Source organism: Streptomyces sp. NPDC020875 (assembly GCF_040641415.1).
In the GTDB taxonomy this organism is placed as follows: Bacteria; Actinomycetota; Actinomycetes; order Streptomycetales; family Streptomycetaceae; genus Streptomyces.
On the sequence record NZ_JBFADP010000008.1, the window covers coordinates 1 to 115,343 of the forward strand.

The 115,343-nt window shown below is 72.6% G+C and carries 100 protein-coding genes, 1 pseudogene and 1 riboswitch (1 of these 102 running past the window's edge); of the genes and pseudogenes, 77 read left to right on the forward strand and 24 right to left on the reverse strand.

The annotated features are described in order from the left end of the window. Nucleotides 1–281 precede the first annotated feature (281 nt). Nucleotides 282–998 (reverse strand): IclR family transcriptional regulator NdgR, encoded by a 717-nt coding sequence (ndgR, locus tag AB0G74_RS06455; protein WP_058942291.1) that lies wholly within the window; start codon nt 996–998, stop codon nt 282–284. 142 nt (nt 999–1,140) lie between these two features. Here ndgR and leuC point away from each other — a divergent pair, with 142 nt between their 5' ends. The 4 genes from leuC (at nt 1,141) to AB0G74_RS06475 (ending at nt 4,325) form a co-directional block, all read left to right on the forward strand. Continuing rightward, the gene (leuC, locus tag AB0G74_RS06460; RefSeq protein ID WP_361141361.1) at nt 1,141–2,568 is read left to right on the forward strand and encodes a 3-isopropylmalate dehydratase large subunit; all 1,428 of its coding nucleotides are present in this window, start codon (nt 1,141–1,143) and stop codon (nt 2,566–2,568) included. Nucleotides 2,569–2,574: 6 nt separating this feature from the next. Next, entirely contained in the window at nt 2,575–3,168 is a 594-nt protein-coding gene (leuD, locus tag AB0G74_RS06465; protein WP_361141363.1) for a 3-isopropylmalate dehydratase small subunit, read from the forward strand. Nucleotides 3,169–3,282: 114 nt separating this feature from the next. Then, nucleotides 3,283–3,510 carry a hypothetical protein gene (locus tag AB0G74_RS06470; protein ID WP_358825103.1) on the forward strand — a complete coding sequence of 76 codons (228 nt, stop codon included), beginning with the start codon at nt 3,283–3,285 and terminating at the stop codon, nt 3,508–3,510. Between the two features lie 164 nt (nt 3,511–3,674). Next, nucleotides 3,675–4,325: an HU family DNA-binding protein gene (locus AB0G74_RS06475; protein WP_361141366.1), complete on the forward strand. Its 651-nt coding sequence runs from the start codon at nt 3,675–3,677 to the stop codon at nt 4,323–4,325. 127 nt (nt 4,326–4,452) lie between these two features. Here AB0G74_RS06475 and AB0G74_RS06480 read toward each other — a convergent pair whose 3' ends face one another. Together AB0G74_RS06480 and cofC are read right to left on the reverse strand one after the other, a co-directional pair. Further along, nucleotides 4,453–4,656: a hypothetical protein gene (locus AB0G74_RS06480; RefSeq protein WP_361141368.1), complete on the reverse strand. Its 204-nt coding sequence runs from the start codon at nt 4,654–4,656 to the stop codon at nt 4,453–4,455. A gap of 244 nt (nt 4,657–4,900) precedes the next feature. Continuing rightward, complete coding sequence (cofC, locus tag AB0G74_RS06485) at nt 4,901–5,545, reverse strand: 2-phospho-L-lactate guanylyltransferase (protein WP_361141370.1); 645 nt, start codon at nt 5,543–5,545, stop codon at nt 4,901–4,903. Nucleotides 5,546–5,784: 239 nt separating this feature from the next. Between cofC and AB0G74_RS06490 the strand changes: the two genes are divergently transcribed. The 3 genes from AB0G74_RS06490 to AB0G74_RS06500 all read left to right on the forward strand — a co-directional run bounded on the left by AB0G74_RS06490 (nt 5,785) and on the right by AB0G74_RS06500 (nt 9,057). Beyond that, a complete protein-coding gene (locus tag AB0G74_RS06490; RefSeq protein ID WP_361141372.1) occupies nt 5,785–6,537 on the forward strand; it encodes a lysophospholipid acyltransferase family protein in 753 nt (250 codons plus the stop codon). After that, nucleotides 6,534–7,565 carry an NAD(P)H-dependent glycerol-3-phosphate dehydrogenase gene (locus tag AB0G74_RS06495; RefSeq protein ID WP_361141373.1) on the forward strand — a complete coding sequence of 344 codons (1,032 nt, stop codon included), beginning with the start codon at nt 6,534–6,536 and terminating at the stop codon, nt 7,563–7,565. The genes AB0G74_RS06490 and AB0G74_RS06495 overlap by 4 nt, the downstream gene beginning before the upstream one ends. Before the next feature lie 334 nt (nt 7,566–7,899). After that, complete coding sequence (locus AB0G74_RS06500; RefSeq protein WP_361141375.1) at nt 7,900–9,057, forward strand: D-alanine--D-alanine ligase family protein; 1,158 nt, start codon at nt 7,900–7,902, stop codon at nt 9,055–9,057. A gap of 144 nt (nt 9,058–9,201) precedes the next feature. Here AB0G74_RS06500 and AB0G74_RS06505 read toward each other — a convergent pair whose 3' ends face one another. Further along, a complete protein-coding gene (locus AB0G74_RS06505) occupies nt 9,202–9,642 on the reverse strand; it encodes a DUF3515 domain-containing protein (RefSeq protein ID WP_361141557.1) in 441 nt (146 codons plus the stop codon). 101 nt (nt 9,643–9,743) lie between these two features. Continuing rightward, the gene (locus tag AB0G74_RS06510) at nt 9,744–9,977 is read right to left on the reverse strand and encodes an Lrp/AsnC ligand binding domain-containing protein (RefSeq protein WP_358825111.1); all 234 of its coding nucleotides are present in this window, start codon (nt 9,975–9,977) and stop codon (nt 9,744–9,746) included. Between the two features lie 329 nt (nt 9,978–10,306). On the opposite strand from AB0G74_RS06510, the gene AB0G74_RS06515 reads away from it, so the two are divergent. Then, entirely contained in the window at nt 10,307–11,269 is a 963-nt protein-coding gene (locus AB0G74_RS06515) for a thiamine-phosphate kinase (protein WP_361141377.1), read from the forward strand. Between the two features lie 17 nt (nt 11,270–11,286). Beyond that, nucleotides 11,287–12,189: a bifunctional hydroxymethylpyrimidine kinase/phosphomethylpyrimidine kinase gene (gene thiD, locus AB0G74_RS06520; RefSeq protein WP_361141379.1), complete on the forward strand. Its 903-nt coding sequence runs from the start codon at nt 11,287–11,289 to the stop codon at nt 12,187–12,189. Between the two features lie 707 nt (nt 12,190–12,896). Here the strand turns inward: thiD and rpmB are convergent. Further along, nucleotides 12,897–13,082: a 50S ribosomal protein L28 gene (rpmB, locus tag AB0G74_RS06525; protein WP_003957616.1), complete on the reverse strand. Its 186-nt coding sequence runs from the start codon at nt 13,080–13,082 to the stop codon at nt 12,897–12,899. Nucleotides 13,083–13,375: 293 nt separating this feature from the next. Between rpmB and AB0G74_RS06530 the strand changes: the two genes are divergently transcribed. The 9 genes from AB0G74_RS06530 (at nt 13,376) to mutM (ending at nt 22,642) form a co-directional block, all read left to right on the forward strand. Continuing rightward, nucleotides 13,376–15,025 carry a DAK2 domain-containing protein gene (locus AB0G74_RS06530; protein ID WP_361141381.1) on the forward strand — a complete coding sequence of 550 codons (1,650 nt, stop codon included), beginning with the start codon at nt 13,376–13,378 and terminating at the stop codon, nt 15,023–15,025. A gap of 49 nt (nt 15,026–15,074) precedes the next feature. After that, nucleotides 15,075–17,336 (forward strand): ATP-dependent DNA helicase RecG, encoded by a 2,262-nt coding sequence (recG, locus tag AB0G74_RS06535; protein WP_361141383.1) that lies wholly within the window; start codon nt 15,075–15,077, stop codon nt 17,334–17,336. A 271-nt stretch (nt 17,337–17,607) separates the two neighbouring features. After that, nucleotides 17,608–18,210 carry a 16S rRNA (guanine(966)-N(2))-methyltransferase RsmD gene (rsmD, locus tag AB0G74_RS06540; protein WP_361141385.1) on the forward strand — a complete coding sequence of 201 codons (603 nt, stop codon included), beginning with the start codon at nt 17,608–17,610 and terminating at the stop codon, nt 18,208–18,210. Between the two features lie 26 nt (nt 18,211–18,236). Then, a complete protein-coding gene (coaD, locus tag AB0G74_RS06545; protein ID WP_361141387.1) occupies nt 18,237–18,716 on the forward strand; it encodes a pantetheine-phosphate adenylyltransferase in 480 nt (159 codons plus the stop codon). Nucleotides 18,717–18,789: 73 nt separating this feature from the next. Beyond that, entirely contained in the window at nt 18,790–19,578 is a 789-nt protein-coding gene (locus AB0G74_RS06550; protein WP_361141389.1) for a hypothetical protein, read from the forward strand. A gap of 400 nt (nt 19,579–19,978) precedes the next feature. Beyond that, entirely contained in the window at nt 19,979–20,617 is a 639-nt protein-coding gene (locus tag AB0G74_RS06555) for a YceD family protein (protein WP_361141559.1), read from the forward strand. Between the two features lie 2 nt (nt 20,618–20,619). Next, entirely contained in the window at nt 20,620–20,793 is a 174-nt protein-coding gene (gene rpmF, locus AB0G74_RS06560; RefSeq protein ID WP_003965982.1) for a 50S ribosomal protein L32, read from the forward strand. 19 nt (nt 20,794–20,812) lie between these two features. Next, nucleotides 20,813–21,649: a ribonuclease III gene (gene rnc / locus AB0G74_RS06565; RefSeq protein WP_361141391.1), complete on the forward strand. Its 837-nt coding sequence runs from the start codon at nt 20,813–20,815 to the stop codon at nt 21,647–21,649. A gap of 138 nt (nt 21,650–21,787) precedes the next feature. Continuing rightward, nucleotides 21,788–22,642 (forward strand): bifunctional DNA-formamidopyrimidine glycosylase/DNA-(apurinic or apyrimidinic site) lyase, encoded by an 855-nt coding sequence (mutM, locus tag AB0G74_RS06570; protein WP_361141393.1) that lies wholly within the window; start codon nt 21,788–21,790, stop codon nt 22,640–22,642. 119 nt (nt 22,643–22,761) lie between these two features. Here mutM and AB0G74_RS06575 read toward each other — a convergent pair whose 3' ends face one another. After that, a complete protein-coding gene (locus tag AB0G74_RS06575; protein ID WP_361141395.1) occupies nt 22,762–23,643 on the reverse strand; it encodes a CAP domain-containing protein in 882 nt (293 codons plus the stop codon). 196 nt (nt 23,644–23,839) lie between these two features. Between AB0G74_RS06575 and AB0G74_RS06580 the strand changes: the two genes are divergently transcribed. From AB0G74_RS06580 to AB0G74_RS06600, 5 genes are all read left to right on the forward strand, one after another. Then, nucleotides 23,840–24,121 (forward strand): acylphosphatase, encoded by a 282-nt coding sequence (locus AB0G74_RS06580; RefSeq protein WP_045852843.1) that lies wholly within the window; start codon nt 23,840–23,842, stop codon nt 24,119–24,121. 391 nt (nt 24,122–24,512) lie between these two features. After that, nucleotides 24,513–24,731 carry a hypothetical protein gene (locus AB0G74_RS06585; RefSeq protein ID WP_361141397.1) on the forward strand — a complete coding sequence of 73 codons (219 nt, stop codon included), beginning with the start codon at nt 24,513–24,515 and terminating at the stop codon, nt 24,729–24,731. Between the two features lie 362 nt (nt 24,732–25,093). After that, nucleotides 25,094–28,663, forward strand: coding sequence for a chromosome segregation protein SMC (gene smc, locus AB0G74_RS06590; protein ID WP_361141399.1), 3,570 nt, complete (start codon nt 25,094–25,096; stop codon nt 28,661–28,663). A 442-nt stretch (nt 28,664–29,105) separates the two neighbouring features. Then, a complete protein-coding gene (locus AB0G74_RS06595) occupies nt 29,106–30,527 on the forward strand; it encodes a sugar porter family MFS transporter (RefSeq protein ID WP_361141400.1) in 1,422 nt (473 codons plus the stop codon). Between the two features lie 102 nt (nt 30,528–30,629). Beyond that, nucleotides 30,630–31,247, forward strand: coding sequence for a DUF4231 domain-containing protein (locus tag AB0G74_RS06600; RefSeq protein ID WP_361141402.1), 618 nt, complete (start codon nt 30,630–30,632; stop codon nt 31,245–31,247). A gap of 23 nt (nt 31,248–31,270) precedes the next feature. Here AB0G74_RS06600 and AB0G74_RS06605 read toward each other — a convergent pair whose 3' ends face one another. After that, nucleotides 31,271–32,539, reverse strand: a complete 1,269-nt coding sequence (locus AB0G74_RS06605; RefSeq protein WP_361141404.1) for a GNAT family N-acetyltransferase — start codon at nt 32,537–32,539, stop codon at nt 31,271–31,273. 286 nt (nt 32,540–32,825) lie between these two features. Between AB0G74_RS06605 and ftsY the strand changes: the two genes are divergently transcribed. Next, nucleotides 32,826–34,049 carry a signal recognition particle-docking protein FtsY gene (ftsY, locus tag AB0G74_RS06610; RefSeq protein WP_361141406.1) on the forward strand — a complete coding sequence of 408 codons (1,224 nt, stop codon included), beginning with the start codon at nt 32,826–32,828 and terminating at the stop codon, nt 34,047–34,049. Between the two features lie 203 nt (nt 34,050–34,252). Here ftsY and AB0G74_RS06615 read toward each other — a convergent pair whose 3' ends face one another. Further along, nucleotides 34,253–34,966: a bifunctional DNA primase/polymerase gene (locus tag AB0G74_RS06615; RefSeq protein WP_361141408.1), complete on the reverse strand. Its 714-nt coding sequence runs from the start codon at nt 34,964–34,966 to the stop codon at nt 34,253–34,255. Nucleotides 34,967–35,410: 444 nt separating this feature from the next. Here AB0G74_RS06615 and AB0G74_RS06620 point away from each other — a divergent pair, with 444 nt between their 5' ends. The 22 genes and pseudogenes from AB0G74_RS06620 (at nt 35,411) to AB0G74_RS06725 (ending at nt 58,527) form a co-directional block, all read left to right on the forward strand. Then, entirely contained in the window at nt 35,411–36,892 is a 1,482-nt protein-coding gene (locus AB0G74_RS06620; RefSeq protein WP_361141560.1) for a hypothetical protein, read from the forward strand. Between the two features lie 632 nt (nt 36,893–37,524). Continuing rightward, on the forward strand, nt 37,525–38,883 hold the full coding sequence (locus AB0G74_RS06625; protein ID WP_361141410.1) for an ammonium transporter: 1,359 nt from the start codon (nt 37,525–37,527) through the stop codon (nt 38,881–38,883). Further along, nucleotides 38,880–39,218 carry a P-II family nitrogen regulator gene (locus AB0G74_RS06630; RefSeq protein ID WP_361141412.1) on the forward strand — a complete coding sequence of 113 codons (339 nt, stop codon included), beginning with the start codon at nt 38,880–38,882 and terminating at the stop codon, nt 39,216–39,218. The genes AB0G74_RS06625 and AB0G74_RS06630 overlap by 4 nt, the downstream gene beginning before the upstream one ends. 58 nt (nt 39,219–39,276) lie before the next feature. Then, the gene (locus AB0G74_RS06635) at nt 39,277–41,877 is read left to right on the forward strand and encodes a [protein-PII] uridylyltransferase (protein ID WP_361141414.1); all 2,601 of its coding nucleotides are present in this window, start codon (nt 39,277–39,279) and stop codon (nt 41,875–41,877) included. Between the two features lie 212 nt (nt 41,878–42,089). Then, entirely contained in the window at nt 42,090–43,646 is a 1,557-nt protein-coding gene (gene ffh / locus AB0G74_RS06640; protein WP_361141416.1) for a signal recognition particle protein, read from the forward strand. A 694-nt stretch (nt 43,647–44,340) separates the two neighbouring features. Beyond that, a complete protein-coding gene (locus AB0G74_RS06645; protein WP_358825133.1) occupies nt 44,341–44,934 on the forward strand; it encodes a hypothetical protein in 594 nt (197 codons plus the stop codon). Between the two features lie 206 nt (nt 44,935–45,140). Then, nucleotides 45,141–45,587 carry a 30S ribosomal protein S16 gene (gene rpsP / locus AB0G74_RS06650; RefSeq protein ID WP_358825134.1) on the forward strand — a complete coding sequence of 149 codons (447 nt, stop codon included), beginning with the start codon at nt 45,141–45,143 and terminating at the stop codon, nt 45,585–45,587. A gap of 2 nt (nt 45,588–45,589) precedes the next feature. After that, nucleotides 45,590–45,829: an RNA-binding protein gene (locus tag AB0G74_RS06655; RefSeq protein ID WP_361141417.1), complete on the forward strand. Its 240-nt coding sequence runs from the start codon at nt 45,590–45,592 to the stop codon at nt 45,827–45,829. 313 nt (nt 45,830–46,142) lie between these two features. Continuing rightward, nucleotides 46,143–46,751, forward strand: a complete 609-nt coding sequence (gene rimM / locus AB0G74_RS06660) for a ribosome maturation factor RimM (protein WP_361141419.1) — start codon at nt 46,143–46,145, stop codon at nt 46,749–46,751. Next, entirely contained in the window at nt 46,751–47,572 is an 822-nt protein-coding gene (gene trmD, locus AB0G74_RS06665) for a tRNA (guanosine(37)-N1)-methyltransferase TrmD (RefSeq protein WP_361141420.1), read from the forward strand. Before rimM ends, trmD begins: the two co-directional genes overlap by 1 nt. A gap of 131 nt (nt 47,573–47,703) precedes the next feature. Next, nucleotides 47,704–48,054 carry a 50S ribosomal protein L19 gene (rplS, locus tag AB0G74_RS06670; RefSeq protein WP_006346300.1) on the forward strand — a complete coding sequence of 117 codons (351 nt, stop codon included), beginning with the start codon at nt 47,704–47,706 and terminating at the stop codon, nt 48,052–48,054. Nucleotides 48,055–48,143: 89 nt separating this feature from the next. After that, nucleotides 48,144–49,118 carry a signal peptidase I gene (gene lepB / locus AB0G74_RS06675; RefSeq protein ID WP_361141423.1) on the forward strand — a complete coding sequence of 325 codons (975 nt, stop codon included), beginning with the start codon at nt 48,144–48,146 and terminating at the stop codon, nt 49,116–49,118. Continuing rightward, nucleotides 49,111–50,305: pseudogene (gene lepB / locus AB0G74_RS06680) on the forward strand (signal peptidase I). The gene lepB (AB0G74_RS06675) and the pseudogene lepB (AB0G74_RS06680) overlap by 8 nt, the downstream one beginning before the upstream one ends. Continuing rightward, nucleotides 50,265–51,344, forward strand: coding sequence for a signal peptidase I (gene lepB, locus AB0G74_RS06685; RefSeq protein WP_361141424.1), 1,080 nt, complete (start codon nt 50,265–50,267; stop codon nt 51,342–51,344). Before lepB (AB0G74_RS06680) ends, lepB (AB0G74_RS06685) begins: the two are co-directional and overlap by 41 nt. A gap of 105 nt (nt 51,345–51,449) precedes the next feature. Further along, complete coding sequence (gene lepB / locus AB0G74_RS06690) at nt 51,450–52,220, forward strand: signal peptidase I (RefSeq protein ID WP_361141426.1); 771 nt, start codon at nt 51,450–51,452, stop codon at nt 52,218–52,220. A 151-nt stretch (nt 52,221–52,371) separates the two neighbouring features. After that, a complete protein-coding gene (locus tag AB0G74_RS06695) occupies nt 52,372–52,848 on the forward strand; it encodes an NUDIX hydrolase (protein ID WP_361141562.1) in 477 nt (158 codons plus the stop codon). A 55-nt stretch (nt 52,849–52,903) separates the two neighbouring features. Next, nucleotides 52,904–53,212, forward strand: a complete 309-nt coding sequence (locus AB0G74_RS06700) for a DUF2469 domain-containing protein (protein WP_005311352.1) — start codon at nt 52,904–52,906, stop codon at nt 53,210–53,212. 278 nt (nt 53,213–53,490) lie between these two features. Continuing rightward, nucleotides 53,491–53,853 carry a YraN family protein gene (locus AB0G74_RS06705; RefSeq protein ID WP_361141427.1) on the forward strand — a complete coding sequence of 121 codons (363 nt, stop codon included), beginning with the start codon at nt 53,491–53,493 and terminating at the stop codon, nt 53,851–53,853. Further along, entirely contained in the window at nt 53,853–55,469 is a 1,617-nt protein-coding gene (locus tag AB0G74_RS06710) for a YifB family Mg chelatase-like AAA ATPase (protein WP_361141428.1), read from the forward strand. Before AB0G74_RS06705 ends, AB0G74_RS06710 begins: the two co-directional genes overlap by 1 nt. Further along, nucleotides 55,466–56,752 carry a DNA-processing protein DprA gene (gene dprA, locus AB0G74_RS06715; protein ID WP_361141430.1) on the forward strand — a complete coding sequence of 429 codons (1,287 nt, stop codon included), beginning with the start codon at nt 55,466–55,468 and terminating at the stop codon, nt 56,750–56,752. Before AB0G74_RS06710 ends, dprA begins: the two co-directional genes overlap by 4 nt. A gap of 308 nt (nt 56,753–57,060) precedes the next feature. Continuing rightward, a complete protein-coding gene (gene whiG, locus AB0G74_RS06720) occupies nt 57,061–57,897 on the forward strand; it encodes an RNA polymerase sigma factor WhiG (RefSeq protein WP_361141431.1) in 837 nt (278 codons plus the stop codon). 72 nt (nt 57,898–57,969) lie between these two features. Further along, a complete protein-coding gene (locus AB0G74_RS06725; protein WP_361141564.1) occupies nt 57,970–58,527 on the forward strand; it encodes a helix-turn-helix domain-containing protein in 558 nt (185 codons plus the stop codon). Between the two features lie 463 nt (nt 58,528–58,990). Here the strand turns inward: AB0G74_RS06725 and AB0G74_RS06730 are convergent, their stop codons facing one another. Continuing rightward, complete coding sequence (locus AB0G74_RS06730) at nt 58,991–59,413, reverse strand: M23 family metallopeptidase (RefSeq protein ID WP_361141433.1); 423 nt, start codon at nt 59,411–59,413, stop codon at nt 58,991–58,993. Between the two features lie 551 nt (nt 59,414–59,964). Here AB0G74_RS06730 and rpsB point away from each other — a divergent pair. The 9 genes from rpsB (at nt 59,965) to AB0G74_RS06775 (ending at nt 70,262) form a co-directional block, all read left to right on the forward strand. Continuing rightward, nucleotides 59,965–60,885: a 30S ribosomal protein S2 gene (gene rpsB, locus AB0G74_RS06735; RefSeq protein WP_361141434.1), complete on the forward strand. Its 921-nt coding sequence runs from the start codon at nt 59,965–59,967 to the stop codon at nt 60,883–60,885. 183 nt (nt 60,886–61,068) lie between these two features. After that, entirely contained in the window at nt 61,069–61,905 is an 837-nt protein-coding gene (tsf, locus tag AB0G74_RS06740; RefSeq protein ID WP_361141436.1) for a translation elongation factor Ts, read from the forward strand. A 247-nt stretch (nt 61,906–62,152) separates the two neighbouring features. Next, nucleotides 62,153–62,959, forward strand: a complete 807-nt coding sequence (gene pyrH / locus AB0G74_RS06745) for a UMP kinase (RefSeq protein WP_361141566.1) — start codon at nt 62,153–62,155, stop codon at nt 62,957–62,959. A gap of 157 nt (nt 62,960–63,116) precedes the next feature. Continuing rightward, the gene (gene frr, locus AB0G74_RS06750) at nt 63,117–63,674 is read left to right on the forward strand and encodes a ribosome recycling factor (protein WP_358825162.1); all 558 of its coding nucleotides are present in this window, start codon (nt 63,117–63,119) and stop codon (nt 63,672–63,674) included. Beyond that, the gene (locus tag AB0G74_RS06755) at nt 63,674–64,909 is read left to right on the forward strand and encodes a phosphatidate cytidylyltransferase (protein ID WP_361141438.1); all 1,236 of its coding nucleotides are present in this window, start codon (nt 63,674–63,676) and stop codon (nt 64,907–64,909) included. The genes frr and AB0G74_RS06755 overlap by 1 nt, the downstream gene beginning before the upstream one ends. A gap of 99 nt (nt 64,910–65,008) precedes the next feature. Continuing rightward, nucleotides 65,009–66,115, forward strand: coding sequence for a 23S rRNA (adenine(2503)-C(2))-methyltransferase RlmN (rlmN, locus tag AB0G74_RS06760; protein ID WP_358825164.1), 1,107 nt, complete (start codon nt 65,009–65,011; stop codon nt 66,113–66,115). A 98-nt stretch (nt 66,116–66,213) separates the two neighbouring features. Beyond that, nucleotides 66,214–66,324, forward strand: a riboswitch (TPP riboswitch). A gap of 82 nt (nt 66,325–66,406) precedes the next feature. Beyond that, nucleotides 66,407–67,504 (forward strand): thiamine ABC transporter substrate-binding protein, encoded by a 1,098-nt coding sequence (locus AB0G74_RS06765; RefSeq protein ID WP_361141440.1) that lies wholly within the window; start codon nt 66,407–66,409, stop codon nt 67,502–67,504. Nucleotides 67,505–67,578: 74 nt separating this feature from the next. Next, nucleotides 67,579–69,216 carry an iron ABC transporter permease gene (locus AB0G74_RS06770; RefSeq protein WP_361141568.1) on the forward strand — a complete coding sequence of 546 codons (1,638 nt, stop codon included), beginning with the start codon at nt 67,579–67,581 and terminating at the stop codon, nt 69,214–69,216. Then, entirely contained in the window at nt 69,216–70,262 is a 1,047-nt protein-coding gene (locus tag AB0G74_RS06775; protein ID WP_361141441.1) for an ABC transporter ATP-binding protein, read from the forward strand. Before AB0G74_RS06770 ends, AB0G74_RS06775 begins: the two co-directional genes overlap by 1 nt. Nucleotides 70,263–70,421: 159 nt before the next feature. Here the strand turns inward: AB0G74_RS06775 and AB0G74_RS06780 are convergent, their stop codons facing one another. The 5 genes from AB0G74_RS06780 to AB0G74_RS06800 form a co-directional block, all read right to left on the reverse strand. Further along, nucleotides 70,422–70,871: a nuclear transport factor 2 family protein gene (locus AB0G74_RS06780; RefSeq protein WP_361141443.1), complete on the reverse strand. Its 450-nt coding sequence runs from the start codon at nt 70,869–70,871 to the stop codon at nt 70,422–70,424. A 106-nt stretch (nt 70,872–70,977) separates the two neighbouring features. Further along, entirely contained in the window at nt 70,978–72,138 is a 1,161-nt protein-coding gene (locus AB0G74_RS06785) for a hypothetical protein (RefSeq protein WP_361141444.1), read from the reverse strand. Beyond that, entirely contained in the window at nt 72,120–72,887 is a 768-nt protein-coding gene (locus AB0G74_RS06790; RefSeq protein ID WP_361141445.1) for an ATP-binding cassette domain-containing protein, read from the reverse strand. The genes AB0G74_RS06785 and AB0G74_RS06790 overlap by 19 nt, the downstream gene beginning before the upstream one ends. Nucleotides 72,888–73,157: 270 nt before the next feature. Beyond that, the gene (locus AB0G74_RS06795) at nt 73,158–74,546 is read right to left on the reverse strand and encodes an aspartate aminotransferase family protein (RefSeq protein ID WP_361141446.1); all 1,389 of its coding nucleotides are present in this window, start codon (nt 74,544–74,546) and stop codon (nt 73,158–73,160) included. Continuing rightward, entirely contained in the window at nt 74,531–75,046 is a 516-nt protein-coding gene (locus AB0G74_RS06800) for an Lrp/AsnC family transcriptional regulator (protein ID WP_361141447.1), read from the reverse strand. Before AB0G74_RS06800 ends, AB0G74_RS06795 begins: the two co-directional genes overlap by 16 nt. 202 nt (nt 75,047–75,248) lie before the next feature. Here AB0G74_RS06800 and AB0G74_RS06805 point away from each other — a divergent pair, with 202 nt between their 5' ends. Continuing rightward, a complete protein-coding gene (locus AB0G74_RS06805; RefSeq protein ID WP_361141570.1) occupies nt 75,249–76,685 on the forward strand; it encodes a gamma-aminobutyraldehyde dehydrogenase in 1,437 nt (478 codons plus the stop codon). Between the two features lie 135 nt (nt 76,686–76,820). Here the strand turns inward: AB0G74_RS06805 and AB0G74_RS06810 are convergent, their stop codons facing one another. From AB0G74_RS06810 to AB0G74_RS06820, 3 genes are all read right to left on the reverse strand, one after another. Next, the gene (locus AB0G74_RS06810) at nt 76,821–77,651 is read right to left on the reverse strand and encodes an SAM-dependent methyltransferase (protein WP_361141448.1); all 831 of its coding nucleotides are present in this window, start codon (nt 77,649–77,651) and stop codon (nt 76,821–76,823) included. A 67-nt stretch (nt 77,652–77,718) separates the two neighbouring features. After that, a complete protein-coding gene (locus AB0G74_RS06815; RefSeq protein ID WP_361141450.1) occupies nt 77,719–78,453 on the reverse strand; it encodes a glycerophosphodiester phosphodiesterase in 735 nt (244 codons plus the stop codon). A 90-nt stretch (nt 78,454–78,543) separates the two neighbouring features. Further along, a complete protein-coding gene (locus AB0G74_RS06820) occupies nt 78,544–79,578 on the reverse strand; it encodes an adenosine deaminase (RefSeq protein ID WP_361141452.1) in 1,035 nt (344 codons plus the stop codon). Nucleotides 79,579–79,753: 175 nt separating this feature from the next. Here AB0G74_RS06820 and AB0G74_RS06825 point away from each other — a divergent pair, with 175 nt between their 5' ends. Further along, on the forward strand, nt 79,754–80,584 hold the full coding sequence (locus AB0G74_RS06825) for a DUF4190 domain-containing protein (RefSeq protein WP_361141454.1): 831 nt from the start codon (nt 79,754–79,756) through the stop codon (nt 80,582–80,584). A 168-nt stretch (nt 80,585–80,752) separates the two neighbouring features. Here the strand turns inward: AB0G74_RS06825 and AB0G74_RS06830 are convergent, their stop codons facing one another. Beyond that, entirely contained in the window at nt 80,753–81,298 is a 546-nt protein-coding gene (locus AB0G74_RS06830) for an NADAR family protein (protein WP_361141456.1), read from the reverse strand. A gap of 277 nt (nt 81,299–81,575) precedes the next feature. On the opposite strand from AB0G74_RS06830, the gene AB0G74_RS06835 reads away from it, so the two are divergent. From AB0G74_RS06835 to AB0G74_RS06870, 8 genes are all read left to right on the forward strand, one after another. Further along, nucleotides 81,576–83,081 (forward strand): gamma-aminobutyraldehyde dehydrogenase, encoded by a 1,506-nt coding sequence (locus AB0G74_RS06835; RefSeq protein ID WP_361141458.1) that lies wholly within the window; start codon nt 81,576–81,578, stop codon nt 83,079–83,081. 44 nt (nt 83,082–83,125) lie between these two features. Further along, nucleotides 83,126–84,373: a spermidine/putrescine ABC transporter substrate-binding protein gene (locus tag AB0G74_RS06840; protein WP_361141460.1), complete on the forward strand. Its 1,248-nt coding sequence runs from the start codon at nt 83,126–83,128 to the stop codon at nt 84,371–84,373. 119 nt (nt 84,374–84,492) lie between these two features. Beyond that, nucleotides 84,493–85,791: an ABC transporter ATP-binding protein gene (locus AB0G74_RS06845; protein ID WP_361141462.1), complete on the forward strand. Its 1,299-nt coding sequence runs from the start codon at nt 84,493–84,495 to the stop codon at nt 85,789–85,791. Beyond that, nucleotides 85,788–86,735, forward strand: coding sequence for an ABC transporter permease (locus AB0G74_RS06850; RefSeq protein ID WP_361141464.1), 948 nt, complete (start codon nt 85,788–85,790; stop codon nt 86,733–86,735). Before AB0G74_RS06845 ends, AB0G74_RS06850 begins: the two co-directional genes overlap by 4 nt. A 5-nt stretch (nt 86,736–86,740) precedes the next feature. Beyond that, nucleotides 86,741–87,541, forward strand: coding sequence for an ABC transporter permease (locus AB0G74_RS06855; protein ID WP_361141572.1), 801 nt, complete (start codon nt 86,741–86,743; stop codon nt 87,539–87,541). A 55-nt stretch (nt 87,542–87,596) separates the two neighbouring features. Further along, on the forward strand, nt 87,597–89,033 hold the full coding sequence (locus tag AB0G74_RS06860) for an FAD-dependent oxidoreductase (protein WP_361141574.1): 1,437 nt from the start codon (nt 87,597–87,599) through the stop codon (nt 89,031–89,033). 291 nt (nt 89,034–89,324) lie between these two features. Then, nucleotides 89,325–89,840: a hypothetical protein gene (locus AB0G74_RS06865; protein WP_361141466.1), complete on the forward strand. Its 516-nt coding sequence runs from the start codon at nt 89,325–89,327 to the stop codon at nt 89,838–89,840. 172 nt (nt 89,841–90,012) lie between these two features. Then, nucleotides 90,013–91,791, forward strand: coding sequence for a glycoside hydrolase family 18 protein (locus AB0G74_RS06870; RefSeq protein WP_361141576.1), 1,779 nt, complete (start codon nt 90,013–90,015; stop codon nt 91,789–91,791). Here AB0G74_RS06870 and AB0G74_RS06875 read toward each other — a convergent pair. Together AB0G74_RS06875 and gabT are read right to left on the reverse strand one after the other, a co-directional pair. Next, a complete protein-coding gene (locus AB0G74_RS06875) occupies nt 91,779–92,360 on the reverse strand; it encodes a phosphatase PAP2 family protein (RefSeq protein ID WP_361141468.1) in 582 nt (193 codons plus the stop codon). The two genes, AB0G74_RS06870 and AB0G74_RS06875, sit on opposite strands and share 13 nt — an antisense overlap. Before the next feature lie 484 nt (nt 92,361–92,844). Continuing rightward, nucleotides 92,845–94,179, reverse strand: a complete 1,335-nt coding sequence (gabT, locus tag AB0G74_RS06880; RefSeq protein WP_361141470.1) for a 4-aminobutyrate--2-oxoglutarate transaminase — start codon at nt 94,177–94,179, stop codon at nt 92,845–92,847. 428 nt (nt 94,180–94,607) lie between these two features. Here gabT and AB0G74_RS06885 point away from each other — a divergent pair, with 428 nt between their 5' ends. From AB0G74_RS06885 to AB0G74_RS06935, 11 genes are all read left to right on the forward strand, one after another. Further along, a complete protein-coding gene (locus AB0G74_RS06885) occupies nt 94,608–97,001 on the forward strand; it encodes an ATP/GTP-binding protein (RefSeq protein WP_361141472.1) in 2,394 nt (797 codons plus the stop codon). Between the two features lie 167 nt (nt 97,002–97,168). After that, the gene (locus AB0G74_RS06890) at nt 97,169–98,803 is read left to right on the forward strand and encodes a PucR family transcriptional regulator (protein ID WP_361141474.1); all 1,635 of its coding nucleotides are present in this window, start codon (nt 97,169–97,171) and stop codon (nt 98,801–98,803) included. A gap of 570 nt (nt 98,804–99,373) precedes the next feature. After that, nucleotides 99,374–100,369, forward strand: a complete 996-nt coding sequence (locus tag AB0G74_RS06895; RefSeq protein WP_361141475.1) for an EamA family transporter — start codon at nt 99,374–99,376, stop codon at nt 100,367–100,369. A gap of 157 nt (nt 100,370–100,526) precedes the next feature. After that, nucleotides 100,527–101,972, forward strand: a complete 1,446-nt coding sequence (locus AB0G74_RS06900) for an aldehyde dehydrogenase family protein (RefSeq protein WP_361141477.1) — start codon at nt 100,527–100,529, stop codon at nt 101,970–101,972. 513 nt (nt 101,973–102,485) lie between these two features. Further along, complete coding sequence (locus AB0G74_RS06905) at nt 102,486–104,435, forward strand: acyl-CoA dehydrogenase family protein (protein ID WP_361141478.1); 1,950 nt, start codon at nt 102,486–102,488, stop codon at nt 104,433–104,435. A gap of 254 nt (nt 104,436–104,689) precedes the next feature. After that, nucleotides 104,690–105,946, forward strand: a complete 1,257-nt coding sequence (gene dxr, locus AB0G74_RS06910) for a 1-deoxy-D-xylulose-5-phosphate reductoisomerase (protein WP_361141479.1) — start codon at nt 104,690–104,692, stop codon at nt 105,944–105,946. Next, a complete protein-coding gene (locus AB0G74_RS06915) occupies nt 105,943–107,244 on the forward strand; it encodes a site-2 protease family protein (RefSeq protein WP_361141480.1) in 1,302 nt (433 codons plus the stop codon). Before dxr ends, AB0G74_RS06915 begins: the two co-directional genes overlap by 4 nt. A gap of 187 nt (nt 107,245–107,431) precedes the next feature. Then, complete coding sequence (gene ispG, locus AB0G74_RS06920; RefSeq protein WP_361141482.1) at nt 107,432–108,589, forward strand: flavodoxin-dependent (E)-4-hydroxy-3-methylbut-2-enyl-diphosphate synthase; 1,158 nt, start codon at nt 107,432–107,434, stop codon at nt 108,587–108,589. Nucleotides 108,590–108,745: 156 nt separating this feature from the next. After that, nucleotides 108,746–109,591 carry a GNAT family N-acetyltransferase gene (locus AB0G74_RS06925; RefSeq protein WP_361141484.1) on the forward strand — a complete coding sequence of 282 codons (846 nt, stop codon included), beginning with the start codon at nt 108,746–108,748 and terminating at the stop codon, nt 109,589–109,591. 273 nt (nt 109,592–109,864) lie between these two features. Further along, a complete protein-coding gene (locus AB0G74_RS06930) occupies nt 109,865–110,434 on the forward strand; it encodes a GNAT family N-acetyltransferase (RefSeq protein WP_358828800.1) in 570 nt (189 codons plus the stop codon). Nucleotides 110,435–110,512: 78 nt separating this feature from the next. Continuing rightward, nucleotides 110,513–112,216, forward strand: a complete 1,704-nt coding sequence (locus tag AB0G74_RS06935) for a proline--tRNA ligase (RefSeq protein WP_361141486.1) — start codon at nt 110,513–110,515, stop codon at nt 112,214–112,216. Between the two features lie 433 nt (nt 112,217–112,649). Here the strand turns inward: AB0G74_RS06935 and AB0G74_RS06940 are convergent, their stop codons facing one another. Genes AB0G74_RS06940 through AB0G74_RS06950 form a run of 3 tightly spaced genes read right to left on the reverse strand, consistent with a single transcriptional unit; the run spans nt 112,650 to nt 114,714 of the window. Further along, entirely contained in the window at nt 112,650–113,576 is a 927-nt protein-coding gene (locus tag AB0G74_RS06940) for an aminoglycoside phosphotransferase family protein (protein WP_361141488.1), read from the reverse strand. Nucleotides 113,577–113,593: 17 nt separating this feature from the next. After that, complete coding sequence (locus tag AB0G74_RS06945; protein ID WP_361141490.1) at nt 113,594–114,106, reverse strand: ferritin-like domain-containing protein; 513 nt, start codon at nt 114,104–114,106, stop codon at nt 113,594–113,596. Beyond that, a complete protein-coding gene (locus AB0G74_RS06950; protein WP_361141491.1) occupies nt 114,103–114,714 on the reverse strand; it encodes a hypothetical protein in 612 nt (203 codons plus the stop codon). The genes AB0G74_RS06945 and AB0G74_RS06950 overlap by 4 nt, the downstream gene beginning before the upstream one ends. A gap of 197 nt (nt 114,715–114,911) precedes the next feature. Between AB0G74_RS06950 and rimP the strand changes: the two genes are divergently transcribed. Beyond that, a protein-coding gene (gene rimP, locus AB0G74_RS06955; RefSeq protein ID WP_361141493.1) for a ribosome maturation factor RimP crosses the window boundary here: on the forward strand, nt 114,912–115,343 show its 5' portion. 66 nt of this gene lie beyond the right edge of the window; the window shows 432 of its 498 coding nt (coding positions 1–432); it begins with the start codon at nt 114,912–114,914; the stop codon falls past the right edge of the window.

Consider the following 115,343-nt stretch of genomic DNA (forward strand, 5'->3'; position numbering starts at 1 on the left):
CTAGCACGCCGCCCTCTCAAGGCGGTAGCGCCGGTTCGAATCCGGTCGGGGGTACGTTGAGAGAAGGCCCTCCGCGTCAGCGCGGAGGGCCTTCTCTCGTTCTGCGTGGTCCCGGACGCCCCCGGCCCCGCGCCGCCCCCGACGGCGAACTCCCCGCCTCGGGCGGCCGGGACGCGACGGCGGGCGTTCCGGGCACGGGAGACGGGGAGCGGGGCGGGCGGCGGACGGTACAAATTCGGAGGTGGGGGAGCGGCGACGGGCCCGGGGCGCCCGGCGCCCGGTCAGCCGCTGCGGCGCAGGGCCTCGCTCAGCCGGCCCGCCGCGTCGATCACGGCCTGGGCGTGCATCCGGCCGGGGTGGCGGGTCAGCCGCTCGATCGGTCCGGAGACCGAGACGGCGGCGACCACGCGGTTGGACGGGCCGCGGACGGGCGCGGAGACCGAGGCCACCCCCGGCTCCCGCTCGCCGATGGACTGGGCCCAGCCCCGGCGCCGTACGCCCGAGAGGGCCGTGGCGGTGAAACGGGCACCCTGGAGGCCGCGGTGCAGCCGCTCCGGCTCCTCCCAGGCCATCAGGATCTGGGCCGAGGAACCGGCCTTCATGGTGAGGGTGGAGCCGACCGGAACGGTGTCCCGCAGTCCGGACAGCCGCTCGGCCGCCGCCACACAGATCCGCATATCGCCCTGGCGCCGGTAGAGCTGGGCGCTCTCGCCGGTCACATCGCGCAGATGGGTCAGTACCGGCCCGGCCGTGGCCAGCAGGCGGTCCTCGCCCGCCGCGGCGGCCAGCTCGGCCAGCCGCGGCCCGAGGATGAAGCGCCCCTGCATGTCCCGCGCCACCATCCGGTGGTGTTCCAGTGCCACGGCCAGTCGGTGGGCGGTGGGCCGGGCCAGTCCGGTGGCCGCGACCAGCCCGGCGAGGGTGGCCGGACCGGACTCCAGTGCGCTCAGAACCAGAGCCGCCTTGTCGAGAACGCCGACGCCGCTAGAGTTGTCCATGAAACGATATTCGCGTCTCACACTGTGAAACGCAAGTTCAATTTTCCGGAGAACCCGCCAGTCTGTAGAGGCGGGCCGGGTTCTGCGGGTCCGCACCTGATGTCTAGGAACGCCGGCACCGTGGCCGGGCGGAGGGAAGCCGATGGGTAGGACACTGGCGGAGAAGGTCTGGGACGACCATGTCGTCCGGCGCGCCGAGGGCGAGCCCGACCTCCTCTACATCGATCTGCACCTGCTGCACGAGGTGACCAGCCCCCAGGCGTTCGACGGCCTCCGGATGGGCGGTCGCAAGGTCCGGCGGCTCGACCTGACCATCGCCACCGAGGACCACAACACCCCCACCCTCGACATCGACAAGCCGATCGCCGACCCCGTCTCCCGGGCCCAGCTGGAGACCCTGCGGCGCAACTGCGCCGAGTTCGGCGTACGGCTGCACCCGCTCGGCGACGTCGAGCAGGGCGTCGTCCACGTGGTGGGCCCGCAGCTGGGCCTGACCCAGCCCGGCACCACCGTGGTCTGCGGCGACTCCCACACCTCCACGCACGGCGCCTTCGGCGCGCTGGCCTTCGGCATCGGCACCTCCCAGGTCGAGCACGTACTGGCGACCCAGACGCTGCCCCTGGCCCGGCCGAAGACCATGGCGATCACCATCGAGGGCGAGCTGCCCGACGGGGTCACCGCCAAGGACCTGATCCTGGCCATCATCGCCCGGATCGGCACCGGCGGAGGCCAGGGCTACGTCCTGGAGTACCGCGGCTCCGCCATCGAGAAGCTCTCGATGGAGGCCCGGATGACCATCTGCAATATGTCGATCGAGGCCGGGGCCCGGGCGGGCATGATCGCCCCCGACCAGACCACCTTCGACTACCTGGCGGGCCGCCCGCACGCCCCCGAGGGCGCCGAGTGGGACGCCGCCGTCGCCTACTGGCGGACGCTGCGCACCGACGACGACGCCGTCTTCGACGCCGAGGTCGTCATCGACGCCGCCGAGCTGTCCCCGTTCGTCACCTGGGGCACCAACCCCGGCCAGGGCGCCCCGCTCTCCGCGAACGTCCCCGACCCGGCTTCGTACGAGGACGCTTCGGAGCGGCTCGCCGCGGAAAAGGCCCTGGAGTACATGGGGTTGGACGCCGGACAGGCGCTCCGCGACATCCGGGTGGACACCGTCTTCGTAGGCTCCTGCACCAACGGCCGGATCGAGGACCTGCGCTCCGCCGCCGCCGTACTGGACGGCCGCAAGGTCGCCGACGGCGTCCGGATGCTAGTCGTCCCCGGCTCGGTCCGGGTCGCCCTGCAGGCCGTCGAGGAGGGCCTCGACAAGGTCTTCACCACGGCCGGCGCCGAATGGCGGCACGCCGGGTGTTCGATGTGCCTGGGCATGAACCCCGACCAACTGGCGCCCGGTGAGCGCTCCGCGTCCACCTCCAACCGCAACTTCGAGGGCAGGCAGGGCAAGGGCGGCCGGACGCATCTGGTCTCCCCGCAGGTCGCCGCCGCCACCGCCGTCGTGGGCCGGCTGGCCGCCCCGGCCGACCTGTCCGACGCCGCCCGTACGCCCGCTGGAGTCTGATCAGCCATGGAAGCATTCACCACCCACACCGGCCGGGCCGTCCCGCTGCGCCGCAGCAATGTCGACACCGACCAGATCATCCCGGCCCACTGGCTGAAGAAGGTCACCCGGGACGGCTTCGAGGACGGCCTCTTCGAGGCATGGCGCAAGGACCCCGAGTTCGTACTGAACCGGCCCGAGCGCGCCGGGGCGTCCGTGCTGGTCGCGGGCCCCGACTTCGGTACCGGCTCCTCCCGCGAGCACGCCGTCTGGGCCCTCCAGAACTACGGCTTCAAGGCCGTGATCTCGGCCCGCTTCGCCGATATCTTCCGCGGCAACTCCCTCAAGAACGGTCTGCTGACCGTGGTGCTCCCGCAGGAGACCGTGGACGCGCTCTGGGAGCTGACGGAGAGCGACCCGACCGCCGAGGTCACCGTCGACCTGGAGACCCGCGAGGTCCGGGCGGCCGGTCTCACCGCTCCGTTCGAGCTGGACGAGAACGCCCGCTGGCGGCTGCTGAACGGGCTGGACGACATCAGCCTCACCCTTCAGAACGAAGCGGACATCGCGGCCTACGAGTCCTCGCGGCCCGCCCATAAACCGTCCACTGTTCAGGTCTGATCGGGTCTGATCAGCGGTTATCCCCGACTGCGCCCCCCACCGTCCGGTGGGGGGCGCAGTCGTCTGTTGAGGCCCCGCCGGGCGACAACTCGCCCCAGATGGCACAATCGGTGCATGGAACGCGACAGCCAACTCGACCTGTACGAGGTGGTCGCGGCCCGATTGAAGGAAGCGCACACCGTGGTGCGCGCACTGCAAGTCCCGGAGGGCACCAAGGTGGCCCTCTCCCGGAAGCTGCTGGTCATCACGGCCGCGGCGAAGCACGATCTCCCGGACGCGGCACGGCGTCTGGACCGCTTGATGCGGGACATCGACGAGCGCCGATTCCCCGAAGGCGACTGAACATCCGGCACGTGAAGGAGCGACATGCGGCGACATGAGCGGTCGACTTCATTGCGGCACTAGGGTGATTAGCCCGTTTCGTGTTTGATTTGCGGTATATATCTGCCTAACGTGCGAAAAAGCCTGGACAGATTCGGTCCGGCAATGTCTCCGAAGGGGAAGACGTGAACAAGGCGCAGCTCGTAGAAGCGATTGCCGACAAGCTCGGCGGCCGTCAGCAGGCCGCCGACGCGGTCGACGCGGTCCTCGACGCGATCGTCCGCGCGGTCGTCGGCGGGGACCGGGTCTCGGTCACCGGCTTCGGTTCGTTCGAGAAGGTCGAACGCCCGGCCCGCTACGCCCGCAACCCCCAGACGGGTGAGCGGGTCCGGGTCAAGAAGACCTCCGTTCCGCGTTTCCGCGCGGGCCAGGGCTTCAAGGACCTGGTCAGCGGGGCCAAGAAGCTGCCGCGCGGCGGCGAGGTCTCGGTGAAGAAGGCGCCCAAGGGCAGCCTCTCGGGCGGCGCTTCCACCCGGACGACGGCCAAGGCCGCGGCGAAGAAGGCCACCGCCAAGAAGGCCGCCGCGAAGAAGACCACGGCGAAGAAGGCGGCACCCGCCAAGAAGGCGGCGGTGAAGAAGACCGCGGCCAAGAAGGCGACGACCACCAAGAAGGCAGCCGCCAAGAAGACCACGGCGAAGAAGGCCGCGCCCGCCAAGAAGGCGACGGCCAAGAAGACCGCCCCGGCCAAGAAGGCCACCGCCAAGAAGGCCCCGGCGAAGAAGGCGACGGCCCGTACGACCACCGCCAAGAAGACCACCGCACGCAAGCGGTAGGGACCGGGACGGCCGCCGAGGCCGCCACGGTAAGCGGCACCCGCCGCACGGGCCACTCACGCGCCGGGCCGGGCTCCCCTCGGGGAGCCCGGCCCGCGGCGTGTTCCGTACCGGATGTTCCAGGTGGTCAGAAGGTCTGCAGCGTCACCAGGGTGATCCGCAGCCCGGCGCCCTCGCCCTCGGTCTCGATCCGCACCCGCTGACCGGGGCGCAGCAGCCGCAGCCCGCCCGCGTCGAAGGCGTCGGAGCCGAACTCCACGGGGGTGCCGTCGTCCAGCAGCACGCTGCCGGCCCGGGTCTCGGGATCGTAGGTGTACGAGGTCGCCTGCATACCCGCAGCGTAGTCGCCTGCCGCTGTGGCTCGCGCCCCTGGAGACCCTTTCCGCGTCGACCGGTCCCCGGGCCCCGCGCGGCGCTGCGCCGCGGTGCCCGCGGTGCGTTGCCGCCCGCGGGCCGTCGGTGGCTTGTCGCGCACTTCCGCCTCCTATGCCTTCGGCAATGGGGGACCCCCAGCGCCCCTGAACGCTCTCCTCCTCCCCACCCCTGAGGAGGAGCCCGGCCCCGGAGCCGGGCTCTTACTCCCGCTGATCCGCCCCTGGAAACGACGGGGTCGGGGTCATGCGCAGGCGGGCGCGGGTGAAGGGGCCGACGCCCAGGTGGAGGGCCGCTTCGAGGTCCGCCGCCGTGTCCACGTCGCGTCGTACCGAGTCCACGCGCCCCGGCCGCAGCTCCACCGCTCCCGACGTCCGGTGGCGGCGGCGGGAAGCGCCGCCGAATGCGGGACGCAATTCGGCGCCTTCCGAAGCGGCGAGCATTGTCGTTCCCACTCCGGCCGCGTCCGGCAGAAATGACCGGGGGAATCGGGCGGCCTCGGCCAGGACCCGGAACAATTCCGGGGACCGCAGCGCCGGGAGATCCGCGTTCAGGGTGGCGACCGGCGCGCCGGGCCGGGAGCGCCGTACCGTACGGGCGCCGTGTGCCAGGGCCGCGTCGAGTCCGGCGCCCGGCTCGTCGGGCACGATCAGGGCTCCCAGCGCCGCCAGCCGTGACCCGGCCTCGGGGTCGTCCGTGACAACGACCACATCCCGTACGGCTTCGCAGTTCAGCGCCGCGACCACGGTGTCCTGCGCGAACGCCAGCACCAGACCGGGCCGGGCGGCGTCCGGGACGGCACCGGAGAGTCTGCTCTTCGCCAGGGCAAGGGGCTTGAGGGGGACCACCAGGGACCAGGTGGTCCGCGCGTCGCTGTCCAGGTCGGCTCTCCGTCCGTGTGTAACGGCCCCCCATTGTCGCCGAGCCCTGTGACAGGACGGGATCCGGTGCGATCACCGGGGCGTACGGTGTCCTCGACAGACGGTGGGACCGGGGCGACACTTGATCCCCGCCTTCCGGGCGAAGGCCCGCTCACCGGCGAGTCCGTCCGGTCTCGTACGCGTCCGCAGAGGGAGAGGATGTCCGCGTGTCCCGCCGAAAAATCGGCTTCTGGTACCGCCTGGCGGCGGTCATCGCCAAACCGCCGCTGCTCGTTCTCTTCAAACGGGACTGGCGCGGCGCGGAACACATTCCGGCCGACGGCGGATTCATCACCGCGGTCAATCACAACTCGTATCTCGACCCGCTTTCGTATGCGCACTTCCAGTACAACACCGGACGCGTACCGCGCTTTCTCGCGAAGGCCCCCCTCTTCCGGACCCCGTTCGTCGGGATGATGCTCCGGGGCACCCGGCAGATTCCCGTCTACCGGGAATCCAACAACGCCCTCGACGCCTACCGGGCCGCCGTGGGCGCCATCGAACAGGGCGAGTGCGTCGCCTTCTACCCGGAGGGCACCATCACCCGGGACCCCGGTATGTGGCCCATGGCGGGCAAGACCGGTGCCGCCCGGATCGCCCTGGAGACCAGGGTCCCGGTGATCCCGGTGGCCCAGTGGGGTGCGAACCTGGTGATGCCGCCGTACGCCGAGGAGAAGAAGATCAGGCTCTTCCCCCGGAAGACCCTGATCGTGCAGGCCGGACCGCCGGTGGACCTCAGCGGGTTCTACGATCTGGAGCCCACGCCCGAGGTGCTGAAAGAGGCCACGGAGGTCATCATGGGCGCCATCACGGCGCTCCTGGAGGAGATCCGCGGCGAACAGGCGCCCCGGCAGCCGTGGGACCACAGCACGGCCCGTGCAGAACAGCGGCGCAAGGCCGCAGGGGAAGGACAGCAGTGACACAATCGGCCCACCTCGCCGACCGGCCCGTCAAGGCAGCCGTCTTCGGGACCGGATCCTGGGGGACCGCCTTCGGTACGGTGCTCGCGGACGCGGGCTGCCGGGTGACCCTCTGGGGGCGCCGCCCGGAGCTGGCGGAGGCCGTCAACACCACCCGTACCAACCCCGACTATCTGCCGGGTATCGAGCTGCCCGCCGGGCTGCGGGCCACCACCGACCCGGCGGAGGCGCTGGACGGCGCCGACTTCACCGTGCTCGCCGTGCCCTCGCAGACGCTCCGCGGCAATCTCGCCGCCTGGGCGCCCCTGCTGCCCTCCGAGACGGTGCTGGTCTCCCTGATGAAGGGGGTCGAACTCGGCACCACCAAGCGGATGAGCCAGGTCGTCGAGGAGGTCGCCGGGGTGCCCGCGGAGCGGGTCGCGGTCGTCACCGGACCCAATCTCGCCCGGGAGATCGCCCGGCGGCTGCCCGCCGCCGCGGTCGTCGCCTGCCGGGACGAGGAGGTGGCCCGCCGCCTCCAGGCCGCCTGCCACACCCGCTACTTCCGCCCCTACACCAATACCGATGTCGTCGGCTGCGAGCTGGGCGGCGCCGTGAAGAACGTCATCGGGCTCGCCGTCGGGATCGCCGACGGCATGGGCCTCGGCGACAACGCCAAGGGCTCCCTCATCACCCGCGGCCTCGCCGAGACCACCCGGCTCGGTCTCGCCATGGGCGCCGACCCGCTGACCTTCTCCGGGCTCGCCGGTCTCGGCGACCTGGTGGCGACCTGCTCGTCGCCCCTGTCGCGGAACCACACCTTCGGGCTCAACCTCGGCAAGGGCATGACGCTGGAACAGACCATCGCGGTCACCAAGCAGACCGCCGAGGGCGTCAAGTCGTGCGAGTCGGTACTCGACCTGGCCCGGCGGCACGGCGTCGACATGCCCATCACGGAGACCGTCGTCGGGATCGTCCACGAGGGCAAACCGCCCGCCGTCGCGCTCAAGGAACTGATGTCCCGCAGCGCCAAGCCCGAACGCCGCTGACCGACCGGCGTCGCCGCCGTCGTCGTCCGACGCCCCGGACTCCGCGCGTCCGGGGCCGTACGGACCCTTCCCGCGTCCGGTCGTACGGCGTCCCGCGCCCGGCCCGAGCGGCGGCGCCGGGCCCGGGCCGGCTGGCCCGGTGCCCGCACGGAGCCGGGCCCGCGGGCCGAACTCCCCGCGCCCCGGCCCGCGTCGGGCTGAGCGGAACGGACCGTACCGCTACGGGGGATCCCCCCGCACCGGGCCCCGACCCTCCCGGGGGACCCGCAGCGGTGGATCCCGGTCCCGTGCCGACCCTGGCGGATGACGGTTCGCACGGTAGTCTCAGGGCGATATGAGCACCCAGAACCTCCCCCAGACCTCCGATCAGCAGGGCCGCAGGCCCCGGGTGGCCGTCGTCTTCGGCGGGCGCAGCTCCGAGCACGGGATCTCCACGGTCACCGCCGGTGCCGTGCTGCGGGCCATCGACCGGACCCGGTACGACGTCATCCCGGTCGGCATCACGGTCGACGGCCGCTGGGTGCTGACCGCGGACGATCCGGAACGGATGTCCATCACCGACCGGCGCACCCCCGAAGTCGCGGAGCTGACCGACGGCGCCGACGGCGCCGTGGTGCTCTCCGCCGAGCCGGGCAACCGCGAACTCGTCTACAGCGAGCCCGGGGCCGTCCCCAAGACGCTCGGCGAGGTCGATGTCGTCTTCCCCGTACTGCACGGCGTCTACGGCGAGGACGGCACCATCCAGGGCCTGCTGGAGCTGGCCGGGGTGCCGTACGTCGGCTCCGGCGTCCTCGCCTCCGCCGTCGGGCAGGACAAGGAGTACATGAAGCGGATCCTGGTCTCCTACGGGCTGCCCGTCGGCCCGTACGAGGTGATCCGCCCCCGCGAGTGGGAGCAGGACCAGGGCGCCGCCCGCAAGCGGCTCCTCCGGCTCGCCGACGACCACGGCTGGCCGCTCTTCGTGAAGCCCGCCCGGGCCGGTTCGTCGATCGGGATCAGCAAGGTCACCTCGGCCGACGGCCTGGACGCCGCGATCGAGGAGGCCCGCCGCCACGACCCCAAGATCATCGTCGAGGCGATGGTCCGGGGCCGTGAGATCGAGTGCGGAGTGCTGGAGTTCGAGGACGGGCCGCGGGCCAGCGTCCCGGCCGAGATCCTGGTCGACCAGGACGGCCAGTTCTACGACTTCGAGGCCAAGTACATCGACTCGGCCGACGGGGTCGTCCCGGCGAACCTCACCGAGGAGCAGACCGCCGAGGTCCAGCGGCTGGCCGTCGCCGCCTTCGAGGCCACCAGCTGCGAGGGCCTGGTCCGGGCCGACTTCTTCCTCACCGACGACGGCCGGTTCGTGATCAACGAGATCAACACCATGCCCGGGTTCACCCCGATCTCGATGTATCCGCGGATGTGGCAGGAGACCGGGGTCTCGTACCCCGAACTGATCGACCGGCTGATCGGCGCCGCGCTGCGCCGCTCCACCGGCCTGCGCTGACGGACCGTACCGGGCCGGGGCGAGGGCGCCGGGGCGGACGGCCCGTACCGGGCCCGGCGAACCCGGGCCCGGCGAACCCGGGCCCGGCCGACGGGCCCGACGGCCGCCGGATCCGCCGGGGAACCGGAAGCCGGGACGCGGGGCCTACGGGACGTCGATCGTGGCCGGTACGGTCTCCTTCACCGCGTCGGCGAGCTGCGCCAGCGGCGTGGAGTCGTGGGCGTACCGCTCGTCCATCGACACCTCCACATAGGCCGCGCGGAACGTGGTGGTGAAGCGCGTACCGCCGTCGGTCTCCTCCAGCAGCCAGCCGACGCCCTCCGCCTCGATGCCCTGCGCCGCCGGATCGCTCATCCCCTCGGGCCGCGGCACCCCGCAGCGCAGTACGATCGCCGCGTCACCCCAGCCGGCGGTCAGCGCCGACGCGGGCTCGGGGTCGGAACGGTCCTGTCCGCCGACCGTCTCCGGCAGCGCCCCGTCCAGTGCCTCGCAGACCGCCGACTCCTCGGCCTCGGGGCGGGGGACGGCGACCTCGGGCCGGTCCGCCGTACACGCGGACACGGTGAACAGCACGGCCGCGGACAGGGCGAGCGGAAGGGCCGGGATCGCGCGGCGGGAACGCGCGGGAACGCGCTGGCGGGAACGGGACCGACGGGCGGAATTCACCGCCCCAGGGTAGACGGGGGCTACAGGTGCACGACCGGGCAGGTGAGGGTACGGGTGATGCCGTCCACTTGCTGGACCTTCGCGACCACCAGGCGGCCCAGCTCGTCCACGGTGTCGGCCTGGGCCCGCACGATCACGTCGTAGGGACCCGTGACGTCCTCCGCCTGAATCACTCCCGGAATCTTCCCGATGGTCTCGGCGACGGCCGACGCCTTGCCCACTTCGGTCTGAATCAGGATGTACGCCTGTACCACGGAACCTCCTGGGCGGCCCTGGGTCCGCTTCCCCGTTCGACGGTGTCATCGGCGCCCTCGGCGCCCCGGGCGGGGAAACCCCAGGGGGGAGAAAGGGACGCCACGGTATCGCGTCGCCGCGGGCGACGGGGAGACCCGCGCGCCGGGTGGCGTCCGTAGTGTGGCGCGGGTCGAGCGCACATTGACGTATCCCTTGACGGTACCGAGCGGCCCGGCGGGTCGCGACCGCTCGGTGGCGGGGGCGCCGGGCGGCCCCGCCCGGCGTGATCCGGCACAGTACGAAAGACCGGCCGGGTGGTCCGGCGGGACGACGGAGAGGTGAGACTCGGGTGAAGGGCACTGTGGGCGAGTTGGGAGAGTTCGGCCTGATCAAAGAGCTCACCTCCCGGCTCACCTCCACCCCCGCGGTCCGGATCGGACCCGGTGACGACGCGGCCGTCGTCGCCGCGCCCGACCGGCGGGTCGTGGCGAGTACCGACGTACTCCTGGAGGGGCGGCACTTCCGCCGCGACTGGTCGACGGCGTACGACGTCGGACGCAAGGCCGCCGCGCAGAACTTGGCCGACATCGCGGCCATGGGCGCCGTACCCACGTCCCTGCTGCTCGGTCTGGTCGTCCCGGCCGACCTCCCCGTCACCTGGGCCACCGAACTCATGGACGGCATCCGCGACGAGAGCCAGGTCGCGGGCGCGGCCGTGGTCGGCGGCGACGTCGTCCGCGGCGAGCTGATCACCCTCGCCATCACGGCCCTCGGCGATCTGCGCGGCCACGAACCCGTCACCCGGAGCGGCGCCAGGCCCGGTGACGTCGTCGCCTACACCGGCTGGCTCGGCTGGTCCGCGGCCGGTCACGCCGTACTGTCCCGGGGATTCCGGTCCCCCCGCGCCTTCGTCGAGGCCCACCGGCGGCCCGAACCCCCGTACCACGCGGGGCCCGCCGCCGCCGGGCTCGGCGCGACCGCGATGTGCGACGTCAGCGACGGGCTGATCGCCGATCTCGGGCATATCGCCGAGGCCAGCAAGGTACGGATCGATCTGCGCTCCGGGGCGATCGACATCCCCGGCCAGATGAACGACATCGGACAGGCCGTCGGGGTCGATCCGGTGCAGTGGGTGCTCACCGGGGGAGAGGACCACGCGATCGTCGCGACCTTCCCGGCCGACACCAAGCTCCCCGCGCGCTGGAAGGTGATCGGCGAGGTGCTCCGCCCGGCGGCGGCGCCGCAGGTCACCGTGGACGGACTGCCGTGGACCGGCGGAAGCGGCTGGGACCACTTCGGGGACGGGTCATGAGAGGGGCGGGGAAGCGCATGCACGCAAACACGGACACGGACACGGGTGCGGATACGGGTTCGGGCGCGGTGGTGCCGGGCGGCCTGATCCCCGGCGCGCGGCCGGGCGGCGGCGGTACGGGACCGGGCGCGCGGGTCGCGCCGCCCCGGGTCCTGACGGTCGCCGGATCCGACTCCGGCGGCGGCGCCGGAATCCAGGCCGACCTCAAGACCATGCTCGCCCTCGGCACCCACGGCATGAGCGTGATCACCGCGATCACCGCCCAGAACTCCCTCGGCGTCCAAGGGGTCTGGGAACTCCCCGAGGAAGCCGTCCGGGCCCAGTACCGCAGCGTCGTGGACGATATCGGCGTCCAGGCCGTGAAGACCGGCATGCTGGCGTCCGCCCGGCTCGTGGAGACCGTCGCCGCCCTGCTCGCGGACGTGGCGGCGCCGGTCGTGGTCGACCCCGTCGGGGTCTCCAAACACGGCGACTCCCTGCTCGCCGAATCGGCGCTCGACGCGGTACGCGGCGTACTGCTGCCGCTGGCCACCGTCGCCACGCCCAACCTGGACGAGGTGACCCAGCTCACCGGAATCGTCGTCGACGACGAGGAGGGAATGCGCCGGGCCGCCGGGGCGATCCTGGAGTACGGGCCCCGCTGGGCGCTGATCAAGGGCGGCCACCTCGCGGGCGACGCGGTCGATCTGCTCACCGACGGCACGGCGGAGCACTGGCTGCGGGCCCCGCGCCACGACAACCGCCACACCCACGGCACCGGCTGCACCCTGGCGTCGGCTATCGCGGCGGGGCTGGCGAAGGGCTTGGGGGTGCCGGAGGCGGTGGCGGCGGCGAAGACGTATGTGACGGCGGCGATCCTGGCGGGATTCCCTCTCGGCGGCGGGGTGGGCCCCGTCCACCACGGCGTCACCCTGCCCTGACGCCCCCTTCTCACGACGCCGCGCCGTTGCCATGGGCGCTGGAGGACCTCCAGCGCCTCGCCTTCCCGGGCCGCGCCCGGCTACTGAAGCTCGTTCGCGGTCTGACGGCCGTCTGTGGCTTGTCGCGCAGTTCCCCGCGCCCCTGGTTGCCCTGCTGACCGCCCTCGGTAAGAGGCGGGCCCTCGTTGGTGGGGCGGTCCCTTTTCAGGGTCGGCGCCGGGGAGAGCTTTTAGGGGCGCGGGGAACTGCGCGACCAGCCACCGGCGGTCCGCAGACCGCCGACGACATCGGGTCGCCGGGCGAGACTCGGGTATTGGGGCGATGCGCCGGAGGGCCAAGGCGCTGGGGGTCCCCCCATTGCCGAAGGCATAGGGGGCGGAACTGCGCGACCAGCCACGCATGGTCGGCAGACCGCCGACAACATCGGGTCGCCGGGCGGGACCCGGGTAGTTCGGGCGGTGCCACGGAGGGCCAAGGCGCTGGGGGTCCCCCCATTGCCGAAGGCATAGGGGGCGGAACTGCGCGACCAGCCACAGACGGGCCGCGGACCGTGAACAACAGCAGGTCGCTGGGCGCGGGGCCGCCGGGGAAGGCCCAGGCGGCATGGTCGCGGCATGGGAAAAACCCCGGGCGGGCCCACCTTGGTGAGGTGGGCCCGCCCGGGGTAAAGGCAACCGGAGGGCTGCGCTAGCGACGGAGCATCCGCGTTAGCGCGAGACCTTGCCGGCCTTGATGCACGAGGTGCAGACGTTGAGCCGCTTCGGCGTCCGACCGACCACGGCACGCACGCGCTGGATGTTCGGGTTCCAGCGACGAGACGTACGGCGGTGCGAGTGCGAAATGTTGTTGCCGAAGCCCGGCCCCTTGCCGCAGACGTCGCAGTTGGCAGCCACGGGTCACTCCAAAGACTTCAGATGCACGTACAGTGAATTCCGGCGTGCCGGAAATCAGTAACTGACTCGGTGGCTTTGCCGGGAGATGGACGGCCTGATTTTCATCAGGCAACCGGAGCAGCATACAACGGCTTCGTCCTTTCCATGAAACTACCATGTCCGCCCGCCCCGCCCCCGCCCCCCGCCCCACCGGCGGACGGGGTCTACCCTGCGGTGCGACCCCGCCGACCGGGCCCGCCCGGGACCGCGCGTGCCCGGCAGCGGACGAGCCCACGACGGAGGAGGACCCCCAGGTGCCGCAGAAACTCGACGCCGCAGCGGTACGGGTCTGGTGCGCGGGGGCGCTGGAGTCGCTGGGCCGGGAGCGCGAGGAGATCGACGCGATCAATGTGTATCCGGTCGCGGACGGTGACACCGGTACCAATCTCTATCTGACGGTCGAGTCGGCCGTGACGGCCGTCGAGGCGGTCTTCGCCGCGCACGAGGCGACGGACCCGGACGGCGGCGTACCGGAGACGGCGGCGGTGATCGGGGCGATGGCGCACGGCGCGCTGCTGGGCGCCCGGGGCAATTCGGGCACGATCCTGGCCCAGCTGCTGCGCGGGGTCGCGGAGCGGGTCGGCGCGGGCGCCGGGCTCGCGGAGGCGCTGGACCGGGCCGCCGTACTGGCCCGGGAGGCCGTGGCCCACCCCGTGGAGGGCACCATCCTGACCGTGGCCTCGGCTGCCGCCTCGGCCGCCGCCTCGGCCGCCGCCTCGGCCGCGGCGGAAGCGGGAGACGGCGGCGGGTCCGGGGACGCCGGCGCGGCCCGGGCGGCGTACGACGGCGCGTGTACGGCGCTGGCCGCGACCCCGGGCCAGCTGGACGTGCTGGGCCGGGCGGGCGTGGTCGACGCGGGCGGCCGGGGCCTGCTGGCCGTACTGCGGGCCCTGGTGGCGGCGCTGACGGGGGAGTCGCCCGCGGTGCCCGCCCGCTCCCACGTCCCGGTCGCCGCGGTCGGCCCGGCCGGTCCCGGGGAGTGCGGCGACGGCGGTCCGGCGTTCGAGGTGATCTATCTGCTGGAGGCCGGTGACCCGGCCGTGGCCCGGCTGCGGGCCCGGCTCGACGCCCTGGGGGAGTCCCTGGTGGTGGTGGGCGGCGACGGGCTGTGGAACATCCACGTCCATACCGACGACGCGGGCGCCGCCGTCGAGGCGGGTGTGGAGGCGGGCCGTCCGCACCGGATCCGGATCACCCATCTCACCGGGTCCGGCCCGGGACCCGTACCGGAGCAGGTCCAGCGGGCCGTCGTGGTGGTCGTCCCCGGTGACGGTCTCGCGGCGCTCTGCGCGGAGGCGGGCGCGACGCCGCTGCTGGCCCGCCCCGGGGAGCCACCCGCCAGCGGGGAGCTGGTGGAGGCGATCCGCCGGGCCCACGCCCGGGAAGTGGTGCTGCTGCCGAACTCCGCCGAACTGCGGCACACCGCGGCCGCGGCGGCCGAGCAGGCCCGTACCGAAGGGGTGAGGGTCGCCCTCGTGCCCACCCGCGCCGCCGTCCAGGGCATCGCGGCCCTCGCGGTCCACGAGCCGGGCCGCCGGTTCGACGAGGACGTGGTGGCGATGACGGCGGCGGCCGGGGCCACCCGGCACGCGGAACTGGCGGTCGCCGAGCACCGGTCGTGGACCAGCGCCGGGGTCTGCCAGGCCGGGGACGTCCTCGGCCTGATCGACGGGGACGTCGCCGTCATCGGCCAGGACGTCGCCGAGACCGCGGTCGCCGTACTGGACCGGATGCTGGCGGCGGGCGGCGAGCTGGTCACCCTCGTCCTCTCCGGGGACCTGCCGGACGGCCCGGCGACGGCCGCCCGCCTGGAGCGGCACGTCCGGGAGGCGTATCTGGCCGTGGACACCGTGGTCTACCAGGGGGGACCGGGCACCAGCCCGCTGCTGATCGGGGTGGAGTGAGGGCCGTCCCGTACGGTCGCGGACCCGGATGTCGGTGCCGTGGTGTGCAATGGACGATGTGTCCGTCCTGAGTGAACCCCTCAAGAAGACGCTCGGCCCCGCCACCGCGAAGGTGCTCGGCGAGCAGCTCGGCCTGCACACCGTCGGGGATCTGCTGCACCACTACCCCCGGCGGTACGAGGAGCGGGGCCAGCTGACCCGTCTCTCCGAGCTGCCGCTGGACGAGGACGTGACCGTGGTCGCCCAGGTCGCCGACTCCCGGGTGCACACCTTCAACGGCGGCCGGGGCAAACGTCTGGAGCTGACCATCACCGACGGCAGCGGCAGGCTCCAGCTCGTCTTCTTCGGCCGGGGTGTCCACAAGCCGCAGTCCGAGCTGCCGCCCGGCAGCCGGGCCATGTTCGCCGGGAAGGTCTCGGTCTTCAACCGCAGACTCCAGCTCGCCCACCCCACCTACGCCAAGCTGGGTGCCGAACCCGGCGGAGGGGCCGAGGGCGGGGGCGGCGCGTACGGGGAGCCGGGCGCCGCCGGGGGAGACGACGCGGCCGTGGAGTCCTGGGCCGGCGCCCTCATCCCGATCTACCCGGCCTGCAAGGGCATGGAGTCGTGGAAGATCGCCAAGGCGGTCGACGCGGTACTGCCCAGGGCCCGGGACGCGGTGGACCCGCTGCCCGACGCGCTGCGCGAGGGCCGGGGCTTCGTACCGCTGCCCGAGGCGCTGCTGAAAGTGCACCGGCCCCGGACCAAAGCCGATGTCGAGGACGCCAGGGCCCGGCTGAAATGGGACGAGGCATTCGTCCTCCAGGTCGCGCTGGCCCGGCGGCGGTACGCGGACGCCCAGCTCCCCGCGGTCGCCCGCCGGGCCCCGGCGGACGGGCTGCTCGCCGCCTTCGATGCCCGGCTGCCGTTCACCCTCACCGAGGGCCAGCGGAAGGTGACCGCCGAGATCTTCGACGATCTGGCCACCGAACACCCGATGCACCGGCTGCTCCAGGGCGAGGTCGGCTCCGGCAAGACACTGGTCGCGCTGCGGGCGATGCTCGCGGTCGTGGACGCGGGCGGCCAGGCGGCCATGCTCGCGCCCACCGAGGTGCTGGCCCAGCAGCACCACCGCTCGATCGTGGAGATGATGGGCGAGCTGGCCGAGGGCGGACTCCTCGGCGGGGCCGAGCACGGCACCAAGGTGGTGGCCCTGACCGGCTCCATGGGTGTCCCGGCCCGGCGGCAGGCCCTGCTGGACCTGGTGACCGGCGAGGCGGGGATCGTGATCGGTACGCACGCCCTGATCGAGGACAAGGTCAAGTTCCACGACCTCGGTCTGGTGGTCGTGGACGAACAGCACCGGTTCGGGGTCGAGCAGCGGGACGCGCTGCGCTCCAAGGGGAAACAGCCGCCGCATCTGCTGGTGATGACCGCCACCCCCATCCCGCGGACCGTCGCGATGACCGTCTTCGGCGATCTGGAGACCTCCGTCCTCGACCAGCTGCCCGCCGGGCGGTCGCCGATCGCCAGCCATGTGGTGCCCGCCCGGGACAAGCCGCACTTCCTCGCCCGCGCCTGGGAACGGGTCCGCGAGGAGGTCGGCAAGGGCCATCAGGCGTATGTGGTCTGTCCCCGGATCGGTGACGAGGCCGACGAGAAGCCGAAGGGCAAGAGCGCGACCGATGCCGACGGCGGCGCCGACGCGGCCGAGAAGCGGCCTCCGCTGGCCGTGCTGGACGTCGCCGCCGACTTGGCGGGGGGCGCGCTGGCCGGACTCCGGGTCGAGGTGCTGCACGGCCGGATGCCCCCCGACGACAAGGACGACGTGATGCGCCGCTTCGCCGCGGGCGAGGTGGACGTCCTGGTGGCGACGACCGTGATCGAGGTCGGGGTGAACGTCCCCAACGCCACCGCGATGGTGATCATGGACGCGGACCGGTTCGGCGTCTCCCAGCTCCACCAGCTGCGCGGCCGGGTCGGCCGGGGCTCGGCCCCCGGGCTCTGTCTGCTGGTCACCGAGGCCCCGGAGGCGAGCCCCGCCCGGGCCAGACTGGGCGCCGTGGCCGCCACCCTCGACGGCTTCGAGCTGTCCCGGATCGACCTCGAACAGCGCCGTGAGGGCGATGTGCTGGGCCAGGCGCAGTCCGGGGTCCGGTCCTCGTTGCGGATGCTCGCCGTCATCGAGGACGAGGAGGTCATCGCGGCGGCCCGGGAGGAAGCAGTCGCCGTGGTCGCCGCCGATCCCGAGCTGTCCGGACTGCCCGAGCTGCGGACGGCGCTGGACGCGCTGCTGGACGCGGAGCGCGAGCGCTATCTGGACAAGGGCTGAGCCGCGCCCGGCGCCGTACCGCCGGGGCGGGCCCCGTACGGCTCCGGGGCGCGTCCGGAGCCGTAGGGCCCGGCGGCGCGTGCGGTCCGCGGGCCGTACGTCCGGGCCCTCCGCGGGCCGGGGCGCGGGCGCGCGGTGGGCGGCCGGGAGCTGAGAGAATGATCGCGGCGGCCGTGCTCCCGAGCGATCCGCCCGGATCCGGCCCCACCCCGGCCGACCCGATCGACCGACCCGATCGACCCGACCGACCGCTTCGACCACAAGGACCGAGATGACCCGCGTGATCGCCGGTACGGCCGGCGGGCGTCGGCTCGCCGTACCGCCCGGCACCGGTACCCGCCCCACCTCCGACCGGGCACGGGAAGGGCTCTTCTCCACCTGGCAGTCCCTGCTGGGTACGGTCGACGGGATCCGGGTCGCCGATCTGTACGCGGGCTCCGGCGCCGTCGGTCTGGAGGCGCTCTCCCGGGGCGCGGCCCACGCCCTGCTGGTGGAGGCCGACGCCCGGGCCGCCCGGGTGGTCCGGGAGAACGTCCGCGTCCTGGGGCTGCCGGGCGCCGAGGTCCGTACCGGCCGGGCCGAACAGCTCGTCGCCGGGCCCGTGCCCGGTGCCCCGTACGACGCCGTCTTCCTCGATCCGCCCTACGCGGTCGGGGACGATGATCTTCGGGAGATCCTGCTCACACTCCTGGCCGGGGGGTGGCTTGCGGACGGCGCCCTCGTCACCGTGGAACGGAGCACCAGAGGCGGAACCTTCCGCTGGCCGCCGGGTTTCGAACCACTGCGGTCCCGTCGCTACGGCGAGGGAACGTTTTGGTACGGTCGCGCCGCCTCTGTCTGCGACGAGGCATCCCAGTGCGAAGACGCTTCATGACCGGACCGGAGAGCGAGGGACTTCCAGTGCGCCGCGCAGTCTGTCCCGGGTCGTTCGACCCGATCACCAACGGACACCTCGACATCATCGCCCGCGCCTCCAAGCTGTACGACGTCGTCTACGTCGCGGTGATGATCAACAAGTCGAAGCAGGGCCTGTTCACCGTGGAGGAGCGGATGGAACTGATCCGCCGGGTGACGGGCGATTACGGGAACGTGGTCGTCGAATCCCACCACGGCCTGCTGGTGGACTTCTGCAAGGAACGGGACATCCCCGCCATCGTCAAGGGGCTGCGGGCCGTCAGCGACTTCGACTACGAACTCCAGATGGCCCAGATGAACAACGGACTCTCGGGCGTCGAGACGCTCTTCGTCCCCACCAACCCCACCTACAGCTTTCTCTCCTCCAGCCTGGTCAAGGAGGTCGCGGCCTGGGGCGGGGACGTCTCCCATCTGCTGCCTCCGCCGGTCCAGGAGGCGCTGTCGCGGCGGCTCGCCGAGAAGTGACCGTCCGTACCCGTTCCGCCCCGTACAGTCGTCCGCGCGACTCCCGTACCAGCGCAGGAACGGCGGAACCCCGGTGGATGTGCAGAAGAAGCTCGACGAGATCGCCGCGGCGCTGGACGGCGCCCGGTCGCTGCCCATGTCGGCCTCGTGCGTCGTCAACCGGGCCGAACTGCTCGCCCTGGTCGAAGGGGCGCGGGCGGCGCTGCCCGGCTCCCTCGACCGGGCCCGGGAGCTGATCGGCGAACGGGAGCGGCTGGTCGACGGAGCCCGGGCGGAGGCGCGCCGGATCGTCGAGGACGCCCGCGCCGAACGGGCCGCCCTGCTCTCCGGTACCGGGATCGCCCGGGAGGCGGACGCGGAGGCCGGCCGGATCCTCGCCGAGGCCCACCGGGCCGCCGCCGAGATCCGTACCGACGCCGACCGGTACGTCGACTCCAAGCTGGCCAACTTCGAGGTCGTCCTCACCAAGGCCATCGGCTCGGTCGCCGTGGGCCGGGAGCGGCTGCCGGGCCCGTACCCGGAGCCGTACGCCGCCCCCGAGGTCCCCGGCCCCCGCGCACCGGCACCGCCGCAGGCGCCGGAAGCGCCGGAACCGGCGGTACCGGATCCGGTGGTCGTCGCCGAGCGGGCCGACGCCTCCGCCCGCGCCACCCTCGACGCCTTCGAGACCGTACTCACCAGAACCCTGGACGCGGTCGGACGCGGACGCCGCACCCTGTACGCGCGGACGGGAGACGATCCGGCCGGGTTCCCGGACGCGCTCGACGTCCCCGAGCGGGCCACCAGCGACGCCGAGTATCTGGCCGGTCTCGCCGAGCCGCCCGGCCGCCCCTTCCCGGCCGGACCGGCGACCGGAGGCTGAACCGCCCCGCCCCTGCCCCGCCCGGCCCGGGGCGGGGGCCGACCGGGGTCCACCGCGCGTCGGCGTCGCAAGGGGTCCACCGCGCCCCCGCTCGCCCCCCGCACCGGTCCGGTGCGCGGCGTCACGGTCCGTACGGATACGGTGCGGGTACGGCCCGGATCCCGGGCGGATTTCTCGCGCGGCCCGGCCGGGGAAACCCGGCCCGCGGCGGCGCTCCGCCCGGCCGCGGCCGGGACGATCGGGGCCGGATTGGGCCGACGGCGCCCGGTCCAGTATCCTGGCTCTTCGGTCGCGCCTCGTTCGCGATCCCGGCTGCCTGTATCCCCTCGCCGGGGACGGCGGCCCTCCCCTCCGACGCATCAGCCCGGCGCGTCGGCACGACCCGAAAGCAGGAAGACCCCTGAACGCCCGCCTCGACCACCGCGACCCCCTCGTGTTCGACACACACGAGCTGGGGCGGCGTCCCGGCGCGCTCCAGCGGCTCTCCCGCTCCGTGCCGGCGCCGAAGGACCTGGGCATCGAAGACGTCGTGGCCGTGCCCGAGGGCGCGCCCGTCGAACTGGAACTCCGCCTGGAGTCGGTCATGGAAGGGGTGCTCGTCACGGGCACCGCCCGTGCGTCGGCCGAGGGGGAGTGCGTAAGGTGTCTGGAGCCGCTGCGACTCGACGTCGCCGCGGACTTCCAGGAGATGTTCACGTACCCCGCCGCCGACGACCGGGGACGCGGCCGAGCCGCGGAGCCCGGCGACGACGACGAGGACGAGGACACTCTCTTTCTCGAGGACGGCCTGTTCGGCCTCGAACCCGTGCTGCGTGACGCGGTGGTGCTCGCCCTGCCGATGCAGCCGGTGTGCCGGGAGGACTGTGCCGGACTCTGCGCCCAGTGCGGAATCCGGCTCGACGACGACCCGGACCACCACCACGACGCCGTCGACATTCGTTGGGCGGCACTGCAAGGACTCGCCGACACCGTTCGGGACGGCGAGAAGGACAACATGGGCGGCGCCGGCTCCGGCGTCGACGAGAAGCAGGAGAAGTAGCCGTGGCTGTTCCGAAGCGGAAGATGTCGCGCAGCAACACGCGCCACCGCCGGTCGCAGTGGAAGGCTGCGGTCCCCACCCTGGTTTCGTGTGAGCGTTGCCAGGAGCCCAAGCTGCAGCACATCGCGTGCCCCAGCTGCGGCACCTACAACAAGCGCCAGGTCCTCGAGGTCTGAGCGGCTGGTGAGAGGCCCGATGTCTGAGCTGTCCAACGCCGGAGACGAAAAGCCGGCGGACAACGCCGACGCGGTCGACGCAGCCTCGCCCCACGCGCTTCTGGAAGGGCGGCTCGGCTATCAGGTCGAGTCCGCCCTTCTGGTGCGTGCGCTGACCCACCGCTCGTACGCGTACGAGAACGGCGGTCTGCCCACCAACGAGCGGCTGGAGTTCCTCGGGGACTCCGTTCTCGGCCTGGTGGTCACCGATACCCTCTACCGCAGCCATCCCGACCTCCCGGAGGGGCAGCTCGCCAAGCTGCGGGCCGCGGTGGTCAACTCGCGCGCGCTCGCCGGGGTGAGCCGCGGCCTCGACCTGGGCTCCTTCATCCGGCTCGGCCGTGGTGAAGAGGGCACGGGCGGCCGGGACAAGGCGTCCATCCTTGCCGACACCCTCGAAGCGGTGATCGGCGCCGTCTACCTCGACCAGGGGCTCGACGCGGCGTCGGAGCTGGTACACCGGCTCTTCGACCCGCTGATCGAGAAGTCGTCCAACCTGGGCGCCGGTCTGGACTGGAAGACCAGTCTCCAGGAACTGACCGCCGCCGAGGGCCTCGGGGTCCCGGAGTACCTCGTCACGGAGACGGGTCCGGACCACGAGAAGACCTTCACCGCTGCCGCCCGCGTCGGTGGTGTCTCGTACGGCACCGGCACCGGCCGCAGTAAGAAGGAGGCGGAGCAGCAGGCCGCCGAGGCGGCCTGGCGGGAGATCCGCAGCGCCGCCGACGCACGCCTGGCCGCCGAGAAGAACCAGCAAGCGGAAGCCCCCGGGACGGACCGGGGCGAGACCGGGAACGGTGGTCGGGCCGACGCCTGACCACTGCTTCCGCCCGATGGGGCGACCGCAGGTCCGAGCCCCCTTTCCGGCGATGCCGGGGAGGGGGCTCGACGCCGTTCACGACCCCCGTTCGGCGGTACGCTGCGGGCGTCGGCGAGAGCGCAACCGGAGGATGCCGTGCCCGAACTGCCCGAGGTCGAGGTCGTACGCCGGGGACTCATGCGATGGGTCACCGGACGGACCGTCGCCGAGACCCAGGTCCGCCATCCGAGGGCGGTCCGCCGCCATCCGGCCGGTGCCGTCGACTTCGCCGCCCGGCTGACCGGGCAGAGCCTCGGCCCGGCCTGCCGCCGGGGCAAGTACCTCTGGTTCCGGATCGGCGACGGGGACCTGTCGCTCCTCGGCCATCTCGGGATGAGCGGCCAGCTGCTGGTCCAGCCCGAAGGCGCGCCCGACGATCGGCATCTGAGGATCCGGTTCCGCTTCGACGACACCATCGGGACCGAGCTGCGCTTTGTCGACCAGCGCACCTTCGGCGGGCTGTCGGTCCACGAGAACACCCCCGACGGGCTGCCGTCGGCCATCGCCCATATCGCCCGCGACCCGCTCGATCCGGCCTTTGACGACGAGGCGTTCCTGGTCGCCCTGCGACTGCGGCGGACCACCGTCAAACGGGCCCTGCTGGACCAGACGCTGATCAGCGGGGTGGGAAATATCTACGCCGACGAGGCGCTGTGGCGGGCGAGGGTGCACTACGACCGGCTCACGTCGGGCCTCAACCGGCCCCGGGCCGCCGAACTGCTCGGACATGTCCGCGATGTGATGACGGCCGCCCTCGCGGAGGGCGGCACCAGCTTCGACAGCCTCTATGTGAATGTGAACGGCGAATCCGGATACTTCGACCGGTCGCTCGACGCCTACGGGCGGGAGGACGAGCCCTGCCGCCGCTGCGGTACGCCGATCCGGCGCCGTCCGTGGATGAACCGCTCCAGCTACTACTGTCCCCGCTGCCAGCGCCCGCCCCGGCCCTGACGGCGCGAGATCCGGCCCGGGGCCGGGCGCTCAACGGGGCGGCAGATCACCGGGCCGCCGGGGAACGGGACCCCCGGTCACCGGGATCGCCCGGATCCCGGAGTTCGAGGGCCCGGGAATCAGTAGCCGAAGTTCTGGGTCCACCAGGGGCCGCCGTCGCCCAGGTGGACACCGACGCCGAGGGTCTTGTAGTCGCAGTTCAGAATGTTCGCGCGGTGGCCTTCGCTCTTCATCCAGGCGTCCATCACCGCCGCCGCGTCGCCCTGGCCCCGGGCGATGTTCTCGGCCGCCAGGTTCTTCACCCCGGCCTGCTCGGCCCGGTCCCAGGGGGTGTCGCCGTCGGGGTCCGTATGGTCGAAGAAGCCGCGCCCGGCCATGTCGGAGCTGAAGTTCCCGGCGAGCTTCGCCAGTCCCGCGTCGTAGCGCAGGGGAGCACAGCCCGCCTTGGCACGCTCCTGGTTCACCAGCTCCAGGACCTCGGCCTCCATCGCGGACTCGGTGGTGGTCGCGGCGGTCCGCTTCCGCTCCGGAGCCTTGCTCTTCGGGGCCGGGGGCGCGCTCCGCTTCGAGTCCGCGGTGTCGTGTCCGCCGGTGCGCTGCGCGGGGACGGTCGCCTTACGGGACGCCGGGGCCTCCCGCTCGGCCCGCTCACGGGCCGCCGCGTCCGCCTTCTCCCGTTCCGACGGGGAAGGGGACGGCTTCTTCGCCGCCGGGGAGCCGCTCGGGGACCGTGACGGCAGATGCGGGGCCGACGGGCCCGAACCGGGCGTTCCGGCCGTGGCCGCCGAGCCGCTGTCGCCCTGGGTCTGGAGCGTCGGCGGGCCCTGGGATCCGACCGCCTTGCCGGGCGCGGCCTCGCCCCCGGTCACCAGGGTGTCGCCGCCGGGCAGCAGCCCCGACGCCATGGCCACGGCACCCATGGCCACCGCGGCGGAAGCGCCGAGCAGCCCCGTACGCACGGGCACACCCCGGCGTTTGGTGGTGCTTCGATGACGTCCCATCTGGCTGTGCCTTCCTCGTACCGCGGAACCCGGAGCGCACGAACACATCGCTTACCGGACCCCATCCGGGCAAAACCGGAGACGGGCTCGCCCGAACGGGTGACGTTCATTGCGAGGGGACTGTACGCCATGAGCCGAGTGACGGAAGTGCCTCCTGAGGAAGCAGTGCGGACCGTACGGCGGCTACCTTGACGCCATGAATGACGCCGCACGACTGACGGCCTGGGTACGCGGGCGAGTACAGGGAGTGGGCTTTCGTTGGTTCACCAGGGCAAACGCCTTGGAGATCGGCGGGCTCACGGGATTCGCCCTCAATCTCGACGACGGCCGGGTGCAGGTGGTGGCCGAGGGGTCACGTGAGAATTGCCACCGTCTCCTGGAGTGGCTCCGCTCCGGCGACACACCCGGGCGCGTCGACGGTGTCACTGAGATCTGGGACACGCCTCGCGGGGGATACGACGGATTCGCGATCCGTTGACCCGGCGCCCCGGACACCACCCGCACGGCGGACGCCGCAGACCGTCCCCGGCACCCTCCCGAGCGGGAAACAGCCTGGTGGTTGCCAAGGTCGGCGGTTCGTGCCAGGCTGCGCGGGAACGGATGATCTCCACGCCCCCGGGCCCCGGAAGACCGCCCGCGCCGCCCCCGAGGCGGCCGGATGCCGGTCGGTGCCGCCCCCGCAGCGGGGCGTGATCGTGTTGACCGTCAAACTTTTTGGTGAGACTCTGGAAGCCCCGCGCACCCTAGCTGTTCGGCAGTAGGAACCGCAGCGAGATCAGCGTCAGTCACTCTGTCGGGCACCAGCGGGTGCGAATCCCTCACGACCCACACCGCATCGGTCGGTCACTCATTGTGGAGGACCATCCATCATGGCAAAGGCGCTTCTCGGTTACGTCGGCGGTTCCGACCCGCGACTCCTCGCCGAGATGCGACGGCTGCAGCAGCGTGTCCAGGACCTGGAATCCGAACTCGCACGGATCCAGGTCGAGAACGACGCGCTGAACGCCGCTGTCGCCCAGCACCCCCGCGAGTCGCTGCTCGACGGCATCGACATCGACGTACCGCAGGCGGAGCCGGCGCTCACCTGAGCCCGGAGATCCACCGGAGATCCATCGCGCGAAGATATGCAAGGGACGCCTCGGCGTCCCTTCTTTCTTTCTCTTCCTACTCGATCTTCCCTCGCCCCGTCCCCGTCGTCCGTGCTGTTCGCATGGTCCGTACTGGTCCGCTTTGGTCTGTTGCCCGGCCGCCCCGTACGACCTCCGGAACCGTCCGCCCCGCCCCGCCGATCCGCCCCTCGTCGCTCCCCGGCACTCCACCACGGTCGGGGTCCGACCCCGGCCCCGTGCCTTACCGACAGATGTGCCCTGCGCCTCCCCCGGTGAAACCGCGACCGAACCACGGGTGGCCACCGGGGCACCGGGCGCACCGAAAGGTAGAGTCCGGCTGCGTGCACCTCAAGGCCATGACCCTCCGCGGCTTCAAATCCTTCGCCTCCGCCACCACCCTGCGGTTCGAGCCCGGCATCACCTGTGTCGTGGGCCCCAACGGCTCCGGGAAGTCCAATGTGGTGGACGCCCTGTCCTGGGTCATGGGCGAGCAGGGGGCCAAGTCGCTGCGCGGCGGCAAGATGGAGGACGTCATCTTCGCCGGGACCACCGGCAGGCCCCCGCTCGGCCGGGCCGAGGTGTCCCTGACCATCGACAACTCCGACGGCGCCCTCCCCATCGAGTACGCCGAGGTCACCATCACACGGATCATGTTCCGCAACGGCGGCAGCGAGTACCAGCTCAACGGCGACACCTGCCGCCTCCTCGACATCCAGGAACTGCTCTCCGACTCCGGTATCGGCCGGGAGATGCATGTCATCGTCGGCCAGGGCCGTCTCGACTCCGTACTCCACGCCGACCCGATGGGCCGCCGGGCCTTCGTCGAGGAGGCCGCGGGTGTACTGAAACACCGCAAGCGCAAGGAGAAGGCGCTGCGGAAACTGGACGCCATGCGGGCCAACCTGGCCCGGATCCAGGACCTCACCGACGAACTGCGCCGCCAGCTCAAACCCCTCGGCCGACAGGCCGCCGTCGCCCGCCGGGCCGCCGTCATCCAGGCCGATCTCCGCGACGCCCGGCTCCGGCTCCTCGCCGACGACCTGGTCGGGCTGCGGGCCGCGCTCAGCGCCGAGATCGCCGACGAGGCCGCCCTCAAGGAACGCAGGGAGCGCACCGCCCGGGAACTGCGCGACGCCCTCGCCCGCGAGGCCGACCTGGAGGACGAGGTACGCCGGATCGCGCCGCGCCTCGAACGCGCCCGGCAGACCTGGAACGAACTCTCCCGGCTCGCCGAACGCGTCCGCGGCACGGTCTCCCTCGCCGACGCCCGGGTCCGCAGCGCCACCGACCGCCCGGCCGACGAACGGCGCGGCCGCGACCCCGAGGACATGGAGCGGGAGGCCGCCCGGATCCGGGAGCAGGAGGCCGAACTGGAGGCCGCCCTCGAAGCCGCCGAACACGCCCTGGAGGACACCGTCGCCCACCGCGCCGACCTCGAACGGCGGCTCGCCGCCGAGGAACGCCGCCTCAAGGACGTCGCCCGGGCCATCGCCGACCGCCGGGAGGGCCTGGCCCGGCTGGGCGCCCAGACCACCGCCGCCCGGGGCCGGGCCGCCTCCGCGCAGGCCGAGATCGAACGGCTCACCGTCGCCCGCGACGAGGCGCGGGAACGCGCGGTCACCGCCCGCGAGGCGTACGAGGAACTCCGCGCCGAGGCCGACGGCGTCGACGCCGGGGACACCGAACTCGCCGAACGCCATGACGCCGCCCGCCGCGCGCTGGCCGGCGCCGAGACCGCCCTGACCACGGCCCGGGACACCCTCGGCGACGCCGAACGGCGCCGGGCCGCCGTCGCCGCCCGCCGGGACGCCCTCGCCCTCGGGCTGCGCCGCAAGGACGGCACCGGCGCCCTGCTCGCCGCCCGGGACCGGCTGACCGGCCTGCTGGGACCGGCGTCCGAACTGCTCGCCGTCACCCCGGGGCACGAGATCCCGGTCGCCGCGGCCCTCGGCGCCGCCGCCGACGCGGTCGCCGTCACCGGCCCGGCCGCCGCCGCCGAGGCGCTGCGACTGCTGCGCAAGTCCGACGCGGGCCGGGCCGCGATACTGCTGGGCGACGCCCCCGAGGCACCCGGCCCGCCGCGCGAGGAGCGCCCGGGTCTCGTCCACGCCGCCGATCTGGTGCGGGGCCCCGCCGAACTGATGCCCGCCGTCCGGGGACTCCTCCGCGACACCGTCGTCGTCGGCACGCTGGAGGAGGCCGAGGAACTCGTCTACGCCCGCCCCGGGCTCACCGCCGTCACCGCCGAGGGCGACGTCCTCGGCGCGCGCTTCGCCCAGGGCGGCTCCGCCGGGGCGCCCACCCTGCTGGAGGTCCAGGCGTCGGTCGACGAGGCCGCCGCCGAACTCGCCGGCCTGGAGACCCGCTGCGCCGAACTGACCGACGCCCGGGAGAGCGCCGCCGGGCGGCGGACGGAGAGCGCCGCGCTCGTCGAGGAACTGGGGGAGCGCCGCCGTACCGCCGAACGCGAGAAGTCCGCGCTCTCCGGCCGCCTCGGCACGCTCCAGGGCCAGGCGCGGGCCGCCGAGGGCGAGGCCGAGCGCACCGGCGCGGCCGTCGACCGAGCCGGTGCGGCGCTGGAACGCGCCCGCGAGGAAGCCGACGAGGTCGCCGGACGCCTGGCGGCGGCCGAGGAGGCGGCGCCCTACGGGGAGGACGCCGAGGAACCCGACACCCAGGAACGGGACCGGCTCGCCGCCGACGGCGCCAACGCCCGGCAGACCGAGATGGAGGCCCGGCTCCAGGTACGTACCCACGAGGAGCGGGTGAAGGGACTGGCGGGCCGGGCCGACGCCCTCGACCGGGGGGCGCGCGCGGAGCGCGAGGCCAGGGCGCGGGCCGAGCGGCTGCGCGCCCGGCTGCGGTACGAGGCCGAGGTGGCGGCGGCCGTCGCCACCGGTACCCGGACACTGCTGGCCCATGTGGAGGTATCGCTGGGCCGGGCGGAGGAGGAACGTACCGCCGCCGAGGCCGCCCGGGCCGAACGGGAGGGCGCGCTGGGCACCGCCCGGGCCCGGGGCCGCGATCTCAAGGCCGGTCTCGACAAACTGACGGACTCCGTGCACCGGGGCGAGGTGCTGGGCGCCGAGAAGCGGCTGCGGATCGAACAGCTGGAGACCAGGGCGCTGGAGGAGCTGGGGGTGGAGCCCGCGGGGCTGGTCGCCGACTACGGCCCCGACCAGCCCGTACCGCCGTCCCCGCCCGCCGAGGGCGAGGAGCTGCCGGAGGACCCCGGGCATCCGCGCAATCTGCCCAGGGCCTTCGACCGGGCCGAACAGGAGAAGCGCCTCAGAGCCGCCGAACGCGCCTATCAGCAGCTCGGCAAGGTCAATCCGCTGGCCCTGGAGGAGTTCGCGGCGCTGGAGGAGCGGCACCAGTTCCTCTCCGAACAGCTGGAGGATCTGAAGAAGACCCGGGCCGATCTGCTGTCGGTGGTCAAGGAGGTCGACGAGCGGGTCGAGCAGGTCTTCACCGAGGCGTTCCGGGACACCGCGCGCGAGTTCGAGGGCGTCTTCTCCCGGCTCTTCCCGGGCGGCGAGGGGCGGCTGGTGCTGACCGACCCCGAGAACATGCTCACCACCGGTATCGACGTGGAGGCCCGGCCGCCGGGCAAGAAGGTCAAACGGCTCTCCCTGCTCTCCGGCGGTGAGCGGTCCCTGACGGCGGTGGCGATGCTGGTCTCCATCTTCAAGGCCAGGCCCAGCCCCTTCTATGTGATGGACGAGGTCGAGGCGGCGCTGGACGACACCAATCTCCAGCGGCTGATCCGGATCATGCAGGAGCTGCAGGAGTCGTCCCAGCTGATCGTGATCACCCATCAGAAGCGGACGATGGAGGTCGCGGACGCGCTCTACGGGGTCTCCATGCAGGGCGACGGGGTCTCGAAGGTGATCAGCCAGCGGCTGCGGTGACCACTCCGCGCTCCGCGCGGCACCGGAGGCGCGGGAACCGGCCGGGCCACGAACGGCGCCGGTCGGCCGTCCGGTCAGCCGGTCAGCCGGTGAGCCGGAGACGCGGGGCCCGGGGGAGTGAGCCGTACGACATCGGGGCGCCGGGCCGGGCCCGGGGCCGTACAGCCGTAGCGGCGCGATCGTCTGAGCCGTTCGGGTGACGGGGGCTCAATCCCCGGTGGGGCGCGGCGGGTGCGGGCCCGAGCTGGCACGGGGGATGATCCGGACTCCGCCGGGTAGGCGACGGCCGTGCCCGCCCGGCCCCCGGACGGGTCCCGCCGTCCCGGGCACAGCCGACCGAACCGGGCCCTCGCGGACACCGAAGCAGCAGCTCAAGTGGTGCGCCACGACAAGGTGTGCGCCACTTGAAGGGCTCCCACCGGAGTCGGCCCCAGGAGTAGACGTGTCCAGCACCGCGCAGCCCCCATCCCCGCCGGGGCCCTCTCCGGCCCATGCCGAAAACCTCGGCCACGTCGTCTTCATCACCGCCGCCGCGGCGATGGGCGGCTTCCTCTTCGGCTACGACAGCTCCGTCATCAACGGCGCCGTCGAGGCGATCCGCGACCGGTACGACATCGGCTCCGCCGAACTCGCCCAGGTCATCGCGATCGCCCTGATCGGCTGTGCGATCGGGGCCGCCACGGCGGGCCGGATCGCCGACCGGATCGGCCGGATCGCCTGTATGCGGATCGCCTCCGTCCTCTTCACCGCCAGCGCGATCGGCTCCGCCCTCCCGTTCGCCCTCTGGGACCTGGCGATGTGGCGGATCATCGGCGGCTTCGCCATCGGCATGGCGTCCGTGATCGGGCCCGCGTACATCGCCGAGGTCTCCCCGCCCGCCTACCGGGGACGGCTGGCCTCCTTCCAGCAGGCGGCGATCGTCATCGGCATCGCCGTCTCCCAGCTGGTGAACTTCGGCATCCTGCAGATCGCCGACGGCGACCAGCGGGGCGAGATCGGCGGCCTGGAGGCATGGCAGTGGATGCTCGGGGTGATGGTCGTCCCCGCCGTGCTCTACGGGCTCCTCTCCTTCGCCATCCCCGAATCGCCCCGCTATCTGCTGTCGGCGGGCAAGGTGGAGCGGGCGAAGCAGGTCCTGGTGGAGGTGGAGGGCGAGCACATCGACCTCGACCACCGGGTCGCCGAGATCCAGCAGGCCATGCACCGGGAACACAAGTCGACCTTCAAGGACCTGCTGGGCGGCCGGTTCGCCTTTCTGCCGATCGTCTGGGTCGGGATCGGGCTCTCCGTCTTCCAGCAGCTCGTCGGCATCAATGTGGTGTTCTACTACTCGACGACGCTCTGGCAGTCGGTCGGTATCGACCCCTCCGGCTCCTTCTTCTACTCCTTCACCACCTCCATCGTGAATATCGTCGGTACCGTGATCGCGATGGTGCTGGTGGACCGGATCGGGCGCCGTCCGCTGGCCCTGATCGGCTCCGCCGGAATGGCGGTCGCCCTGGCCCTCGAGGCATGGGCCTTCTCGGCGCCGCTGGTCGACGGGAAACTGCCCAGCACCGAGGGCGCGGTGGCGCTGGTCGCCGCCCATGTGTTCGTACTCTTCTTCGCCCTCTCGTGGGGTGTGGTGGTCTGGGTACTGCTGGGCGAGATGTTCCCCAACCGGATCCGAGCGGCGGCCCTCGGGGTGGCGGCCTCCGCGCAGTGGATCGCCAACTGGGCGATCACCGCCAGCTTCCCCAGCCTCGCGGACTGGAATCTGTCGGCCACCTATGTCGTCTACGCCTGCTTCGCCACGCTCTCCATCCCGTTCGTCCTCCTTTTCGTGAAGGAGACGAAGGGCAAGGCGCTGGAGGAGATGGGCTGACCGGACGCGCCCCGGTGGCCGGACGGCCGGTCACCGCGCGCTGTATGACGTGACGTCGGAAGAAGAGGCGGCGGGGACGGCGGGTGCGGCAGCATGGGCCCCATGTCGACCAGCCCTCCGGAATCCCCCGTGCCCGCCGAAGAGACGACGCCGGTGTCCCCGGCCGAGCCCCCGGCGGCTCCGGTCCCCGCCATGCTTCCCGCTTCCCCGGCGTCCGCCGTTTCGCCGGCGCCCGCGGACCCGTCGGCGCCCACCGGACGGATACCCGGGACGCCCGGCCCGGACGAGGCGGCCGTACTGGCCTACGCCGAGGAGCAACTGGCCTGGTACGCCCGGATCCGCGACCGCTCCCGCCGCTTCCACTGGACCGTGGAGCTGACCGCCCTGCTGACCGGCGCCGCCACCGTGGTGGCCGCCGGGATCCAGGCCCCCGCCGCGATCACCGCGTCGGTGGCCGGAGCCGCCGTCTTCATCGGCGGATTCCGGCAGGTCTTCCACCACAACGAGCGGTACGTGCTGGCCGCCGAGGCATGGATGCGGCTCCATCTGGCGGTCCGGCGGTACGCGACCGTACCCGAGGCGAGCCGGGACGACGAGACCCGGCACCGGCTGCTCGCCGAGATCGAGGCCACGGCCACAACCGAACTCCAGAACTGGGCCGCCGTCGGCCGGGGCGCGGGCGGGGCCCTCCCGGCGGGGCCGGGCGCGCCGACGCCCTGAGAGCCCCGCCTACCGGTCTGCCGTCAGAACTCGTCGGTGGTGTGCGGCAGCAGTTCGGTACGCGACGCCGCACCCAGCCGGGCCGCCGCGCCCGCCGTGTGCTCGACGGCCAGTCCGGCCCGGACCAGCTCGGCCGGGTCGAGATCACCGAGATAGCAGGCGGCCAGCTCCCGTACGTCCAGGGTCAGATCCGGTGCCTCCTCCGTACGGTCCACCCGGACCACCGGACCGGCGTCATCGCCCCCTGTGCCGACGCCGTCGGCGCCCGTGCCGGTGACGGTGAGCCGAAAGCGGCCCGCGTTCTCCGGCAGACCGGCGTCCGTCACCTCCAGCACCAGATCGACCGGGGCCGACCAGGCCCGTCCGGCCAGCGCCCCCGGCACGTCCACCAGCCGCAGCCAGAGCGCCGGGAACTCCTGGACGACGCTCACCTGGTCCCGGTCGGCGGCGAACCGCAGCAGCGGATCGTCCAGCGGCCGGCCCCACGCCCGCACCTTGTCCACCAGATCGACCGAGGTGACGTACCGCCACAGCGCCGCCGCCACCGCGGGCGAATCCGCCTCCAGCTCACCGATGTGCAGCCGCCCCCGGCCCTCGTCGTTCGACTCGGTCCGGTAGATCACATAGCCTGCGGGCGGAGCGCCCGGATCGCCGATCGTCACCACGCGCGGCGCGCTCAGATCGTCGTTCTCCCCGTCCTCGTCGGGGAGGATATGGGTACGCCACCAGAACTCGTCCCGGCCCACCCGGCCCGCGCGCCCCTCCCGCGCGGTCCGATGGGCCGCGCCGATCACTTTTGGCGCCTTTTCCGGCGGCACCAGCCGCAGCGGTCGCTCGTCCGGGGCGATCCGCAGCTCCAGCGGATGCTCGGTGTCGATCTCCACCGAGTAGGAACGGGTCGCCGGCTCGAAGCCGAACCGGCCGTAGATCGTCGCCTCCGACACCCAGAGCGCGGCCAGCGGCACCTCGCGCTCCGCGCACCGGCGCCACAGCTCCGCGATCATGCCGCTGAGCACCCCGCGCCTGCGGTGCGTCGGGGAGACCGAGACAAAGGTCACCCCCGCGCACGACAGCTCCCCGCCCGGCACCGACAGGGACATCGCGTGCGCCCCCAGCAGCCCGACCAGCTCCCCGTCCTCATAGGCGCCGATCCGGAGACAGCGCTCCAGAATCTCCCGGTGCAGCTTCCGGAGTTCCCCCTCCGGGTCCTTCTGCAGAAAGACCAGATAGTGCAGATCCAGGGCGCGGTCCAGCTCCGCCTCCGGAATGGTCCGATATTCCACAACGGTCATGGCCGGGACGCTAACCCGGGCATCCGTGAGGAGTCATCGGATTTTCGGCCACCGCCCCCGGCCGCCTCCGGCCCTTCCGCTTTCCGCCCCGACGGCCCCGACGCCCCCGGCCGCCCGGCCCGGGAACGGTGCGCGGCCCGGACCTGATCACCCCCGAGGGGGCGTACGGCTCCGGAGCCGTAGGCGCCGTTACGGCTCCGACCACCCCGGCCCGGGGACGGCGCGCGGCCCTCGTCCGGGCGTGCCCGGCCCGGGCGGAGGGGGTGTGACCGATACTGGGTGGGTTATGGAAATCGTCATCCTTGCTGTAGTCATCGCTCTGGTCGCGGTCGGCGCCATCAGCGGGCTCGTGATCAGCGGTCGCCGCAAGAAGCAGCTGCCGCCGTCGGCCCCGCGGACCACCCCGACCATCACCGCTCCGCCCGCCGAGCCGCACGTCGGCGACGAGGCCGAGACCCCACGGGACGAACCGCGCCGCACCATCGAGGAGGTCGGGCTCCCCGACACCGCCGAGGCGCCCGCCGCGACCGTCCCCGAGACCGCCGCCGAGGCCCCCGCCGAGGCCGCGCCCCCGCTGGACGTCCCCGAACCCACCGCGGGCCGGCTGGTCCGGCTGCGCGCCCGGCTCGCCCGCTCCCAGAACTCCCTCGGCAAGGGTCTGCTGACCCTGCTGTCCCGGGAGCACCTCGACGAGGACACCTGGGAGGAGATCGAGGAGACCCTGCTCACCGCCGATGTCGGGGTCGCCCCCACCCAGGAACTGGTGGAGCGGCTCCGCGAGCGGGTGAAGGTCCTCGGCACCCGGACCCCCGTCGAACTGCGCGCCCTGCTCCGCGAGGAGCTGCTGACCCTGCTCGGCACCGACTTCGACCGCGCGGTGAAGACCGAGAGCGGCGTGGACACCCCCGGTGTCGTGATGGTCGTCGGCGTCAACGGCACCGGCAAGACCACCACCACCGGCAAGCTCGCCCGGGTCCTGGTCGCCGACGGCCGCTCCGTCGTCCTGGGCGCCGCCGACACCTTCCGGGCCGCCGCCGCCGACCAGCTCCAGACCTGGGGCGAGCGGGTCGGCGCCCGTACCGTACGCGGACCGGAAGGCGGCGACCCGGCGTCCATCGCCTTCGACGCCGTCAAGGAAGGCATCGCCGAGGGCGCCGACGTCGTCCTCATCGACACCGCCGGCCGGCTGCACACCAAGACCGGCCTGATGGACGAGCTGGGCAAGGTCAAGCGGGTCGTGGAGAAGCACGGCCCGCTCGACGAGGTCCTGCTGGTCCTCGACGCCACCACCGGTCAGAACGGGCTGGTGCAGGCGAGGGTCTTCGCCGAGGTCGTCGACATCACCGGCATCGTCCTGACCAAGCTCGACGGCACCGCCAAGGGCGGCATCGTCATCGCCGTCCAGCGCGAGCTGGGGGTACCCGTCAAGCTCGTCGGACTGGGCGAGGGCCCGGACGACCTGGCGCCCTTCGAACCGGAGGCGTTCGTCGACGCGCTCATCGGGGACTGAGCCCCACCGGGCGCCCGGACACCGCGGCCGGGGCCCGTCGGCACTCTGTGGAGTTGTCGGCGGCCCGGCGGCGGCACCGGACCGCGCCCCGCCGGAGCGGGGGTGGCGGCGCCCGGCGCACGGGGGGTGAGACGCGGGGCGCCGCCGTCGGCGGGGGACCGGGGGAAGTACCACCCGCCGCGACCGGATCCGCGGGACCCGGTCTACTTCCGAGCATGCCCCACACAGCGCCGCGCGACGGCGCGATGGCAGATGTACGCCAAAGTTCCCAGCAGCAGCCGGGCCTCCGGCGGGGCCGCCGCCGTGTCCAGCGACGGCGGACGCAGCCAGCTCACCGGGCCCAGACCCGCGTGATCCGACGGCGGTGCCGTGATGAACTCACCCGGCCCCGGACAGCGCAGATCCAGCTCCGCGTCGTCCCAGCCCATCCGGTACAGCAACTCGGGCAGCGCCGCCGCGGCGCCCGGCGCCACGAAGAACTGGCAGCGCCCGTCCGGCGTCGCCGCCACCGGCCCCGGCGGCAGCCCCATCCGCTCCATCCGCACCAGCGCGCAGCGGCCCGCCGCCGCCGACACGTCGAGGACGTCGAAGGCCCGCCCCACCGGCAGCAGCACCGTCGCGTCCGGCGTCCCGGCCCAGGCGTCGCCCACCTCGTCCAGGGTGGCGCCCGCCGGGATCTCGAAACCGGGGGAGAGCGGATGAGCGCCCGGGGCCGTACACCCGGCGAGCCCGCAGGAGCAGCCGCCCGGCGCCGAGGCCGCCGCCCGGGCCCCCGGCACCACCGCCCAGCCCCACAGCCCGGTGTACTCGGCCACCGCCGTCACCGCGCGTTCCGCCGCCCGCCCGCGGCGCCGGGAGCCGGGCCGGGCCGACCGGATGTCCCTGATCCCCCGGCTGCCGCCGATTGTGAAGCCCATGCCCCCTCCAACGTGTCCCGCTCGCCGGTGGTTACGACCCGAAGCCGTCTCGTGACACAGCGTCGCCGGAGTCGATATCCGAAGGCGCGTCGGGGCGAAACCGGTAGTGCGTATCGCGCCACGCGCCGGTGAATACACCGATCCGCCGACTGCTGATCGTCCTCTGTCAAGTGAATCGCGCCCGGCGGCGGGGGAGTTCATTCGAAGGGGTGGCGAATGGTGGCGTTTCTGGATTCCGGGGCCCGGGGCGGTGATCGTAGGATTACTTTCGGTAGGCGAACCCCGGCGCCGCGCGCGCCGTTGGAGATCCCGGGGCCACCCCTCCCACCTGTGCGGATCCGGTCGATGTTTCCGCAAGTTCCGTACATAAGGCCCCGGGGCACGGCATTCTGACGGCATCCGGCGAGGGCTCGGCTTCAGGCTTCATGGATGGGGGCTCAACCAGTGGACGGCAGCGGAGCCGGTACGAACACCGGTACCGGCAAGCGCCCGAACGAGATGCTCGGTTCGTGGTTCGTACGCAGCGGCTGGTCCAAGGGAGAACTGGCCCGGCAGGTCAACCGCCGGGCCCGGGAGATGGGCGCGCACCACATCAGCACGGACACCTCCAGGGTCCGCCGCTGGCTCGACGGCGAACAGCCGCGGGAACCCATTCCGCGGATCCTCTCCGAACTCTTCTCCGAACGGTTCGGCACCGTGGTCGCCGTGGAGAGCCTCGGGCTGCGCACCGCCCATCAGACGCCCTCCTCCTCCGGAGTCGACCTGCCGTGGGCCGGGCCGCAGACGATCTCGCTGCTGAGCGAGTTCTCCCGGAGCGATCTGATGCTGGCCCGGCGCGGCTTCCTCGGCTCGTCCCTGGCCCTGGCCGCCGGACCGTCCCTGGTCGAACCCATGCAACGGTGGCTCGTGCCCACCCCGGGCGACCCCGGCAAGGCGGTCCCGCCCGAGCCGGCCGCCGCACCCGGCATCCCCCAGCTCTCCGGCCCCGAACTGGACCTGCTGGAGTCCACCACCGTCATGTTCCGCCAGTGGGACGCCCAGTGCGGCGGCGGGCTGCGCCGCAAAGCGGTCGTAGGACAGCTCCACGAGGTGACCGACCTCCTCCAGGAGCCGCATCCGGACACCACCGCCACCCGGCTCTTCACCTGCGCCGCCGAACTGGCCGAACTCGCGGGCTGGATGAGCTACGACGTCGGGCTTCAGCCCACCGCCCAGAAGTACTTCGTCCTCGCCCTGCACGCCGCGAAAGAAGCCGGGGACAAGCCCCTGGGGTCGTACATCCTCTCCTCCATGAGCCGCCAGATGATCCATCTGGGCCGCCCCGACGACGCCCTGGAACTGATCCATCTCGCCCAGTACGGCAGCCGGGACTGCGCCACCGCCCGCACCCAGGCGATGCTCTACGCGATGGAGGCCAGGGCCTACGCCAACATGGGGCAGCCCAGCAAGTGCAAACGCGCCGTCCGGATGGCCGAGGACACCTTCGAGGACGCCGGGCTCGACGGCGAACGCGAACCCGACTGGATCCGCTTCTTCACCGAGGCCGAGCTGAACGGCGAGAACGCGCACTCCTACCGCGACCTCGCCTATGTCGCCGGACGCAGCCCCATGTACGCCTCCCTCGCCGAACCGCTGATGGACCGGGCCGTCCGGCTCTTCCGCGAGGACCCGGTCCACCAGCGGTCCTACGCCCTCAACCTGATCGGGATGGCCACCGTCCATCTGCTGAAGAAGGAGCCCGAACAGGCCACCGAGCTGGCCTCCGAGGCGCTGACCGTCGCCCGCCGGGTCCGCTCGGAACGGGTCAACAACCGGCTCCGCAAGACCGTCGACACCGCCGCCCGCGACTTCGGCGACGTCGCCCAGGTCGTCCGGCTCACCGACCAGCTCACCGCCCAGCTCCCCGAGACCGCGCAGGCCGTCTGACCGGCCCCCGGAACCTTCCGCCCCCGCCGCACCGGCGGGCCCCCAGGGCCCCGGCCGCGGCGCCCGCCCCGGACCGCCGACCGGCTCCCCCGTGCCAGGTCACCCGGGTGGGCGCCGCGGCCGGTTCCGTACGGCCCCGCGGCGCTTCGTACCGCCGAAGGCCCGCCGACGGCCCCCTAGGCCGTCTCTTTCGGATCTTGCTGGGGCTCGCGTGCCCTGGCACCGCGCCTCGCCGCGTTGTCGTCAATCACCAATGGCCCCCTGCGCCTAACGGCGCGGGTGGTACCCCCACCGCAGTGGCTCAATCCTCCGCCTTGCGATCCACGGCACCAGACCCCGCTCACTCACCCAGCCTGATCCGAAAGAAACGACTTCGGGCCGTTCATGGCCGCGTAACACACCCGACGCCTTCGTCACCGGCGCGAAACATCCCGCGGCACCGGCCGAAACCACGCGCCGCCACGCTCGACGCCACGGCCCCCACACCGCCGACGAGCCCCCGGGCCGTGTCTGATCCCCCGCCCGTCCCACGCCGCCCTCACCGGCCCGGGACATCCCCGTCAGGCACGGCCCGGGGCCCGCCCCGCCCGCGGCCCACCCGCACGCGGCCGACCGACGACGAGGAGACGCCGATGCCAGCAGGCATCCCGACGCTAGCCGCCGAAGCCCCCGCACTGTCCTCAGCCAACACCGGCTTCATGCTCATCTGCTCCGCCCTGGTGATGCTGATGACCCCCGGACTCGCCTTCTTCTACGGAGGCATGGTCCGGGTCAAGTCCACCCTCAACATGCTGATGATGAGCTTCGTCAGCCTGGGCATCGTCACCGTCCTGTGGGTGCTCTACGGCTTCGGCCTCGCCTTCGGCACCGACACCGGCGGCGTCATCGGCTGGTCCGCCGACTACGCCGGACTCAGCGGCATCGGACTGACCGAACTCTGGGACGGCTACACCGTCCCCGTCTACGTCTTCGCCGTCTTCCAGCTGATGTTCGCGGTGATCACCCCCGCCCTGATCAGCGGCGCCCTCGCCGACCGGGTCAAGTTCTCCGCCTGGGCCCTCTTCATCGCCCTCTGGGCCACCGTCGTCTACTTCCCCGTCGCCCACTGGGTCTGGGGCCCGGGCGGCTGGCTCTTCGAGATGGGCGTCATCGACTTCGCGGGCGGCACCGCCGTCCACATCAACGCCGGCGCCGCCGCCCTCGGCGTCATCCTCGTCATCGGCAAGCGGATCGGCTTCAAGAAGGACCCGATGCGCCCGCACAGCCTGCCCCTGGTGATGCTCGGCGCCGCCCTCCTCTGGTTCGGCTGGTTCGGCTTCAACGCCGGATCCTGGCTCGGCAACGACGACGGCGTCGGCGCGGTGATGTTCGTCAACACCCAGGTCGCCACCGCCTCCGCGATGCTCGCCTGGCTCGGCTACGAGAAGATCCGGCACGGCGCCTGCACCACCCTCGGCGCCGCGTCAGGCGCCGTCGCCGGACTGGTCGCCATCACCCCCGCGGGCGGCGCCGTCTCCCCGCTCGGCGCCATCGCCGTCGGCGCGATCTCCGGAGTGCTCTGCGCCGTCGCCGTCGGCTGGAAGTACAAGTTCGGCTACGACGACTCCCTCGACGTGATCGGCGTCCACCTGGTCGGCGGCATCGCCGGATCCCTCCTCGTCGGGTTCTTCGCCACCGGAGGCGTACAGTCCGACGCCAAGGGCCTCTTCTACGGCGGCGGACTCGACCAGCTCGGCAAGCAGGCCATCGGCGTCGCCGCCGTCCTCGCCTACTCCCTCGCCGTCTCCGCCGTCCTCGCCCTGATCCTCGACAAGACCATGGGCATGCGGGTCGACGAGGAGACCGAGATCGCCGGAATCGACCAGCGGGAGCACGCCGAGACCGCGTACGACTTCAGCGGCGCGGGCGGCGGCACCGGCACCCGCAGCGCGGCACCCGCCCCCGGGGACGCCCTCGTGACCGCGGACCGCACCAGGAAGGTGGACGCATGAAGCTCATCACCGCCGTCGTCAAGCCGCACCGGCTCGACGAGATCAAGGAGGCCCTCCAGGCATTCGGGGTCCACGGCCTGACCGTCACCGAGGCCAGCGGCTACGGCCGCCAGCGCGGCCACACCGAGGTCTACCGGGGCGCCGAGTACACCGTCGACCTCGTCCCCAAGATCCGGATCGAGGTCCTCGTCGAGGACGACGACGCCGAACAACTGGTCGAGGTCGTCGTCAAGGCCGCCCGCACCGGCAAGATCGGCGACGGCAAGGTGTGGACCGTCCCCGTCGACACCGCCGTCCGCGTCCGGACCGGCGAACGCGGACCCGACGCGCTCTGAACCCGGGCCCCGCCACCCGTGGCGGGGCCCGTACCACCGAACCGACCAGGGAGCAGCGGTGCACGGTCAGCACACCCCGGCGAGCGGCCCGGACCCGGCACGGGACAAGTACTTGACCCCGGACACCGAACCGGTACGGGACACCCAACCGGTACGCGGTACGGGCCCCGGCCCCGGAAGCGCCCCGCCCGGCGGCGGATACGCCGCCGACCGGCTACGGCTCCTCAACGACCCCGCCCTCCCCGGCCCCGCCCGGCGCACCGCCCTCGCCGCACTCACCGACTACTGGCTCGCCGACCTCTTCCACACCGCCCGCCGCGACACCGGCGTCCACGACGCCACCCTGATCGCCGTCGGCGGCTACGGCCGCGCCGAACTCTCCCCCCGCAGCGACCTCGACCTGCTCCTCCTCCACGACGGCGAAGCCGACCCACGCGCCCTCGCCGCCCTCGCCGACCGCGTCTGGTACCCCGTCTGGGACCTGGGCATCGCCCTCGACCACGCCGTCCGCACCCCCACCGAGGCCCGCGCCACCGCGAGCACCGACCTCAAGGCCCACCTCGGCCTCCTCGACGCCAGGACCGTCTCCACCGACCCCGCCGGACTCGCCGCCCCCCTCCGTACCGCCGTCCTCGCCGACTGGCGGGCCCGAGCCCCCGCCCTCCTCCCCGAACTCGCCGAACTCTGCCGCGAACGCGCCGACCGCCACGGCGAACTCCGCCACCTCCTCGAACCCGACCTCAAAGAAGCCCGCGGCGGACTGCGCGACGCCACCGCCCTGCGCGCCGTCGCCGCCTCCTGGCTCGCCGACGCCCCCCGCGACGGACTCGACACCGCCCGCCGCACCCTCCTCGACACCCGCGACGCCCTCCACCTCACCACCGGCCGCGCCACCGACCGCCTCGCCCTCCAGGACCAGGACCAGATCGCCGCCGCCCTCGGCGAACCCGACGCCGACACCCTGCTGCGCCGGGTCTGCGAAGCCGCCGGAACCATCGCCTACGCCGCCGACGTCACCTGGCGCGAAGTCCACCGGGTCCTGCGCGCCCGGCGTGCCCGCCCCCGGCTGCGCGCCCTCCTCACCGGCGGCACCCACCGCCCCGCCCCCGAACGCGCCCCCCTCGCCGACGGCGCCGTCGAACAGGACGGCGAGGTCTGGCTCGCCAGAACCGCCCGCCCCGAACACGACCCCGTACTCCCGCTGCGTACCGCCGCAGCCGCAGCCCGCGCCGGACTGCCCCTCTCCCGGCACACCGCCCGCACCCTCGCCGGGTCCGCGCCGCCGCTGCCGGTGCCCTGGCCCGCCGAGGCCCGGGAGGAGTTCGTCACCCTCCTCGGCGCCGGACCCCCCGCCGTCCCCGTCTGGGAAGCCCTCGACGCCGAGGGCCTGATCACCCGGCTGCTGCCGGTCTGGGACCACGTACGCCACCGCCCGCAGCGGAACGCCGTCCACCGCTGGACCGTCGACCGGCACCTGATCGAGACCGCCGTCCGGGCCGCCGCCCTCACCCGCCGCGTCCACCGCCCCGACCTGCTCCTCGTCGCCGCCCTGCTGCACGACATCGGCAAGGGCCTGCCCGGCGACCACGCCACCGCCGGCGCGCCCCTCGCCCGGGACACCGCCCTGCGGATGGGCTTCGGCACCGCCGACGCGGCCGTCGTCGAAACCCTCGTCCGCCACCATCTGCTGCTGATCACCACCGCCACCCGGCGCGACCTGGACGACCCGGCGACCGTACGGGCCGTCGCCGACGCCGTCGGCACCACCGGAACCCTGGAACTGCTGCACGCCCTCACCGAGGCCGACGCCCTCGCCACCGGGCCCGCCGCCTGGTCCGGCTGGCGGGCCCGGATCGTCGCCGAACTCGCCGACCGGACCACCGCCGTACTGGGCGGGGCCCGGCCCGGACCGGCCGGATCCGGAGCGCCCGGCGCCGACGCGGAACGGCTGGCCGTCGAGGCGTACCGCACCGGTGGTCCGGTACTCGCGCTCCGCGCCCGTACCGACGCGGCCCCCGGCGACCCCGCCACCGCGCGGGAACCGGCCACCGGAACCGGCGCCGGAACCGAAGGGGCCTCCGAGCCCGTCGGCGCCGTACTGCGGATCGCCCTGCCCGACCGGCCCGGAATCCTGCCCGCCGTCGCCGGAGTGCTCGCCCTGCACCGGCTCACCGTCCGCTCCGCCGACCTCCGGGAGATCCCCCTGCCCCCGTCCGTCGGCCCGGACACCACCCCCGTCACGGTGCTCGACTGGCGAATCGCCGCCGAATACGGAGCCCTCCCGACCGCCGACCGGCTCCGCGCGGACCTGGTCCGGGCCCTCGACGGCACCCTCGCCGTCCGCGACCGGCTCGCCGAACGCGACGCCGCCCAGCCGCGCCGCCGGGGCGCCGAACCGCCCCCGCCCCGGGTCACCGTCGCCGCCGACGCCTCCCGGCACGCCACCGTCATCGAGGTCCGGGCCCCCGACGCCCCGGGGCTGCTCCACCGGGTGGGCCTCGCCCTGGAGGAGGCGGGCGTCCGGGTCCGCAGCGCCCGTGTCAGCACCCTGGGCGGGGACGCCGTCGACGCCTTCTACGTCACCGGGGTGCGGGGCGGCCCCCTCGAAGGACCGGCCGCCGAACAACTGGCCCGCGCGGTCGAGACCGCCCTGCGCTGACGCCCCCCGCCGACGCGCCCCGAACGGTGCCCATTGGTAACGGCCTTCGGTACGGTCGGAGGGCGCGAGGCGCCCGCGGCCGGGTCCGGCGGACCTCCGCCGGACGGCCCCGGGCCGTCTTTCCGGGCCCGGAGCGGGCGGGTACCTCCCGCGGCCGGATACCCTGGAGGGCGATTTCCCGTTGCCCCCGACTCTGAGGACCGAAGAGCGCCGTGTTCGATACTCTCTCCGACCGCTTGGCGAACACCTTCAAGACCCTGCGGGGCAAGGGGCGCCTCAGTGAGGCGGACATCGACGGCGCGGCCCGGGAGATCCGTATCGCGCTGCTGGAGGCCGATGTCGCCCTCCCCGTGGTCCGGGCCTTCATCGCCAAGGTCAAGGAGCGGGCCCGGGGCGCCGAGGTCTCCAAGGCGCTCAACCCCTCCCAGCAGGTCATCAAGATCGTCAACGAGGAACTGATCAGCATCCTCGGCGGCGAGACCCGGCGGCTGCGGTTCGCCAAGCAGCCCCCGACCGTGATCATGCTCGCCGGTCTGCAGGGTGCCGGTAAGACGACCCTCGCCGGAAAGCTCGGCAGCTGGCTCAAGGCCCAGGGCCACAGCCCGCTGCTGGTCGCCTGCGACCTCCAGCGCCCCAACGCGGTCAACCAGCTCTCCGTCGTCGCCGAGCGGGCGGGCGTCGCCGTCTACGCGCCCCAGCCCGGCAACGGCGTCGGCGACCCCGTCCAGGTCGCCAAGGACTCCGTCGAGCACGCCCGCGCCAAGCAGTACGACGTGGTCGTGGTCGACACCGCCGGCCGGCTCGGCATCGACCAGGAGCTGATGCGGCAGGCCGCCGACATCCGCGACGCGGTCTCCCCCGACGAGATCCTCTTCGTCGTCGACGCCATGATCGGTCAGGACGCGGTCAACACCGCCGAGGCGTTCCGTGACGGTGTCGGCTTCGACGGCGTCGTGCTCTCCAAGCTCGACGGCGACGCCCGCGGCGGTGCCGCGCTCTCCATCGCCCATGTCACCGGCCGCCAGATCATGTTCGCCTCCAACGGCGAGAAGCTGGACGACTTCGACGCCTTCCACCCGGACCGGATGGCATCGCGGATCCTCGGCATGGGCGACGTGCTGTCGCTCATCGAGAAGGCCGAGCAGACCTTCAGCCAGGAAGAGGCCGCCAAGATGGCCTCCAAGCTGGCGAGCAGCAAGGGCAAGGACTTCACGCTCGACGACTTCCTGGCCCAGATGGAGCAGGTCCGCAAGATGGGCTCCATCTCCAAGCTGCTCGGCATGCTGCCCGGCATGGGGCAGATGAAGGACCAGATCAACAGCATCGACGAGCGCGATGTGGACCGTACGGCTGCCATCATCAAGTCGATGACCCCGGCCGAGCGCGCCGAGCCCACCATCATCAACGGCTCCCGCCGGGCCCGGATCGCCCGTGGTTCCGGAGTCGAGGTCAGTGCCGTCAAGAGCCTGGTCGAGCGGTTCTTCGAGGCCCGGAAGATGATGTCCAGGATGGCCCAGGGCGGCGGCATGCCCGGGATGCCCGGCATGCCGGGCATGGGTGGCGGCCCCGGGCGCCAGAAGAAGCAGCAGAAGCAGGCCAAGGGCAAGCGGCGCAGCGGTAACCCCATGAAGCGCAAGGCCGATGAGCAGGCCGCCGCCGAGCGCCGGGAGCAGGCCGCCCAGGGCAGCCCCTTCGGGCTTCCGGCCGGTGGTGGCGACGGCGACCAGCAGTTCGAGCTGCCCGACGAGTTCAAGAAGTTCATGCGCTGACCCCGGGCCGCCGGGCGCTCCGTGCGGGGCGTCCCTCCGCGTCCGGCCTCCGCGTCCGATCGGCACCCCCTGTCCGCAGGGGGTGCCGAGGTGTTTCCGGGGGGTGTTTCCGGCGGCTTCCGGGGTTGTCCACAGGGGGATGCCGGGGCCGCCGCCCCGGTCTACCGTCCCGGGTAGGAGCGATTCCCTGCCGTCCGCCCAGCCCCGGCCCGCCGTGCCGTGCCCTGTCCCGCCCCGGCCCGCCGTGCCCCGCTCCGGCCGTCGCCGGGCCGTCCTTCATCGGCGGCCGCCCCCGGGGCGGGGCCGGTCCCGGAGGCCGGGTTTCCCGGATCCCGGCCCCGGACCCCGCGCGTTTCGGCCCGGGGAACCGCACATCTCGGCCCCGCCCGTACGGTCCCGGCCGGAATCCGTGCCGATACGGCCGGAAGCACCAAGTCGGCCTTTTCCCGATGTCGGTTTCGGTACGGTGTCCGATGTCCGGTGAGCGGGGCCCTCCGGCCTGCCCGGAGAAGCCGTCCAACGCGGGGAGCCGTACGAGGTGCTACGTACCACCTTGCGGCGCACTGAGAGCCTTCTCCGCAGATCGGCGTACCCGCCCTCGTCAGGACACATCAATGCCAACTGACGGGTACGTGCAAAATATTTGGGATGCCCCGTAATGGAACCGTGGGCCGTTCAGGCTCGTTATCACGACGTGAGCACGACACCACCTGTTCTCGCCGCAGAACTGGCACAGGCATGGGCCGACATTCAACGGCACCACCCTGAGCTGCCGGATCTCGCCGCGCCAGAGTCCCTGATCGGAGAGTCGTCGTCCGCCTGCGGCGGCGAGCTGTCCTTCGAACGACTGCTCCACGAGGCAGTCCACGGCATCGCCGCCGCGCGAGGAGTCCGCGACACCTCACGCGCCGGCCGCTACCACAACCGCAGATTCCTGGCGATCGCCGAGGAGATGGGTCTCGACCACGCCGAGGAGCCGCATCCCAGCAGCGGCTTCTCCCTGGTCGTCCTCAGCCCCGAGGCCAAGCGCCGCTACCGTCCCACGATCGAGCGCCTCCAGCGCGCCCTCAGAGCCCATACGGTCGCCACGGCGTCCGACACCAAGCGCTCCTTCCGCGGACCGGCCGCCAGGCACGGTTCCTCGGGCGGCGGCGTCCGGGTGAAGGCCGTCTGCGACTGCGGGCGCAATGTCCGGGTCGTCCCGTCGGTCCTCGCCCAGGCGCCCATCGTCTGCGGAGGCTGCGGCAAGCCCTTCCGAATCCCCGAACCGGTCGCCGCGGCGAGCTGAACCCCCGGCCCGGCCGCCTGACGGGGGCGGCGCAGGTCCGGGGGAGAGCTCGCCATCGGCGTGTGGCACAATGGCTAGCTGTACTCGACGGCCGCACAGGACCCCTCTCTCCTCCGGCTGACGCGTCCATCGGGCACCCGAGTACCGCAACCCCACGTGGCATCTCGTTGTGCCCAACCACGTCAAGACCAGGAGACACCACTTCCGTGGCAGTCAAGATCAAGCTGAAGCGTCTGGGCAAGATCCGTTCGCCTCACTACCGCATCGTCGTCGCTGACTCCCGTACCCGCCGTGACGGCCGGGCCATCGAGGAGATCGGCCTGTACCACCCGGTGCAGAACCCCTCGCGCATCGAGGTCGACTCGGAGCGCGCCCAGTACTGGCTGTCCGTCGGCGCCCAGCCGACCGAGCCGGTTCTCGCCATCCTGAAGCTCACCGGCGACTGGCAGAAGCACAAGGGCCTGCCCGCGCCCGCGCCGCTGCTCGTGGCCGAGCCGAAGGCCGACAAGCGCGCCGCGTTCGACGAGTTCGCCAAGTCCCTCGAGGGCGGCGAGCCCAAGGGCGAGGCCATCACGCAGAAGGCCAAGAAGGCCGAGAAGAAGGCGGACGAGGCGGCCGACACCGCCGGCGCCGCCGAGTCGACCGAGGCCTGAGCATGCTCGAGGAGGCTCTCGAGCACCTCGTCAAGGGCATCGTCGACAACCCGGACGATGTGCAGGTCGCCTTGCGCAACCTGCGCCGCGGACGGGTGCTGGAGGTCCGGGTCCACCCCGATGACCTCGGTAAGGTGATCGGCCGCAACGGTCGCACCGCGCGCGCCCTGCGCACCGTCGTGGGCGCCATCGGCGGCCGTGGGATCCGGGTCGACCTCGTCGACGTGGACCAGGTCCGCTGACACCAGTGGAACACCGGCTCGGGCCGGGGGTGGCCGACCGGCCGCCCCCGGCCCGAGGCGTATCCACGGGTCCGACTCCGGGCTCTTCCGGAGCCCGTCCCGTCCCACCGGCCGGCTCCCTACGGTCCCGTGACACCGCTCCGGGGCGCCGCGACGGCTGCCCCGGCCTACCGTGGATCCAGGGATCCGGAGGCCGTGGCACCGGATCGCGTACGGCGGCGGGCGCGGCGGCGCCCACCCCCACGGGGCGGGCCGGTCCCGGACCGGACGCCCGGCCGGACCATCCGGCCCCAACCACAGGAGAGGCAACGAAGTGCAGCTGGTAGTCGCCCGGATCGGCCGTGCCCACGGCATCCGGGGCGAGGTCACCGTCGAGGTGCGGACCGACGAGCCCGAGCTGCGGCTCGGCCCCGGAGCCGTACTCGCCACCGATCCGGCGGGCACCGGCCCGCTGACGATCGAGACCGGACGGGTGCACAGCGGCCGACTGCTGCTGCGCTTCGCGGGTGTGACCGACCGCAACGGCGCTGAGGCACTCCGCAACACCCTGCTGATCGCCGACGTCGACCCGGACGAGACCCCCGAGGACCCGGACGAGTACTACGACCACCAGCTGGTCGACCTCGACGTCTTCCTCGCCGACGGCACCGCCGTCGGCCGGATCACCGAGATCAGCCATCTGCCGTCGCAGGACCTCTTCATCGTGGAGCGGCCCGACGGCGAAGAGGTGATGATCCCCTTCGTCGAGGAGATCGTGGCCTCGGTCGACCTCGCCGAACAGCGGATCGTCGTCGTACCGCCGCCGGGGCTGCTGGACGACCGGGCCGAGATCGCCTCCGCGCGCGACGCCGAGGCGACCGGTACCGGTACCGGCACCGCCGGACCCGATGCCTCCGGTACGGCCCCGAAGGGCGGGGCGTGATGCGGCTCGACGTCGTCACGATCTTCCCCGAGTACCTGGAACCGCTGAACGTCTCCCTCGTCGGCAAGGCCCGCGCCCGGGGCCGGCTCGACGTCCACGTCCACGATCTGCGCGACTGGACGTACGACCGGCACAACACGGTCGACGACACCCCCTACGGCGGCGGACCCGGCATGGTCATGAAAACCGAGCCCTGGGGCGACGCCCTGGACTCCGCCCTCGCCGACGGCTACGAGGCCGGGGCGCACGACCCCGTCCTCGTGGTGCCGACCCCCAGTGGCCGCCCCTTCACCCAGGAGACCGCCGTCGCCCTGGCCCGGCAGCCGTGGCTGATCTTCACCCCGGCCCGTTACGAGGGCATCGACCGCCGGGTCATGGACGAGTACGCCACCCGGCTGCCCGTCCACGAGGTCTCCATCGGGGACTACGTCCTGGCGGGCGGCGAGGCCGCCGTCCTGGTGATCACCGAGGCCGTCGCCCGGCTGCTGCCCGGGGTCCTGGGCAACGCCGAGTCCCACCGCGACGACTCCTTCGCGCCCGGCGCCATGGCGAACCTCCTCGAAGGCCCCGTCTACACCAAGCCGCCGAGCTGGCGGGGGCGTACCGTCCCCGACGTCCTCACCGGCGGCCACCACGGGAAGATCGCCCGCTGGCGCCGGGACGAGGCGCTCCGCCGTACCGCGGCCCACCGGCCCGATCTGCTGGAGCGCTGCGACGCCGCCGCCTTCGACCGCAAGGACCGCGAGACCCTGTCGATCCTGGGCTGGGAGCCGGAGCCCGGGGGACGATTTTGGCGCAGACCGCGCGCCGTGGAAGAATAGGCCGCTGCCGTACGTCCGGCGTGCGCCCCTGCCACGGGGGGACACGACGCCCGCCCCGACGCCGACGGCCATCCGAACGAACCAACTCTCCCGTCGATGACCTGTGGCATCGGCGAAGAAAGCAGACGAACATGTCGCATGTGCTCGACGCCGTCAACGCCGCCTCGCTGCGGTCCGACGTCCCCGCGTTCCGTCCCGGTGACACCGTGAACGTCCACGTTCGCGTCATCGAGGGCAACCGCTCCCGTATCCAGCAGTTCAAGGGTGTCGTCATCCGCCGCCAGGGCGCCGGTGTCAGCGAGACCTTCACGGTCCGCAAGGTCTCCTTCTCCGTCGGCGTCGAGCGCACCTTCCCGGTGCACAGCCCGATCTTCGAGAAGATCGAGCTCGTCACCCGTGGTGACGTCCGCCGCGCCAAGCTGTACTACCTCCGTGAGCTGCGCGGCAAGGCCGCGAAGATCAAGGAGAAGCGCGACAACTGAGGCATCGGCCCGGCGGCTCCCCAGGGGCCGCCGGAACCGGGCTCAGGTCTCGTACGAGTCCATGGCGTGGCCGGATAGGCTCGTCCGCGATGGACACCGAGAACGTACGCACGGAGCGCGACCGCTCATCCCACCCCGGCAGCGGGGACCCCGCCGACACGGCGGGGCCCGGCATGTCCGGACCGGGGGAGGAGCGGTCGCGCTTCCGGCGTTTTCGGCGTGGTCCGCGCCCTTCCCCCGGCTCCGGCGGCTCCGGTGAGGAGTGCCGGGAGGAGCCGGGCCCCGCGGGCGTCTGGGGGTTCTCTGTGCGCCGGACACTGGGCCTGGCGGTGGTCTGCCTCGGAGCGGTGCTGCTGTTCAGCCGGTTTGTGATGCAGCCGTTCCACATTCCGAGCGATTCCATGAAGCCGGTCCTGCGGCCCGGTGACCGGGTGCTGGTCAACAAGCTCGCGTACGGCTCCGGCGACGTACCGGAACGCGGCGATCTGATCGTCTTCGACGGGACGGGCTCCTTCGTCCGGGAGGGGGCGGAGGAGCATCCGTTCCGGGAGGCGGTCCGGGGCGTCTTCGCGGCCGTGGGGCTCGCCGAGCCCGCGGCCACCGACTTCGTCAAGCGCGTCGTCGGCGTCGGGGGCGACCGGGTGGTCTGCTGCGACCGGAAGGGCCGGCTCACGGTGAACGGGACGGCGATCGACGAGGAGTATCTGCATCCCGGCGACGCCCCGTCCGAGGTGGCCTTCGACACCATCGTCCCGCCGGGCAGACTCTGGGTGATGGGTGACCACAGAAGTGACTCGCGTGACTCCAGGGACTATCTGGGCGCCCCGGGCGGTGGAACGGTCCCGGTGGAGAACGTGATCGGCCGGGCCGAGTGGATCGGGTGGCCCGCGGGGCGCTGGGGGTCCCTGGGACGTACGGATGCCTTCGACCGAGTGCCGGACGCGCCGGAAGGATCCGCTCCGGACGCGGTCGGGCGGCCACTGCCGACCGGTGCGCGGGGCGCGGATGGCGGCGAGGACGCGGGCGGTACGGGCGGGCCCGCCTACGGACGGCCGCATGGGTAGGCGGGGCCGGCCCGCCGGACAGCGCCCCGACCCCCTGCCCCCGGCCGGTCCCGGCGCGGCGGACGGTTCCCCGGTTCCGCAGGGCGGCCGGGCCGAGCGGCGCAAGCTGGCCCGCAAGGTACGGCGCAGGCGGCGGCGGTGGGCGCTGACGGAGATCCCGCTGCTGATCGTGGTGGCGCTGGTGATCGCCCTGGTGCTGAAGACCTTCCTGGTCCAGGCGTTCGTCATTCCCTCGGGTTCGATGGAGCAGACGATCCGGATCGACGACCGGGTGCTGGTCGACAAGCTCACCCCCTGGTTCGGCTCCGAACCGGAACGGGGGGACGTGGTGGTCTTCAAGGACCCCGGCGGCTGGCTCGTGGGCGAGGCCGCCCTGCCCGAGAAGAAGAACGACCCGGTCGTCGTCAAACAGATCAAGCAGGGGCTCACCTTCATCGGACTGCTGCCGTCGGAGGGCGAGCAGGACCTGATCAAACGGGTGGTCGCGGTCGGCGGGGACACCGTCGCCTGCTGCGACGCGGACGGGAGGGTGACCGTCAACGGCGTCCCGCTGATCGAGTCGTACCTCAATCCGGGCAATGTCCCCTCGACCCAGACCTTCGAGGTCGCGGTGCCACCGGGGCGGCTGTTCGTGATGGGGGACCACCGGGCGAACTCGGCGGACTCCCGGGCCCATCTCGACGAGCCGGAGCGGGGCACGATCGCGGTCGACGCGGTCGTCGGACGGGCCGTGGTGATCGCCTGGCCGGTGGACAACTGGGCCCGGCTCGACGGGCAGGAGGTCTACGCCTCCGTACCGAACGTACGTGCGAATGGTGAGGTGGCGGGAGGCGATTCGCATACCCTGTCGTCCCAGGACCACAAAGGAATGGTCCTCCTCCCGAGCCCTGCGGAACTCTCGCTCGTTATGGGAGTGATGGGTCTGGTCGTCCTGCGGAGAACTCCGTGGCGGACGGGCGGACGGTTCACACAGACTGAGGAGTTGATGTGCGGGACGTCGCGGTCGGCGCACAGTCCGGACACGAGCAGCCGGAGGACGGGCCCGAGGGGCGCGACGGGTCCGCCGGGGCCGAGAGGTCTCCGGGCACTGCCCCGGCGGCCGGGCCCGCCGTGGCGTCACCGTCCCGCAGGGACACCGCGCCGCCGGTGGCCTCGTCCCCGGCGGCGGCGTCCGTGAAGGGTGGTGACGGGAACCCCGGCGAGCTGCCGGACGGTTCCGGCGGTCCGGGCGGCCCCGGCGCCCCCAGGGACGGCCGGGGGACCGGGGGCAGCGGCGGACCCGGAGGTTCCGGCCCGGGCGGTCCCGCAGGGGGCCCGACCCCCTCGCCGGCCGCCGGTCCCGGCCCGGAGGGCACCGAGGACGACGACGAGGATGAAGAGGGGCGCCGCAAGCCGCAGCGCTCCTTCTGGAAAGAGCTGCCGATCCTGATCGGTATCGCTCTGGTCCTGGCGCTGCTGATCAAGACGTTCCTGGTCCAGGCGTTCTCCATCCCGTCCGACTCGATGCAGAACACCCTGCAGCGGGGCGACCGGGTGCTGGTCGACAAGCTGACCCCCTGGTTCGGCTCCGAGCCCGAACGCGGTGAGGTCGTCGTCTTCCACGACCCGGGCGGCTGGCTGGACGGCGAGCCCACCCCCGAGCCCAACGCGGTCCAGAAGTTCCTCAGCTTCATCGGCCTGATGCCGTCCGCCGAGGAGAAGGACCTGATCAAGCGGACCATCGCAATCGGCGGCGACCGGATCGAGTGCAAGAAGGGCGGCCCGGTCAAGGTCAACGGGAAGGCGCTCGACGAGCCGTACATCTTCCCCGGCGACACCCCCTGCGACGATCAGCCCTTCGGGCCGCTGACCGTCCCGGACGGCAAGATCTGGGTCATGGGCGACCACCGCTCCAACTCCCGCGACTCCCGCTACCACACCGAGGACGTCAACGGCGGCTTCGTCCCCGTGGACGAGGTCGTCGGACGGGCCGTGGTCATCGCCTGGCCCGTGAACCGCTGGGCGACCCTGCCGGTCCCCTCGACGTACGACCAGCCCGGTATCGGGAACAAGGCCGCCGCCCTGGTGACCTCCTCCGCGCCGCTCGCCATGGGCACCCTCGGCGCCGTACCGCTGGTGCTGTTGCGCAGGCGGCGGCTGATCGCCCGCGAGACGGCCCGGGACACCGCCCCGCCGAGCGCCACCCGCGCGACGGCCCCCTCGGCCGGGCGGGAGCCGGGGCTGTAGCGACGCATCCGTGACGCGGTACCGCCCGATAGGGTGCCGTCCCGGGGCGCGGCCGCGCGGGATCACCGCCCGGCCCGAAGCCTCCTGGAGCGGGGGAGCGCCGGAATGACGGCAGCACGGACGGGCGGCGGACGAACGGACGACGGCCACGGCCGGCTCGGCAGAACACTGTCGGGCCTGGCCGTGGCCGTCGGCTGTGTCCTCTTCCTGGGAAGTTTCGTCTGGGGCGCCCTGGTGTACCGGCCCTATCTGGTACCGACGGACTCGATGACACCCTCCGTACGGGCGGGGGACCGGGTCCTCGCCGAACGGATCGACGGCGCCGACGTACGCCGCGGCGACATCGTGGTGTTCCGGCTCGCCGCCTGGGGCGGCACCCCCATGGTGAAGCGGGTCGTGGCGACCGGCGGCGACACCGTCGCCTGCTGCGGTCGGGACGGACGGCTGACCGTCAACGGCACCCCGGTCACCGAACCGTATCTCCGCACCGCCGGACCGGCGTCGCCCACCGCGTTCAGTACCACCGTCCCCGACGAACAGCTCTTCCTCCTCGGCGACGAGCGGAACAACTCCCTCGACTCCCGGGAACACCTCCAGGACGCCGCCGGCGGATCCGTACCCCGGTCCGCCGTGGAAGCCCGGCTCGACGCCGTGGTGTGGCCGCTCAGCGGCGCCTTTCTGGAACGGCCCGAGGGCTTCGCCGATCTGCCCGGGGGGATCTCCCGGATGGGGCCGGTCAAAACGATCCTCTGGAGCATGGCCGCCGGGGCGCTGCTGGTCTTCGGCGGCGGACTCCACGACCCCGTACGGCGAGCCCTGCGCCGACGGCGGGAACGGCGGGAACAGCGGACGGAGGCGGTCACCGATGCCGGATGAGACGGACCCGGTACCCGGCCTTCCCGGCGGTACGGACGGCCGTCCGGACAGCTCCGCGGACGACTTCACGGACAGCTCTGCGGGAGGCTCCGCCGACAGCTCCACGGACGGGTTCGCGGACGGGTTCGCGGACGGCTTCGGCGGCGGTGAACTGCGAAGAGTCGCCCGTGTCGTACTGCTCGACCCCCATGACCGCATCCTCCTCGTCCACGGCTGCGAGCCCGGCGACCCGGCCGACGACTGGTGGTTCACCCCCGGCGGCGGACTCGAAGGCGACGAGACCCGCGCCGAGGCCGCACTGCGCGAACTCGCCGAGGAGACCGGGGTCACCGACGTCCGGCTCGGCCCCGTCCTCTGGCGGCGCCTCTGCTCCTTCCCCTTCGACGGACGCCGCTGGAACCAGGACGAGTGGTACTACCTGGCCCGTACCGAACAGACCACGACCGCGCCCGGCGCCCTGACCGAACTGGAACGCCGCAGCGTAACCGGGCTGAGATGGTGGACCTCCGCCGAACTGTCCGCCACGCGTGAGACGGTGTACCCGACCAGACTCGCCGGGCTGCTGCGCACGCTGCTCGACGAGGGTCCCCCGCCGACGCCGATCGTCCTCGCCCCCGAAATCGCCTAGAGACGGGTGCGACTGGCGCACAATAGGGGGACGCACGGCTGAAGGGGAACATGCCATGAGCGCCGAGGACCTCGAAAAGTACGAGACCGAGATGGAGCTGAAGCTCTACCGGGAGTACCGGGACGTCGTCGGACTGTTCAAATACGTGATCGAGACCGAGCGCCGCTTCTACCTGACCAACGACTACGAGATGCAGGTCCACTCGGTACAGGGCGAAGTCTTCTTCGAGGTCTCCATGGCGGACGCGTGGGTCTGGGACATGTACCGGCCCGCCCGCTTCGTCAAGCAGGTACGGGTCCTCACCTTCAAGGACGTGAACATCGAGGAGTTGAACAAGAGCGACCTCGAACTCCCCGGCAGCTGATCAGCGGCCGAACAGCGGCCCTCGACGCCCCGGCGGGCATCCGCGGCTCCCGCGGATGCCCGCCGCCGCTATGACCGGGTGATTCCCGGACCCCTACCGCCCCGCTTCCGCCCGTTTCCGGACGGTATTTGTCCCGCTCCCGGACTGTTTCCGGTGAGCCCCGACCGGCCCGGCGGACCCGAACGGGTGACGGAGTTATCCACAACCCACCCCTTGTCCACCAAGATCCACGGGCGGACGGCGGTCGCGTCACTCTCGGTGCAGGAGGTGGTACCGAGATGAACGCCACGAAAGCACTGGGACACTACGGCGAGGAAATCGCCGCACGACTGCTCACCGAGACCGGAATGACCGTCCTCGCCAGAAACTGGCGGTACGGCCGCGCCGGGGAGATCGACATCGTGGCCCGCGACGGCGACACCGTCGTGCTGTGCGAGGTCAAGACCCGCCGGGCCGGGCCCTTCGAACACCCCATGGCCGCCATCACCCCCGCCAAGGCCGCCCGGCTGCTGCGCCTCGCCGAAGGCTGGATCGAGCGGTACGGCGGACCACCACCGGGCGGGATCCGGATCGACCTCGTCGGCGTACTGCTGCCCCGGCGCGGAGCACCCGTCGTCGAACACGTCCGGGGGGTGGCCTGATGGGATTCGCCCGTGCCTGCTCCGTCGCCCTGGTCGGCGTCGAAGGCGTCGTCGTGGAGGTCCAGGCCGACCTCGAACCCGGCATCGCCGCCTTCGCCCTCGTCGGACTCCCCGACAAGAGCCTCACCGAAAGCCGCGACCGGGTCAGGGCCGCCGTCGTCAACTCCGGCGCCGACTGGCCCCAGAAGAAACTCACCGTCGGACTCAGCCCCGCGTCCGTCCCCAAAGGCGGAAGCGGATTCGACCTCGCCGTCGCCTGCGCCGTCCTCGGCGCCGCCGAACGCGTCGACCCCCGGACCATCGCCGACCTCGTCCTCATCGGAGAACTCGGACTCGACGGCCGGGTCCGGCCGGTCCGCGGCGTCCTCCCCGCGGTCCTCGCCGCCGCCGAAGCCGGATATCACAACGTCGTCGTCCCCGAACAGACCGCCGGGGAAGCCGCACTCGTCCCCGGCGTCTCCGTCCTCGGCGTCCGCAGCCTGCGCCAACTGATCGCCGTACTGAACGACGAACCCGTCCCCGCCGAGGAACCCGTCACCGACGGCCCCGACCCGATACTCGCCGGACTCGCGCTCCCCGGCGCCGGCCTCGGCACCGGACTCGTCAGTGGCCCCGCCGACCAGCCCGACCTCGCCGACGTCGCGGGCCAGCACGCGGCCCGCACCGCCCTGGAGGTCGCCGCCGCAGGCGGACACCACCTCCTGCTCTCCGGACCACCCGGCGCCGGGAAGACCATGCTCGCCGAACGCCTCACCGGCATCCTCCCGCCCCTCACCCGACGGGAATCCCTCGAAGTCACCGCCGTCCACTCCGTCGCCGGAATCCTGCCCCCCGGCCAGCCGCTCGTCCGCACCGCGCCCTACTGCGCCCCGCACCACTCGGCGACCATGCCCGCCCTCGTCGGCGGCGGCAACGGGCTGCCCCGGCCCGGCGCCGTCTCCCTCGCCCACCGCGGCATTCTCTTTCTGGACGAAGCCCCCGAATTCCCGGTCAAAGTCCTCGACGCGCTCCGCCAGCCCCTGGAATCCGGCTATGTCGTCGTCGCCCGCAGCGGGGGAGTCGTCCGGCTCCCCGCCCGCTTCCTGATGGTCCTCGCCGCCAACCCCTGCCCCTGCGGCCGCCACACCACCGACGGCGCCGGCTGCGAATGCGCCCCCGCCGCCGTCCGCCGCTACCAGGCCCGGCTCTCCGGGCCCCTCCTCGACCGGGTCGACCTCCGGGTCAGGGTCGAACCCGTCAACCGGGCCGACCTCATGGGGCAAGGCGGCCGGGGAGAACCCAGCGCCACCGTCGCCGACCGGGTCCACCAGGCCCGCGAACGAGCCGCCGACCGGCTCCGGGACACCCCCTGGACCATGAACAACGAGATCCCCGGCCATGAACTGCGCACCCGCTGGCCCGTCGCCCCCGGCGCCCTCTCCGCACCCGAACGCGACCTCGAACGAGGACTCCTCACCGCCCGCGGACTCGACCGCGTCCTCCGCGTCGCCTGGACCATCGCCGACCTCACCGGCCACGACCGGCCCCGGAACGAGGACGTGGCCCTCGCCCTCGAACTCCGTACCGGCGTCCCCCGGGGCGCCCCCCGGCCCACCGGAGCAGGAGGCACACCATGACCCCGGCACTCCCACCCGGCCCCACCGACCGACCCGCGCCGCGACCACCGGGCCGGACCACCACCGGCTCCCCGCCCGCACGGGAAACCGGCCCCCGGGACGACGCCGAACGGCTCGCCCGCGCCGCGCTCACCCGGATCGTCGAACCCGGTGACCAACTCGCCGGACGGTGGCTCGCCGACTACAGCGCCGTCGAAGTGCTCCACCGCATCACCAGCGACCACACCGGCACCGGCGCCGGGGCCGCCGCAGGGCCGGGCGGTGACCCGGCCCTGCCCGGCGCCACACCCCGCAGACTCGCCGGCTACCGGGCCCGCGCCGCCACCGCCGACCCACACCGCGACCTCGCCACCATCACCGCGCTCGGCGGCAGATTCATCTGCCCCGGCGACACCGAATGGCCCACCCAACTCGACGACCTCGGCACCACCCGCCCCATCGGCCTCTGGACCCGCGGCACCCCCCACCTCAGAACCTGGGCCCTGCGCTCCGTCGCCCTCGTCGGCGCCCGGGCCTGCACCCCCTACGGCACCCACACGGCGGGCGCCCTCGCCGCCGAACTCGCCCACCGGGGCTGGGTCGTGATCTCCGGAGCCGCCTTCGGCATCGACGGCGCCGCCCACCGAGGCGCCCTCGCCGCCGACGGCGCCACCATCGCCGTACTCGCCTGCGGAGTGGACGTCGCCTACCCGCCCGGACATACCGAACTCATCCGCCGGATCGGAGAACAGGGCCTCGTCATCGGCGAACTGGCCCCCGGCGACCACCCCACCCGCAGCCGGTTCGTCCTCAGAAACCGGGTCATCGCCGCCCTCAGCCGGGGCACCGTCGTCATCGAGGCCGCCTACCGCAGCGGCTCACTCGTCACCGCCCGCCACGCCCGCGCGCTGGGACGCCACATCATGGGCGTCCCCGGGCCCGTCACCAGCCCCCTCTCCGCCGGTGTCCACGAACTACTGCGCAACGAAGCCACCCTTGTCACCGACGCCGACGACATCGCCGAACTCGTCGGCACCATCGGCGAACTGACCCCCGACCGGCGCGGCCCCGTCCACCCCCGGGACCTGCTCACACCCCGCAACACCCGGATCCTCGAAGCCCTCCCCGCCCGGGGCGCCGCCCACCCGGCCGAACTGGCCCGCACGGCCGGGACCGGCGCCGACGACACACTCGCCGGCCTGTACGAACTCCACGCCCTGGGGTTCGTCGAACGCAGAGGGGAGAGCTGGGAATTGGCCCACCGGACGAATCGCGAGTCGAACAAGCGGCGAGGCGGTTCGTGATCCGGAGCATTCGGGTGAAAAAGTAACGGGGACGACCTCGGCGGTGCCGTCCACCACAACCGGGGACCGGCGTACGCCGTCGCAGCGCCGGTACACCGGACACGGGACGACTGATCCTCCGCGCGCGGTCGCCCACCCGGCCTTCGCCCACCGCGACCATTCAGTCACGCTACGCTCACCACCTCCGGACATATATCCACTCCCCGACGAACCCCGCCACGGCTCACCCGGCCCCTCCCCCCCCCGCATACCCCCCTCTCCCCCCGCACCGAGTCCCCCCTCAACAGCAGAACGGCTCAAGGCAACGCATGCCCCAGCACACCCCCGGGTCTGATCGCGCGCCAGTGCCCCCCGCTGCCCGTGGCGCCGCACGGCCCCCCGCCCCCTCCTCGGTCGAGGAGCTGTGGCAGTCGTACAAGGCCACCGGGGACGAGCGGCTGCGCGAGCAACTGATCCTCCACTACTCGCCCCTGGTGAAATACGTGGCGGGCCGGGTCAGCGTCGGGCTGCCGTCCAATGTCGAACAGGCGGACTTCGTCTCCTCCGGGATCTTCGGACTCATCGACGCCATCGAGAAGTTCGACATCGAACGGTCCATCAAGTTCGAGACCTACGCCATCACCCGGATCCGCGGCGCGATGATCGACGAACTCCGCGCCCTCGACTGGATCCCCCGCTCCGTCCGCCAGAAGGCCCGGGCCGTCGAACGCGCCTACGCCACCCTCGAAGCCCAGCTGCGACGCACTCCCACCGAAGGCGAAGTCGCCTCCGAAATGGGCGTCGGAATCGACGAACTCCACGCCGTATTCAGCCAGTTGTCCCTGGCCAACGTCGTCGCCCTGGAAGAGCTGCTCCATGTCGGCGGCGAAGGCGGCGACCGGCTCAGCCTCATGGACACCCTCGAGGACACCGCGGCCGACAACCCCGTCGAGGTCGCCGAGGACCGCGAGCTGCGACGACTCCTCGCCCGCGCCATCAACACCCTCCCCGACCGCGAGAAGACCGTCGTCACCCTCTACTACTACGAGGGCCTCACCCTCGCCGAAATCGGCCAGGTGCTCGGCGTCACCGAGAGCCGAGTCAGCCAGATCCACACCAAGTCTGTGCTCCAGCTCCGGGCCAAGCTCGCTGACGTCGGCCGCTGACCCGCCGAAACGCCCCGCCCTCTTGCGCGGCATCCGTAAAGTGGGAGGGTGCCCAGGATTCGAGCGGCCTCCGTGGCCGAGCACCGGACCATGCAGCGCGACGCCCTGCTCGACGCCGCGCGCTCCCTGCTGTCCGAAGGCGGCACGGAAGCGCTGACCTTCCCCGCCCTCGCTGAACGCACCGGCCTCGCCCGGTCCTCCGTCTACGAGTACTTCCGCTCCCGCGCCGCCGTCGTCGAAGAACTGTGCGCGGTGGACTTCCCCGTCTGGGCGGCCGAGGTCGAGGCCGCGATGGAGCGGACCGACACCGCCGAGGGCAAGGTCGAGGCGTACGTCCGCAGCCAGCTCGACCTGGTCGGCGACCGCCGGCACCGGGCCGTGGTGGCCATCTCCGCCGGAGAGCTGGACGACGGCGCCCGGGAGAAGATCAGGGCCGCCCACGGCGGCCTGATCGCCATGATCGTCGAAGCCCTCGCCGAACTCGGCCACGACCAGCCCCGGCTCGCCGCGATGCTGCTTCAGGGCGTCGTGGACGCGGCGGTACGCCGGATCGAACTCGGCGCCGCCGAGGACCCCGCGGTAATCGCCGACGCGGCGGTGTCCCTGGCGCTCCACGGCGTCCGCCCCTGATTTCTCCGTTCCTCCCGGGCCCCTCCCCCCCCGCCCCCCACCCCACCCCCGCCTCCTCCTGGAACATCGGGCAGCCCGGCTCGACCGGAGCATCCGGGCAGTTCTCGGGCTCCGTCGGCTCGGTCGAACCAATCGGGTCGACCGGACCGACCGGGCCGACCGGTCCGACTGATCCGGTCGGGCCCGCCGGACCGGTCGGATCAGTCGGACCGGTCGGAACCGCCGAATCAGCCGGATCGGCCAGCTCGGTCGGCCCCGGCGGATCGCCGGATCATCCGGGCCCGTCGGCTCGATCCGGCGGGCCCGCCGGGCCGGTCTGCTCGGTCGTATCGCTCTCGGCGGCTCGTGCCGCTGGTACCGGGCGTGCCGGTCGAAGCTGTTTCACCCCCTGGTGCCGCTTGTGTGGTCCGTACCGTTGTGCGCCGGTCCGGGGCGGTGATTCCCGCGCGCCCCACCCGCCCCGTCAGGAAGGGGTGGGCGGGTCGCCCCGGGTGAGGGGGAGGAGCCGGATACGGGGGAGCTGAACGAGGGCGAGCGGGTTCAGATACTCCCTGCCGCGGCGCAGTCCCCAGTGGAGACAGCTCTCCCGGCAGTGCCGCGGGGCGGCCGAGAGGGTGGCGACCGGGGTGCCCGCCGTGACCCGGGTGCCGGTGGGGAGGAGCGCGTCGACGGGTTCGTAGGTGACGCGCAGCGGTGGTTCGCCGGTGCCGTCGAGGACGAGGGAGAGGACCGACCGGTCCGCGATCCGCCCGGCGAAGAAGATCCGGCCGGGTCCCGGGGCCCGTACCGGGGTCTTCGGCGGGGCGGCCAGATCCACCCCGCGATGGCCGGGGCCGTAGGGCGAGGAGGGTGGGAGCCAGCCGCGGAGGATCCTGGGCCGGGGCACCGGCCAAAGCCATCCGTCACGCACGGTGACCGGTGAGCCCGGCCCGGCCCGCCCGGCGGTCGGCGATGACGGCTCCGGGGGCGGTAACGGGTGCCCTGGGGCATCCGCCGACAGAGTGGGCGACAGCGCGGCTGGCAGAGCGGCAGGCGGAGCCGCGGACGGAGCCGGTGACGCGGTCGGTGACGAGGTCGGCGCGGTAGTGGCTTGCGGTGAGGATCCGGGACCGGCGGTCACGGAAGGTGACAGCAGGGCCGGGATCAGGACGAGTGCGGTGACAGTGGTCCGTGGCATGGGACGAGGATGCGCCGGGGGAGGGAATCCCGGGGGATCACGGCGTGGACCTGTGGACGGGGGAGTGGTTGTGGACAACGCCGTCACCCGGCACCGCCGGGGTCCCGTACACTTCTACTGGCGATCCGGGTCACCGGGTCGACTTCGCACGCCCCGCCACCGCTCACCCCTCCGGGGTCGGTGGCAGCGCCCCTCGGTCCTTCGTGGCAGGCGCGCCGGGGCGTCAGGAACATCAACCGAGAATCCAAGGAGATACGGCCATGGCCGTCGTCACGATGCGGGAGCTGCTGGAGAGCGGCGTCCACTTCGGTCACCAGACCCGTCGCTGGAACCCGAAGATGAAGCGCTTCATCTTCACCGAGCGCAACGGCATCTACATCATCGACCTGCTCCAGTCGCTGTCGTACATCGACCGCGCCTACGAGTTCGTCAAGGAGACCGTCGCGCACGGCGGCTCCATCATGTTCGTCGGTACCAAGAAGCAGGCCCAGGAGGCCATCGCCGAGCAGGCGACGCGGGTGGGCATGCCGTATGTCAACCAGCGCTGGCTCGGCGGCATGCTGACCAACTTCTCCACCGTCTACAAGCGGCTGCAGCGCCTCAAGGAGCTGGAGCAGATCGACTTCGAGGACGTGGCCGCCTCCGGCCTCACCAAGAAGGAGCTGCTCGTCCTCTCCCGTGAGAAGGCGAAGCTGGAGAAGACCCTCGGCGGCATCCGCGAGATGCAGAAGGTGCCGAGCGCCGTCTGGATCGTCGACACCAAGAAGGAGCACATCGCCGTCGGTGAGGCGCGCAAGCTCCACATCCCGGTCGTCGCGATCCTCGACACCAACTGCGACCCGGACGAGGTCGACTACAAGATCCCCGGCAACGACGACGCGATCCGCTCCGTCACGCTGCTGACCCGTGTGATCGCCGACGCCGTCGCCGAGGGCCTCATCGCCCGTTCCGGTGTCGCCACCGGTGACTCCAAGCCGGGTGACAAGGCCGCCGGTGAGCCGCTGGCCGAGTGGGAGCGCGACCTCCTCGAGGGCGAGAAGAAGGCCGACGACGCCGAGGCCGAGAAGCCCGCCGAGGCCCCCGCGGCCGAGGCCGTCGAAGCCGTCGAGACCGCCGAGGCGCCGGCTGAGGCCCCTGCGGCCGAGGCCGACAAGCCCGCCGAGGACGCCGCGCAGGGCTGAGCCCCGCCGCACCAGGCAAGGTGAGGACGGCGGGTACGGTGCCCCGGGCACCGGCCCCGCCGCCCGCCCCCGGATCCGGACCGGCCGCGAACCCCGATCAGGGGTCGCGGCCCCGCCGGGCGCAGGCCCCGCCGGATCCGTCTCGACTTCGACTTCCGACCTTTCGAGAAAAGACTGAAGGACATGGCGAACTACACCGCCGCCGACGTCAAGAAGCTCCGTGAGCTGACCGGTGCCGGCATGATGGACTGCAAGAAGGCTCTGGACGAGGCCGACGGCAACGTCGACAAGGCCGTCGAGCTGCTGCGCGTCAAGGGCCAGAAGGGCGTCGCCAAGCGCGAGTCCCGTACCGCCTCGAACGGCGCCGTGGTCTCCCTCATCTCCGAGGACAAGACCTCCGGTGTGCTGCTCGAGCTGAAGTGCGAGACCGACTTCGTCGCCAAGGGCGAGAAGTTCCTCGCCGTCGCGAACGCGCTCGCCGCCCACGTCGCCGCCACCTCCCCGGCGGACCTCGACGCGCTGCTCGCCTCCGAGATCGAGGCCGGCAAGACCGTCCAGGCGTACGTCGACGAGGCCAACGCCAACCTCGGCGAGAAGATCGTCCTCGACCGCTTCGCCCAGTTCTCCGGCGCGTACGTCGGTGTCTACATGCACCGCACCATGCCCGACCTTCCGCCGCAGGTCGGTGTGCTCGTCGAGCTGTCCGCCGAGAACGCGGACGTCGCCAAGGACGTCGCCCAGCACATCGCCGCCTTCTCGCCGACCTACCTGTCGCGCGAAGAGGTCCCGGCCGAGATCGTCGAGAACGAGCGCCGGGTCGCCGAGGCCACCTCCCGCGAGGAGGGCAAGCCCGAGGCCGCCCTGCCCAAGATCGTCGAGGGTCGGGTCAACGGCTTCTTCAAGGAGGTCACCCTCCTCGAGCAGCCGTTCGCCAAGGACAACAAGAAGAACGTCAAGAAGGTTCTCGACGAGGCCGGTGTGGAGCTCAAGCGCTTCGCCCGGATCCGTGTCGGCGCCTGACCGGACGCAGGAACGCCAGTACCCGCGTACCCGGACCGTCCACCCGGACGGAACGGGTACGCCGAGTACGCGATCGATCCGTCGGCCCGCTAGGGTTTCCCCCGCAGTCATCACACGCGTGGGCCCCGGGCGCCGCCGTCGCGCCCGGAGCGCCGGACGACCGCAGATCTGACGAGGAGGCCATTGCCGACAGGGACACCAGTACCCAGCGGCGATGGCCTTCTCGTATGTGCACGAGGAGATCTCCATGAACAAGGGCGCGGACGCCACCCAGGCAGCCGGCGACAACAGCGACCACGACCACGACGGGAAGCACGACGTGACCAAGGCCGGTGCCGGACGCTTCATGCTGAAGCTCTCCGGAGAGGCGTTCTCCGGCGGCGGGGGTCTCGGTGTGGACCCCGACGTGGTGCACGCCATCGCCCGTGAGATCGCGGCCGTGGTCCGCGACGGCGCCCAGATCGCCATCGTGATCGGCGGCGGCAACTTCTTCCGCGGCGCCGAGCTCCAGGTCCGCGGCATGGACCGGGCCCGTTCCGACTACATGGGCATGCTCGGCACCGTCATGAACTGCCTCGCGCTCCAGGACTTCCTGGAGAAGGAGGGCATCGACTCCCGGGTCCAGACCGCCATCACCATGGGCCAGGTCGCCGAGCCGTACATCCCGCTTCGGGCCGTACGGCATCTGGAGAAGGGCCGGGTCGTCATCTTCGGCGCCGGAATGGGCATGCCGTACTTCTCCACCGACACCACCGCCGCGCAGCGCGCCCTGGAGATCGACGCCGAGGCCCTGCTGATGGGCAAGAACGGGGTCGACGGGGTCTACGACGCCGACCCGCGGACCAACCCCGACGCGGTCAAGTACGACGCGCTGGAGTACGGCGAGGTCATCACCCGCGATCTGAAGGTCGCGGACGCCACGGCGATCACCCTCTGCCGTGACAACGCCCTGCCGATCCTCGTCTTCGAGTTGCTGGCCGAGGGCAATATCGCCCGCGCGGTACGGGGTGAGAAGATCGGCACGCTCGTCAGCGACAAGGGCACCCGGTCCTGAACCGGGGGATGTCCGGGGCGTCCGGCAACGGAAGCCCGGGGATATCCGGGGATAGACAAAGCCCTGCCGGTCGGAGACCGTGCAGGGAAGACGCGACAGGTTCCGCCCGACCGGGCAGTTGTCAGCCGGGCCTACTCAAGACACGCAGGAGCAAGTGGTGATCGAAGAGACCCTCCTCGAGGCCGAGGAGAAGATGGAGAAGGCCGTCCTGGTCGCCAAGGACGACTTCGCCGCGATCCGCACCGGGCGTGCGCACCCGGCGATGTTCAATAAGATCGTCGCCGACTACTACGGCGCGCTGACCCCGATCAACCAGCTCGCCTCGTTCTCGGTGCCCGAGCCCCGGATGGCCGTGGTCACGCCCTTCGACAAGACGGCGCTGCGCAATATCGAGCAGGCCATCCGCGACTCCGACCTCGGCGTCAACCCGAGCAACGACGGCAACATCATCCGAGTGGTGTTCCCGGAGCTGACCGAGGAGCGCCGCCGCGAGTACATCAAGGTCGCCAAGGGCAAGGCCGAGGACGCCAAGATCTCGATCCGCGCCGTGCGCCGCAAGGCCAAGGAGACCATCGACAAGTTCGTCAAGGACGGCGAGGTCGGCGAGGACGAGGGCCGCCGTGCGGAGAAGGAGCTCGACGACACCACCGCCAAGTACGTGGCGCAGGTGGACGAGCTGCTGAAGCACAAGGAAGCCGAGCTGCTCGAAGTCTGATGAACGACGCTTCCTGGGGGGCCCCGCAGCGGGCCGACTATGTCGGGGAGTGGCGTCCGCAGGACCGGGGCCCGCTATCGGCGGGTCCCGCGTACGGCGGGCACGAGGCACAGCAGACTCGGCCCATGCCCAAGGTGCCGGACTTCCCCGACGCAGGTAACAACGCCGACGGTCCCGACGATCGCGACCGGCGGGACGAGTGGGACCAGCGGGATCAGCAGGACCACCGGAACAGCGCCGACTCGGGACCCGGGCGGCGGGGCGGTCCGCTCTTCCGTGACGAGGTCCCGGCCGGCTCCGCTCCCGCCGGGCCGCCGGGCCCGCCGCCGCCACCCGCCGGGCCCGGCTCCGGCGACGACGGCGGTGAGCCGGGCCGCGGTCGCGGGCCCGCCGGGCGGACCGACGGCCGGCGCGAGAAGAAGCGCGCCGGGCGCGATCTGCGGGCGGCCATAGGGGTGGGCGTCGGGCTCGGGGTGGTGATCGTCGCCTCGCTCTTCGTCGTCAAGGCCGTCTTCGTCGGCGTGATAACGGTCGCCGTCGTCGTCGGACTGTGGGAGCTGACCTCCCGCCTCCAGGAGCGCAAGCAGATCAAGGCGCCGCTGGTGCCGCTGGCGGTCGGCGGTGCCGCGATGGTCGTCGCCGGGTACGTCCGCGGTGCCGAGGGCGCCTGGGTCGCCATGGCGCTGACGGCGCTCGCGGTACTGGTGTGGCGGATGACGGAGCCCCCCGAGGGGTATCTGAAGGACGTCACGGCGGGGGTCTTCGCGGCCTTCTACGTACCGTTCCTGGCGACGTTCGTGGCGATGATGCTCACCGCCGACGACGGGGCGCAGCGGGTCCTGACGTTCCTGCTGCTGACCGTCGTCAGCGATACCGGCGCCTACGCGGTCGGCTGGCGGTTCGGCAAGCGGAAGCTGGCCCCGCGGATCAGCCCGGGGAAGACCCGGGAGGGCCTGCTGGGCGCCATCGGTTTCGCGATGGCGGCGGGCGCGCTCTGTATGGAGTTCCTGGTCGACGGCGGCAGCTGGTGGCAGGGTCTGCTGCTGGGTCTGGCGGTCGCGGTCACGGCCACCCTGGGCGACCTGGGCGAGTCGATGATCAAGCGCGATCTGGGCATCAAGGACATGGGCACCCTGCTCCCCGGCCATGGCGGCATCATGGACCGACTGGACTCCCTGCTGCCGACCGCGCCGGTGGTGTGGCTGCTGCTGGTGATCTTCGTCGGGTCCGGCTGAGCCCTGTTCCGCTCCGCTGACCTGCGGTTTTTAGAGGAAGGGCTCGTCATCCACAGGATGGCGGGCCCTTCGTCGTATCTCTGCGACACTGGATGGACCATGCCCAAGCCCGGAGAACTCACATTCATCGCGCCCCGCGGAGCCAAGAAGCCCCCGAGGCATCTCGCCGACCTCTCGCCCGCCGAGCGGAAGGAAGCCGTCGCCGCCGTCGGTGAGAAGCCGTTCCGCGCCAAGCAGCTGTCGCAGCACTACTTCGCGCGGTACGCGCACGACCCCGCCGAGTGGACGGACATCCCGGCCGCCGCGCGGGAGAAGCTGGCGGCCGAGCTGCTGCCCGAGCTGATGTCCGTGGTGCGGCACATCTCGTGCGACGACGACACCACCCGTAAGACCCTCTGGCGGCTGCACGACGGCACCCTGGTCGAGTCGGTGCTGATGCGTTACCCGGACCGGGTCACGATGTGCATCTCCTCCCAGGCGGGCTGCGGGATGAACTGCCCGTTCTGCGCCACCGGGCAGGCCGGGCTCGACCGCAACCTCTCCACCGCGGAGATCGTCCACCAGATCGTGGACGGGATGCGGGCGCTGCGCGACGGCGAGGTGCCCGGCGGGCCCGCGCGGCTGTCGAACATCGTCTTCATGGGGATGGGCGAGCCGCTGGCGAACTACAAGCGGGTCGTGGGCGCCATCCGGCGGCTCACGGACCCCGAGCCCGACGGGCTGGGTCTGTCGCAGCGGGGCATCACGGTCTCCACGGTCGGGCTGGTGCCCGCGATGCTGCGCTTCGCCGACGAGGGCTTCAAGTGCCGGCTCGCGGTCTCGCTGCACGCCCCGGACGACGAGCTGCGGGACACCCTGGTGCCGGTCAACACCCGCTGGAAGGTCCGGGAGGTGCTGGACGCCGCCTGGGAGTACGCGGAGAAGTCGGGCCGCCGGGTCTCGATCGAGTACGCCCTGATCCGGGACATCAACGACCAGGCGTGGCGTGGTGACCTGCTGGGACGGCTGCTCAAGGGGCGGCGGGTCCATGTGAACCTGATTCCGCTGAACCCGACGCCCGGATCGAAGTGGACCGCGTCGCGGCCGGAGGACGAGAAGGCGTTCGTCGAGGCCATCGCCGCCCACGGGGTGCCCGTGACCGTACGGGACACCCGGGGCCAGGAGATCGACGGGGCCTGCGGTCAGCTCGCCGCGTCCGAGCGGTAGGCGTACGGGCGGTAGCGGTACGGGCGGTACGCCAGCGGGCGGGGCCGCCCCCTGCCCTGGCGGGATTCGCACCTTGTAGGCTGGCCTGAACATTTGCATATTTCCGACAGGGGAGCGCCACAGCGCTGAGAGTGCGGTACCCGCGGGGCCGCAGACCCTCTGAACCTCGCCCGGGTCATTCCGGGTAGGAAGTTCGGTCTCACACTCCGGCTGTTGCGCCCTGCCCGGATTCCACCGGAATCCGGGCAGGGCCGCGTCTCTTCCTGGCTGTCACCAGGAGGAATTCGTTTCGTGAGCAGTATCAGAAAGACCACGGCCGTCGCGCTGGCCACCGCGCTCGGGGTGTCCGTGCTGGCCGCCTGCGGCTCCGGCGACGACGGCGGCAAGGACTCCGGCGGCGGTACGGGGTCGAAGACGGTGACCCTCGTCAGCCATGACTCCTTCGCCGCCTCCGATGCCGTACTGAAGGAGTTCACCAAGCGCACCGGCTACACCGTCAAGGTCCTCAAGAGCGGTGACGCCGGGGTCGCGCTCAACAAGGAGATCCTCACCAAGGGCCGCCCGCAGGGCGATGTCTTCTTCGGTGTCGACAACACCCTGCTCTCCCGCGCCCTCGACAACGGCATCTTCACCTCGTACCAGGCGAAGGGCCTCGACCGGGTCCCGGCCGACGTCCAGCTCGACCGGGGCGAGCACCGGGTCACCCCGGTCGACACCGGCGACATCTGCGTCAACTACGACAAGAAGTACTTCGCGGACCGGAAGCTGGCTCCGCCCCGCACCCTCGACGATCTGATCAAGCCCGAGTACAAGAACCTGCTGGTCGCCGAGAACGCCGCCACCTCCTCACCGGGACTCGGCTTCGTCCTCGGTACGGTCGCCCGCTACGGCGAGGACGGCTGGCAGGAGTACTGGAAGAAGCTGAAGGCCAACGGCGTCAAGATCGTCGACGGCTGGGAAGAGGCGTACAACCTGGAGTTCTCCGGCTCCGCCGGGGGCAAGAAGGAAGGCGGCGACCGGCCGCTGGTCGTCTCCTACGCCTCAAGCCCGCCCGTCGAGGTGCTGTTCGCCGAACCGAAGCCGAAGGAGGCGCCGACCGGCGTCGCCACCGGCACCTGCTTCCGGCAGATCGAGTTCGCCGGACTCCTCAAGGGCGCGAAGAACGAGGCGGGCGGCAAGGCCCTGCTGGACTTCCTGATCTCCACCGAGTTCCAGGAGGACCTGCCGCTGAAGATGTTCGTCAACCCGGTCGTGAAGGACGCGAAGCTGCCCGCGATCTTCACCGAGCACGGGGTCCGGATCAGCGACCCGCTGACCCTGGCACCCGACACCATCTCCGAGAACCGTGAGCAGTGGGTTCAGACGTGGTCCTCGACCGTCGTGAAGTGACGGGTGGCCCGTCCCGTTCCCGGTCCGGGCGGGGCGGCCCGTCCCGGACCGGGAACGCGGCGCGGCTGGCGCTGATGCTGCTGCCCGCCGCGTTCTTCGCCGTCTTCTTCGCCTACCCCGTCGCGGCCATCACCGGCCGCGGTCTGCGGGACGGCGGCGCCTGGCGGTTCGACCGGATCACCGAGGTACTCGGCCGGGACGACATCGCGGGCGTGCTGTGGTTCACCACCTGGCAGGCCGTGGTGTCGACCCTGCTGACGCTGGTGGTCGCCCTGCCCGGCGCGTATGTCATGGCCCGGTACGAGTTCCCCGGCAAACGGCTGCTGCGGGCCGTGGTGACCGTCCCGTTCGTCCTCCCCACCGTCGTCGTCGGCACCGCCTTCCTGGCCCTCGTCGGCCGCGGCGGACTCCTCGACGAGCTGTGGGGCGTCCGCCTCGACACCACGGTCTGGGCGATCCTCGTCGCCCATGTCTTCTTCAACTACGCCGTCGTGGTGCGGACCGTCGGCGGGCTCTGGGCCCAGCTCGACCCCCGCCAGGAGGAGGCCGCCCGGGTGCTCGGCGCCGGCCGGTTCACCGCCTGGCGGACCGTCACCCTGCCCGCCCTCGCGCCCTCCGTGGCCGCCGCCGCCCTGATGGTCTTCCTCTTCACCTTCACCTCCTTCGGCATCGTCCAGATCCTCGGCGGGCCCGGCTTCGCCACCCTGGAGGTCGAGGTCTACCGGCAGACCGCGCAACTCCTCGATCTGCGGACCGCCGCCGTACTCACCCTGGTGCAGTTCGCGGCCGTCGGCGCCGTACTCGCCGTACACGCCCGAACCATACGGCGGCGGGAGAGCGCCCTCGCCCTGGTCGACCCCGGACAGACCGCGCACCGGCCCCGCGGCCCCCGCCAATGGGCCCTGCTGGGCGCCGTCCTCACCAGCGTCGCCCTGCTGGTGCTGCTGCCGCTGGGCGTCCTCGTCGAACGCTCCCTCGACACCCCCCGCGGCTACGGCCTCGACTACTACCGGGCCCTCGGCACCCTCGACGGCAGCGGCGGCGCCTTCCTCGTACCACCCCTGCACGCCGTGGGGAACTCCCTGCGGTACGCCCTGGCGGCCACCGCGATCGCCGTCGTCGTCGGCGGGCTCGCCGCGGCAGCCCTCGCCCGCCGGGGCGGCGGCTGGACCGGCCGGCTGCTCCGGGGCTTCGACGCGCTGCTGATGCTGCCCCTCGGCGTCTCCGCCGTCACCGTCGGCTTCGGCTTCCTGATCACCCTCGACGAACCGCCGCTGGACCTGCGGGCGTCCTGGATCCTGGTACCGCTCGCCCAGGCCCTGGTCGGCGTGCCGTTCGTGGTCCGCACCATGCTGCCCGTCCTGCGGGCCGTGGACGACCGGCTGCGGGAGGCCGCGGCCGTACTCGGCGCCTCACCGGCCAGGGTCTGGCGGGAGATCGATCTGCCGCTGGTCCGCCGCGCCCTGCTGATCGCCGCCGGATTCGCCTTCGCGGTCTCCCTCGGCGAATTCGGCGCCACCGTCTTCATCGCCCGCCCCGACCAGCCCACCCTGCCCGTCGCCGTGGCCCGGCTGCTGGGGCGGCCCGGCGAGCTGAACTACGGCCAGGCCATGGCACTGAGCACGATCCTGATGGTGGTGTGCGCGGTCGCGCTGCTGTTGCTCGAACGGATCCGGATCCGCACCACGACCACCACGACCGGGGAGTTCTGATGCTGGAACTGGACGATGTGACGGTACGGTTCGGGGCCCGGGCCGCCCTCGACGCGGTCGACCTCACCGTCGCCGACCACGAGATCGTCTGTGTGCTGGGCCCCAGCGGCAGCGGCAAATCCACCCTGCTGCGGGTCGTCGCCGGACTCCGGCACACCGACGGGGGCCGGGTCCGGCTCGGCGGCGGCGACCAGTCCGGCGTCCCCGTCCACCGGCGCGGCGTCGGGCTGATGTTCCAGGACCACCAGCTCTTCCCCCAGCGGGACGTCGCCGGGAACGTCGCCTTCGGACTGAGGATGCGGGACCGGGGCCGGTCCGCGGACCGGGCCGCGCGACGGCGGCGCGTCACCGAACTGCTGGAACTGGTGGGGCTGCCGGGAGCCGAGGCACGCGCGGTGTCATCGCTCTCCGGAGGCGAGCAGCAGCGGGTCGCGCTCGCCCGCGCGCTCGCCCCCGAACCCCGGCTGCTGATGCTCGACGAACCCCTCGGCCAGCTCGACCGGGGGCTGCGGGAGCGGCTCGTCGTCGAACTGCGGGCCCTGTTCGGGCGGCTCGGTACGACCGTACTCGCCGTCACCCACGACCAGGGCGAAGCCTTCGCCCTCGCCGACCGGGTGGTCATCATGCGGGACGGGCGGATCGCGCAGAGCGGCGCCCCGCTCGACGTCTGGCGGCGGCCGGCGGACGCGTTCGTCGCCCGTTTCCTCGGCTTCGACAACGTCACCGAGGGCGCCGTGGTCCGCGACGGCGCCGCCGACACCGACTGGGGCCGGGTCCCGGTGGCCGGTCCGGTGCCGGACGGTACGTACGACGTGATGATCAGACCGTCGGGCGTACGGCTCACCGCGCCCGGCGCGGGCGAGGGGCCCGGGTATCTCGTGGAGTCCCGGACGTTCCGCGGCACCCATGTCGCCCTGCGGCTGCGTCCCGATTCCGGCCCCGTACTGGAGGCCGAGACCGGCCTCCGGGACGCGCCCGGACAGGGGGCCCGGGTGGGGGTGGAGTTCGCCCCGGACGAGGTGGTCGTCCTGGGGACGGAGCCGTAGCGGGGGCCCTCGCGGGGCCGGCCGGGGCGGTTCGCCGGGCTCCCGGCCGGGGCCGCCGGTGGCCGGTGGCGCGGGCCCGCCCGGGTGCCTTCCGCCCCGGTGACTTCCGGCCCCCGCCGTGCCCCGGCGCCTCCGGTCACGCCTCCGGGGCCGGGGCGGCTACTCCGTGCAGGCCGCCGCGATCGCGAGGCTGTCCTCGATGACGCGGAAGCGGACGATCAGGCCGTCCCGCACGGTGAAGTGGAGCGCGAACGGGGACTGGAACGCCTTGCCGGTGCGGCGGACCGTACCGGCGACGAAGCCCACGAGGACCGCGTCCTCGCCGGTGACCACGACCGCGTCGAAGCGGGTCCGCTCCGGGTCGATCTCCCGGCCCGCCGCCAGCTCCCGGTAGTGGTCGGCGATATCGGCCCGGGTCGAGCGCGGCTTGATCCAGGGCACCCGCGGATTGGGGGCGATGTACCAGTCGACCTCCTCCGCGTACAGCCCGGCGATCGCCTCGGGCGACTCGTCGCCGAGGCGGGCCAGGAACGCGTCCACGACGGCCCGGGTCTCCGCCGTCCCGGCGGGCTCGACGCTTTCGGCGGCGGTGGTGGTGGTGTCGGTCATGGCGGGGGTCCCTTCGGGCGCTGTGGCGTCGTCGGAAACGATCCTGCCGGGCCGCGCCGGACCGGTCGATTACCTCCGGGGTCATACGCCACCCGCGGCGCCCGGCTCAGCCCCGCAGGGGCGCCGCGGCCAGCGTCGCGATCGACCAGGTCAGCGGGGCGAAGACGGTCAGCAGGGCGACGACCCGCAGTCCGGCCGCCGCCCGCAGCGCCGAACCGGGCGCGCCCATCCGGCGCAGCTCGGTACGGATATCGCTCCGGGACTCCCGGGCCTCCACGACGGTGACCAGCAGGGTCGCCGTCGTACAGGCGATGACGAGGGTCGCGCCCAGGCCGGTGAGCGGGCCGAAGGGGCGGGTGCCCTCACCGCTCAGGGTGACCGCCGCGATCACGGCCGCCGCGACGGCCGACACCACGCCGAGGGGGCGGCCGATCCGGCGGGCCTCGGCCATCAGGATCCGGCCCGCGAGCAGCCGTACGGCGCCGGGCGCGGCGAGCTGGAGGAGCCGGCCCGCGACATGGGTGAGCGCCGGGCCCGCGACGGCGAGGCCGACGGCGGTGACGGCCCAGCCGGTGAGGACCCCCGCCGGGTCGGCGCCGAGGTCGCCGGGGAGCGGCACGTCGCCGCCGGTGCCGGTGCGGGCCGTGTAGACCCCGATGGCCAGGCCCGCGGCGGTCAGCGCACAGCCCCAGGGCAGCCCGCCGGGCATCGTGGCGGTATCGGCCGATTCAGGTGCCCGGTCCGGCACCGGTGGAGCGGTACGGGGCCGGAGGGCGAGGACGGCCGCTGCGGTCGCGGTCAGCGGCGGCAGGGCCAGCAGGGTCAGCGCGGCGGCGGCGGGCAGCGGCCGGTCGGCGGCGAGCAGTTCGGCGGCCGCCCCGTCGAACGGCAGCCCGGTCAGATCGCCCCGCAGATGGAGGAAGAACAGCAGGGCGAGGGCGCTGCCGAGGGTGGCGGCGATCGCCGTGGACGCGGCGGCCAGGGCGGCCAGCCGGGCGGGGCCGAGGCCGACGGCGGAGAGTCCGCCGCGCGGCCGGGTGCCGGGGTCGGTCCTGGCGACGGTGACCGCGAAGTGGACGGTGGCGGCCAGCGGGACCAGGCACCACACCAGGCGCAGTACCGACGCCGACGGGTCCCCGGGGTGGGCGAGGGCATGGGCCAGGGCGCTGAGCAGCAGAAAGCCCACTCCGGCCGAGGCGGCGGCGACCAGGAGCCGACGGGCCAGGACGAGGGGGCGGGCGCCGCGGGCTAGACGGAGAGCGAGCACGCGGCCCGGCCTTCCGTGCCGTCGGCGGCGGCCGGGGCGCCGTGGTCGGGCGAGGGCCCTGAGTCGGGTCCGGTGTCCGTACGCCGTCCGTCGAGGAGGGTCAGCTCCCGGTCGGCGAGGGCCGCGATCCCGGCGTCGTGGCTGGCGAGCAGGACGGTGATCCGGTGGGAGCGGGCGGCGGCCAGCACCGTACGGAGCAGCTGGCCGCCGTCGGCGCGGTGCAGGGTGGCGGTGGGTTCGTCGGCGAAGAGGACGGCGGGTTCGGCGACCAGGGCGCGGGCGGTCGCGGTCCGCTGCCGCTGGGCCGGGGTGAGGGCGCCGGGGCGGCGGCCGGCGACGGCGCCGATGTCGAGCCGCTCCAGCCACTCCCGGGCGGCGGTCCTGGCCCGCCGGTGCGGTACGCCGCGGAGCAGCAGCGGCAGGGCCGCGTTCTCCCAGACGGTCAGCTCGGGGACGAGGGCGGCGTCGGGGCCGATCCAGCCGAACCGTTCCCGGCGGAGCCGTTCGCGGTGGGCGGTGTGCAGGGTGTGGACGGGGGTGCCGTTGAACCAGACCTCGCCCCCGGCGGGGACGAGCTGTCCCGAGAGGCAGCGCAGCAGGGTCGTCTTCCCGGCCCCGCGCGGGCCGCTGACCGCGAGGATCTCGCCCTCCCGGACCGCGAGGCCGACACCGGTGAGCGCCGGTGAACCGCGGTGGGTGTGGTGCAACGAGCGCGCCCACAGTACGTGGTCGTCCGGCGGAGCCTCCATGGCGTACACCTCGCCTCTGATCGGATGCGGCGGCCTCGGCCGGCCGCGGCCCGGTTTCCGCCCGTTCCCCCGTCCGGGTGAACGAGCCGGAGGCGGATCGGTCACCGGCGCACGCCCGGGTCGTCCCGTGATCCGGGCCCGGGGATTACGGGGACCACCATCGGGCAGCGGGCCGCGGGCGCCGGGGAACCACACGGCCCGGGTGCGCGCCATCCACTCGGATGGGCGTACCCGGGCCGTGGTCCGGTCGGCGGGTTGCCGCCGGGGTGCTCAGAGCTTGGTCCACGCCTCCGTGAGAACGGTCCGCAGCACGGCCTCGATCTCGTCGAAGGTGGACTGGTCGGCGATGAGCGGCGGGGCGAGCTGGATCACCGGGTCGCCGCGGTCGTCGGCCCGGCAGTACAGGCCGTTCTCGAAGAGGGCCTTGGAGAGGAAGCCGTAGAGGACGCGCTCGGTCTCCTCGTCGGTGAAGGTCTCCTTGGTGGCCTTGTCCTTGACCAGTTCGATGCCGTAGAAGAAGCCGTTGCCGCGGACGTCGCCGACGATCGGCAGGTCGTACAGCTTCTCCAGGGTGGCCTTGAAGGCGCCCTCGTTGTCGAGGACGTGCTGGTTGAGGCCCTCGCGCTCGAAGATGTCGAGGTTGGCGATGCCGACCGCGGCGGAGACCGGGTGGCCGCCGAAGGTGTAGCCGTGCAGGAACGTGTTGTCGCCCTGGTAGAACGGCTCGGCGATCCGGTCCGAGACGATGCAGGCGCCGATCGGGGAGTAGCCCGAGGTCATGCCCTTGGCGCAGGTGATCATGTCCGGGACGTAGCCGAACTTGTCGCAGGCGAAGGTGGTGCCGAGCCGGCCGAAGGCGCAGATGACCTCGTCGGAGACGAGCAGTACGTCGTACTGGTCGCAGATCTCGCGGACCCGCTGGAAGTATCCGGGCGGCGGCGGGAAGCAGCCGCCGGCGTTCTGCACCGGCTCCAGGAAGACCGCGGCGACGGTCTCCGGGCCCTCGAAGAGGATCTCCTGCTCGATCTGGTCGGCGGCCCAGCGGCCGAACGCCTCGGGGTCGTCGCCGTGGATCGGGGCGCGGTAGATGTTGGTGTTGGGCACCTTGTGCGCGCCGGGGACCAGCGGCTCGAAGGGGGCCTTCAGGGCCGGGAGGCCGGTGATGGACAGGGCGCCCTGCGGGGTGCCGTGGTACGCCACCGCCCGCGAGATCACCTTGTACTTGGTGTGCTGCCCGCGGAGCTTCCAGTACTGCTTGGCCAGCTTCCAGGCGGTCTCGACGGCCTCGCCGCCGCCGGTGGTGAAGAAGACCTTGTTGAGGTCGCCGGGGGCCTCGTTCGCCAGCCGTTCGGCCAGTTCGACGGCCTTCGGGTGGGCGTAGGACCACACCGGGAAGAACGCCAGCTCCTGGGCCTGCTTGTAGGCGGTCTCGGCCAGTTCGACCCGGCCGTGTCCGGCGTTGACCACGAAGAGCCCGGCCAGGCCGTCTATGTAGCGCTTGCCCTGGTCGTCGTAGATGTAGGTGCCCTCACCGCGGACGATGGTGGGGACGGGGGAGTTCTCGTACGACGACATGCGGGTGAAGTGCATCCACAGGTGGTCGTAGGCGGTCTTTGACAGGTCGCTGCGGTCCTTGCTCACGGCTATCGGGATCCCCACATGTAGGTCTGCTTCTTGAGCTTGAGATAGACGAAGCTCTCGGTGGACCGCACACCGGGGAGCGCGCGAATCCGTTTGTTGATCACTTCGAGCAGGTGGTCGTCGTCCTCGCAGACGATCTCCACCATCAGGTCGAAGGAGCCCGCGGTCATCACCACGTACTCGCATTCGGCCATGGCCGTCAGCGCGTCCGCCACGGGGTCGAGGTCGCCCTCCACCCGGATGCCGACCATCGCCTGGCGGCGGAAGCCCACGGTGAGCGGGTCCGTCACGGCGACGATCTGCATGACGCCCTGGTCGAGCAGCTTCTGCACCCGCTGGCGCACCGCCGCCTCGGAGAGGCCGACGGCCTTGCCGATGGCGGCGTAGGGACGGCGTCCGTCCTCCTGGAGCTGTTCGATGATCGCGAGGGACACGGCGTCGATCGCCGGGGAGTGTGTGCTCCCGGCGGACCCGTTCCTGGAGTCTGCGCTTCGACTGGCCACCTCTTCACTCTGCACGGGACTCCTCCGTCTCGCAAGCCCCGAGCGATGAAATTCGTTGTTCAAGGGCGCTATGGATACTGAATCCGAAGGTGGGGTGGGTCGGGGCTGTCGAAAGCGTTACTGGACGGTTTAGGGTGGACTGAACTGGGTGGAACCTCACCCGGGCACGGAGAAGAACCGACCTGACAAGGCCGTCAGATCAGGAGGGGTGGCAACAGTGACCACCGAGCCGCGTCGTCTGCGCAACTACATCAACGGGGAGTTCCGGGACGCCGCCGACGGGCGGACGATCGATGTCATCAACCCGGCCACCGGCGAGGTCTACGCCACCTCCCCGCTCTCCGGCCAGGCGGACGTCGATGCCGCCATGGAGGCCGCCGCCGCCGCGTTCCCCGCCTGGCGCGACGCCACCCCCGCCGAGCGCCAGCGGGTCCTCCTCAAGATCGCGGACGCCTTCGAGGAGCGGGCGGAGGAGCTGATCGCGGTCGAGTCGGAGAACACCGGCAAGCCGCTGGAGCTGGTCCGGACCGAGGAGATCCCGCCGATGGTCGACCAGATCCGGTTCTTCGCGGGCGCCGCCCGGATGCTGGAGGGCCGCTCCGCCGGTGAGTACATGGAGGGCCTGACCTCCATCGTTCGCCGTGAGCCGGTCGGCGTCTGCGCGCAGGTCGCGCCGTGGAACTACCCGATGATGATGGCCGTGTGGAAGTTCGCCCCGGCGCTCGCCGCGGGCAACACGGTCGTCCTCAAGCCCTCGGACACCACCCCCGCCTCCACCGCCCTGTTCGCCGAGATCATCGGCGCGATCGTGCCCAAGGGCGTCTTCAACGTGATCTGCGGCGACCGGGACACCGGCCGCGCCATGGTGGAGCACCCGACGCCCGCGATGGCGTCCATCACCGGCTCCGTACGGGCCGGGATGCAGGTCGCCGAGTCCGCCGCCAAGGACCTCAAGCGGGTCCATCTGGAGCTGGGCGGCAAGGCGCCCGTCGTGGTCTTCGAGGACACGGACATTCCCAAGGCCGTCGAGGACATCGCCGTCGCGGGCTACTTCAACGCCGGACAGGACTGTACGGCCGCCACCCGCGTCCTGGTCCAGGAGTCCATCCACGACGAGTTCGTCGCCGCCCTCGCCGCCGCCGCGGCCGAGACGAAGACCGGCGCCCCCGACGAGGACGTGCTCTACGGCCCGCTGAACAACGCCAACCAGCTCGCCCAGGTCACCGGCTTCATCGAGCGGCTGCCCGCGCACGCCAAGGTCGAGGCGGGCGGCCACCGGGTCGGCGACAAGGGCTACTTCTACGCCCCGACCGTGGTCTCCGGCCTGAAGCAGGACGACGAGATCATCCAGAACGAGGTCTTCGGCCCGGTCATCACCGTCCAGTCCTTCACCGACGAGGCGCAGGCGCTGGAGTACGCCAACGGGGTCGAGTACGCCCTGGCGTCCTCGGTCTGGACCAAGGACCACGGCCGGGCGATGCGGATGTCCAAGGCGCTCGACTTCGGCTGCGTCTGGATCAACACGCATATCCCGCTGGTCGCCGAGATGCCGCACGGCGGCTTCAAGAAGTCGGGTTACGGCAAGGACCTGTCGGCGTACGGCTTCGACGACTACACCCGGATCAAGCACGTGATGACGTCCCTGGACGCCTGACCGGCACCGGCACCGGAGCCGTAACGGCAGCCGGTACGGAACGAGGGGCGCGGGCCCGGTCCCGCGCCCCTTCGCCGTACCCGGTGCGCCCGTGGCAGCCGACGGCCGCCGGGCGCCCCCGGGGCCGTACCGGCGCTACGGCTTGCGGGCCACCGCGCCGTACTGCGCCACCACCGGCGGCAGCGACCCGTCCGGCGCGGGCTCGGGACGCCAGCGGGAGCAGGAGACCAGCCCCGGCTCCAGCAGCTCCAGACCGTCCAGGAACGAGGCGATCTCCGCCCCCGTACGCGCCCTGATCGGCGGTGTCGCGTTCTCGTTCCAGAACGCCATCGCCTCCGCGTTCCCCTCGCCGCCCAGCTCCAGCGTCGGATGGGTGAGCACCAGATAACTCCCCGACGGCACCGCGGCCATCAGCGTCCGGACCACCGACCTCGCCTGCTCCGTGTCCAGTACGAAGTTGAGGATGCCCAGCATGATCACGGCGATCGGCCGGTCCGGGTCGAGCGTCGGCCGCAGCGCCCCCACGATGACCGCCGGATCGTGGGCGTCCGCGTCGATGTACTCCGTCCGGCCCTGCGCCGACGAGGTCAGCAGCGCCCGGGCGTGGGTCAGCACGATCGGGTCGTTGTCGACATAGACGACCCGGGACTCCGGCGCCACCCGCTGCGCCACCTCATGGGTGTTCTGCACGGTCGGCAGCCCGGTGCCGATGTCCAGGAACTGCCGGATCCCCGCCTCCGCGGCCAGGAACGTCACCACCCGGCCCAGGAACGCCCGGTCGGCGCGGGCGACCTCGCCGATACTCGGATAGAGGCCGGTGACATGGTCGCCGACCGCGCGGTCCACCGGATAGTTGTCCTTGCCGCCCAGCCAGTGGTTCCACACCCGGGCGTTGTGCGCCACATCCGTACGGATCCTGCTGTCACCCACCGGAATCTGCGGTTCCCCGGGTTCGTTCGGGCTCATGGCGCTCCTCCGTGCGGTCGGTGCGGTCGGTGCCGGGCGGCGGATCCGGCGCGCGGCCGGACGGTCATCATGCCGGACCGTCCGCCGCCGGACCCGGTGAACGGCCCGGTGAACGGCCCGGCGGACGGTCGCCGAGGACGGAACGGAGGACGGCGACCCGGTTGGTAGTGATCGAATCGACCCCCGCCGCGACCAGCCGCCGCATGGTGCGCCGGGTGTCCGCCGTCCAGGCCGACACCAGCAGCCCCTCCCCGTGCAGCCGGTCCGTCAGGGCCCGGCTCACCAGCCCGAACCGGTAGTTCAGGGTCCGCGGCCGGACCGCGGCCAGCAGCACCGGCCGGGGCGGGGCGAGCGTCGTCCAGGTCAGGGCGATCTCGGCGGCCGGATCGGCCTCCCGGACCGCGAGCATCGTCGCCGGACCCGCGCAGTAGTACGCCGAATCCGCCGCGCCCGCCGCCCGGACCGTACCCACCACCGCGCGGACCGCCGCCCGGTCCGCGCCGGGCAGATCCAGCATCACCCGGGCCCCGGCCGCCGTGATCACCGCCAGAGCCCCGGCGAGATCCGGCACCCCGCCGCCGGTCAGCCCGGCGACCTCGGCCCGGGACAGCCGGGACAGCGGTACGTCCCGGCGCCAGAGCCGCTTCAGGGTCGCGTCGTGGAGCAGTACGGGCACGCCGTCGGCGGTGAGCCGGACGTCGATCTCCACCGCGTCCGCGCCGTGCGCCAGGGCGGAACGGAGCGATGCCAGGGTGTTCTCCCGGACGCGGTACGGGTCGCCCCGGTGCGCGACCGCGACCACCGGGCGCGCCGGGGCATCCCGCCCGGACCCCGGGAGGAGGCGCTCCGGGAGGGATTCCGGTACGGCGCGGGGGCCGTCGGCCGCCATCGGTCAGTCGCCCGGCGCCGCGAGCCAGGCGGTGGTGTAGGCGTCGATCTCCGCGGCGATCCGCTCCTTGCCCGCCGGGTCCAGGAAGCTCGCCGTGACCGCGTTCTTCGCCAGCTCGGCCACGCCCCGCTCGTCCAGGCCGAGCAGCCGGGCCGCCACCTCGTACTCGGTATTGAGATCCGTACCGAACATCGGCGGGTCGTCGCTGTTCACCGTGACCACCACTCCGGCGGCCACCAGCTCCCGGATCGGGTGCTCCGCCAGATCGGCCACCGCCCGGGTGGCGATATTGGAGGTCGGGCAGACCTCCAGCGGGATCCCGTGCTCGGCGAGATGGGCCACCAGTCGGGGGTCCTTCACGGCGCTGGTGCCGTGGCCGATCCGCTCGGCGCGCAGCTCGGTCAGGGCCTCCCAGATCGTCTCCGGGCCCGTGGTCTCGCCCGCGTGCGGCACCGAGCGCAGCCCGGCCGCGATCGCCCGGTCGAAGTACGGCTTGAACTGGGCCCGGGGCACCCCGATCTCCGGCCCGCCGAGCCCGAACGAGACCAGCCCCTCCGGCCGCAGATCCACCGCCAGCCGGGTCGTGACCTCGGCGGACTCCAGACCGGCCTCACCGGGGATGTCGAAGCACCAGCGCAGTACGACCCCCAGCTCCCGCTCGGCCGCCAGCCGGGCGTCCTCGATGGCCGCCATGAAGGCCCGCTCGTCGATGCCCCGGCGCACCGAGCTGTACGGCGTGATCGTCAGCTCGGCGTAGCGGATGTTCTGCCGGGCCATGTCGCGGGCGACCTCGAAGGTCAGCAGCCGGACGTCCTCCGGGGTGCGGATCAGGTCCACCACCGAGAGATAGACGTCGATGAAGTGCGCGAAGTCGGTGAAGGTGAAGTACCTGGTGAGCGCGGCGGGATCGGTGGGAACCCGGGAGTCCGGATGGCGCGCGGCCAGCTCGGCGACGATCCGCGGGGACGCCGAACCGACGTGATGGACATGCAGCTCGGCCTTGGGCAGCCCGGCCACGAACGGGCGGAGATCGGACATCGAGGCAACTTCTCCTGTGATCGGCTGATCGGTCGGAAGGGGCCGCGGACACGCCCCGGGCCCGCGATCATCGTAGGCCGCCCCGACGTATCACGGAGCGGCGCCCGTACCATGGCGGTACGAAGATCCGAGGGGCGCCCGGGCACCGGGCGCACGGGGAGATCGGGGGGAACCGATGACGGAACGGCCGAGCGGGAACGCGCCGGAGGACCGCGACCCCTGGGCGGTGCCGGAGGACGGCACGGCCCGGGACGGCGACCGGGCCCCCGGCAGGGGGGCCGAACGGAGCGCCGACCGGGGTACGAACCCGGCCGCGGGCCCGGACCTCACCAAGCGGTCGGCGGACGGCGCCGGGGCCGTACCGCCCGTAGCCGGTACGGGGCCGCACGATCTGCCGACGATGACGTCCCTGCCCTCGGCGGGACCGGCGCCGGTGGCCGGGACAGGGGCCGGAGCGGGATCGGGCGCCGGGGCCGTACCGCCGCCGACCGCGCCCGGCGGCCCGGGACGCTTCATGGGCGGCACGCCGTACGACACCCGGGGAACCGCGGACCTCTACGGTGCCTACACCCCGGACTCCGGCTATCAGGCGCCGCGCCCGGTCGCCCCGCCGGTCCACCCCCAGCTGCCGGTCTTCCCCGAGTCCTTCGGCTGGTCGACGCCGGAGGCCAAGCAGAACACCATGGGCACCGCGTCCCTGGTCCTCGGGATCTGCTCCGTGGTGATGTTCTGCGTCTTCGGGCTGAATCTGGTGCTGGGCGTACTGGCCGTGGTCTTCGGGGTCCTCGGCCGCAAGCGGGTCCGCCGGGGCGAGGCCGACAACGGGTCCCAGGCGACGGCGGGTCTCGTCCTCGGGGTGATCGGAACGGCGGCCGGGCTGCTGCTGGTCAGCCTCTCCTTGTGGGCCAGCTCCGACAGCGGCAGCTCGTACGAAGAGCGGAGCGCGGCCACGGCCGTGGTCACCGTCGTGGCGGACACGGAGGGCGGGGCCGCTTCCGGGCGCTGACCCGCCTCCCCGGGCCGGATCACCGGCCGTCATCCGCACAGCAGGGCCTTCGGCGGCCCGGCCGGACACCCGGCCGGGCCGCCGGGTCGTTTCCGCGCGCCCGTACGCCTTGTACGCCGCCGCGCCCGTACGTCTCCGGGCCCGTACGCCCCCGTCCGGCCCCGGGCGTCATCCGGCCCGCAGCTCCTCCCGGGCCTCCATCAACGCGAAGCCGAGGAGATTCAGGCCCCGCCAGCGCTCCGGGTCCGCCGCCCGCTCGTCGTCGGCGGTGAGCCCGATACCCCAGATCCGGTCCTTGGGGCTGGCCTCGACCAGCACCCGGTCGCCGGTCCCCAGCAGATAGGCCCTCAGCTCCGGGTCCTGCCCGAACTTGTGCACATTGCCGGTCCGGACGATCCCCGACCGCTCCCGCCGCCACACCGTCTCGTCGAAGCCGCGCACCAGTCCGCCCGCGCGCTTCGCCTCGGCCGGATGCCCGGCCTCCAGGGCCATCCGCTCGGCCGCCGCGTCCCCGAACAGCCGGGCCTTGGACGCCATCATCCAGTGCTCCGCCGTCGCGTAACGCACCTCGTCGACCACGAAGGGTGACGGCCACCACTGGCTGAGGCAGCTCGCCGCGATCCGGCCGTCGGGGCGTGGCGTGTTCCCCCAGAAGAAGATGAATTTCCGGTGCTCACCCTGTCTGACCTGGGCGATCAGTTGATCCCTGTCCATACACGCAAGTGTGGCAGCCGCCACTGACACTTCGTAGCGGTATTTCCGGGGGGACGCGACACATGGTCGACCGAATCCGTCGCGTAATCAAAAGGCAACTACGGAATCCCTTGTTGGGGGCGGAGGGCTCTGTCAGGATCGGCACTCACTTGCCGCTTGTTCCACATTCAAGCGGTGACAGGGTGGGCGACACCGGACCGTCGGCATGCAATTGCATGCCCGTACCGTCGGCGAAATCCACCCGACGGTATTTCCGCCCGGGACTACGGAGAGCGTCATGGGGAACCGATTCCAGGTGCTGGACCGCTTCGCGGACGGCGCGCAGTACATCGGCGGAGAGATCCGGCCGGGCGGTTCGGGGAAGGTCCAGCCGATCGTCGACCCGGCCAGCGGCGACACCGTCCACCGGTATACGACCGCCGGGCCCGCCGAGGTCGACGCGGCCGTCGCCGCCGCCCGGGCCGCACTGCCGGACTGGGCCGGGGCCACCCCCGCCGAGCGCTCCGACGCGCTGCGCCGGCTGGCCGCCGTCCTCGCCGAACGGGCCGGTGACTTCGCCCGGGTCGAATCCCTCCAGTGCGGCAAGCCGATCAAGCTCTGCAACGAGTTCGACGTCCCCGGCACCGTCGACAACGCCGCCTTCTTCGCGGGCGCGGCCCGGCATCTCCAGGGCCAGTCGGCCGGGGAGTACAGCGGTGACCACACCTCGTACGTCCGCCGGGAACCGATCGGGGTGATCGGCTCGATCGCCCCCTGGAACTACCCCCTCCAGATGGCCGGGTGGAAGATCCTCCCGGCCATCGCCGCCGGAAACACGGTCGTCCTCAAGCCCGCCGAGATCACCCCGCTGACCTCGGTGATGTTCGCCCAGGCCGCGACCGACGCGGGGCTGCCGCCCGGGGTCGTCAATGTGGTCTCCGGAACCGGCCGGGACGCCGGGGAGCACCTGGTCCGCCATCCCGACGTCGCCATGGTCTCCTTCACCGGCTCCACCGCCGTCGGCAAACGGGTCGGGGCCCTCGCCACCGACTCCGTCAAACGCCTCCATCTCGAACTCGGCGGCAAGGCGCCCTTCGTGGTCTTCGACGACGCCGACCCGGAGGCCGCGATCCAGGGCGCCGTAGCCGGGGCCCTGATCAACTCGGGCCAGGACTGCACGGCCGCCACCCGGGTCTATGTGCAGCGGCCCCTGTACCGGCGGATCCTGGAGGGCATCGCCGACACCATGGCGGGCGTCCGGCTCGGCGACCCCTTCGACCCCGCCACCGATCTCGGCCCGCTGGTCTCGCAGGCCCACCGCGACCGGGTCGCCGGATTCGTGGAGCGGGCCCGGTCCCACGCCACGGTCGTCACCGGCGGCAAGGCCCCCTGCGAGCAGGGCGCCTACTATCTGCCGACGCTGATCGCCGACGCCGCGCAGCACAGCGAGATCGTCCAGGCCGAGATCTTCGGGCCGGTGCTGGTGATCCTGCCCTTCGACACCGACGACGAGGGCATCGCCCTCGCCAACGACACCCCCTACGGACTCGCCGCCTCCGCCTGGACCCGGGACGTCTTCCGGGCGAACCGGGCCACCCGGGAGATCGCGGCGGGCTGCGTCTGGATCAACGACCACATTCCGATCATCAGCGAGATGCCGCACGGCGGATATCGGGCCTCCGGCTTCGGCAAGGACATGTCGATGTACTCCTTCGAGGAGTACACGCAGGTCAAGCACGTCATGTTCGACAACACGGCGGTGGCCCGCAAGGACTGGCACCGCACGGTCTTCGGGGACAGATAGCCGGCCGCCGGCCGCGGCCGACCCACTGCGAAAGGGCAGAGCGCATGGACCATCACGAGCCCGAGGCCCCCTCCGCCGCCCAGCTGGCGGCGATCCGACGCACCCTGACGAGCGGCCGGGGCGCCCTGACCCGGCGCTCCACCCTGCGGGCCCTGGGCGCCGGAGTACTCACCGCCGGGGGCGCGGCGGCCCTCACCGCCTGCGGCATCCCGCCCGCCAAACGCGACGGCGGGGCCGAGGACACCGACGACCGCTCGGCGAAGGAGAAGACGGTGATCTTCTCCAACTGGACCGAGTACATGGACACCGGCGACGACAAGAAGACCCGGCCGACCCTTGCCGCCTTCACCCGTCGGACCGGGATATCGGTCAAGTACACCGAGGACATCAACGACAACGTCGAGTTCTTCGGCAAGATCCGGCCGCAGCTCGCCGCCGGGCAGGAGACCGGCCGCGATCTGATCAACCTCACCGACTGGCTGGCGGCCCGGATGATCCGCCTCGGCTGGGTGCAGAAGCTCGACCCGGCCCTGCTGCCGAACGCCTACGCCAATCTCTCCCCCCAGTTCCGCCGCCCCGACTGGGACCCGGGCCGGGCCCACTCGTACCCCTGGACCGGGATCTCCGCCGTGATCGCCTACAACATCAGGGCGACCGGCGGGAAGAAGGTCGACTCGGTGAGCCAGCTCCTGGACGACCCCGCACTCAAGGGCCGGGTCGGCTTCCTCACCGAGATGCGCGACACCGTCGGGATGACCCTGCTCGACCTCGGCAAGAACCCCGGGAAGTTCACCGACGCCGACTACGGCGAGGCGATCGGACGGCTCCAGAAGGGCGTCGACCGGAAGCAGATCCGCCGCTTCCACGGCAACGACTACACCGCCGACCTCTCCAAGGGCGATATCGCCGCATGTGTCGCCTGGGCCGGGGACGTCATCCAGCTCCAGGCCGACAACCCCGACATCCGGTACGCCATCCCCGCCGCCGGATACATCACCTCCACCGACAATCTGCTGGTACCCGCCGGGGCCCGGCACCGGGCCAACGCCACCCGGCTGATCGACTACTACTACGAGCGCCCGGTCGCCGCCCGGCTCGCCGCGTACATCAACTACGTCTGCCCGGTCGAGGGCGTCAGTACCGAACTCGGGAAGATCGATCCGGCGCTGGCCCGGAACACCCTGATCGTCCCGGACCGGGCCATGGCCGCGAAGTCCCATGCCTTCCGCTCCCTGAGCGACGCGGAGGAGAAGGCGTACGAGGAGAAGTTCGCCAAGCTCATCGGCGCCTGACGGCGTCCGGCCCGGGCCCGCCCGCTCCGGCCCGGTCCGCTTTCCCCGCCTCCGGCCCGCCCGCCCCGGCCACGGGGCCCGTGCTCCCGCCCCCTCCGACGACCCTGGGACCGCCACCCATGACAGAGACCGACACCACCGGCGGCGACGTCCGCCTCACCGGCATCAGCAAGACCTACGGGTCCTTCACCGCCGTCCACCCGCTCGACCTCACCGTCCCGCACGGCTCGTTCTTCGCCCTGCTCGGCGCCTCCGGCTGCGGCAAGACCACCACCCTGCGGATGATCGCCGGACTGGAGGAGCCCAGTACCGGCACCGTCCGGCTCGGCGACCGGGACGTCACCCATCTGCCGCCGCACAAACGGCCCGTCAACACGGTCTTCCAGAGCTATGCCCTCTTCCCGCATCTGACGATCTTCGAGAACATCGCGTTCGGGCTGCGCCGCCGGGGAATCCGCTCCGTACGGAAGCAGGTCGGCGAGATGCTCGACCTGGTCCAGCTCGGCGACTTCAAGGACCGCAAGCCGCATCAGCTCTCCGGCGGCCAGCAGCAGCGGGTCGCGGTCGCCCGCGCGCTGATCAACCACCCCCGGGTGCTGCTCCTGGACGAACCGCTGGGCGCGCTCGACCTCAAACTCCGCCGCCGGATGCAGCTGGAACTCAAGCGGATCCAGACCGAGGTCGGCATCACCTTCGTCCATGTCACCCACGACCAGGAGGAGGCCATGACCATGGCCGACACGGTCGCGGTGATGAACGGCGGCCGGGTCGAGCAACTGGGCGCGCCCGCCGAGCTGTACGAGACCCCGCACACCCCGTTCGTCGCCAACTTCCTCGGCAGCTCCAATCTGATCGAGGCCGAGATCGTCTCGGTGACCGGGGGAGTGGTGGTGGCCACCGCCGGGGAGACCGTGCTGCGGCTGCCCGCCGGGCGCTGCGCCGCCACCCCGGTCGCCGGACGGAAGCTGCTGGTCGGGGTGCGGCCGGAGAAGATAGCCCTGGCCCACGCCGATGACGCGGCCGGGATCGACGGTACGCGGAATCGTTTCAGCGGAACGATCAGGGCGGCCGGGTTCATCGGTGTCTCCACCCAGTACGTCATCGACAGCCCGGCGGCCGGCACCCTCGACGTCTACGTCCAGAACCTCGAACGCGACAGCAGACTGGCGCCCGGGGCCGAGGTCGTCCTGCACTGGAACCCCGACCACACCTTCGCCCTCGACACCGACCGGCCCGCCGACGAGGGCACCCCCGACACCGGGGTCCCGGCGGGCACGGTCGGCACCCCGCGCCCGGCCCCGGAAGCCCCGGACCCGAAGGCCGCCAAGGCCGCGAAGGACGCCGCTGATCCGGCCGAGGACCCGGCGGAGGATCCGGCCGACGGCAAGAAGGCGGGCGCGGCGGAGGCCGCCGGATGAGCGCCGCCACCGCCCCCGCCACGAAGCCCGGGGCCCCGCCGGACGGCCTCGGCCCCGCCCCCGTACCGCACCGGCGCTCCGTGCGCCGCCGACTGGTGCCGTACTGGCTGCTGCTCCCCGGCATCCTCTGGCTGCTGGTCTTCTTCGCCCTGCCGCTGGTCTACCAGGCGTCGACCTCCGTCCAGACCGGCTCCCTCGAAGAGGGCTACCGGGTCACCTGGCACTTCGCCACCTATGCCGACGCCTTCGCCGAGTACTGGCCGCACTTCGTCCGCTCGGTGCTCTACGCGGGCACCGCGACCCTGCTCTGTCTGCTGCTCGGCTATCCGCTGGCGTATCTGATCGCCTTCCGGGCCGGACGCTGGCGCCATCTGCTGCTCGTCCTGGTCATCGCGCCGTTCTTCACCAGCTTCCTGATCCGGACCCTGGCGTGGAAGACGATCCTGGCCGACGGCGGACCGGTCGTGGACGTCCTCGACACCGTCGGCTTCCTGGCCGTCACCGACTGGCTGGGGATGACCGACGGCTCCCGGGTGCTCGCCACCCCGCTGGCCGTCGTCACCGGTCTGACGTACAACTTCCTGCCCTTCATGATCCTGCCGCTCTATACGTCCCTGGAGCGGATCGACCACCGGCTGCACGAGGCCGCCGGTGATCTCTACGCCACCCCGGCCACCACCTTCCGGAAGGTCACCTTCCCGCTGTCGCTGCCGGGTGTGGTCTCCGGCACCCTGCTGACCTTCATCCCCGCCAGCGGCGACTACATCAACGCCGAACTCCTCGGCTCCACCGACACCAAGATGGTGGGCAATGTCATCCAGTCGCAGTTCCTGAGAGTGCTCGACTACCCGACCGCCGCCGCGTTGTCGTTCCTGCTCATGGCCATTGTGCTGATCATGGTCTCGGTCTACATCAGACGGGCCGGAACGGAGGAGCTGCTGTGACCCCTGTGACGAAGGCGGGCGGCTGGCTCCGCCGCAATCTGGTGGTCCTCGCGGGGCTCGCCACCCTCGGCTATCTGATCCTGCCGAACGTCGTCGTGATGGTGTTCTCCTTCAACAAGCCCGCCGGGAAGTTCAACTACTCGTGGCGGGAGTTCTCCACCGACGCCTGGCGGGACCCGTGCGGGGTCGCCGACCTCTGCGGTTCCCTCGGGCTGTCGCTGCGGATCGCCTTCTTCGCCACCCTGGCCGCCACCGTCCTCGGCACGATGATCGCCTTCGCCCTGGTCCGCTACCGGTTCCGGGCCCGGGGCGCGGTCAACTCGCTGATCTTCCTGCCGATGGCGATGCCCGAGGTCGTGATGGCCGCGTCCCTGCTGACCCTCTTCCTCAACCTGGGCGCCGAACTCGGCCCGTTGACCGTACTGATCGCCCACACCATGTTCTGTCTCAGCTTCGTGGTGGTCGCGGTCAAGGCCCGGGTGCTCTCGATGGACCCCCGGCTGGAGGAGGCCGCGCGGGACCTCTACGCCGGACCCGTCCAGACCTTCCTCCGGGTGACGCTGCCGATCGCGGCCCCCGGGATCGCGGCGGGCGCCCTGCTCGCCTTCGCGCTCTCCTTCGACGACTTCATCATCACCAACTTCACCTCGGGCAACAGCGTCACCTTCCCGATGTTCGTCTGGGGCTCGGCCCAGCGGGGCACACCCGTACAGATCAATGTCATCGGGACCGCGATGTTCGTCCTCGCCGTACTGATCGTCGTCGTCGGCCGGCTGGTCGCCGACCGGCGGCGGAAGACCGGATGACCCCGACACCCACCGCACCCCCAGCCGAGGAGTGGAGACCATGGCCCCAGGCGCCATGACAGCGACACCGTCCGACCGTGCTGCCGACGCCCTGGCGGCGGCCTCCCTGGCCGGAGTCAGACCCGTACCGTTCTGGCTGGACGACCCGGCCCGGCCCGCCGCCGAGGCCGCGCTCACCGGCGACGAACACTGCGGACTGCTGGTCGTCGGCGGCGGCTACAGCGGACTGTGGACCGCCCTGATCGCCAAGGAGCGCGATCCCGGCCTCGACGTCGTACTGATCGAGGGGAGCGAGACCGGCTGGGCCGCCTCCGGCCGCAACGGCGGATTCTGCGCCGCCTCCCTCACCCACGGCCTCGGCAACGGCATCGCCCGCTGGCCCGGCGAGATCCGGCGGCTGGAGGAGCTGGGAGCGGCCAATCTCGACGCCATCGAGGAGAGCGTCGGACGGTACGGCATCGACTGCGACTTCGAACGCACCGGCGCCATCGACGTGGCGACCGAGCCGTACCAGGTGGCGGAGCTGGCGGCGGCGTACGACGAGGCCCGGCGGTACGGGATCGAGGGCCTGGAGCTGCTGGACGCCGGGGCCGTCCGGGCCGAGGTCGACTCGCCCCGCTTCCTCGGCGGACTCCTCGACCGGCGCGGCACCGCGATGCTCCACCCGGCCAAGCTGGTCTGGGGGCTGAAGCGGGCCTGTCTGGAGCGGGGCGTACGGATCTACGAGAACACCCGGGGCCTCGAACTCGCCGCCGAACGCTCCGGCCCCCGGATGGCCGTCCGCACCCCCTACGGCCGGATCTTCGCCGACCGGGTCGCGCTGGGGACCAATGTCTTCCCGTCGCTGGTCAAGCGGGTACGGCCGTACACCGTCCCGGTCTACGACTACGCCCTGACGACCGAACCGCTGACCGACGCCCAGCTCGCCGCGATCGGCTGGCGCGGACGGCAGGGCCTCGGCGACTCCGCCAACCAGTTCCACTACTTCCGGCTCACCGCCGACCGGCGGGTGCTGTGGGGCGGCTACGACGCGATCTACCCGTTCGGCGGCCGGCTCAGCGCCGAACTGGACCACCGGCCCGAGACGTACCTCAAACTCGCCCGGCACTTCTTCCGGTACTTCCCCCAGCTGGAAGGGGTCCGCTTCAGCCACGCCTGGGGCGGGGCGATCGACACCTGCTCCCGGTTCTCCGCCTTCTTCGGCACCGCGCACGGCGGCCGGGTGGCCTACGCCGCCGGATACACCGGCCTCGGGGTCGGCGCGAGCCGCTTCGGGGCGGAGGTGATGCTCGATCTGCTGGCCGGATCGCGGACCGAGCGGACGGAGCTGGAGATGGTCAGGACCAAGCCGCTGCCGTTCCCGCCGGAGCCGGTCGCCTGGGCCGGGATCGGGCTCACCAAATGGTCGCTGGCCCGCGCGGACGCCGACGCGGGACGGCGCAACCTCTGGCTGCGGACCATGGACCGGCTGGGGCTCGGCTTCGACAGCTGACGAGTCAGCACGCGGCTTCGACAGCCGACAGCCGACGGCCGAGACCGGGTCCGGGCCGCTCCCGGTGTCCGGACCGGACCACCTCGGCCGCCGGGACCGGCTCGCCTCCGGCGCCGGACCACCTCCGGCGCCGGGCCGCCGCCCGGGCGGCGGCCCCGCCCGGCCGGGGTGCGTCAGGTCGCGCGTGACGCAGTTCACTACTGGTTGGTAGCCCGAAGTCGCGTCATCATCCCGGCCCCGGCCGCTCTCCCTCGTGAAGGCAGTACCCGACACGAGAGGGACGGTGGCGAAATGACCGGTACGCGCGGCAGGACCGCGGTGGAGTGGCTGGTGACGGCCGCTCCGGACCCCGAAGGCTGCCGATGGGAGTGGGAGCGCCACCCGCTGGGCGTCGCGCTGCTCCCGGCGGGCCGCCGCTGGGACGTCCTGATCGTCCCCGGCGAGCTGGGCCGCCCCGCCCTCGACGTCCTCGACCGGCTGACGGACCGTCCGGGGCCGGTACTCCTCGATCTCGGCGCCTACCGGACCGGGTTCTTCGTCCCCGCCGGGACCGCCGCCCGCTGGGTCGGGACCGGTGTCAGGGCCGCCGGACGCGGCACCTGGATCGTCGTCCCGTACCCCGGCCGGGCCACCGGCGGCGGAATCCGCTGGCTGGTGCCGCCGGACGGATCCGGGGCGCTGACCGACCCGGCGCTGCTGGAGCTGGCGCTGCACGAGGCGGCGGCGGTCACGGGGCGCGGCGACGGCCCGCCGGGGCCCCGCTCCGGCCCCGGGCCGGGCCCGTCGGACCCCGGAGGGCGGCGTTGAGACCGGGCGCGGGCGGGGGAGGCCGTGCCGGAAGCCTTGACAAGGCTATTGGTCTGGACCAAATTGTGCCTCCCCCGCCCCGCTTCCAACCCCCCACTTCCTGGAGGCAGTTGTGGTACGCGTCAGAACCACCGGGAACCGCCGTCATGTCCGGAGCCGGCTCGGCAGACTTCTGGCCGCCGTCGCGGCCGGAGCCCTCACCGTCACCGGACTCGTCGCCACCGCGACCCCCGCCAGCGCCGCCGACTCCGAACTCGCCGTCAACGGCGGCTTCGAGGCCGGAATCGGCGGCTGGACCTGCTCAGCCAACACCGGAACCGCTGTCACCACCCCCGTCAGAACCGGCACCGGCGCGCTCAAGGCCACCCCCGCGGGCTCCGACAACGCCCGGTGCGCCCAGACCGTCAACGTCCAGCCGAACTCCACCTACAGCCTCAGCGGCTGGGTGCAGGGCGGCTATGTCTATCTCGGCGTCACCGGCACCGGCACCACCGACGTCTCCACCTGGACCCCGTCGGCGGCGAGCTGGCAGAAGCTCTCCACCACCTTCCGTACCGGCCCCGCCACCGGCTCCGTCACCATCTACACCCACGGCTGGTACGGCACCCCGGCCTACCACGCCGACGACATCTCCCTCTTCGGACCCGGCGGCGGCCCCGTCGTCGTACCCACCGCCCCCACCGGGGTGACCGCCGGATCCCCCGGCTCCACCACCGTCCCGCTTGCCTGGAACCCGGTCTCCGGGGCCACCGGCTACCACGTCTACCGGGGCAACGACCGGGTCGCCTCCAGCGCCTCCGCGTCCGCCCACGTCACCGGACTGACCCCCTCCACCACCTACGACTTCGAGGTCACCGCCGTCAACAGCGCCGGTGAGTCACCCCGTTCGACGGCCGTAAGGGTCACCACGACCAGCGGTGGAGGCGGCGACGGCGGGCTCCCGCCGCACGCCCTCGTGGGCTATCTCCACACCAGCTTCGCCAACGGCTCCGGCTACACCCGGATGGCCGATGTCCCCGACTCCTGGGACGTCATCAACCTCGCCTTCGGCGAACCGACCTCCGTCACCTCCGGTGACATCCGGTTCTCCCTCTGCCCGGTGACCGAGTGCCCCAACGTCGAGTCGGTCGCCGACTTCAAGACCGCGATCAAGGCGAAGCAGGCCGCGGGCAAGAAGGTGCTGATCTCCATCGGCGGCCAGAACGGGCAGGTCCAGCTCGCCTCCACCGGCGCCCGGGACGCCTTCGTCAGCTCGGTCTCCCGGATCATCGACGAGTACGGCCTCGACGGTCTCGACATCGACTTCGAGGGCCACTCCCTCTCGCTGAACACCGGTGACACCGACTTCCGCAGCCCGACCACGCCCGTGATCGTCAATCTGATCTCGGCGGTCAAGACGCTGAAGGCCAAGTACGGCGCCAAGTTCGTGCTCACCATGGCCCCGGAGACCTTCTTCGTCCAGCTCGGCTACCAGTTCTACGGCTCCGGCCCCTGGGGCGGACAGGACCCGCGCGCCGGTTCGTACCTCCCGGTCATCCACGCCCTGCGGGACGACCTGACCCTGCTCCACGTCCAGCACTACAACTCCGGCCCGATCATGGGCCTCGACAACCAGTACCACACCATGGGCGGCGCCGATTTCCACATCGCCCTGACGGACATGCTGCTCACCGGCTTCCCGGTGGCCGGGAACACGGCCCGGATGTTCCCGCCGCTCCGCCCCGAACAGGTCGCCATCGGGATGCCCGCGTCCACCCAGGCGGGCAACGGCCACACCCCGCCCGCCGAGGTCAACAAGGCGCTGGACTGCCTCACCAAGCGGGTCAACTGCGGTTCGTACCAGACCCACGGCACCTGGCCCGCACTCCGCGGCCTGATGTCCTGGTCGATCAACTGGGACCGCTTCAACCAGTTCGAGTTCTCCCGGAACTTCGACGCCTACCGCTGGTAGCCGACCTCCGGCGGCGGCCCGCGGAAGACCAGCGGGAGCAGCGCGCCGAAGAGGCACCAGCTGCCGATGACATCCAGCGGCCAGTGATAGCCGCGGAGTACGAGACCGATGCCCGCCGCCAGGGTCAGCACCCCGGCGGCGGGCATCGCCCATCCCCGGGCCCGGTCCGGAAGCGCCGGGCGGAGCAGTAGGGCCGCCGCGCCGAACGCCACCACGGCGGTGGCGGCGTGCCCTGACGGGTAGTAGCCGGTCGCGTCGGTCAGCGGCCCCGGCCGGTCCAGCAGCGCCTTCAGGGGGACTACCAGGGCCGGTACGGCGGCGATCGTGAGGGCGGCGCGCGGGGCCGCGTACCGTACGGTCGTACCGCCGCGCCACACGGAGTACCCGGCCGCGGCGATCAGTACCGCCAGCGCCACCGGCACATTGCCGAGATCGGCGAGGAGTTCGGTGAACGGCTCGGGGCCGCGGCCAGCGACCGCCCGCGACCAGCGTTCGTCGAGGGCGCGCAACGGGCCGTCGACGGCGATCTGCCAGGTCACCAGGGCGAAGAGCAGTAGCAGCGACAACACGAGAACCGGCTGTTTCGGGACAGGGGGGGTAGTCCCGAAACAGCCGGTGAGACCGGGCCGCCGCGCGCCCCGGGGGGTTTGGGGCGAGCGGCCGTCCGATCGGTGAGGAGTCCCGGAGCCGAAGGCTCCGGCGCTGTGCGCCAAGGCACGTCCGGGACGGTGCTGGGGATGCGCCGACCCGGCATCACCCGCGGCGAACCGCGGGCTGGTTGTTTCTCTCATCTGCGGAAACCGTACGGCAGGGGGCCCGGCGGCGGACAGCCGGATCGCCATCCCGCCACAGCTTCTTCACAGGCCCTGTCGGTTGGGTGAAGGCCCCGGCGCCGGTCGTCGGAAAGAGCCGGTACCGGTCGCGGAAAAGCCCCGCCGAGGCGGGCTCGGCAGGGCCTTCGCGCCGGCCTTGGCGCGGGGTTTCCGGGGCGGGCGCGGCGGCCCGGCGGCGATGGGATTCCGGGCCGCCGGTGCCGCCGCGCCCGTCATCCGGTCAGAGCGTGCCGAACGCCTGCTCCAGGATGTCCAGGCCCTCGTTCAGCAGGTCCTCGCCGATCACCAGCGGCGGCAGGAAGCGGAGCACATTGCCGTACGTGCCGCAGGTCAGGACCAGCAGCCCCTCGGCGTGGCACGCCTTGGCCAGCGCACCGGCCGACGCGGCGTCCGGCTCCTTGGTGTCCCGGTCCTTCACCAGCTCGATCGCGATCATGGCGCCACGGCCCCGGATGTCACCGATGACCTCGTACTTGTCGGCCATCGCCGACAGCCGGGCCTTCATGATCTCCTCGATCCGGCGGGCCCGGGCGTTGAGGTCCAGCTCCTTCATCGTCTCGATCGAGCCGAGCGCGCCCGCGCAGGCGACCGGGTTGCCGCCGTAGGTGCCGCCGAGGCCGCCCGAGTGCGCGGCGTCCATGATCTCGGCGCGGCCCGTGACGGCGGCGAGCGGTAGCCCGCCCGCGATGCCCTTGGCGGTGGTGATCAGATCCGGGACGACGCCCTCGTCCTCACAGGCGAACCACTGGCCGGTCCGGCAGAAACCGGACTGGATCTCGTCCGCGACGAAGACGATGCCGTTCTCCCGGGCGAACGCGGCGATCGCCGGGAGGAAGCCCTTCGCGGGCTCGATGAAGCCGCCCTCGCCGAGGACCGGCTCGATGATGATCGCGGCCACGTTCTCGGCCCCGATCTGCTTGCTGATCTGGTCGATGGCCTGCGCCGACGCCTCGGCGCCCGCGTTCTCGGCCCCGGTCGGCCAGCGGTAGCCGTACGCCACCGGCACCCGGTAGACCTCGGGCGCGAACGGGCCGAAGCCCTGCTTGTACGGCATGTTCTTCGACGTCAGCGCCATCGTCAGATTGGTCCGGCCGTGGTAGCCGTGGTCGAAGACCACGACGGCCTGCCGCTTGGTGTAGGCGCGGGCGATCTTCACGGCGTTCTCGACGGCCTCGGCGCCGGAGTTGAAGAGGGCCGACTTCTTGGCGTGGTCACCCGGGGTCAGCTCGGCCAGCGCCTCGGCGACCTCGACGTACCCCTCGTACGGCGTCACCATGAAACAGGTGTGGGTGAAGTCGGCGAGCTGGGCCGACGCCCGGCGGACGACCGCCTCGGCGCTGGCGCCGACGCTGGTGACGGCGATACCGGAGCCGAAGTCGATCAGCCGGTTCCCGTCCACGTCCTCGATGATGCCGCCGCCCGCGCGGGCCGTGAACACCGGCAGCACCGAGCCCACGCCCGCCGCGACGGCGGCGGTCCGGCGGGCCTGGAGCTCGACCGACTTCGGGCCGGGGATGGCGGTGACGATGCGGCGCTCCTGCGGAATCGCGGTCATGAGGGGCTCCTGGGGTGTTCGAGGCTTCGGGGCTTCGGGTGGCTGCTGTGGACTGTGGCGCTTCAGGGAATCCGGTGGCTTCCGGTGCGTCCGGTGTCGCCGGGGCGTTGGGGCGAGCCGTACGGCACCCGGGACGGGCGGCCTGTGCCGTCCTCGGCCGTCCGCCGTACTTCTCCCCTCCTTCGCAGGTTAGGCGTGGTGCAGGGGGGCGGGCATACGCCGTTCGGTAGTAGTGGGCCGGGGGTCCTTGTCCGTGCCGGACATAGGGCGGTCGCGGCGGAGGCGGGGGCGACGGGTCACGGGCGGGCGGGCCCGGGGCAGGCACGGGGCGGGTCCGGGGTGGGGCGTAACGGTGAACTCCCCGCCCCGGGGCACTAGATTGGCCGTGCACAGAGGCGGGCCTGGCTGGTCAGGGGGCAGCGGTTCAGATGGATAGGGATGCTCGGGCGGAGAAGGATTCCGCGGGCCCGTACGACGCGCACGGAGGATACCCGGGGGCCGTACCGGCACCACCGCCGATGCCCGCCCGGCCACCGGGGCGGGGACCGGCCGCCCAGGACCCGGGACGGCCCGCGGTGCCGCGCCCCTCGGGCCCGCCGACCCCGGCCGTGCCCGCCGTACCGGGCCATGCCCCGGTGACCCGCCCGGCGGTCGCCGACTGGCTCCGCACCCCCCGCCCCGCCGCCGAGCCCGGGATCTGGCGCCTGGGCCACGTCCCCCGCCCCGACGAGGAGCCCGACCTGGTCCCGGGCCGCCAGCTCCTCAGCGGGGCACTGATCGCGTTCCTGGTGGGGTGGCTGCTCTGGTCCCTGTTGTGGAACGGATTCCTGGAGGGGTGGTGGATCTTCATCACCGACTGGTGGGAGCTGCCGATGGAGTGGCTCGTGCCGGACGCCTGGACCACCCCGGGCCACGCGCGGTTCGAGCTGTACGTGGGGATCACCTATCTCTACTACGGACTGGTGATCGCCGGGATCGCCGTCGGCATGGGCCGGGTCGGCAACTGGGCGGAGGTCTGGGAGCGGTACGGAGTGCCGCTGTGGCCGCTCTTCTTCGTCGTCCCCGGCGTCTGGCGCGAGATGCCCAGGATCAGCTGGCTCACCTGGGTCTCCACCCTCTACTACATCCTGCTCGTGGTGACATTGGTGGCCGTCGTCGGGAGGATCGGCACCTGGCCCGCCGTCCGGCGCAAGCTGGCGGGCGCCCAGCCGCAGCCGTCGGCCGCCGAACCCCGGCACGACCCCGCCGGCTGGCCCGAGCTGCGGGCCGCCGGGCTCGGGGACGCCGCCGAGAAGCTGACCCTGGCCGTGGAGGGCGGCACCCTCGGGGACGTGGACTACGCCCGGATCCGGCGCGCCTGGCAGGGCGTGAGCGCCCGGCCCGACCGGCTCGCCGCGTTCACCGAGACCGTCCGCGCCCACGGCCCGGCCGCCTGCGCCCACCCCTCCGGAGTCCGCGACCTGCCCGTCCGCAGCGCCCTGCACGATCTGGCCACCGGCCAGGTACGGATCGGCACCGCCGTCGACACGCCCCGCAACCCGTATCCGCGCCGTACCACCGGCGTCGCCCTCGATCCCGGGCTCCTCGGCACGTCTCTGCTCGCCGTCGGCCCGTCCGGCTCGGGCAAGAGCGTCCGGCTGATCCGGCCGGTCGTCGAGTCGCTCTGTCTGCACGCCCTCGCCAACCGGGCGGCCGTCGTCGCCGTGACCGCGTACGGCTCCGGAATCGCCCCCGACGAAGCCTTCGACCTGGTGATCGGCGTCGGGCGGCCCGAGTCGACGCACGACCTCGATCTGTACGGCGGCGCCGACGACCCCGACGAGGCGGCCCGGACCCTCGCCGAAGCCCTCGTCGGCGATCTCGCCGCGACCCTGCCCGGCGGCGACAGCCGACGGGCCGCGACCGCGCTGGCCCAGCTCATCGGCCCGTTCCGGAGCGTCCACGACCGGTTCCCGGCCGTCCCGGAACTCCGTGAGCTGCTGGGCGGCCCCAGCGGCGCCCTGGTGGCGCTGCGGACGGCGCTGGAGGCCCGCGGCGGCCCCGCGGCGGCGGCCCAGCTGCGCGAGCTGGCGGCCCGCGAGCGCCAGTCGGAACGCGCCGACGACATCGGGGTCCTGCTCGCCGAGCGGGTCGCCTTCCTCGACCGGCCCGCCTTCGCCGACTCCTTCAGGACCGACGGCACCGGCCGCCAGTTCTCCCTGCGGGCCGTCGAACACCCCCTGCGGGTCCGGATCGACCTGCCGGAACGCGGCCACGCCGAGGCGTCCCGGATCGTGGCGCGGCTCCTGCTCGCCCAGTTCGCGGAGGCCGCGTCGGCCCGGTCCGACCGGTCGCTGTTCGCCGCGCTCGTCCTCGACGACGCCACGTACACCGTGACCGCCGACTCGGTACGCGCCGTACAGCGGCTGCGCTCCGCCAACGCCGGGGTCGTCCTGGCGCTGCGCACCCTGGAGGACGTCCCCGAGCCGCTGCGCGGGCCGCTGCTCGGCGCGGTGGGGTGCCGGATGGCGTTCTCCGGTCTCGCGCCGTGGGACGGCAACCGGTTCGCCGAGGCGTGGGGCACCGAATGGGTGCAGACCCGGGACGTCACCAACCGCCAGATCATCTCCGACGAGCCGCTGACCAAGGCGCTCCACATGATGCGGCGCCTGGTCACCGGGCGGGCGGCGACCGCCGAGGCGATCACCGTCCGCGAGGTGGAGCGGGCCCGCTGGTCCGCCTCCGACCTGGCCCACAAGGTCCCGGCGGGCCATGCCGTGCTCTCCCTCACGACGGTCGGCGGCGACCACGCGCCGCCGCTGCTGGTGGATCTGCGGACCTGAGCCGGCCCCCTGCGGGGGTGTTCGCGCGGTCACTCGGGGCGCCCGGCCCACCGGGCGCCCCGAGTGCTACGTGATGGCAGAATCGGGGGAGGCCGTTCATACGCGACGGCGCATCGCCGATGGCCGGACGTCCCCACCGGCGCACTCCGTCCGAAGGGCCCGCTCCCATGCCCCCCACACTCGCCGCGCTCGTCCAGCACTCCGCCCTGAAGCTCTCCGTACGGGCGGGGGAGGGGCGGCTCGGGCGGGAAGTGCGCTGGGCGCATGTGAGCGAGCTGGCCGACCCCGTGCCCTATCTGGAGGGCGGCGAGCTGCTGCTCGTCACCGCTATCACCCTCGACGTCCACGACCCGGAGGCGATGCGGCGCTATGTGCGGCGGCTCGCCGACGCCGGGGTGGTCGGACTCGGCTTCGCCGTCGGCGTGCACCACGACGACGTACCCGAAGCGCTCCTGGACGCGGCCAGGGAAGCGGACTTCCCGCTGCTCGCCGTGCCCCGCAGAACCCCCTTCCTCGCCATCAGCAAGGCGGTCTCCGCCGCCATCGCCGCCGATCAGTACCGGGCGGTGACCGCGGGCTTCGCCGCCCAGCGGGAACTCACCCGGGCCGCGCTCGCCGACGGACCCGCCGGGGTCGTCACCCGGCTCGCCGGATACGTCGACGGCTGGGCGGCGCTCTACGACGCCTCCGGCGCGGTCGTCGCCGTCTCCCCGGACTGGGCGGCCCGGCGGGCCGCCCGTTACACCGCCGACGTGGAACGGCTGCGGGAAGGCTCCGCGCCCGCCAGCGCCGTCGTCGCCGACACCGGCGGCGGTGACGACCGGGTCGAACTGCAGTCCCTGGGCGCGGGCCGCCGGGTCCGGGGCACGCTCGCCGTCGGCACCGGCGCCCCCCTCGGAACCGCCGAACGGTACGCCGTCCACTCCGCCGTCGCCCTGCTCACCCTGGCCACCGAACGCTCCCGCTCCCTCCAGGGGGCCGAGCAGCGGATCGGCGCGGCCGTGCTGCGGATGCTGCTGGCGGGCGAGGCCGGACACGCGCGGACCGTCGCGGGCGAGGTCTACGGAGGGCTCCTCGACGCGCCCTTCCGGCTGCTGATCGCGGCACTCGCCGAGCCGGCCGACGGCCCCTCCGCCGCCGTGTCCGGGGAGGATCCGCTGAGGTCGCTGGCGGAGACGCTGGAGACGGCCGCCGCGCGGGCGGCCGAACCCGTACTGGCCGTACCCGACGAGGACGGACGGCTCCTGGTCCTCGCCGCCGACGAAGGGGCGGTACTGGCCGCCTGCCGGGCCGCCGTCGCGGCCGGTCCCGACACCGACCCCGGGCCGCTGCGGATCGGCGTGTCCGCCCCGGGCCCCGCGGCGGCACCCGGCACCGGGCCCGCCGCCGGGGCCGACCCCGAGGGGGCCGCCGCGCCGACCGCGTACCACCAGGCCGAACAGGCGCTGTCCGTCGCCCGCCGCCGGGGCCGGGCACTGGTCGAGTACGGCGACGTCGTCGCCGGATCCGTCCTCCCGCTCCTCGGCGACGAGGCCGTCCGCGCCTTCTCCGACGGGCTGCTGCGCCCGCTCCACGCGCACGACGCGACCGGGCGCGGCGACCTCGTGGCGTCCCTGCGGGCCTGGCTCTCCCGGCACGGCCAGTGGGACGCCGCCGCGGCCGACCTCGGTGTGCACCGCCATACGCTGCGCTACCGGATGCGGCGCGTGGAGGAGATCCTGGGCCGCTCCCTCGACGACCCGGACGTCCGCATGGAGCTGTGGCTCGCCCTCAAAACCACGGAGCAGCCCGCGACCCGCTGAGGGGTCGGCCGCGGCGGCCCCGCAGGTACCGCCCCGACTTCCCGGCCCGCCCCCCGGCGACCTGATGTTGTCGACGGTCCGCACCACCGTCGTGGCCGTCGCGCAGTTCCTCCCCCTATGCCTCCGGCGATGGGGGGACCCCCAACCTATGCCTTCGGCCATGGGGGGACCCCCGGCGCCACCTAATGCTCTCCCCGGCACCGCCCCTGAAAAAGGGGCCCGTCTCTCCATGAGGGCGTTCAGGGAGGGCGACCCAGGCGGCGCTGGGGGTCCCCCCATGCCGGAGGCATAGGGGGCGGAACTGCGAGACAAGCCACAGGCGGGCCGCAGACCGCGAACAACATCAGGTCGCCGGGCGCGGCCCGGGTAGTGGCGCGGTGCCCCGGAGCGCCGGGGCAAGAGCGACGGGGAAGGCGGGTCCGATCGCGGGCAAAGGGGTTGGCAGCAGGCGGCGTCAGTACCTAAAGTCCTCTTCGTTGCTGACGGGCGACCGTGCTCCTCCCGGTCCGCCGTCCCCCCTCCCGCGCCCGGCGTCGACCGGTCGTGGGCCGGTATCCGTGAAGGACCCCGATGACCCGACCCGTCCGCGCCTCGTCGCCGGCCGCCGCGCCCGTCCCGCCGATCCCGCCGGTCCCGCCCGTCACCGGGCTCGAACCGCTCGTGCCCGCCGCGCCCAGGCGCCGGATCAGCGGTGTCGTATGGGGCGCCCTCGCCATCGTGTACGTCGTCTGGGGGTCGACCTATCTCGGGATCGCCGTCACCGTCGAGACGATGCCGCCGTTCCTGTCGGCGGGCGCCCGGTTCGTCGTCGCCGGGCTGCTGCTCGCCGCGATCGTCGCCTGGCGGGGCGGTACGGCCGCGCTCAGGGTCGACCGGGCCCAGCTCGGGTCCGCCGCGCTGATAGGGCTGCTCCTGCTGCTCGGCGGCAACAGTCTCGTCGTACTCGCCGAGACCGCCATCCCGTCCGGCCTGGCCGCCCTGCTGGTCGCGATCGTGCCCGCCTGGGTCGTCGTACTGCGCCGGGGCTTCGGCGAGCGCCCGGGCGGCCGGGCGTACGCCGGGGTGGTCATCGGGCTCGCCGGGCTCGCCGTCCTCACCCTGCCCGGTCTCAGCGGCGACGTCCGGCTCTGGGGTGTCCTGGTGGTGATCGCGGCGACCCTCAGCTGGTCCGTGGGGTCCTTCTTCTCGTCCCGGCTGCCGATGCCCGGGAACCCGTTCGCGGCCAGCGCGTACGAGATGGTCGCGGGCGGTATCGGCTGCGCGCTCGTCGGATTCGGCCGGGGCGAGCACCTCGGCTTCTCCGTGGCCGAGGTCTCCACCCGCTCCTGGGTGGCGCTCGGCTATCTGATCGTCTTCGGCTCCCTGGTCGCCTTCACCGCCTACGCCTGGCTGCTGCACACCGCCCCGCTGTCCCTGGTCGCGACCTATGCCTACGTCAATCCGGTCGTCGCCGTACTGCTCGGCGCGGTGGTCCTGAGCGAGCCCGTGACCTGGCCGATCCTGCTCGGCGGCGGGATCGTGGTGGCCGCGGTCTGTCTGATCGTCAGTACCGAACGGCGCGGCTGACCGGCCGGGCCGGACCACCCGCCACCGGGGACGCTCCAATGCGTAGCGTCCCCGGAGCCGATCACTCCACCCCGGACAAGCGACCCGGCGCGTCCGCGGACCTACCGTGGGGTCACCAACCGCACACCCCCATCTCCTACCTCGGAAGGGCCGGGACATGACCTCCACCCACGCCTTCTGGCTCGCCGGCCGCCAGGCCACCGGTGAGACCTCGTTCGACGTCACCAACTCGTGGGACGGACGGCTCGTCGGCACGGTCTCCGTACCCACCGAGGCACAGGTCGAGGAGGCCGTGGCCGCTGCCCACGCGGTACGGGACGAGTTCGCCGCGACCCCCGCGCACGTCCGGGCCGCCGCCCTCGACCACGTCTCGCGCCGGCTCGCCGAGCGCACCGAGGAGATCGCCCGGCTGATCTCGGCCGAGAACGGCAAGCCGATCAAGTGGGCCCGGGGCGAGGTCGGCCGGGCCGTCTCCGTGTTCCGGTTCGCCGCCGAGGAAGCCCGCCGGTTCAACGGCGGCGAGGCGCAGCGGCTGGACACCGACGCGGGCGGCACCGGACGGCTGGCGCTCACCCGCCGGATCCCCAAGGGCGTCGTGCTGGGGATCGCGCCGTTCAACTTCCCGCTCAACCTCAGCGCCCACAAGGTCGCCCCGGCGATCGCCGTCGGCGCGCCGATCATCCTCAAGCCCGCCCCGGCGACCCCGATCTCGTCGCTGATCCTCGGCGAGCTGCTGGCCGAGACCGACCTCCCGGCCGGTTCCTGGTCGGTGCTGACGGTCCCCAACGACCGGATGCCCGCCCTGGTACGGGACGAGCGGCTGCCGGTGATCTCCTTCACCGGCTCCGGGCCCGTCGGCTACGCGATCATGGACTCGGTGCCCCGTAAGCACACCACCCTCGAACTGGGCGGCAACGGCGCCGCCGTCGTTCTCGCGGACTGGTCCTCCGAGGCCGACCTGGACCGGGCCGCGACCCGGATCGCGACCTTCTCCAACTACCAGGGCGGCCAGTCCTGCATCTCCGTCCAGCGGGTGATCGCCGACGCCGCCGTCTACGAGCGGCTCGTCCCGAAGATCGTCGCGGCGGTCGAGGCCCAGGTCACCGGCGACCCCTCGGACGACGCCACCGACGTCGGCCCGCTGGTGAGCGAGGACGCCGCCCGGCGGGTCGAGAGCTGGGTCGACGAGGCCGTGGCCGCCGGTGCCGCGCTGCTGACCGGCGGCAAGCGCGACGGCGCCACCTACGCGCCGACCGTGCTCGCCGACGTCCCGGCCGGTACCACGATCTCCTGCGAGGAGGTCTTCGGCCCGGTCCTCACCGTCACCCGGGTCGACGGCGAGCAGGCCGCGTTCGACGCCGTCAACGACTCGGTGTACGGGCTCCAGGCGGGTGTCTTCACGCATGACGTGCGGACCGCGTTCCGGGCGCACCGGGCGCTGGAGGTCGGCGGTGTGATCATCGGCGACGTACCGTCCTACCGGGCCGACCAGATGCCGTACGGCGGCGCCAAGCAGTCCGGTGTCGGCCGTGAGGGCGTCGCGTACGCCATGGCCGACTACACCTACGAGCGCGTCCTGGTCCTCACCGGCCTGGCCCTCTGAGACCCGGCCCGCCCGAGCCGACGGCCGGAGCCCGCTGTGCGGGGGCTCCGGCCGTCGTCGTCCCCGGCCCTTGAACGCCCCGGCCCGCGCCCGGCGACCTGACGCCGTCGGCGGCCTGCGGGCCGTCCGTGGTTGTTCGCGCAGTTCCCCGCGCCCCTAAATGCTCTCCCCAGCGCCGCCCCTGAGAAGAAGAGGCCCGTCTCTCGGCGAGGGCGATCAGGAGAGCAACCAGGGGCGCGGGGAACTGCGCGAACAACCACGATGGTGGCGCGGACCGCGAACAACAGTAGGTCGCCGGACGCAACCCGGGCAGTGGCGCGATGTCCGGGAGAGCCAGGGCGCGCCGCTCCCGTACCTCCACCGGATCCGGAGGGATGGTGGACCCGCCGGGCATCGGGTAGTACGAAGGAGTACGAGTCAGTAGCACCGGCCGGTAGGACATGTCGCGCCCGGCTCCGGCGCGGTGCCGCCCCGACCAGACGCCCGCACCCGATTCGCGGCGAGGTGGACCTCATGACCGCACCACTGGAGAAGAACCGGCCCCCCAAGGTCACCGAACGCGAGGCCCGGCGGGTCGCCGAGGCCGCGCGTGAGCAGGACTGGCGCAAGCCGAGTTTCGCCAAGGAGTTGTTCCTCGGCCGGTTCCGGCTCGATCTGATCCATCCGCATCCCCTGCCGTCCGGCGAGGACGCCCGGCGGGGCGAGGAGTTCCTCTCCCGGGTGCGCGCGTTCTGCGAGTCCTCCGTCGACGGCGCCCTGATCGAGCGCGAGGCCAGGATCCCCGACGAGGTGATCGACGGGCTGCGGGAGCTGGGCGCCCTCGGGATGAAGATCGACCGGAAGTACGGTGGTCTCGGCCTCACCCAGGTCTACTACAACAAGGCCCTCGCCCTGATCGGCTCGGCCAGTCCGGCGATCGGCGCGCTGCTCTCGGCCCACCAGTCCATCGGCGTACCGCAGCCGCTGAAGCTGTTCGGCACCCAGGAGCAGAAGGACGCCTTCCTGCCCCGGCTGGCCCGCCACGACATTTCGGCGTTTCTGCTGACCGAGCCCGATGTGGGCTCCGACCCGGCCCGGCTGGCGACCACCGCCGTTCCCGACGGCGACGACTACGTCATCGACGGGGTGAAGCTCTGGACCACCAACGGTGTCGTCGCCGACCTCCTGGTCGTGATGGCCCGGGTACCGGAGTCCGAGGGCCACCCCGGCGGGATCACCGCCTTCGTCGTCGAGGCGGCGAGCGAGGGCATCACCGTCGAGCACCGCAATGCCTTCATGGGGCTGCGCGGTCTGGAGAACGGTGTCACCCGCTTCCATCACGTCCGGGTCCCGGCGGCCAACCGGATCGGACCCGAGGGCGCCGGGTTGAAGATCGCCCTGACCACCCTCAACACCGGTCGTCTGTCGCTGCCCGCGATGTGCGTCGGCGCGGGCAAGTGGTGTCTGAAGATCGCCCGGGAGTGGTCGGCCGTCCGGGAGCAGTGGGGCAGGCCCGTCGCCCGCCACGAGGCCGTCGGCGCCAAGATCTCCTTCATCGCCGCCACCACGTTCGCCCTGGAGGCCGTGGTCGACCTGGCCTCCCAGATGGCCGACGAGGACCGCAACGACATCCGGATCGAAGCCGCCCTGGCCAAGCTCTACGGCTCCGAGATGGCCTGTCTGATGGCCGATGAACTGGTCCAGATCCGCGGCGGCCGGGGCTTCGAGACCGCCGACTCGCTGGCCGCCCGGGGCGAACGTGCCGTCGCCGCCGAGCAGCTGCTGCGCGATCTGCGGATCAACCGGATCTTCGAGGGCTCCACCGAGATCATGCATCTGCTGATCGCCCGGGAGGCCGTCGACGCCCATCTGAAGGTCGCCGGTGATCTGATCGACCCCGACAAGACACTCGGCGACAAGGCGCGCGCCGGGGCGCAGGCCGGGGCCTTCTACGCCCGCTGGCTGCCGAAGCTGGTCGCGGGACCGGGCCGGCTGCCCACCTCGTACCAGGAGTTCCACCCCTCGGGCCACCGTGATCTCGCCACCCATCTGCGGTATGTGGAACGGGCCTCCCGCAGGCTCGCCCGCGCCACCTTCCTCGGGATGGCCCGCTGGCAGGGCCGGATGGAGAGCAAACAGGGCTTCCTCGGCCGGATCGTCGACATCGGCGCCGAACTCTTCGCGATGAGCGCCGCCTGTGTCCGGGCCGAACTGCTCCGGGGCGACGGCGACGGGCACGGCCGGGAGGCGTACCAGCTGGCCGACGCCTTCTGCCGGCAGTCCAGGATCCGGGTGGAGGAGCTGTTCGACCGGCTCTGGACCAATACCGACGACCTCGACCGCAAGGTGGTCGCCCGGGTGCTGTCGGGCGCGTACACCTGGCTGGAGGAGGGCGTGATCGACCCCAGTGGCGACGCCCCCTGGATCGCCGAAGCCGCCCCGGGCCCGTCCCGCCGCGACAACGTCCACCGGCCGATTCCCTGACCGGCAGGCCCGGTCCGGGGCGGCGGCCGGCGGCGCGGGCCGTACGGAATCCCGTACCGGATCCGGGCCCGGAGCCCGTACGGAATCCTGGCCCGGGGCCCGTACGGCGGCAGCTCCCGGAGTCCGTACGGCACCCGCGGCACCCGCTGTCCGGGCCGGTGCGGCGGCCCCGCACCGTACCGGCTGGCGGCCCGCCGCGCCCGGGCGGGACCCGGGCCGCACCGGCACACAGCCGCAGCGGACACAATGGGGGGATGAGCGACAGCCCATCCCCCCTGGCCGACCCCCATACCGTCTTCGCGCCCGACCCGGGTACGGGCCCCAGGGACCTCGTCGTCCTCGGTGCCACGGGGTCCATCGGCACCCAGGCCATCGACCTCGTCCTGCGCAATCCGGACCGGTTCCGCGTCACCGCCCTCTCCGCGGCGGGCGGACGGCCCGGACTCCTCGCCGAGCAGGCCCGGAAGCTCCGGGTGGAGGCCGTCGCGGTCGCCCGGGAGGACGCCGTACCGGCCCTGCGGGAGGCGCTGTCGGCCGAGTACGGCACCGACCGGCTGCCCGAGATCCTCGCCGGGCCCACGGCCGCCGCCCAGCTCGCCGCCTCCGAGTGCCACACCGTGCTCAACGGCATCACGGGCTCCATCGGCCTCGCGCCGACGCTGGCCGCGCTGACCGCGGGCCGTACCCTCGCCCTCGCCAACAAGGAATCCCTGATCGTCGGCGGGCCGCTGGTCAAGGAACTGGCCCGGCCCGGCCAGATCATCCCGGTCGACTCCGAGCACGCCGCCCTCTTCCAGGCGCTGGCCGCCGGAACCCGGGCCGATGTCCGCAAGCTGGTGGTCACCGCCTCCGGCGGGCCCTTCCGCGGCCGGACCCGCGACGAACTGGCGGCCGTCACCCCGGCCGACGCCCTGGCCCACCCCACCTGGGCGATGGGCCCGGTGATCACCGTCAACAGCGCCACCCTGGTCAACAAGGGCCTGGAGGTGATCGAGGCCCATCTGCTCTACGACATCCCCTTCGACCGGATCGAGGTCGTCGTCCACCCCCAGTCGTACGTCCACTCCATGGTCGAGTTCATGGACGGCTCCACCCTCGCCCAGGCCACCCCGCCCGATATGCGCGGCCCGATCGCCATCGGCGTCGGCTGGCCCGAGCGGATCCCGGACGCCGCCCCCGCCTTCGACTGGTCCACCGCCTCCACCTGGGAGTTCTTCCCCCTGGACACCGAGGCGTTCCCCTCCGTCGGGCTGGCCCGGCAGGTCGGCGCCGCGGGCGGCACCGCGCCCGCCGTCTTCAACGCCGCCAACGAGGAGTGCGTCGACGCGTTTCTGGCGGGGCGGCTGCCGTTCAACGGAATCATGGATACGGTCACGGATGTCGTCACCGAGCACGGGACCCCCGCCCGGGGAACCCGGCTCACGGTCGAGGACGTCCTCGAAGCGGAGGACTGGGCCCGCTCCCGGGCCCGGGAACTGGCGGCGAAGGCCATCGCGGAGGCGCGCGCATGACGATGTTGTTGACGGTCCTGGGCATTGTGATGTTCGCCGTCGGCCTGCTGTTCTCCATCGCCTGGCACGAGCTGGGCCATCTCTCGACGGCCAAACTCTTCGGCATCCGGGTGCCCCAGTACATGGTCGGCTTCGGCCCGACCATCTGGTCCCGGCAGAAGGGCGAGACGGAGTACGGCATCAAGGCCATCCCGATGGGCGGCTACATCCGGATGATCGGGATGTTCCCGCCCGGCGCCGACGGCCGGATCGAGGCCCGGTCCACCTCCCCCTGGCGGGGCATGATCGAGGATGCCAGGACCGCCGCCTACGAGGAGCTGCGGCCCGGCGACGAGACCCGGCTGTTCTATACGCGCAAGCCGTGGAAGCGCGTGATCGTGATGTTCGCCGGACCGTTCATGAATCTGGTCCTCGCCGTCGCGATCTTCCTCGGCGTCTCGATGACCTTCGGCTTCGCCACCCAGACCACCCAGGTCGCCGGGGTGCAGAAGTGTGTGATCTCGCAGAGCGCCGACCGCGACACCTGCGCCCCCTCCGACCCCGTCTCGCCCGCCCAGGCCGCCGGGCTGAAGGCCGGGGACACCATCACCGCCTTCAACGGACAGCCGGTGAAGGACTGGGCCACCCTCTCCGACCGGATCCGCGACACCATCGGACCGGCCACCATCACCGTCGACCGCGACGGCCGGGAAGTGGTTCTGAACGCGACCCTGCGCGAGAACATGGTCGCCAAGAAGGACGCCGACGGCGAGGTCGTCCCCGGCGAGTACGTCCCGGCCGGCTATCTCGGCTTCGCCGCCAGTACCGAGATCCTGCCGCTCTCCTTCGTCGACTCCGTCGACCGGATGGGCGGCATGATCGAGAACGGCGTCGAGTCGATCATCGCCCTGCCCTCCAAGGTGCCCGACCTCTGGAACGCCGCTTTCAGTGACGCCGAACGGGCCGAGGACTCCCCGGTCGGAGTGGTCGGCGCGGCCCGGATCAGCGGTGAGGTGATGACCCTCGACGCCCCGGCGCAGAACCTCTTCGCGATGTTCCTGATGCTGCTCGCCGGGTTCAACCTCTCCCTCTTCCTCTTCAATATGCTGCCGCTGCTGCCCCTGGACGGTGGGCATATCGCGGGCGCCCTGTGGGAATCCGTACGCCGCAATATCGCCCGGCTCTTCCGGCGGCCCGACCCCGGACCCTTCGACGTGGCGAAACTGATGCCGGTCGCCTATGTCGTCGCGGGCGTCTTCATCTGCTTCACCCTGCTGGTGCTGGTCGCCGATATCGTCAATCCGGTCAAAATCACCTGATCGGCGGTTGACCGGTTCTTACGAGGTCAACCGGCCACCGGCGACCGGGCGTACAGACGCTCGGTCGCCGTCACCTTCGGGCGGTTCGGGCGCGCGATGTGCTCGGTCCCGCACCCGTGCCGTAACCTCGATGGCCTGAGCCCGCCGTACTACGGGGCCACGTCCACACCATGGGGTTGCACTGCTGATGACCGCGATTTCACTCGGTATGCCTTCTGTTCCCACCAAGCTCTCCGACCGCCGTGTCAGCCGGAAGATCCAGGTCGGATCGGTCGCCGTGGGCGGTGACGCACCCGTGTCGGTCCAGTCCATGACGACCACCAGGACATCCGACATCGGGGCCACCCTGCAGCAGATCGCGGAGCTGACCGCGTCCGGCTGCCAGATCGTCCGGGTCGCCTGTCCCACCCAGGACGACGCCGACGCCCTCGCCGTGATCGCCCGCAAGTCCCAGATCCCGGTGATCGCCGACATCCATTTCCAGCCGAAGTACGTCTTCGCCGCGATCGACGCGGGCTGTGCCGCGGTCCGGGTCAACCCCGGCAACATCAAGCAGTTCGACGACAAGGTCAAGGAGATCGCCCAGGCCGCCGGAGCCGCGGGCACCCCGATCCGGATCGGCGTCAACGCCGGATCCCTGGACCGGCGGCTGCTCCAGAAGTACGGCAAGGCCACCCCCGAGGCGCTGGTCGAGTCCGCCCTCTGGGAGGCGTCGCTCTTCGAGGAACACGGCTTCCGCGACATCAAGATCTCCGTCAAGCACAACGACCCCGTCATCATGGTCAACGCCTACCGGCAGCTGGCCGCCCAGAGCGACTACCCGCTCCACCTCGGCGTCACCGAGGCCGGACCGGCCTTCCAGGGCACCATCAAGTCCGCCGTCGCCTTCGGCGCGCTGCTCAGCGAGGGCATCGGCGACACCATCCGGGTCTCCCTCTCCGCCCCGCCCGCCGAAGAGGTCAAGGTCGGCATCCAGATCCTGGAGGCGCTCAACCTCCGCCAGCGCCGTCTCGAGATCGTCTCCTGCCCGTCCTGCGGCCGGGCCCAGGTCGACGTCTACAAGCTGGCCGACGAGGTCACCGCCGGGCTCGACGGCATGGAGGTCCCGCTCCGGGTCGCCGTCATGGGCTGTGTCGTCAACGGCCCCGGCGAGGCCCGCGAGGCCGACCTCGGCGTCGCCTCCGGCAACGGCAAGGGCCAGATCTTCGTCAAGGGCGAGGTCATCAAGACCGTCCCCGAGTCCAAGATCGTGGAGACCCTGATCGAAGAGGCGATGAAGATCGCCGAGCAGATGGAGAAGGACGGCGTGCCCTCGGGCGAGCCGACGGTGGCCATCGGCGCCTGACGCCGGTTCCGGGCCCCGGCCCGGTCACCACGGGAGCCCCGTACCGACGGGCCCCGCGGGCGCTGCGCGCCCCCGGGGCCCGTTCGTACGCTCGGCACCCGCCCCACCCGGCGGGTACAGTGCGGAGATCAGCAGACCGTACGGTGAGGCCCCTTCGTGTTGACGCAGACCACCACCCGGGTCCTCGAACCCGGTGACCTCGGGGCGGCGCTGGCCGTGCTCGAGAGCGAGCCCGTGGAGAATGCTTTTGTCACGTCCCGGGTCCAGGTCGCCGGGCTCGACCCCTGGCGGCTCGGCGGCGAGATGTGGGGCTGGTACACCGACGGACGGCTCCGCTCCCTCTGCTACTCCGGCGCCAACCTCGTCCCCGTCTGCGCCACCCCCGAGGCCGTCCGCGCCTTCGCCGACCGGGCCCGGCGCACCGGCCGCCGCTGCTCCTCCGTCGTCGGCCCCGCCGGACCCACCGCCCAGCTGTGGCGGCTGCTCGAACCGAGCTGGGGCCCCGCCCGCGACATCCGCCCCCATCAGCCGCTGATGGTGGCCGAGAGCCCGGCCGCCGACATCGAGCCCGATCCGTACGTCCGCCGGGTCCGCAAGGACGAGATGGAGGTGATCATGCCCGCGTGCGTGGCCATGTTCACCGAGGAGGTCGGGATCTCCCCGCTGGCGGGCGACGGAGGGCTCCTCTACCAGGCCCGGGTCGCCGAACTCGTCGGCTCCGGCCGCTCCTTCGCCCGGATCGAGGACGGCCGGGTGGTCTTCAAGGCCGAGATCGGCGCCGCCACCACCCAGGCGTGCCAGATCCAGGGCGTCTGGGTCGACCCCGAGTACCGGGGCCGGGGCCTGTCGGAGTCGGGCATGGCCGCCGTACTGCGGTACGCCCTCGCGGACGTCGCCCCGCTCGTCAGCCTGTACGTCAACGACTACAACACCCCCGCCAGGGCCGCGTACCGCCGGGTCGGCTTCCGCGAGGTGGGCGCTTTCATGAGCGTGCTGTTCTGACGACCGCCGCGGGCTGAGGTCCCCGGCCGTACACGCTCCGTACGGCTCCCCGGGTCGCCCCGTCCGCCCGGTCCGGCCGCGCGACGGCCGCCGCCGATTCCGTACGAGCCGACCGGCGAGGCCCGTCCCGTACGAGCCGGTCGCGGCCGGTCCCGTACGAGCAGGCCGCCGCCGGTCCCGTACGGCCCGGCCGTCCGGGGCCCCGCCGGAGGCGCCGCGCGGTGCCGTGCCCCGCGGCGCGCCCCGTTCCGGGCCGGACAGTAGGGTGCGCGCATGGCATCAGACCTCGGAGGCGTCCCGCACTTCCCCGCCGTCACCGTCGGACCGGCCGACCTCGCCGCCCGCCTCGACGAGGCCCTCATGGTGCAGTCCCTCGCCTTCGGCCTCACCCACGCGGAGATCGAGGTCCGCCGCCCCATCGTCGAGCGGCATCTGCGCCAGCCCGGCGCCCGCGCCCTGGCCGCCCTCACCGACACCGGGCGGCTCGTCGGCTTCGTCTACGGGATGCCCAACGACCGCTCCCACTGGTGGTCCACCGTCGTCGAGCCGTATCTCCGCCGGGACGGCCTGGACGGCTGGCTCGACGACGCGTTCGTCATCACCGAACTCCATGTCCACCCCAGGTTCCAGGGGCGGGGCATCGGCCGGGCCCTGATCACGACCCTCACCGACGGCGCCGCCGAACCCCGCTCCATCCTCTCCGCCGTCGACACCGATTCCCCCGCCCGTGAGCTGTACCGGAGCCTCGGCTACCGGGATCTCGCCCGCCGGGTCGTCTTCCCCAGCGCGCCCAGTCCGTACGCCGTGATGGGCGCCCCGCTGCCGCTGTCGCGCGGCAACTGATTTCCGCCCGCCCCCGCCCCCCGGCTAACCTCCTGCACATCACCTTCTTCACGCAGGTCGTTCACGCAGGAGATTCCCATGGCAGCCCAGGTCCAGCGCATGTCCCGTCTGATGGTCAAGACACTGCGCGACGACCCGGCAGACGCGGAGACCCTGAGCCACAAGCTCCTGGTCCGCGCGGGTTACGTCCGGCGCAACGCGGCCGGGATCTGGTCCTGGCTGCCCCTGGGCAAGGCCGTCCTCGACAACATCACCCGGGTCGTCCGCGAGGAGATGGACGCGATCGGCGCCCAGGAGGTGTCGCTGCCCGCCCTGCTGCCTAAGGAGCCCTACGAGGCCAGTGGCCGCTGGACCGAGTACGGCGCCGAGCTGTTCCGGCTGCACGACCGCAAGGGCGGCGACTATCTGCTCGGCCCCACGCACGAGGAGATCTTCACCCTGCTGGTCAAGGACCAGTGCACGTCCTACAAGGACCTGCCGGTGATCCTCTACCAGGTGCAGACGAAGTATCGCGACGAGGCGCGGCCGCGGTCGGGCATCCTGCGCAGCCGTGAGTTCCTGATGAAGGACTCGTACTCCTTCGACACCACCGACGAGGGCCTGACCGAGGCGTACGCGCTGCACCGCGAGGCGTACATCAAGATCTTCCGGCGGCTCGGGCTCGACCACCGGATCGTCTCCGCGGTCTCCGGCGCGATGGGCGGCTCGGCGTCCGAGGAGTTCCTGGCGCCCGCCGCGGCCGGTGAGGACACCTTCGTCCACTGCACGGCCTGCGAGTACGCCGCCAACACCGAGGCCGTCACCTTCACCGCGCCCGCCGCCGAGCCGGTGGAGCACCCGGCCGCCGCCGAGCTGGACACCCCCGACACCCCGACCATCGAGACCCTCGCGGCCCACCTCGGGGTGCCCGCCTCGGCGACCCTGAAGAACCTGCTGGTCAAGGTGGACGGCGAGATCGTCGCCGTCGGTGTCCCCGGCGACCGCGAGGTCGACCTCGGCAAGCTGACCGAGCACCTGGCCCCGGCCGAGGTCGAACTGGTCACCGCCGAGGACTTCACCGGCCGCCCCGACCTGGTCCGCGGCTATGTCGGCCCGCAGGGGCTCGACAAGGTCCGCTATCTGGCCGACCCCCGGGTCGCCGCCGGGACGGCGTGGATCACCGGCGCCAACAAGGAGGGCTTCCACGTCCGCGATGTGGTCGTGGGCCGTGACTTCGAGGTCGACGAGTACGTCGACGTCGTCGTGGTCGAGGACGGCGACCCCTGCCCCCGCTGCGGTACCGGGCTCAAGCTGGACCGGGCCATCGAGATCGGTCATATCTTCCAGCTCGGCCGGAAGTACGCGGACGCCTTCCAGCTCGACGTCCTCGGCCAGAACGGCAAGCCCCAGCGGGTGACCATGGGCTCGTACGGCATCGGGGTCTCCCGCGCGGTGGCGGCGCTGGCCGAGCAGACCGCCGACGAGCAGGGCCTGTGCTGGCCCGCCGAGATCGCCCCGGCGGACGTCCATGTGGTGGCCGCGGGCAAGGCCGCGCAGACCGAGTTCGCCCTCGCCGCGGCCGAGCAGCTGGCGGCGGCGGGCCTGCGGGTCCTGGTCGACGAGCGCGCCGGGGTCTCCCCGGGCGTCAAGTTCACCGACGCCGAGCTGATCGGCGTGCCGAAGATCCTGGTCGCGGGCCGCCGGGTGGCCGAGGGCGTCGTCGAGCTCAAGGACCGCCGGACGGGTGAGCGCGAGGAGCTTCCGCTCGCCGACGCGATCGCCCGCCTGACCGCCGCGAACTGAGACCGGTACCCCGGGGCGCTTCCACCGCCCCGGGGCCGTACGCGTCCCCCCGGGAAGCGCCCCGAACCATCCGGGTCGCGCTCCGGGACCTGATGCTGTCGGCGGTCCGCGCCCCGGCTGTGGCCGGTCGCGCGGTTCCGCCGCCATGCCTTCGGCATGGGGAACCTCAGCGCCCCTGGTTGCCCTCCTCACCGCCCTCGTGCGGAGGAGGGTTCGCCATATTCAGGGCCGGTGTCGCGGAGAGTTTTCAGGGGCGCTGGGGGTCCCCCCCATGCCGAAGGCATAGGGGGCGCAACCGCGCGTCCGGCCACCGACGGTCCGCGGGCCGCGAACAACATCAGGCCCCCGGGCGCGCGGCCCGGACAATCGGGGCCGCGCCCCGGAGGGCAACGCACCGCACCCCGGGAATACGCGGCGCCCCGGAGCCCGCGGCTCAGAGCCAGGAGGCGAATTCCAGTACCGGCTCCGCCATCCGGGCCCGGTCCGCGTCGAGGGACCGTACCGCCGACGCGATCGCCCGGAACCGGGTCCAGCCCCGGACCCGCTCCGGGTCGAGGTCGAGCGAGTCGGCCAGCCGGGTCACCCGGCGGCGGGCGGTCGTCGCGCCCGCCGAGACCGCGACGAGGTCCTCGGCCCGGTCGCGGGCGAGCCGCGCGAGGTCGTAGGCGCGCTCCCCGACGAGCGGCGAGGGCCCGACGGTCAGCCAGGGCGTGCGGTCGCCCGCCAGGACTTTGCCCTGGTGGAAGGAGCCGTGCAGCAGGTACGTCTCCGGTACCGCGTCGGCCAGCAGGCCGTCCCGTACCTCCAGTGCCGCCGAGGCCAGCGGCGCCACGGGGTCGTCGGTGGCGGCGAGGGCCCGCAGCCGGGCCGCGGCCGGGGCCGTACGGTCGGCGACGGAGTCGTAGCCGTGGCCTGCGGGCGGTTCGACCCAGAGTCTGCGGAGCGTGCCCGCCGCTTCGAGTACCGCCTTCGCCTCCGGCAGGGATCGTACGGACACCTCGGGGTGCAGCCGTTCCAACAGCAGCCCACTCCCGGCGACGCGCCCGGCACCGGGTCCCGCCGCGTCCAGTACCCGGACCGCCCCGAAGCCGTCCCAGCGCTCCAGCGCCGCCAGCTCCGCGCCGGGCGCGGCCGACGGCGGCGCCAGCTTGAGCGCGGCGGGGGTGCCGTCGGGCCGGTGGACGAGGACGACGAGACCGCCCCGGCCCCCGGGGGCCACCACCCGCTCGACGCCGAGGTCCCAGCGGTCGACCGCGGCGGCGACGAGCTTCGGCAGTTCGTCGAGCCAGGGCCCGTCCGTTTCCGCGCGGCCGTCCTCGGCGAGCGCCCGCACCAGACGCCGGGGCGCTTCGAATTCCATGCCTGCGCGACTTCCTCTCATTCTCCGGCCGGTGGGCCGGTCGCCGCCGACCGCTCGGCGAGCCCAGGAAAGGCTACGCCGCCGCCCCGCCAGCGCGCGGACCGCACCGCCGCCTCCCGCAGGGCCGCCGCGGCTTCCGTACGGAGGGGGCCGCGCGCGGCCCGGACGAGGTCCGCGCAGGCGCCCGCGACCCGGTCCTCCAGATGGGCGGCGAGCCGGACGGCGGACGCCGCGTCGGGGACGGGGAACGGCAGGGCGTAGCCGGGGGCGGCCGCGACGGGCGCGGCGGCCAGGTCGCGTACGGCCCTGATCAGGGTGTCGCGGCGGGCCCGGTGGGCGGCGAAGGCTTCCCTGGCCTCGGCCCGGCGGCCGTCGTCGACCCGGGCGCCGACGACGCCGTACCCGTAGACGGCGGCGTGTTCGGCGGCGAGCGCCGCCTGGAGGGCGGTCAGCGGCTCCCGGCCGCCGCCGCTCACGGGCCGGAGTACGGCGCCCTGTCCGGTCAGCGGACTGGACGGCGGCCGGGTCATCGGGCCGGTCCCGGGTCGGCCGCGACGGGCCGGGAGAGCAGATAGGCGTGGGCGGCTCCGGCCGCGGCGACGGAGGCGAGCAGCCGGGCGAGTTCGGGGCCCGCGCCGTCGAGCGCGGCGGTGTACGCGGCGGAGGACCGGCGCTCCGCGGCGACCAGTTCGGCCAGGGCCCGCGCCGGGTCGGGGTCGGGCGTGAGGCCGGGAGCGGGGGTGGGCGCCGTGTGCGCCGGGTCGCGTACGGCGCCGGACGCGCCGGAGCCGCCGGGCGCGGTCCCGCCGAGGGCCGTGACATGGGCGGCGGCCGAGGCCCGTAGCTCGGTGAGGCGTCCGGCGAGTGCCGGATGCGCGGCGATCACCGCGTCGTAGCGGTCCCTGAGCGCCCCGCCGGACGCGGCCAACCGTTTCCGCAGCCGGGTGTCCGCCGCCTCGGACCAGCTACCCGGCGCGTTCCCCTGCTCGTGCGCCCCCTGAGCACCTCGCGCCCGGTCCCGTCCGCCGGTCTCCGACGGCTCACCCGAACAGCCCGTGAGCGCCCCCGCCGCCATCGCACCCGCCGTCGCGCCCGTCACCGCGAGCGCTCTTCGTCTCGTCGTTCCCGGGCGTCCCACGCGTTTCTCCCTCGGTCGGCGGCCGGTATTGAGATGATCATCGCCGCAGGCGAGCGTACCCGCGGCGGCCCCCGTGGTGGACGGCAACACCCTTCCGGACCGGATACCCTTTGATCTGACACGCGACCATCCGTGACCGCCTCGCGGCACGGACGCGACGGACCCACAACAGCACACGCGGCCGAGGAGTCACCCGGATGAGCACCACCCAGAGCGAGAGGCTGCGCGGGTTGCTGGAACCGCTCGTCAGCGCCGCCGGACTGGATCTGGAAGAGATCGAGGTGTCCCGCGCGGGCCGTCGCCGCCAGCTGGTGATCGTGGTCGACTCCGACGAGGGGCTCACCCTCGACGCCTGTGCCGAGCTGAGCCGTGAGATCTCCACCCGGCTCGACGAGTCCGATGTGATGGGCGACGAGGAGTACACCCTCGAAGTGGGTTCCCCCGGCGCCGACCGCCCCCTGACCGAGCCGCGCCACTACGTCCGGGCCACCGGCCGGCTGGTGCGGTTCCGGCTGCACGACGGAGGCGACCTGGTCGCCCGGGTGCTCGCCGTCGACGAGGAGGGTCTCGACACGGAGGTCCCCGGTGTGAAGGGGCGCAAGCCGACCAGCCGCCGGATCGCCCTCGGC

Bases quoted from the DNA above. Each gene is read 5' to 3' on its own strand.
- leuD (WP_361141363.1), top strand. From the start codon at position 2,575: ATGGAAGCATTCACCACCCACACCGGCCGGGCCGTCCCGCTGCGCCGC.
- AB0G74_RS06945 (WP_361141490.1), bottom strand. From the start codon at position 114,106: ATGACCCGGCCGCCGTCCAGTCCGCTGACCGGACAGGGCGCCGTACTC.
- tsf (WP_361141436.1), top strand. From the start codon at position 61,069: ATGGCGAACTACACCGCCGCCGACGTCAAGAAGCTCCGTGAGCTGACC.
- AB0G74_RS06615 (WP_361141408.1), bottom strand. From the start codon at position 34,966: ATGGGCTTCACAATCGGCGGCAGCCGGGGGATCAGGGACATCCGGTCG.
- AB0G74_RS06630 (WP_361141412.1), top strand. From the start codon at position 38,880: ATGAAGCTCATCACCGCCGTCGTCAAGCCGCACCGGCTCGACGAGATC.
- rpsB (WP_361141434.1), top strand. From the start codon at position 59,965: ATGGCCGTCGTCACGATGCGGGAGCTGCTGGAGAGCGGCGTCCACTTC.
- AB0G74_RS06820 (WP_361141452.1), bottom strand. From the start codon at position 79,578: ATGTCCGATCTCCGCCCGTTCGTGGCCGGGCTGCCCAAGGCCGAGCTG.
- AB0G74_RS06500 (WP_361141375.1), top strand. From the start codon at position 7,900: ATGAGCACCCAGAACCTCCCCCAGACCTCCGATCAGCAGGGCCGCAGG.
- dxr (WP_361141479.1), top strand. From the start codon at position 104,690: ATGAGCGACAGCCCATCCCCCCTGGCCGACCCCCATACCGTCTTCGCG.
- AB0G74_RS06895 (WP_361141475.1), top strand. From the start codon at position 99,374: ATGACCCGACCCGTCCGCGCCTCGTCGCCGGCCGCCGCGCCCGTCCCG.
- rlmN (WP_358825164.1), top strand. From the start codon at position 65,009: ATGCCCAAGCCCGGAGAACTCACATTCATCGCGCCCCGCGGAGCCAAG.
- ndgR (WP_058942291.1), bottom strand. From the start codon at position 998: ATGGACAACTCTAGCGGCGTCGGCGTTCTCGACAAGGCGGCTCTGGTT.
- AB0G74_RS06700 (WP_005311352.1), top strand. From the start codon at position 52,904: ATGAGCGCCGAGGACCTCGAAAAGTACGAGACCGAGATGGAGCTGAAG.
- AB0G74_RS06790 (WP_361141445.1), bottom strand. From the start codon at position 72,887: ATGGAGGCTCCGCCGGACGACCACGTACTGTGGGCGCGCTCGTTGCAC.
- ftsY (WP_361141406.1), top strand. From the start codon at position 32,826: ATGGAAATCGTCATCCTTGCTGTAGTCATCGCTCTGGTCGCGGTCGGC.
- rsmD (WP_361141385.1), top strand. From the start codon at position 17,608: ATGACCCGCGTGATCGCCGGTACGGCCGGCGGGCGTCGGCTCGCCGTA.
- AB0G74_RS06825 (WP_361141454.1), top strand. From the start codon at position 79,754: ATGACGGAACGGCCGAGCGGGAACGCGCCGGAGGACCGCGACCCCTGG.
- AB0G74_RS06900 (WP_361141477.1), top strand. From the start codon at position 100,527: ATGACCTCCACCCACGCCTTCTGGCTCGCCGGCCGCCAGGCCACCGGT.
- AB0G74_RS06775 (WP_361141441.1), top strand. From the start codon at position 69,216: ATGCTGGAACTGGACGATGTGACGGTACGGTTCGGGGCCCGGGCCGCC.
- AB0G74_RS06585 (WP_361141397.1), top strand. From the start codon at position 24,513: ATGGCAAAGGCGCTTCTCGGTTACGTCGGCGGTTCCGACCCGCGACTC.
- AB0G74_RS06905 (WP_361141478.1), top strand. From the start codon at position 102,486: ATGACCGCACCACTGGAGAAGAACCGGCCCCCCAAGGTCACCGAACGC.
- AB0G74_RS06840 (WP_361141460.1), top strand. From the start codon at position 83,126: ATGGACCATCACGAGCCCGAGGCCCCCTCCGCCGCCCAGCTGGCGGCG.
- AB0G74_RS06580 (WP_045852843.1), top strand. From the start codon at position 23,840: ATGAATGACGCCGCACGACTGACGGCCTGGGTACGCGGGCGAGTACAG.
- AB0G74_RS06575 (WP_361141395.1), bottom strand. From the start codon at position 23,643: ATGGGACGTCATCGAAGCACCACCAAACGCCGGGGTGTGCCCGTGCGT.
- AB0G74_RS06710 (WP_361141428.1), top strand. From the start codon at position 53,853: ATGGGATTCGCCCGTGCCTGCTCCGTCGCCCTGGTCGGCGTCGAAGGC.
- AB0G74_RS06835 (WP_361141458.1), top strand. From the start codon at position 81,576: ATGGGGAACCGATTCCAGGTGCTGGACCGCTTCGCGGACGGCGCGCAG.
- AB0G74_RS06850 (WP_361141464.1), top strand. From the start codon at position 85,788: ATGAGCGCCGCCACCGCCCCCGCCACGAAGCCCGGGGCCCCGCCGGAC.
- dprA (WP_361141430.1), top strand. From the start codon at position 55,466: ATGACCCCGGCACTCCCACCCGGCCCCACCGACCGACCCGCGCCGCGA.
- AB0G74_RS06940 (WP_361141488.1), bottom strand. From the start codon at position 113,576: ATGGAATTCGAAGCGCCCCGGCGTCTGGTGCGGGCGCTCGCCGAGGAC.
- AB0G74_RS06655 (WP_361141417.1), top strand. From the start codon at position 45,590: ATGCTCGAGGAGGCTCTCGAGCACCTCGTCAAGGGCATCGTCGACAAC.
- AB0G74_RS06605 (WP_361141404.1), bottom strand. From the start codon at position 32,539: ATGACCGTTGTGGAATATCGGACCATTCCGGAGGCGGAGCTGGACCGC.
- AB0G74_RS06755 (WP_361141438.1), top strand. From the start codon at position 63,674: ATGAACGACGCTTCCTGGGGGGCCCCGCAGCGGGCCGACTATGTCGGG.
- AB0G74_RS06705 (WP_361141427.1), top strand. From the start codon at position 53,491: ATGAACGCCACGAAAGCACTGGGACACTACGGCGAGGAAATCGCCGCA.
- AB0G74_RS06625 (WP_361141410.1), top strand. From the start codon at position 37,525: ATGCCAGCAGGCATCCCGACGCTAGCCGCCGAAGCCCCCGCACTGTCC.
- AB0G74_RS06770 (WP_361141568.1), top strand. From the start codon at position 67,579: ATGCTGCTGCCCGCCGCGTTCTTCGCCGTCTTCTTCGCCTACCCCGTC.
- lepB (WP_361141426.1), top strand. From the start codon at position 51,450: ATGACGGCAGCACGGACGGGCGGCGGACGAACGGACGACGGCCACGGC.
- AB0G74_RS06935 (WP_361141486.1), top strand. From the start codon at position 110,513: ATGGCAGCCCAGGTCCAGCGCATGTCCCGTCTGATGGTCAAGACACTG.
- AB0G74_RS06890 (WP_361141474.1), top strand. From the start codon at position 97,169: ATGCCCCCCACACTCGCCGCGCTCGTCCAGCACTCCGCCCTGAAGCTC.
- AB0G74_RS06930 (WP_358828800.1), top strand. From the start codon at position 109,865: ATGGCATCAGACCTCGGAGGCGTCCCGCACTTCCCCGCCGTCACCGTC.
- thiD (WP_361141379.1), top strand. From the start codon at position 11,287: ATGCACGCAAACACGGACACGGACACGGGTGCGGATACGGGTTCGGGC.
- whiG (WP_361141431.1), top strand. From the start codon at position 57,061: ATGCCCCAGCACACCCCCGGGTCTGATCGCGCGCCAGTGCCCCCCGCT.
- AB0G74_RS06480 (WP_361141368.1), bottom strand. From the start codon at position 4,656: ATGCAGGCGACCTCGTACACCTACGATCCCGAGACCCGGGCCGGCAGC.
- AB0G74_RS06860 (WP_361141574.1), top strand. From the start codon at position 87,597: ATGACAGCGACACCGTCCGACCGTGCTGCCGACGCCCTGGCGGCGGCC.
- lepB (WP_361141423.1), top strand. From the start codon at position 48,144: ATGGACACCGAGAACGTACGCACGGAGCGCGACCGCTCATCCCACCCC.
- AB0G74_RS06470 (WP_358825103.1), top strand. From the start codon at position 3,283: ATGGAACGCGACAGCCAACTCGACCTGTACGAGGTGGTCGCGGCCCGA.
- trmD (WP_361141420.1), top strand. From the start codon at position 46,751: ATGCGGCTCGACGTCGTCACGATCTTCCCCGAGTACCTGGAACCGCTG.
- gabT (WP_361141470.1), bottom strand. From the start codon at position 94,179: ATGACCGCGATTCCGCAGGAGCGCCGCATCGTCACCGCCATCCCCGGC.
- AB0G74_RS06845 (WP_361141462.1), top strand. From the start codon at position 84,493: ATGACAGAGACCGACACCACCGGCGGCGACGTCCGCCTCACCGGCATC.
- rnc (WP_361141391.1), top strand. From the start codon at position 20,813: ATGTCTGAGCTGTCCAACGCCGGAGACGAAAAGCCGGCGGACAACGCC.
- ispG (WP_361141482.1), top strand. From the start codon at position 107,432: ATGACCGCGATTTCACTCGGTATGCCTTCTGTTCCCACCAAGCTCTCC.
- AB0G74_RS06830 (WP_361141456.1), bottom strand. From the start codon at position 81,298: ATGGACAGGGATCAACTGATCGCCCAGGTCAGACAGGGTGAGCACCGG.
- AB0G74_RS06885 (WP_361141472.1), top strand. From the start codon at position 94,608: ATGGATAGGGATGCTCGGGCGGAGAAGGATTCCGCGGGCCCGTACGAC.
- pyrH (WP_361141566.1), top strand. From the start codon at position 62,153: ATGAACAAGGGCGCGGACGCCACCCAGGCAGCCGGCGACAACAGCGAC.
- AB0G74_RS06915 (WP_361141480.1), top strand. From the start codon at position 105,943: ATGACGATGTTGTTGACGGTCCTGGGCATTGTGATGTTCGCCGTCGGC.
- AB0G74_RS06865 (WP_361141466.1), top strand. From the start codon at position 89,325: ATGACCGGTACGCGCGGCAGGACCGCGGTGGAGTGGCTGGTGACGGCC.
- AB0G74_RS06810 (WP_361141448.1), bottom strand. From the start codon at position 77,651: ATGAGCCCGAACGAACCCGGGGAACCGCAGATTCCGGTGGGTGACAGC.
- AB0G74_RS06780 (WP_361141443.1), bottom strand. From the start codon at position 70,871: ATGACCGACACCACCACCACCGCCGCCGAAAGCGTCGAGCCCGCCGGG.
- AB0G74_RS06600 (WP_361141402.1), top strand. From the start codon at position 30,630: ATGTCGACCAGCCCTCCGGAATCCCCCGTGCCCGCCGAAGAGACGACG.
- recG (WP_361141383.1), top strand. From the start codon at position 15,075: ATGGACGATGTGTCCGTCCTGAGTGAACCCCTCAAGAAGACGCTCGGC.
- leuC (WP_361141361.1), top strand. From the start codon at position 1,141: ATGGGTAGGACACTGGCGGAGAAGGTCTGGGACGACCATGTCGTCCGG.
- rplS (WP_006346300.1), top strand. From the start codon at position 47,704: ATGTCGCATGTGCTCGACGCCGTCAACGCCGCCTCGCTGCGGTCCGAC.